Origin of the sequence: Pseudomonas cedrina subsp. cedrina, assembly GCF_001983175.1 — a bacterium.
Taxonomy (GTDB): Bacteria; Pseudomonadota; Gammaproteobacteria; order Pseudomonadales; family Pseudomonadaceae; genus Aquipseudomonas; species Aquipseudomonas cedrina.
Genome location: NZ_MNPW01000014.1, coordinates 1 through 115,343, shown reverse-complemented (window position 1 = coordinate 115,343; position 115,343 = coordinate 1). Strand labels below are relative to the sequence as shown.

The window sequence follows — 115,343 nt, the reverse complement described above, 5'->3', positions numbered from 1 at the left end:
CAGCGACATGCCGGCGCGAATCGTCGCCGACGGCGTACCGGTGGGCAAGGGCCGGCCTTGCAGGGTGGCCGTGCCCGCATCAGGCACGGTGAGGCCATACAGGCAGTTGAGGAATTCGCTGCGGCCCGAGCCCATCAGCCCGTAGATACCGAGGATCTCGCCCTGGCGCAGTTGCAGGCTGATGTCCTGGAACTCGCCGTCGCGGCTCAGGCCGCTGACCTCCAGGCAGGTGGCGGCCGTGCAGGCGCGACCGACCTTATGGTCGATGCGCTGCAGCTCCTGGCCAACGATGCCGCGCACCAGATGGGCGCGGTCGATATCGGCCATGCGCCCGCTTTCCACAAAGGCGCCATCGCGAAAGATGCTGTAGTCATCGGCGATCTGCGCCAGTTCGCTGAGGCGGTGCGACACGTAAATGATGCCGGCGCCGCGCGCGGTCAGGCGGCGGATGGCCTTGAACAGCGTTTCTGTTTCGCGCTCGCCGATGGCCGAGGTGGGTTCGTCCATGATCATCACCTGGCAGTCGTGGCTGAAGGCCTTGGCGATTTCAACCAATTGAATCTGCGCCACGCTGAGGCGGTGCATCGGGCTGGTGGCGTCCACCTCGAATTCCAGGCTTTGCAGCAGCTCGCGGGTGCGCCGGTTGAGTGCCTTGCTGTCGACAATGCAACCGGCGCGGCGCGGTTCGCGGCCCAGCCAGATGTTTTCGGCCACGGTCATGTAGGGGATGGGTTCAAGCTCCTGGGTGATCATCGCCACGCCGGCGGCGAGCGCCGCGCCGGGGCGGTCGAACTGCACCGGCTGGCCGTTGAGCAGGATGCTGCCGGCGTCACGCTGGGTGATGCCCATCAAGATACTGAGGAAGGTCGATTTACCGGCGCCATTGCCACCGCACAGGGCGTGCACGCTGCCGGCACGCAGGGAGAGCCGCCCGTCGCGCAGGGCCGGGACCCCTGCATAGGCTTTGCAAACTTGTTCAGCCTGGAGCAGTAATGGCGTGGCCATCGGTGTGTCCTCTTGCTGATTTTCTTATTAGTTATGCGTATCCAACAGCGTGATCATATGATCGGATAGTGATCATATGTTTAAACCGCTTGTGCGTATTTTGTCAATGGGTTGCGCCGTGTCTTCCTGGGTTTTTGATGTTTTTACCCGCGTCCCCTGCTAAATAAGCCTTGACAGCGAAGGGTTTGCCGTCCGCTAATGATTGTGCAATATTTCAGTAGGTGATCATTTGATCGTGGCGGAGAAGCAGTCATGGGTGCACACACTAGGTTTTCGGTAGCCGTCGGTTGCGATGAGGCCGGCTTCGAACTCAAGGAATTACTCAAGCGCTATATCGAAACCTTGGGTTACGCGGTTCAGGACTTTGGCTGTCACTCGCTCAGCCCCGTGCTCTATCCGGATATCGCGGTGGCGGTTGCGACGGCGGTGGAGGCCGGCGAGCAGCGCCTGGGCGTGCTGATTTGCGGCACAGGCATCGGCATGGCTATTTCAGCCAACAAGATCAACGGCGTACGCGCGGCCCAGGCCCATGACACCTATTCGGCCGAGCGCGCGCGCAAAAGCAACGACGCGCAGATCCTGTCCATCGGTGCACGGGTGATCGGAACCGAGCTGGCCAAGAGCATCGTCAAGGTGTTCCTGGCATCGGAATTCGAAGCGGAGCGCTCCGGGGCGAAAGTCGAGCGCATCACGGCGCTCGAGCAGGCTGACAGGGCGTTGCCAAGGGGCAAGGAGGGCGCGTGAAGCGCTCGTGAAGCGCTCGCCACAACAACTACTGGCGACTCAGCGTCGGCACAGAAACATTTATTAATACTTATCTCTTCTCTACGGTTGTACGACGTCGTATCAACTGTGTTCGACTAGCTGGGCTCTCACAAAAAAAATAACGGAGACTTCCCACTATGACCGGTTTTCCTTCCGTCGAAGGCAAGGCTGTGGCGCCTGCGCCCGGCCATGTTGTACGACTTCTAAAGCTGCTTGGCCCAGGCGTCATCGCCGTATTGTCCTGGCTGGGCGCAGGCGATCTGATTACCTCCTCCGTTGCCGGCGCCAACTACGGCTACGCCATGATGTGGGTGCTCGCCGTATCGCTGCTGCTCAGGTACCTGATCGTCAACATCATTGCGCGGTTCCAGCTGTGCAATAACCAAGGCATGACGATCCTTCAGGGCTATGCCCAGCTGAATCCGTTTTTCGCCTGGTTCCTGCTGGTGTACGCGCTGCTGATGGGGCATTTGATGAATGCCTACATGATCAAGGGCGCGGGTGAAGCGCTGGCCATGCTGTTCAAGACCGATTATGCGCTGCTGTGCTCGGTCGCCGTGGTGCTGGCGGTATGGCTGCTGGTAGGGCGCAATATCTATTCGATGATCGAAGGCGTGATGAAAGGCCTGCTTGCGATCATGACCCTGGCGTTCATTGCGTTGGCGGTGATGTCCGGGCCGGATATGGCGGGCATTGTCCGAGGCACGATCGGTTTCAGCATTCCGCCGGATGAAGGCGTACATGGCGCGTTGCTGGTGGCGGTGTCGGTGATCGGCGCGGTGGCGGGTTCGATCGCCAACTTCGTGCACCCCTACGTGATGCGCCAGAAAGGCTGGATCGGCCCGCAGCACAAGCGTATCCAGCGTAACGACCTGTTGTTCGCGGTGTTCATCGGCATCGTGATCAACCTGGCGATCTGGATTGTCGGCGCCGAGATCCTGCGGCCCAACGGCATCGAAGTGAAGACCTTGGGCGACCTGGGCAAGGCGCTGGAAATCTTCTTCGGCCCGATCGGCTGGTACATCTTCTTTATCGGTGTGTTCGCGACGCTGTTTGCCAGCATCTCGGGCAAGACCACGGCCTTCCCGATGCTGATCACCGATGCGTTCCAGCACGTGCGGCCCGGACGCCGGAAGCGCTACGGCAAAGAGTTCCACCATGACCCGATGCACAAGTGGTTCATGCTGTTCATCCTGGTAACACCCCTGATCTGGTCGCTGCCGGGCATGCCGGACTTCGTCACCCTGACCATCGGCGTCAGCGCGTTGAACATCATTGGCCTGCCGGTGATTTCCCTCGGCTTGCTGATCATGTCCAACCAGAAGTCGCTGCTCGGCAAGGAGTACCGCAATAACCTGTTCGAGAACATTGCGTTGCTCTTCGCCACGGGACTGGCGCTGTGGGTCGCGTTCCAGTTGGGTGTCGAACTGTTCAAATGATAGCCCCGGCTTGCAGGCGTCGCAGCGGTTTGATGCGACGCCTGCAAGCGGTCAACGAAACGCCGGCACTACCTGCTCGATAAACAGTGCCAGGGACTTCTTCTTCTCGGCATGGGGCAGGCTGTTGTCGCACCAGAAGCTGAACTCATCCACGCCCAGTTCCTGGTAGTAGCGGATGCGCGGGATGATCTCTTCTGCGGTGCCGATCATCGCGGTTTTATGCAGGCTTTCCAGTTCGAACTCTGGGCGTGCGGCGAACTTCTCTTCCGGGCTTGGCTCAAGGAAGCCGTTGACCGGCACGCTCTTGTTGCCGAACCAGGCATCGAAGGTGCGATAGAACTTCGAGATCGCCTTGGCCCCGACTTCCCAGCCTTGCGGGTCATCAGCGGCGTGCACATGGGTGTGACGCAGCACCATCAATTGCGGGCGCGGCACGCCAGGGTTGTTGTCCAGGGCGGCCTGGAACTTGTTCTTGAGGTCCAGGACTTCTTCGTCGCCCTTCATCAGCGGCGTGACCATTACGTTGCAGCCATTGGCCACTGCGAAATTGTGCGAGTCGGGGTCGCGGGCGGCGATCCACATCGGCGGGCTGGGCTGCTGGATCGGCTTGGGCACGCTGGTGGAGGTCGGGAATTTCCAGATGTCGCCGTCGTGGGCGTAGTCGCCTTTCCACAGGGCGCGTACCACCGGCACCATTTCACGCAAGGCCTGGCCGCCGCTCGAGGCGGGCATGCCGCCGGCCATGCGGTCGAATTCGACCTGGTAAGCGCCACGGGCCAGGCCCACTTCCATGCGCCCGTTGCTGATCACGTCGAGCAACGCGCATTCGCCCGCCACCCGCAGCGGGTGCCAGAACGGCGCGATGATGGTGCCGGCGCCCAAATGAATAGTGGTGGTTTTGGCTGCCAGGTAAGCCAGCAGCGGCATCGGGCTTGGCGATATGGTGTATTCCATCGCGTGGTGTTCGCCAATCCACACGGTGCTGAAGCCACCGGCTTCGGCCATCAGGGTCAGTTCGGTCAAGTCTTCGAACAACTGACGGTGGCTGATGCTTTCATCCCAGCGTTCCATGTGTACGAACAGCGAAAATTTCATGACGCTTACCTCGGATCTATTGTTATTTTCCGCAAAAAAACAGGTTCGGCGGGGTGTCAGGCAGGCACCGGCAGGGTACCCATTTTGCCGTGGCAATACACCAGGGGCCCATCCGACTGCGCCGGCACGATCAGGTTCTTGACCGAGCCAACCATGATGGCGTGGTCGCCGCCTTCGTATTCGCGCCACAGCTCGCATTCAATGACGGCCGTGGCATTGGCCAGGATCGGATTGCCCAATGTACTCAGGGTCCACTCGATGCCTTGGGCCTTGTCCTTGCCTTTGCGCGCAAAGGCGTAGGCTTCGCTTTGCTGCCCGCCGGACAACACATGGATGGCGAAGCGCTTGTTCTTGATCAGTACGGGGTAGGAGTCAGAGCTGTAGTTGGGGCAGAAGAGCACCAGGGCCGGGTCCATGGACAGCGAGCTGAACGCACTCGCCGTGAGGCCGACGATTTGCCCGTCGTCATCGAGCGTGGTGATCACGGTGACCCCGGACGGAAACGAACCCATCACTTGTTTGTAGATGGCGGCATCGATCATGGGATGGTCCTCTGCTATGAAGCGGTTTTTTAAATTTATAGGTCTGATGGTATACCGTAATACAGGAGTTGCAAGAGCTTTTTTGAATGGGCGATAAGCGTATTAAAACCCTCTAGTACGGGGTTTTTTACCCGGTTTAGACGCTTTTCAGGGCCTGGATCACCGTATCAGGAGCGGGCAAAAACAGCGGATCAGCCTTGTTAAAATGTTGGAATACCATAATATGGTGTTCATCTGAGGGGCAGCCGTAGAGCGCCCTCGGTTGGCGTCAAACAACTATAAGATCAGACAAACGCGAGTTATTCCTATGCCTCAGATGTCCCGGCAAGACCCCCTGATCGAGCATCACACGGTCGATTACGTCCCCCTCGCAGAGCGCCACGGGAAGGCCCGCGACCTGTTCACGTTGTGGTTCAGTACCAATATCGCGCCGCTGCCCATCGTCACCGGCGCGATGGTGGCCCAGGTGTTTCACCTCAACCTGATGTGGGGGCTGCTGGCGATTGCCCTCGGGCATCTGCTTGGCGGTGTGGTGATTGCCCTTGCCTCGGCCCAGGGCCCACGCATGGGCATCCCGCAGATGGTGCAGAGTCGCGGCCAGTTCGGGCGCTACGGCGCGCTGCTGATCGTGTTTTTCGCGGCGTTGATCTACGTCGGCTTTTTCATTTCCAATATCGTGCTGGCCGGCAAATCCATCGTCGGTATCGTGCCCTCGATGCCGGTGCCGGCGAGCATCCTGATCGGCGCCCTCAGCGCCACGGCCATCGGCGTGATCGGCTACCGCTTTATCCATACCTTGAACCGCATCGGCACCTGGGTGATGGGCAGCGCGTTGCTCGCCGGTTTTGTCTATATCTTTGCCCATGAGCTGCCGGCGGACTTTCTCACCCGCGGCGGCTTCAACGCCGCCGGCTGGCTGGCCACGGTGTCGCTGGGGGTGATCTGGCAGATCAGTTTCTCGCCCTACACCAGTGACTATTCGCGCTACCTGCCGGCGGACATCGGCATCACCCGGCCGTTTGTCGCCACCTACCTGGGCGCAACCCTGGGCACCATCCTGTCGTTCGCCTTCGGCTTGGTGGCGGCGCTGGCGACACCGGAAGGCACCGAAGCCATGATGGCGGTCAAACAAGCCACCGGCGCGCTGGGGCCGATCCTGATGGTGCTGTTTTTGCTCAATATCATCAGCCACAACGCCCTGAACCTGTACGGCGCGGTGCTCTCGATCATCACCTCGATCCAGACCTTCGCCAGCCGCTGGACCCCCAGTATCAAGGTGCGCGTGGTGCTGTCGGGCGTGATCCTCACGGGTTGCTGCTTGGTGGCGCTGGGCGCATCGGCGGACTTCATCGCGCAATTCATCGGGTTGATTCTTGCGCTGTTGCTGGTGCTGGTGCCGTGGGCCTCGATCAACCTGATCGATTTCTACGTCATCAAGCGCGGGGTGTATGACATTGCCTCGATTTTCCAGGCGGATGGCGGGGTGTACGGGCGGTTTAACCTGCATGCGATCGTGGCGTATTTCATCGGGATCATCGTGCAACTGCCGTTTGCCAATACATCGTTGTATGTGGGGCCGTGGGCCAACCTGGTGGAAGGCGCGGACCTGTCGTGGCTGGTGGGGTTGGTGGTGACGTGTCCGTTGTATTACTGCCTGGCGACACGTCAACACACCCAGAGGAGCAGGGCGGCGCGCTTGGGTTACACCGACTGATCCTGGCTTATGCGCTATCCAGTGTGGGAGCGGGCTTGCTCGCGAAAGCGGTGGCTCAGTCAATTTATCTATCACTGACAGACCGCTTTCGCGAGCAAGCCCGCTCCCACAGGTTTGACCTCGATCGACTTCAAGCCAGGCTATCTCCGCCAAACTCCTTCAATGCATCCAGCAATGCACCTTCAAAATATTCCTTCGAAGCGCGATCCCACAGGATATGAAACGCCGGCGCTTCAGCGCTTCCCGTGTGGATGACGATCGCGTTGGTGCGGGCCACCGAGGTCTGTGCCACTGCGCCCGGCTTAAAGGCCGGGTGGCTTAAGTCGACGCCACACAGCTTGGCCATCACCTGACTGATCACACCACCACTGAGCAGCACACACGCGTGGCTGTCCTGGCGCGGCAGCAAGTAGTTGGCAAGGGGGCCCAGTTCCCAGCGCGCTTCTTCATCGGCGATGCGTTGGCCTTGGTCCGTGGGGCTGCCCAGCAACAGGTATTCGCTCTGTGACAGGCGCGCTACCCAGCTGCCATCGGCCTGCGCGGTTGCCTGGTTGGGCGCGCCCGGCAGGCTGAACCCGCGCGCGCCGAGGTACTCGGCGCTTTGCGTGCCGCGAAAGCCGACCCGGGGCAGGGCGGTCTGGTCGATCAGGCGGCAGGGTGTGATCAAGTCGTGGTCTTTCAGACGGGTCATGGCTTAACCCTCCTGGCGTTGGTTGGTAGGGTCGAAGAATGGCAACTGCACCACCTGGGCCTGGACGACAATGCCGCCCTCGACGCGAATGGGAATGCGTTGCCCCGGCGTGCTCTGGTCGATCCCGGCGTAGGCCAGGCCGATGATCCGGCCCAATTGGCTGGAATATTCGCAGGAGGTGACGTTGCCGCTGATATCGGGGCCGTTGAGTACCAGATGGCCTTCCAACGGTTGCAGGCTGCCCTTGGGCAAGGTGAAGCCGACCAGTTTGCGCTTGAGTGGCTGGGCTTCGAGGATGTCCACCGAGCGGCGACCGACGAAGAATGGCTTGTTACGGCTGACCGCCCAGCCCATGTCGATTTCCGCCGGGTGGGTCATGCCGTCGGTGTCCTGGCTGATGATCACATGGCCTTTTTCCAGGCGCAGCAGGCGCTGGGTTTCGACGCCGAAGGGGCGGATGTCAAAGGCCTTGCCGGTTGCGATCAAGGCATCCCACAGCGCCAGGCCGTGGCGCGCGGGCACGTGGATTTCATAGCCCAGTTCGCCGACAAAACCGACCCGCAGCAAGCGCGCCTTGATCCCGGCCACCGTGCCCTGGCGCACGCCCAGATAGGGGAAGCCCTCGGCGCTGAGGTCGAGGTCGCTGCAGACCTGCTCCAGCACCTTGCGCGAATCCGGCCCGGCCACGTTCACCGCACAGATCGCGGCGGTAACGTTGGCCACATCCACGTCCAGGCGCCACTGTGCGTTCCACTTGAGCATCTGCTGGTAGATACGGTCGACGCCGCTGGTGGTGGCGGTGACGTAGAAGTGGTGGTCGGCCAGCCTGGCGCACACGCCGTCGTCGATCACCACCCCGTGCTCATTGGTCATCAGCGCATAACGCGAACGGCCCACCGGTTGCTTGAGGAAGGCAAAGGTGTACAGGCGGTTGAGCAACTCGGCGGCGTCCGGGCCGCGTATATCGAGGCCGCCAAGGGTCGACACGTCGATCAGCCCGACCTTGTTGCGCACGTGCAGCGCTTCGGCCTGCATGCAGGCCTCGCGGTCCTGGGCCTTGCCGTAGTACGCCGGGCGCTGCCAGATGCCGGCGGGCATCATCTTCGCCCCGGCTTGCACATGCCGCGTGTGCATCGGCGTTTGTCGGTAGGGGTCGAACGCACGGCCTGCGACATGCGCGAGTTTTTCCGCCACGAACGGCGGCCGTGCGGTGGTCACACCGGTTTCACTGATATTGCGCTGGGTCGCCCAGGCCACCAGCCGTGCGGTCGGCAGCGCCGAGTGGCGCCCCTGGGACGGGCCCATGCCGACGGTGGAGTAGCGCTTGACCAGTTGCACATCGCGGTAGCCGATGCGGGTGGCGTTGACGATGTCCGCCACTTGCAGGTCTTCATCGAAGTCGACGAAATCCTTGCCCTTGGGGTGGGGGAAGATCGGCCAGTTGAAGTTGACCGGGGCTTCGCTGCGCAGCGCTGCAGGCGAGCTGGCGCTGTTCAAACCGAGGGCGCGCAGGCTGTCGGCGGCGGCGTTGGTCGCATCCGCCAGCACATTGTCCAGTTGATGCCGACCGTGTACGGAACCGGCCACGCCCAGATTGCGCGGCAGGCCATTGAGGCTGAACTCCGCCCGCGAGTCGTCATAGGCCAGCTTGCCGCCGGCCTGGCACAGCAGTTGATAGACCGGCATGTAGCCGCCGGACATGCACAGCAGGTCGCAGTCGATCACTTGCCCACTGCCGCTGACCTGGCCCTGGCCGGTGATCTGACGTACATCCACGCCTTTGACATGGCGCAGGCCTTTTTCATGCAACGCCTCGAACACCGTGCTGTTGCCCAGGCAAGGGATCTTGCGCTGGGCCAGGGCGCCCGCCAGGGCTTGGTCGGCCGGCGCGTGGCGCAGGTCGATCACCGCGGCCACGTCCACACCCTGGTCGTGCAGGTCGAGGGCGGCGAGGTAGCCGTCGTCGTTGCCGGTGAGCACCACCGCGCGCTTGCCGGGCTTGACCGCGTAGAGTTTCATCAGGCGTTGCGCGGCGCTGGTCAGCATCACCCCCGGCAGGTCGTTGTTGCGGAAGATCACCGGTTGGTCGAACGACCCGCTGCACACCAGGCACTGCTGCGCGCGCACCTTGTACATGCGTTTCCCCTGGATCACCGGCAGGTAGTTGTCGGTGAACCAAGCGTTGCAGGTGGCCTCGGTCAGCACCCGGATATTGGCGTGTTGCTGTACCGCGTTCAGTAGCTCGCCGCGCAAGGTGTCGGCGCGGGTGCCGGCGATATCGAAGCGCGCATAGGTCAGCGAACCGCCCAGAATCGGCTGCTGCTCGATCAGCAGCACCTTGGCTCCGGCTTTCGCGGCGGTCAGGGCCGCCTGCAAGCCCGCAGGGCCGGCGCCGATCACCGCGAGGTCGGTAAACAGATAGGCCTTGTCGTAGTACTCAGGCTGGAAAGTCAGGTCGAGCACGCCCAGGCCGGCCTTCTTGCGGATGATCGGCTCCCACACTTTCCACATGCCCTTGGGCTTGTAGAACGAGCGGTAGTAGAAACCCACCGGCATGAACTTGGAGAACTTGCCCAGGTAGGCATCCTTGTCGTTGTCCAGCGAGCCGTTGACGTTCTGCGCGCTCACTGCCAGGCCTTGAGTCAGCGCATGAGCATCGGCCAATACGTTGGGTTCGCAAGGCAGCTGCACCAGGCTGTTGGCGTCCTGGCCGGCCATGGTCAGCGGGCCGCGCGGACGGTGGTATTTGAACGAACGGGAGATCAGGAAACGCCCGTTGGCGAGCAAGGCGCTGGCGATGCTGTCGCCTTGCAAGCCTTGGAAGGGTTGGCCGTCGAAGCTGAACTCAAGGGCTTGGTCACGCTGGATCAGCAAGCCCATCGGGGCGGGGAGGCGGTTCATCCGGCGATCTCCTTGGCAGTGTTGAAGTCGACGCGGCGGCTGAACAGTTCCTTGGGATCGAAGGTGCGCTGGATTTCGTCGGTGACGGTGTGGCGTTCGGCGAGGAACCAGTAACTGGACGGCGTGTGCATCCACCATTCGCGCACCACGCCGGCGAGGTTGTCGGTGTTGAACACGTAGTCGGCCCATTGCGCATCGCTGCAGTTGACCGGGTCGGGCATCGGCTTGAACTCACCGCCGTAGGTGAACTCGCTGATATTGCGCGGCCCGTTGAGCGGGCACGTCATGATTTTCATAGTCCGCTCTCCATCAGTGGCTGGCCGCCGTGGCGCCCATTTCGTTGACTTGCGCGAAGGCCTCGAACCGTTCGAGGCCGAACGGCTTGATCAGCTCCGGCACCTTGCCGCCGCTGGCGACCAGCTCGGCCATGGTCTTGCCGCAGATCGGCGTGGCTTTGAAGCCCCAGGTGCCCCAACCTGCGTCGAGGTAGTAATGCTTTACCGGCGACAGGCCCATGATCGGGCTGTAGTCGGGGGTCATGTCGGTGATCCCGGCCCACTGGCGCATCAACTTGGCGTTGGCCAGGAACGGGAACATTTCGATGGCATGGGCCAGCAGGCTTTCCTTGAGGTCCAGGGTCGAGCGCGTGTTGAACAGCGGGTAAGGGTCTGAACCGCCGCCGAACACCACTTCGCCGCGGCTGGTTTGCTGCACGTAACAGTGCAGGGCCGAGGAACTCACCAGCGGGTCGAGGAACGGCTTGAACGGCTGGGTGACCATCGCTTGCAACGGGAAGGTCTGGATCGGCGAGCGAATGCCGGCCTTGGCCATCAGCAATGAGCTGTGCCCGGCAATCGCCTGCACGGCGCAACCGCATTGAATGGTGCCGCGATTGGTCTTCACGGCAGTGATGGCGCCGTTTTCGATCACCAGGTCCTGCACTTCGGTGAGCTGATGGATTTCCACTCCGCGCTTGGCGGCCTGCTTGGCGTAGCCCCAGGCCACGGCATCATGACGTGCGGTGGCGCCGTCGATATGCCAGAGCCCGGCGATCACCGGCAAGTGGCCGGGGTCGAGGTTCAGGCTGGGCACCAGCTCGCGGATCTGCTGGCGGTCGATCATTTCGGTGCGGCCGCCGAAGTGCTTGTTGACCTCGGCGCGCTGGCGGAACGAACGCACCGTGGCATCGGTGTGGGCCAGGGTCAGTTGGCCGCGCTCGGAATACATGATGTTGAAATCGAATTCGTTAGACAGCGACTGGAACATCTTCACCGACTCGGCATAGAAACGCACACCCTCGCTGGTGAGGTAATTGGAGCGAATCACGGCCGTGTTGCGTGCGGTATTGCCGCCGCCCAGGTAGCCCTTTTCCAGCACCGCGATACTGGTAATGCCGTGATACTTGGCCAGGTAGTAGGCGGTTGCCAGCCCATGGCCACCGGCGCCGATGATCACCACGTCATAGCTGGCCTTGAGTTCTTTGGGCGGTGGCAGGTCCACCTCCACCGGGTATTCGGAACTCAGCCCGTATTTCAATAGATTGAATGGCATACGGCCTCCGATTGGCTGCGTAAGGCGTGATGTTGCGCAAGGGCTGCGGTCACAGTGTTTTTCATCAGAAAGGCAATGGTCATCGGGCCGACACCGCCGGGTACCGGGGTGATGGCGGCGACATGGGGCAGGGCGGCGTCGAAGTCGACATCGCCCACCAGGCGGCTGCGGCCGTTCTCGTCGATCCGGTTGATACCGACGTCGATCACCACCGCGCCGGGCTTGAGCCAGCTGACGTCGATCAAGCGCGCGCGGCCCACGGCGGCGATCACGATATCGGCCTGCCGGCACAGCGCCTGGGCGTTGTGGCTGCGCGAATGCACGACGGTGACCGAACAGTGCGCCTTGAGCAGCAGGGCGGCCATGGGTTTGCCGACGATGTTCGAGCGGCCGATGACCACGGCGTGTTTGCCGCGCAGGTCGCCGCAGGTGTGTTCCAGCAGATACAGGCAACCGCTGGGGGTGCACGGCGTCAGCACTGTGCGCCCCTGGCTGAGGCCCCCGACGTTCTGGCTGTGGAAACCGTCCACGTCCTTGTGCGGCGCGATGGCCTCCAGGGCACGGAATTCGTCCATCTGCGCCGGCAGCGGCAATTGCAGAAGGACGCCGTTAATCGCCGGATCGGCGTTCAGTTGGCCGATCAGGATCAACAGCTGCTCGGTGCTGGTGTCGCTGGGCAAGCGGTGCTCCACGGATCGGATGCCCACCTCTTCGGCGCGCAGGATCTTGTTGCGCACGTAGACTTGGCTGGCCGGATCGTGGCCCACCAGGATCACCGCCAGTGCCGGCTCAATCGCCTGCTCGCGCAGGCGCTTCACGTCCTCGCGCACTTGCAGCAGCACGCGGGCGGCGGCGGCTTTGCCGTCGATCAATTGTGCGCTCACCGGAACACCACCGTTCTGTCCTGGTTGAGAAACACCCGGTGTTCCAGGTGGTACTTGACCGCTTTGGACAGGGCCACGGTTTCGGTGTCACGCCCGATAGCGACCAGGTCGTCCGGCTTGTACACATGGTCCACGCGCTGCACTTGCTGTTCGATGATCGGGCCCTCATCCAGGTCGCTGGTGACGTAGTGCGCGGTGGCGCCGATCAGCTTCACGCCCCGTTGATACGCCTGGTGGTAGGGCTTGGCGCCTTTGAAACCGGGCAGGAACGAGTGGTGAATATTGATCGCGCGCCCCGACAGTTGCCGGCACAGGTCGTCGGAGAGGATCTGCATGTAGCGCGCCAGCACCACCAGCTCGGTGCGGGTGTCGTCGACGATCTTCATCAGCTCGGCTTCCTGCGCGGCTTTGTTGTCCTTGTTCACCGGCAGGTAGATAAAGCGGATGCCCTCGCGCTCGGCCATGGGCCGCAGGTCGAGGTGGTTGGAGACGATGGCGGTGATGGTCATGTCCATCTCGCCCTTGTGGTGGCGGTAGAGCAGGTCGGTGAGGCAGTGGTCGAACTTGCTGACCATGAGCATCACGCGCATGGGTTCGCGGGTGTCGTGCAGTTCCCAGCGCATGTCGAAGGCCTGGGCGACATCGGCGAAACCGTCTTTGATCTGTTGCAGGTCGCCTTCGTGGCCATCGTTGAAGCGGAACACGGCGCGCATGAAAAAGCGGCCGCTGAAGTCGTCGTCGAACTGCGCCATCTCCCCGATGTAGCACCCGTTGTCCGCGAGGTAAGTGGTAACGGCAGCGACGATGCCGGACACCGCGGGACAGGTGACCTTGATGATGAAATGGTTTTTTTCGTGTTGCATGACACGTCCTCGGGATGATGGCGGCAGCTCATCGCATAGCGAAAAAATGTCTGAGGACAGCGGGCTCGTTCCATGAGCGCATTTTCTTGTTAGGAATAAAATATTCCTGAGGTGGCTTTATAGGGGATTGAGGGCGGGCCGTCTAGAACTTTTAGGAAAGTTTTTTAACTGGTGGGAAATTTATGAGGTTCTATTTGGTTGAATGAGATCAAGTGCGGAAGCTGGCTTGCCTGCGATGGCCATAGGTATCTACGCAACTTTGTAGTGAGCGGGCTTGTCCCGCGCTGGGTGGCGAAGCCGCCCCAATAAAGGCATCGCCGAGCTTCAGGTAGAATCCGGTCGCCTGGTTTGGGGCTGCTTCGCAGCCCAGCGCGGGACAAGCCTGCTCACTACAGAGATTTGTCAGCCTTAGAAAATTGTGTAGATACCTATGCTGCGATGGCATCGACAGGGTGCCACTGGCAGACCGAGGTGCCTGCATCGCAGGCAAGCCAGCTCCCACAGAAAAGCAGCCATCAATCAGTCCGCTATTCCTTGTCGTTGCCGTAGTTCATGATCGACAACAACCGGATGGGCACCTGCACCAATTCCTCCGGCCCATGGGGAATCTCCCCCTCAAACGTCAGGCTGTCCCCAGCTTCCATCCGATACAGCTGGTTGCCATGCCGGTAAATCAACTCGCCTTCCAGTAAATGCAGGAACTCAGTCCCCGGGTGGGAAAACGTCGGGAACTCTTCGCTGGCGTCATCCATGCTGACCATATACGCCTCGAAACTCTTCTTCGGCCCGCGCGTATGGTTGAGCAGGTGATAGGTATGCCCCTTCTCGGTCCCCCGACGTACCACTTCCATGCCCTGGTCGGCCTTGACCAGCAAGGCGCTGCCATCCTGCTGGTCGTATTCGCTGAACAACTTCGACAAAGGCAACCCGAGCACATCGCATAAACGGCTCAGCGTATCGAGGCTGGTGGAGACCTGGGCGTTTTCGATCTTGCTCAACATGCCCTGGCTGATATCCGCAATCTTCGCCACGTCGGACAGCTTCAGGTCCTGGGCCTGGCGCTGGCGTTTGATCTGCAGCCCCAGGTATTGCTCGAGTTTGAGGCGCGGGGCGGTTTCGGTGGACATGATCATCGGCTCCTGCACGGTTTCCGTTCGGTAATATTTTTTTCGCACTGGGAAAGTGCAAGGTCTGGCGCTTGAAGGCCGCCCCGCTATACGTATTCCTGCGGGGAAAAGAATTTTCCCATATATACAGCACAAAAGCGCTTTCACCGGCACATCAAACGCTCGCTCGCGAATCTGGCAAGGGTATTGCATTCCTGTAGAGAAACTAACTTTCTTTTTAGGAATAAAAAGACAGGCTAGGCCCACCCACACGGTTTTGCCTTTCGCCAGGAGTGACACGCAATGTTGCCAGCAGAAACCCAGCGCATCATCGACAAGCACGGGATCAAGTACGTGCTTGCGCAGTTTGTGGATATACACGGTGCGGCCAAGACCAAGTCGGTGCCCATCTGCGGGCTCAAGACGGTAGCCGAGGAGGGCGCGGGGTTTGCAGGCTTTGCCATCAGCGGCATGGGCATGGAACCCCACGGGCCGGACTTCATGGCGCGGGGCGACCTGGCCACGCTGACCCCGGTGCCCTGGCAGCCGGGGTACGGGCGCGTGGTGTGCGTCGGCCATGTCGACGGCAAGCCCCATCCCTATGACAGTCGCTACGTGTTGCAGCAACAAGTGCAGCGCCTGCAGGACAAGGGCTGGACGCTCAATACCGGTCTTGAACCCGAATTCAACCTGATGCGCCGCGACGAGCAGGGCAAGTTGCAGTTGGTGGACCCCAGCGACAACCTCGACAAGCCTTGCTACGACTACAAGGGCCTGTCGCGCTCGCGGGTGTTCCTCGAGCGCCTGACCGAAGCCTTGCAGGCCGTGGATTTCGAGGTCTATCAGATTGACCACGAAGACGCCAACGGCCAATTCGAAATCAACTACACCTACAGCGACGCCCTGACCTCGGCCGACCGTTTCACCTTCTTCCGCATGGCCGCCGGCGAGATCGCCAATGACCTGGGCATGATCTGTTCGTTCATGCCCAAGCCCGACCCGAAACGCGCCGGCAACGGCATGCACTTTCACCTGTCGATCAGCAGCTTTGATAACAACAACCTGTTCCATGACGCCGGCGATCCGAGCGGCATGGGCCTGTCGAAACTGGCTTACCACTTCGCGGCCGGGTTGCTCGCCCACGGCCCGGCGCTGTGCGCGTTCGCCGCGCCGACCGTCAACTCCTACAAGCGCCTGGTGGTGGGCAATTCGTTGTCCGGCGCCACCTGGGCCCCGGCGTTCATCGCGTTTGGCGCCAACAACCGTTCGGCGATGGTGCGCGTGCCTTACGGGCGCCTGGAATTTCGCCTGCCGGATGCCGGCTGCAACCCCTATCTGGTCAGCGCCGCGATTATCGCCGCGGGCCTGGACGGCATCGACCGCCAGCTGGAAATCGACCACGTCTGCAACGAAAACCTCTACAGCCTGAGCCTTGAGCAGATCGCCGAGCGCGGGATCAAGACCCTGCCGCAATCGCTCAAGGAAGCCTGCGATGCGCTGGAAGCCGACCCGCTCTTTGCCGAAGTGCTCGGCCCGCAGATCGTGGGCGAGTTCATCAAGCTCAAGCGCATGGAGTGGGTGGAGTACAGCCGCCATGTCAGCGACTGGGAAATCCAGCGCTATACCGAATTTTTCTGACACCGTGTGACGGAGACTTGTTATGTGTGGAATCGTAGGCCTGTACCTGAAAAATCCCCGGCTGGAACCCCAGCTCGGCAAGCTCTTTGAACCCATGCTGCAGGCCATGACCGACCGTGGCCCGGACAGCGCGGGCTTCGCCATCTACGGCGATGAAGTCGCCGATGGCTGGGTCAAGCTGACCCTGCAAGCCACCACCGAAGCCTTCGACTGGAAAGGCTTGATGGGTGAACTGGAAGGGCGCCTCGGCTGCTCGCTGGACTGGTTCCAGAACGCCAGCGCCGCTGTACTTAAAATCCATGCGGCCGAAGCCCCGGTGCGCCTGGTCCTGGCCGAACTGGCGCCGAGCGTGCGCATCATGAGTGCCGGGCAGAGCATCGAGATCCTCAAGGGCATGGGCTTGCCGCAGGAGATTTCCCAGCGTTTCGGCCTGGCGAGCATGCAGGGCAGCCACATCATCGGCCACACCCGCATGGCCACTGAAAGTGCGGTGACCATGGAAGGCAGCCACCCGTTTTCCACCGGTGCCGACCTGTGCCTGGTGCACAACGGCTCGCTCTCGAACCACTTCCGCCTGCGCCAGGAACTCAAGCGCGAAGGCATCCATTTCGAAACCGACAACGACACCGAAGTCGCCGCCGGCTACCTGACCTGGCGCCTGCAGCAGGGCGACTCGCTCAAAGAAGCGCTGGACCATTCGTTGGAAGACCTCGACGGTTTCTTCACCTTCGCTATCGGCACGCGCAATGGCTTTGCGGTGATCCGTGATCCGATTGCCTGCAAGCCGGCGATCCTCGCCGAGACCGACGACTACGTGGCCATGGCTTCCGAGTACCAGGCGCTGTCGAGCCTGCCGGGCATCGAGAACGCACGGATCTGGGAGCCGGCACCGGCCACGTTGTACATCTGGGAACGCCAGTCAGCTTAAGGAGCGCACACATGAAAACCATCGATCTTTCCACTGCCACTGTGCGTGACCTCAACCAGGCGCTGCATGCGCAGGTCATCGACAACGAATGGCGCGTCACCCATTCCAACGGCAAGCACAACCTTGCCGTGGGCGTGAACCAGCCGGTGTCCATCGATATCGAGGGCCACGCCGGCTACTACTGCGCGGGCATGAACCAGCAGGCGTCGATCACCGTGCACGGCAATGTCGGCGTGGGCTGCGCCGAGAACATGATGTCTGGCTCGGTGCGCGTCAAAGGCAGCGCTTCCCAGGCCGCCGGGGCCACGGCCCATGGCGGTTTGCTGGTGATTGAAGGCGACGCGGGCGCCCGCTGCGGGATTTCCATGAAGGGCATCGACATCGTCGTCGGCGGCAGCATCGGCCATATGAGCTGCTTCATGGGCCAGGCCGGGCGCCTGGTGGTGTGCGGCGATGCCGGCGATGCGCTGGGTGATTCGCTGTATGAAACCCATATCTACGTCAAAGGCACGGTGGAGTCCCTGGGCTCGGACTGCGTCGAGAAGGAGATGCGCAGTGAACACTTGCACGAGCTGCAGGAACTGCTCGACCGCGCCGGTTTCGCCCACCAGGCGGCGGACTTCAAGCGCTACGGCTCGGCCCGTCAGCTCTACAACTTCAAAGTCGATAACGCCTCCGCGTACTGATCTAGGAGCTATGCCATGACTGAACAAACCCCTCCGGTCCTGCGCGAGTCGGCCACTTTCGACCGCCTGACCATCCAGGAAATCCAGCGCGCCGCCGAAACCGGCATCTACGACATTCGCGGCGGCGGCACCAAGCGCAAGCTGCCGCACTTCGATGACTTGCTGCTGCTGGGCGCCAGCGTGTCGCGCTATCCGCTGGAAGGCTATCGCGAGAAGTGCGGCACCGATGTGATCCTCGGCAACCGCTTCGCCAAGAAACCGATTCACCTGAAGATCCCGGTGACCATCGCCGGCATGAGCTTCGGTGCGCTGTCGGCCAATGCCAAGGAGGCCCTGGGCCGTGGCGCGACCATCGCCGGTACCAGCACCACCACCGGCGACGGCGGCATGACCCCGGAAGAGCGCGGCCAGTCCCAGCACCTGGTGTATCAGTACCTGCCGTCGCGCTACGGCATGAACCCGGATGACCTGCGCAAGGCCGACGCCATCGAGATCGTCCTCGGCCAGGGCGCCAAGCCCGGCGGTGGCGGCATGTTGCTCGGCATGAAAGTCACCGAACGCGTGGCCGGCATGCGCACGTTGCCGATCGGCGTGGACCAGCGCAGCGCCTGCCGGCATCCGGACTGGACCGGCCCGGATGACCTGGCGATCAAGATTGCCGAGCTGCGTGAGATCACCGATTGGGAAAAACCGATCTACGTGAAAATCGGCGCCAGCCGGCCATATTACGACGTCAAGCTGGCGGTCAAGGCCGGTGCCGATGTGATCGTGCTCGACGGCATGCAAGGCGGTACCGCCGCCACTCAGGAAGTGTTTATCGAACACGTCGGCATACCGATTCTGTCGGCCATCCCGCAAGCGGTACAGGCTTTGCAGGAGATGGGCATGCACCGCAAGGTGCAGTTGATCGTCTCGGGCGGGATTCGTAACGGTGCCGATGTGGCCAAGGCCATGGCGATGGGCGCGGATGCGGTCGCCATCGGCACGGCGGCGCTGATTGCCCTGGGCGATAACCACCCACGGCTGGACGCGGAACTGAAAAAGATCGGCTCGGCCGCCGGCTTCTACGACGACTGGCAGAACGGCCGCGACCCGGCCGGCATCACCACCCAGGACCCGGAGCTGTCCAAGCGCCTCGAACCGGTGGAAGGCGGGCGGCGGTTGGCCAACTACCTGCGGGTGATGGTGCTGGAAGCGCAGACCATGGCCCGTGCGTGCGGCAAGTCGCACCTGCACAACCTCGACCCCGAGGACCTGGTGGCGCTGACGGTGGAATCGGCCGCCATGGCCCGCGTGCCGTTGGCGGGGACCCGTTGGATCCCGGGTTCCGGTTACTAGCGTGCCTCTGTAGTGAGCGGGCTTGCCCCGCGTTGGGGGGCGAAGCCGCCCTTAAACCAACCGTCGCATTTCTACCTCAATGAATGCGGCGGCTTTATTGGGGCGGCTTCGCCACCCAGCGCGGGGCAAGCCCGCTCACTACACCAGGCACTTCCCATTTCTTTTGCAGGAGCTTTGAACATGGTCAATCGTCTTCTTGGCAAATCCCTTTGCGCGTTACTGGCGGCCGGTGCCTTCGCACCCTTGGCCCAGGCCGCCGACGCTCCCACCCTGAACACCGGCAGCACCGCCTGGATGATCACCGCCGCCGTGCTGGTGTTGTTCATGTGTTTGCCGGGGCTCGCGCTGTTCTACGGCGGCCTGGTCCGCGCAAAGAACATGCTGTCGTTGTTCACCCAATGCTTCGGCATCGCCGGGTTGGTGGGCGTGCTGTGGGTGGTCTACGGCTACAGCATGGTGGTCGACACCACCGGCATGGTCGAAGGGCAGGTGACATTCAACAGTTTTGTCGGCGGCTTGAGTCGCGCGTTCCTTGCGGGCATGACCCCGGACAGCCTGGTGGGAGAGATTCCGGAAGGGGTGTTCGTGACCTTCCAGATGACCTTCGCCATCATCACTCCGGCGCTGATCGCCGGCGCCTTTGCCGAGCGCATGAAATTCTCGGCGGCGCTGCTGTTCATGGCCCTGTGGTTCACCCTGGTGTATGCCCCGGTGGCGCATATGGTCTGGGGTGGTTCGGGGGCCTTGATGCATAACTGGGGCGTGCTCGATTTTGCCGGCGGCACCGCCGTGCACATCAATGCCGGTGTGGCCGCGCTCGCCGCCTGCCTGATCCTCGGCAAACGCCGTGGCTACCAGAACACGCCGATGCCTGCGCACAACCTCAGCCTGACCATGGCCGGCGCGGCGATGCTCTGGGTCGGCTGGTTCGGCTTTAATATCGGCTCCGGCGGCGGCCTGAGCGGCACCTCGGGCATCGTCATGCTCAACACTCAGTTGGGCGCCTGCGCCGGGATTCTCGGCTGGATGTTCACCGAATGGTTCAAGGTCGGCAAGCCCAGCGCCCTCGGCCTGGCCAGCGGCGCGTTGGCCGGTCTGGTGGGGATCACCCCGGCATGCGCCTATGTGGGTGTCGGCGGTGCGTTGGCCATCGGTTTGTTGTGCGGGGTGTTCTGCTACCTGAGCGTGACGGTATTGAAGCGCCGCTTCGGCTATGACGACAGCCTCGACGTGTTCGGCCTGCACGGCATCGGCGGCATGATCGGCGCGGTGCTCACCGGCGTGTTCTGCGTACCGTCCATGGGCGGCCTGGTGGAAGGCGTGACCATGGGCGCCCAGGTGGTCGCGCAGATCAAAGGCGTCTTGCTGACCACCGTGTACTGCTTCGTGATCAGCTGGATCATCCTCAAGGTAGTCAATGCACTGGTCGGCTTGCGTGCCCATGAATCGGTGGAAGACATGGGACTCGACCTCGCCGAGCACAACGAGCGGGCCTACAACCACTGATCCTTTCCCCTGAGTAAACGCAGCTCAAAATGTGGGAGGGGGCTTGCCCTCGATGGCGGCCTGTCAGTTAGCTTGTCTGTAGCTGACCCACCGCTATCGGGGGCAAGCCCCCTCCCACATTCGATTTGCGTTGTTTTTGAGCAGATAAGCAATCGTCATTGGCCGCCACAATCCGGCGCTGTGGCGGCCCAAGGGTGACTCAATGCGCCCCGGCGGCCTTGTTCAGATCACTCTCCGCCCACTGCGTATACACACACGCATCCGCCGTCGCCCAGCGTACGCGCACCGGGTCACCGGTTTTCAGCGGCATGCCGGCCGCCGAGAGCGCCTTGACCGTCATCGACGTACCGCTCAGGGTCTTCACCGCGCACGTCTGGCTCTCGCCCAGAAACAACACCTCCCCGACAATCGCCGAGACCTCATTCCAGCCCGCCGCCAACGGTTGCTCGGCGGCCTGTTCGACGCTCAGCGCCAGGGCCTTTTCCGGGCGCACCATCAGCAATACATCCTGCTCGGTGCGCAGCCCGCTGGTCAGGCGGATCGACAGCGACTTGCCTTCGAACGCCGCCGCCGCATTGCCCTGGGCCTTGAGCTTGAGGAAGTTGGAGTTGCCGAGGAACGAGGCGACAAACGCGTTCGGCGGGTTCTGGTACAGGTCGAAACCGCTGCCCAGGCCGACAATCTTGCCGTGGCTGAAAATCGCGATGCGCTGGGACAGGCGCATGGCTTCTTCCTGGTCGTGGGTCACGTAGACGATGGTGATGCCCAGGCGCCGGTGCAATTGGCGCAGTTCGTCCTGCAGGTCTTCACGCAGCTTCTTGTCGAGAGCGCCCAGGGGTTCGTCCATCAGCAGGATTCGCGGCTCGTACACCAGCGCGCGGGCGATGGCGACGCGTTGTTGCTGGCCGCCGGAAAGCTGCGAAGGGCGGCGATGCGCAAATTGCTCAAGCTGTACCAGCTTGAGCATGGCGTCGACGCGTTTCTCGCGTTCGGCGCTGGCCAGTTTGCGGATGGCCAGGGGAAAGGCGATGTTGTCGCGCACCGACAAGTGCGGGAACAGCGAGTAGCGTTGGAACACCATGCCGATGTCGCGCTTGTGCGGCGGCACGTTGACCAGGGATTGCCCGCTCACCAGGATCTCGCCGCTGCTCGGCGTTTCAAAGCCGGCGAGCATCGACAGGGTGGTGCTCTTGCCCGAGCCGCTGGAGCCGAGGAAGGTGAGGAACTCGCCGTCCTGGATGTCCAGGGAGATATTGTCCACGGCGGCAAAGTCGCCGTAGTACTTGTTCAGGTTGCGCAGGCTGACCAGGGGTTGGCCCGGGTTGCGCACATCTTGGATCACTGCACTCATGTTCTGCTCCTGGGCGCTTAGGCGCTGGTTTCAGTGCGCCGACGAATGGCGGCGGCAATCACCATGACCAGCACCGAGAGGCCGATCAGCAACGTCGAGGCGACGGCGATCACAGGCGTCAGGTCCTGGCGCAGGGTGGTCCACATTTTGACGGGAAGGGTTTGCAGGGTCGGGCTGGCCATCATCACGCTGAGCACCACTTCGTCCCACGAGACAAGAAACGCGAACAGCGCACCGGCCACCATGCCTGGGCGAATCGCCGGGAAGGTCACCTTGAACACCGCCTGCAAGCGCGAGGCGCCGCAGATCACCGCGGCGTCTTCAATCGACTGGTCGAACAGCTTCAGCGAGTTGATGATCGAGATGATGGTGAACGGCAGCGCGACAATCACATGGCTGACCACAAAGGCGAACATCGTGCCGGTGTAGCCGAGCTTGAGGAACAGCGCGTACACCGCCACGGCGATGATCACCAGCGGCACGATCATCGGCAGGGTGAACAGGCCGTAGAGCAGCTCGCGGCCGGGGAAGCGCCCGCGCACCAGGGCAAAGGCCGTCGGCAGCCCCAGCGCGACGGCGAAGAACGTGGTCAGCACCGCCACCTTGAGGCTGGCCATCGCCGCGTTCATCCAGTCGGGGTTGGAGAAGAACTGGCCGTACCATTTCAGCGTCCAGCCGGGTGGCGGGAACACCAGCCATTGCGACGAGCCGAACGACAGCAGCACGATAAACACGATCGGCAAGAGCAGGAACAGGCCAATCAAACCGGTGGTGGTGTAGAGGCCCAGGCGCATCCTGCGGCTCATGGCGTTGGGGGTCAGGAGCATGACGGCTTACCTCGCGTTGCTGGCGCCAACCGGGGGTTCCGGCTGGAGCTTCAGGTAGAAGTAGAACAGCACCAGCGTGATGAAAATCAGCAACGCCGCACCGGCACTGGCCAGGCCCCAATTGAGGAATGATTGCACCTGCTGAATGATGAACTCGGGCAGCATCATGTTCTGCGCACCGCCCAGCAGGGCCGGGGTGACGTAGTAACCGAGGGACATCACGAACACCATCAACCCACCGGAAAACAACCCCGGCCGGCACAGCGGCAGGAACACCCGGAAGAAGTTGGTCCAAGGGCTGGCGCCACAGATGGAACCGGCCTGCAGGATCATCGGGTCGATGGCCTGCATGGTCGCCTGCAGCGGCAACACGATGAACGGAATCATGATGTAGCTCATGCCGATCACCACGCCGGTGAGGTTATGCACCATTTCCAGCGGTTGATCGATGATGCCCATGGCCATCAGCGCCTTGTTGATCACTCCCGAGGCTTGCAGCAATACCAGCCAGGAATAGGTGCGGGCGAGCAGGCTGGTCCACATCGACAACAGCACGATATTCAGGATCCAGCGGCCCCAGCCGCGGGGCACCAGGGTAATCGCCCAGGCCAGCGGAAAGCCCAGCAGCAGGCTGAACAGCGTCACCAGGCCGGCCACCGAAAAGGTATTGAGCAGCACCCGCGCATACGCCGAGTTGGCGAACAGCTGTTCGTAGTTGCCCAGGCCCGGCACCGGCTCCAGCACGCCGCGCAGCAGCAGGCCGATCAGCGGCGCCAGGAAGAACAAGCCGAGGAACAGCAACGCCGGGATCAGGTTGCTCGACCCGCGCCAACGCTGCGCCAGGGACGGCGTCCCGGCCTTGGCGCCAACTGTACCGCAGGCGCCGAGGGCGCCTCCGGTCGGCGTGGTTGCCGTCATTTTCATTTGACTAGCCATTCATTCCACCGTGTCGCAATGGCCGGACCGTTCTTGGCCCAGTAGGCGAAATCGAGGGTGATCTGATCCTTTGCGTAGGCCGTCGGCAGGTTGGGCGCCAGGACCGAATCCAGGCGCTGCACGCTGTCGATGTTCACCGGCGCGTAGGCGGTCAGGTTGGAGAAATCCGCCTGGCCCTTGGCGCTGCTGGCATTGGCCAGGAACTTCATCGCGGCGGCTTTGTTTTTCGAGCCTTTAGGCACCACGAGAATGTCGGCCATCACCAGGTTCTGCTTCCAGCTCACGCCCACCGGTGCGCCGTCTTCCTGCAAGGCGTGGATGCGGCCGTTCCAGAACTGGCCCATGCTGACTTCACCGGAGGCCAGCAACTGTTGCGACTGCGCGCCGCCGCCCCACCAGACGATGTCTTTCTTGATGGTGTCGAGTTTTTTGAAGGCGCGGTCCAGGTCCAGGGGGTAGAGCTTGTCGGCTGCAACACCGTCGGCCAGCAGCGCCAGTTCCAGCACGCCTGGGCTTGGCCATTTATAGAGGGCGCGTTTGCCGGGGTAGGTCTTGGTATCGAACAAGGCGCTCCAGTCCTGCGGTTTGCCGGCGCCGAGCTTGCCTTCGTTATAGCCGAGCACGAAGGAGAAGAAGAACGAACCGACGCCATGGTCGGAGACGAAACGCGGGTCGATCTTGTCGCGCTGGATCACCGAGAAATCGAGGGGCTCGAGCAGGCCTTCGGCGGCGGCGCGCAGGGCGAAGTCGGCTTCGACATCCACCACGTCCCACTGCACGTTGCCGCTTTCGACCATGGCCTTGAGTTTGCCGTAGTCGGTTGGGCCATCCTGGACCACGGTGATGCCGCTGGCCTTGCTGAAAGGATCGGCCCACGCCTGCTTCTGCGCATCCTGGGTGCTGCCGCCCCAGCTGACGAAATTGACGCTTTCGGCTGCCATGGCCGCGTGGCTGGCCGTCGCCAGCAAGCCCGCGAACAGCACCGCAGTTGCACGTTTGTTCAACACCATTTTCACGCCCTCATTTGTTTTGTTATTGAGCGGGCTTGGTAATGCCCGCCTATCGGGAGCAGTAGGTCTATCGGCGCCTCTAATCGAGGCCCCTAAAGGCGACCGTGCCAAGGGCTGTTGTTGGTGCTTTCCCTGACGGGCGCACTTGGCGAAAGCGTTCGGTCTATGGAATATCATATTATGGTATTCCAAGCTTTGTGCAAGCATTTTGCCTTACCGGTTATCCGTCATTCGGTAAACGCAATGCTCTCGACCACCTCCAGGTCGTAGCCGGTCAGCCCGGCGTATTTAAGGGGCGGCCCGAGGTGACGCAGCTTGCCGACGCCCAGGTCTTGCAATATCTGCGCCCCGGTGCCGACTTCCGAATAAATCCGCGACTGCGACCGGTTGAACTGACGCGGCGCCTGGGTCAACTGCGGTACGCGTTCCAGCAATGCCTGGGACGATTCATGGTTGGCCAGCACCACCACCACGCCGCTGCCTTCTGCCGCCACGCGTTGCAGGGCGGCCCACAAGGTCCAGTTGGAAGGCCCGCTGTAGTCGGCACCGACCAGGTCGCGCAGTGGGTCGATCACATGCACACGCACCAGCGCCGGTTCATCGCGGCGCAGCTGGCCCATGACCATGGCCATGTGCACGCCGCCGTCGATGCGGTCTTCAAAGGTGATCAGGCGGAAGGTGCCGTGCACCGTGGGCAGGTCGCGCTCGCCGATGCGCACCACGGTGCGTTCGGTGCTGAGGCGGTAGTGGATCAGGTCGGCGATGGTGCCGATCTTGATCCCGTGCTTGTGGGCAAAGGCTTCCAGCTCGGGGCGGCGGGCCATGGTGCCGTCGTCGTTCATCACTTCGACGATCACCGAGGCCGGTGTGTGCCCGGCCAGGCGCGCCAGGTCGCAACCGGCTTCGGTGTGGCCGGCGCGGGTCAGTACGCCGCCATCCTTGGCGCGCAGCGGGAAGATATGCCCCGGCTGCACGATGTCGGCGGGGCCGGCGTTGATGTCGACGGCCGCCGCCACGGTGCGTGCGCGGTCGGCCGCGGAGATGCCGGTGGTCACGCCGGTGGCCGCTTCGATAGACACGGTAAACGCTGTGCTGAACACGCTGCCGTTGCTGGGCACCATCTGTTCCAGGCCCAGGCGTTGGCAGTGTTCGTCGGTGAGCGTCAGGCAGATCAGGCCGCGGGCTTCGCGGGCCATGAAACTGATAGTCTCGGCGGTGCAGCACGCCGCGGGCAGCAACAGGTCGCCTTCGTTTTCCCGGTCTTCGTCGTCCACCAGCAACACCATCTTGCCCTGGCGGTAGTCTTCGATGATGTCTGCGATGCTGTTGAAGGGCATAGGAAATGCTCATATTGTTGGTCGTATGTATTATGGTATACCACAAAACTCAAACAAGAGGATGTCAGGATGAAGGCTTACTGGATTGCCCATGTCGATGTGGCGGATGCCGAGCAATACACGCAGTACACGAGCCGTGCGCCAGCGGCGTTCGCCAAGTTTGGCGGGCGCTTTCTGGCCAGGGGCGGGCGCAGTGAGGCGCTGGAAGGTGGGCCGGCGCGGCAGCGCAACGTGGTGATTGAGTTTGATAGTTATGAGCAGGCGGTGGCGTGCTATGAGTCTGTGGAGTATCAAGCGGCAAAGGCGCAACGGGAAGGCGTGGCGCAGGCGCAGATAATTATCGTGGAAGGGCTGGCGCCTTAGATCAAGATCAAAGGCAGGTTGGATGAATTGCGCCGATCTGCTTTTCTGTGGGAGCTGGCTTGCCTGCGATGACATCAACTCGGTGTGCCTGATCTACCGAGGTGCCTGAATCGCAGGCAAGCCAGCTCCCACAAAAGCCAGTCAGCACAGGTTGAACCACATTCGGGCCGGGCTCAGCGCATGAAGTGAATCTTGCCGCTGTCATCATTCCCCATGTACATGCCATACACCCCCGCCTGGCGTTCCTCGATGTAACGTTCGAGGATCTGCCGGATCGCCGGGTAGTAGATGCTGTCCCAGGGGATGTCCTCGGGGGCGAAGAAGGTGTAGGCCAGGGTTTCCGGCCCGAACTGGCCGGTGATCTCCAGCGCGATGGCGCGGAAGATGATGTACACCTCGCTGATTCTGGGCACGCTGAAGATCGAGTAGGGCGACACGATCTCGGCGCGCACGCCGCTTTCTTCCCAGACTTCGCGCAACGCCGCTTCTTCGGTGGTTTCGCCACCTTCCATGAAGCCGGCCGGCAGCGTCCAGGTACCGGGGCGCGGGGGGATTGCGCGCTGGCACAGCAGGTATTTGCCGTCCTGCTCGATGATGCAGCCGGCGATGATCTTGGGGTTGATGTAGTGGATGTAGCCGCAGCCCCGGCACATCAGGCGCTCGTGGGTGTCGCCCGGTGGCAGCTGGTGACCGAGGTCACGGCCGCCGCAGGTCGGGCAGAAGCTGGGGCTGGGCATGGTCAGTGACCTATGCGTGGTTCTTTGAGCGCGATGGGCAGGGTTATCTCGGGGAGCTTGCCGGTTTCTTCCTGTTTGCGCTTGAGGTAATCCAGGGCCACGGCGGCCGCTGCACGCACGTGGTCGACGCAGGCCTGGTGGGCGGCGAGGGGGTCACCGCTCTTGATCGCCTGGACCATGCGTTCCATTTCCTGGTTGCTGGCGCCACGCCGGTTCTGCTGGGACACCGAGGTCGCGCGCAGGTAGCTGATACGCGCCTGCAACTGGCGCAACTGGGTGGCGGCCACGTGGTTGCCGCAGCCTTCGAGCAACACATCGTAGAAGCCCTGCACGGAGTCGATCACTTGCTGCAGTTCGCCTTCCTTGAGGGCCTTGCGGTTTTCCTCGAGGGCTTTTTCCAGGGCTTTGATGTCCTTGGCCTTGGCGCGCAGGGTGAACAGTTGCACGATCAAGCCTTCGAGCACGCAGCGCAGTTCATAGATATCGACGGCATCGGCCAGGGTGATGATTGCCACCTGCGGGCCTTTGGCATCGGCGAATTCCACCAGGCCTTCGGACTCCAGGTGGCGCAACGCTTCGCGCACCGACGTGCGGCTGACGCCGAGGCGGTCGCACAGGTCGCGCTCCACCAGGCGGTCACCGGGCAGCAGCTGGAAATTCATGATGGCGCTGCGCAGTTTCTCCAGCACGATTTCGCGCAGGGTGACCGGGTTGTGATTGACCTTGAAGCTGTCGTCGAGGGGCGCGCGTTTCATGGGGTCTGCTCTGAATGTAGCGGTTAACTGGAGGCCTCGGCATCGGCTTCGGCGAAGGCTTCACGGGCCAGCCGGAAGCTGTCCACGGCAGCGGGAACCCCGCAATAAATGCCGACCTGAAGCAGAATTTCGCGTATTTGTTCACGACTCAGCCCGTTGCGCAAGGCGCCGCGCACGTGCAGCTTGAGTTCGTGAGGCCGATTGAGGGCCGAAATCATTGCCAAGTTTATCATGCTGCGTTCTTTAAGCGACAAACCCTCCCGGCCCCACACATGGCCCCAGCAGTACTCGGTGACCATGTCCTGCAGCGGCCGAGTGAAGTCGTCGGCGTTGTCGATTGAACGCTGTACGTAGGCTTCACCCAGGACTTGCGTACGAATTTTCAGGCCCTGTTCATATTTTTCGTTGCTCATGCTTCAGCGCTCCTCAGGCCAGGGTCGGCAGCGGGCCCAGCTTGCCCTTGTGGTAAATCATCGGCGTGACCGGCTGCGCGGGCAGGATCAGGTTCTTCACCGCGCCGACTATGATCGCGTGGTCGCCACCGTCGTACTCGCGCCACAACTCGCACTCGATGATGGCCGTGGCGTTGGCCAGCAGCGGGTTGCCCAAGTCGCTGAGGTGCCACTCGATGCCCTTGGCCTTTTCCTTGCCTTTACTGGCGAAGGCATAGGCTTCGGCGGTCTGGCCGGCGGACAGCAAGTGAATCGCGAAGCGCTTGCTGTCGCGCAGGATCGGGTAGGTGTCCGACGCGTAGTTGGGGCAGAACAGCACCAGGGCCGGGTCGATCGACAGCGCACTGAATGCGCTGGCGGTGATGCCGACGATGCCGCCGTCCGGGTCGAGGGTGGTGACCACCGTCACGCCCGAAGGGAACGAGCTCATGACGTCTTTGTAAATGCCGGGTTCGATCATGGTTGTGGACTCTTAACGCATCACAAAGGGATCAGGCATGGGCGCCTGGGACAGGTTGATCCACACCGTCTTCAGTTCGGTGTAGGCCAGCACCGAATCGATGCCGCTTTCGCGCCCGTAGCCGCTGTTCTTGAAGCCGCCGATGGGCGCCATGGCCGAGACGGCGCGGTAGGTGTTGACCCAGATGATCCCCGAACGCACGTCCCGGGCCAGTCGATGGGCGCGGCCCAGGTCGCGGGTCCAGATGCCGGCGGCGAGGCCGAACTGCGAGTCGTTGGCGATCGCCAATGCCTGGGCTTCGTCCTTGAAACGGATCACCGAAGCCACCGGGCCGAACACTTCTTCCTGCATGATTTTCATCGAGTTGGTGTCGCACTCGAACAACGTCGGCTCATAGAACCAGCCTGCACCGAGGTTCTGCGGGCGCTTGCCGCCGGTGCGCAGGCGCGCGCCTTCGGCGATGGCGTCCGCGACCAGGCCTTCGACCACCGCCAGTTGCTGGGCGGTGGCCATGGGGCCCATTTCGCTGGCATCGTCCAGAGGGTTGCCGATGCGGATGCGCTGGGCACGTGCCACCAGGCGCTCGACGAACTCGTCGTAGATTTCCTCCTGCACCAGCAGGCGCGAACCGGACACGCAGCTCTGGCCGGAAGCCGCATAGATACCGGCGATAGCACCGTTGATGGCGCTGTCGAGGTCGGCGTCGGCAAAAATGATATTCGGTGACTTACCGCCCAGCTCCAGCGACAGCTTGGCGAAGTTCTCCGCGCTGCTGCGCACCACATGCCGTGCGGTAGCCGCGCCGCCGGTGAAGGCGATCTTGCGCACCAGCGGGTGGCGGGTGAGGGCGGCGCCGGTACCCGGACCGTAGCCGGTCACCACATTGACCACGCCCGGCGGAATCCCGGCTTCGAGGGCCAGGCGCGCCAGTTCCAGGATGGTTGCCGAGGCGTGTTCCGAGGGTTTGATCACGATGGTATTGCCCGCCGCGAGCGCCGGCGCGAGCTTGATCGCGGTCAGGTACAGCGGGCTGTTCCATGGAATGATCGCGGCCACCACGCCCATGGCTTCGTGCACGGTGTAGGCGAACAGGTCCGGTTTGTCCAGCGGCAGGGTGCCGCCTTCGAGCTTGTCGGCCAGGCCTGCGGTGTAGTGGAAGAACTCCGGCAGGTAGCTGACCTGGCCGCGGGTCTCGCGGATCAGCTTGCCGTTGTCGCGGCTTTCCAGCTGCGCCAGTTGCTCGGTGTTCTGGGCGATCAAATCGCCCAGGCGGCGCAGTAACTTGCCCCGTGCGGTGGCGCTGAGGCCACGCCAGGCCGGGCTTTCGAAAGCCGTTTGCGCGGCCTGCACGGCGCGGTCCACGTCGGCTTCATCGGCATCGGGCAGTTGCGCCCAGGGTTCGGCCAGGGCCGGGTTGAGGCTGTCGAAGGTCTTGCCGGACAGGGCATCGACCCATTCACCGCCGATGCACATCTGGAAGCGTGCGAGTGTCATGCAACGATCCCCTTTATTGGAGTGTTTTGGGCGTACACATTGGCCAGGAACCCCAGCAGCAGGCTATTGACCAGGCGCGGTGACTCCACCGGCATCATATGCCGCTGCTCGGCCAGCACCGCAACCGTGGCGCCGGGAATGCGGTCGGCCAGTTGCCGGGCCATTTCCGGCGTCGAGCCGGGGTCCAGTTCGCCGGTGGCGACCAGGGTGGGCGCGCGCAGCCCCTTGAGGTCATCGGCGCGGTACATGTCCTGGGTCGCAAACAGCTCGTAGGTGGTGAGGTAGCCCTGGGGATCATTGCCCGCCAGGGTCTGGCGCAGCGCGGCGATCTGCGCCGGGTTGGCCGCCTGGTATTCACGGCTGAACCAGCGCGACAGCGCCGCTTCCGCATTCGCATCCGGCCCGTGCTCGGCGGCCTGGGCGGTGCGCGCGATCACGCCGGCACGCTGCTCGGGGCTGCGGTTGAACACACTGTTAAGCACCACGAGGCTTTTGAGACGGTCGGGGTAATGCAGGGCGAACGCCCGTGCCACCAGGCCGCCCATGGAAAACCCGATCACCGTGGCCTGGGGCAGTTGCAGGTGGTCGAGCAGTTCCAGCAACTGGTCCGCATAGCCGAGCAACGGCGTGCCGGCGGCCGGACGCGGGCTGGCGCCATGGCCAAGCATGTCATAGGTGATCACGTGGTAGTGGGAGGCCAGGCCAACGACTTGCCCGCCCCACATTTCTTTGTTCAGGCCCACGCCGTGGATCAAAACCACAGGCTGGCCTTGGCCGGTCGCCAGATAACTGGTGCCGGCCGGGGTGCGTTCAGCGGTGAGCCGAATCATGGAGCGCTCCTGCATGCTTTTTGTTATGGCCGGTGTTGCTTACTGGGCTTTTTCAGCCGCCAGCTCTTCCAGGTCGATGTAACGGTTGCCGATCCGTGGGTGCAGGCGACCGCCATCGGCGCAGCCCAGCACGACGACGATTTCGTCAGCGCGCGGCGCGTCTTCGATCTGCATTTCCAGGGTGATGTAGTGCGAGCGCAGGCCTTCGTCGTCCTTGTGCATCATCGGGATCTGGATCGAGGTGCCCGGGCCGCCGCGCTTGTTGGTGAAGCTCAGGTAGCTCTTGGCCTTGACCGCTTCACGGTAGTGGTTGCCGAAGCGCAGGGTATGGATGATCGCGCTCGCGTGTTCGATCTCGCCATCGGCACCCACCACGGCCGCTTTGCCGTAGGCCTCGATGTTCTCGGCGCCACCGATGATGCCCACCAGGCGCTCGACCATGAGTGCGCCGAGGTCGGAGCAGTTGGCGCGGATCTCCGGCTTCAGGTCGTCGACGAAACCACGACCCAGCCAGGGGTTTTTCAGCACCACGGCCAGGCCGACCATTTTCACGGGCGTGTCGGAGGCTTTGCCGCCCTCGATAAAGGTCTCTTCTACATAACTGACGATCTTGCGGATTTCGAAACTCATGGGCTGCTCCGTCTAAGTGAGGGTCTGCGTATGATGGTATACCATAATACGAGAAGCGCAATAGCTGTAGGAGCGAGCTTGCTCGCGAAGATCTCACAAGCGCCGCGTTTATCCTGAATACACGCGTTATCGTTGAAGTTTTTCGCGAGCAAGCTCGCTCCTACAGAGACTCCATCTGATCGCTCGCAACAGATATAGGGGCAAATGCCTAAGAGGGTGAAGGGGCGCGGCGATCAGGCGGTGAAAGGCTCACCGCCTGCTTTGGGAGGGAGAGTCAGTACTTGAAGCGGCCCACCAGGCCCTTGAGTTGGCCGGAAATATCCGTCAACCGACCTGAGCCGGTCTGCGCCGTGTGGGCAAACTCTTCGACCAGTTGCGCATCGGCATGGATCTGCGCGATGTGCCGGTTGATCTCTTCGGCCACCTGATGCTGTTCTTCGGCGGCCGTGGCGATCTGGGTGTTCTGGTCGCGGATCGAGTCCACCGAGCCGCGGATCTTGTCGAAGCTGTCGCGGGCCTGCTGGATGCGTTCCACGCTGGTGTGCGACACCAGCAGGCTGCCTTGCATTTGCTGCGTGACTTCCTGGGTGCGACGGGCGAGGTTGCCGAGCAGGCTGTCGATTTCGCCCGTGGAGTCGGCGGTACGCCGGGCCAGGGCGCGGACTTCGTCGGCGACCACCGCGAAGCCACGGCCTTGGTCACCGGCGCGTGCGGCTTCGATGGCAGCGTTGAGCGCCAGCAGGTTGGTCTGTTCGGCAATCGAACGGATGGTGTCGAGGATGGTGTTGATGTTTTTGCTGTCTTGCTCCAACTGCTGCATGGTCTGGGTTGAACGCTGCAGGTCTTCGCTGAGCTTGAGCACGCTGCCGGTGGCTTCGCCGATATGCTGTTGGCCGTCGTGTACGTCGCGGTAGCCTTCGTCGGCACTGACGGCGGCGGCGCTGCAGGAACGCGCGACTTCGTTGGCGGTGGCCACCATTTCATTGAACGCGGTGCTCACCAGCTCCACGGCTTCGCGTTGACGGCCGGCGGCCTGGTTCATGTTGTGAGCCACCTCGCTGGTGTCGGCAGCGGCGGTCTGCAGGTCGGAGGAGGCGTTACCGATGCGCTGCACCAGTTGGGCGATCATGCCCAGGAACTGGTTGAACCAGCCGGCCAGGCTGGCGGTTTCGTCCTTGCCTTGCACCTTGAGCTGGCGGGTCAGGTCGCCTTCACCTTCGGCAATTTCTTGCAGGCCGTCGGCCACGCCGCGAATCGGGCGCACGATCATGCTGGCGAAACTGGCGCCGACAATGGCGAACACCACAGCCAATGCGGCGGCGATGGCAGCGATCAACCAGGTCAGGCTGGTGGCGCCGGCCATCACTTCATCGCGCTTGATCAGCCCGATAAAGCGCCAGCCCAGGTCTTTGGAACTGACCACGTTGGCCATGTAGGCGACGCCGTCGATGTCGATCTGGGTGACGCCGTCACCGCCCTTGGCCAGTTCAGCGTAGTTCGGGCCCAGGTCGGCCAGGGGCTTGAAGTTGTGCTTGGCATCGCTGGGGTCCACCAGCACGTTGCCGTTGCCTTCCACCAGCATCAAGTAGCCGCTGTCGCCGAGCTTGATGTTGCGCACCAGTTCGGTGAGCTGCTTGAGCGACACGTCCAGGCCGACCACGCCGAGAATGTTGCCGGTGGCGTCGGCGACGGTGTGCACGGTGCCGATCAGCACCACATCGTCGGGCGCCCAGTAATAGGCGCCGGTACGCACGGTGCTGCCCGGCGCGGCGATGGCGGCCTTGTACCAAGGGCGCACGCGGGGGTCGTAATTGTTCAGTTTGGTGTCGTCAGGCCAACTGGCGTAGCCGCCATCGGCGAGGCCCAGGGACAGGTAAGCGGTGCTCGGATGGCTTTTGGCGAACTGGTCAAAAATCGCCAGCAGCTCTTTGTTGGTCGGGGTCAGCGGGATTTGCGCCGCGTCGGCGCCGGCGTAGCTCTTGAGGTCCTTGGCCGCGACAACGCGCGGGTCCTTGGCCACGAAGTCGACGTTCTGGCTGATGCCGTCGAAGAATTGCTTCATGCCATTGTCGATCTGGCGGATCTCGCGGCCGCTGCTGTCGAGGAAATTGGCCAGGGCCCCCTCGCGTAGATTCAACACGACCAGCACGGCCACCAGAATGACCGGCACGCACGCGATGGCGGCAAACGCCCAGGTCAGCTTTTGCTTGATATTCATGACTTCACCCGCGGGTATTTATAATTTTGGCAAGGGGGAAACAGTAGCGTCGAGCGTCGCATGTGTTGTTTTGAGGGGGGTTGGCCCATGCGTACCCTTTGTATATCGACTGCGGGAGTACGCACTTGAGGACCGGAGGGGTATTTAGCCGATGCGTTCGCCACCCAGCGCGTCGCGCTGCATCGACTGCAGGTTTTTCTCGATGGTTTCGCAGATGGTTTCCATCTGGATCTGGTGCTCACTGGAGCTGAACGGGCTTTGCAGGTCGGTGCCGATGCGTTCGATGGCCAGCAGCATGAAGCCCACCACCGTCGAGGCCAACGGGGTGAACCAGCCCAGCGATTCCACCAGGCCCACCGGCACGATCAGGCAGAACAGCGAGATAAACAGGCGCGGGAAATACACGTAGGGGTAGGGCAGGGGCGTGTTGGCGATGCGCTCCATGCCGCCCTGAGCGTTGGACAAGTCCACCAGGGTCGACTCCAGCCGCGCCAGGCGGATGCTGTCCAGGTGACCGGTTTTGTATTCCTTGGCCAGCAAGGCGGCGGAGCCGGTGAGAATATCGTTGGCAAAGTTATTGGTCGCGCCATTGCGGGCAAATTCTTCGGCGGGGATAAACGCACGCACTTCCTCAGGACACGGCTCGCCCTTGAGGTGCGCGGCCAGGCAATTCACATAGGCGACATGGCGGCGCAACAGGGTGGCCTTGACCGGGTTCACCTCGCCGTCGGGGTCGTCCAGCAGGGTCAGGACCTGGCGCGCAAAGCTGCGCGAATTATTCACCATCGCGCCCCACAGGGTGCGGGCTTCCCACCAGCGATTGTAGGCGCTGCTGTTACGAAAACTGATCAGCACCACCAGCGCCGAACCCAGCAGCGTCAGGGGCATCAGCGGCAAATTGATCTTGGCGGTGAGAAACAGCATGAAGTCCACGGTGACGGCGACGTCCCACAGCAACAGCCAGAACAGCGCCCAGCCCACGTAGCCCATGGTCTTGATGATCAAACGGTATTTTTTGATGATGGCGGCTTTCAAACGAGGACCTCGCGCGAGCGGTAAGCAACAGTGCCTTAGCTCGGACGCCAGTGAATGGGGAAGGTTCGCCGTGGGCCTGAATCGTTTAAGTGGCGTGCGCGTAGGTTGAGAGGGGTGGGGAGCGCCATGCTATGCTCTGGATGCCAATTGAGGGATTTGCGATGACTAAAACCGCCAATGTCAGTATTGCCAGCCAAGTGCGCAGCATGGCTGAGGCTCATCATGTTACCGCCGAGCGTGACGGCATAAGTCGAATGGCCGCTGCGATTACGAGTCTGGCTGGCGATGTAGTCGAGTTGGACGGTGTGGAGCAGTTGCTGGTTAATCTGAAGAGGAAGGGCATTCTGAGCAAATCGGAAACCCTGGCGCTTCAGGGCAGTTATCTCCAGGAGAAGCGCCGCGCGAAGAAGAAACTCAGCGCATGAGTTTTGATCCGTTCGGCGACTTTGAGACCGCCGGATATCTTCAAAATGCACTGCAGCTCAAAGATCCAGTGGAGGTCAAAGAGTCCGAGCATCTTTCGTTTGAACTGAGCATGGAAGATGCCCTCGTCTATCTCGCCAAGAAGAAACCTATCGATTACGCCTGCGTACTCAAGGTGCACGAGATATTGTTTTCTGATTTTTATCCCTGGGCGGGCAAAGCTCGAACTGAGCTTGTGCCGCATCTTGCCGTTTTCAAAGGCTCTCAAGACGATGAGTGGCCGGCAATGATAGGTGGGATCAAGGGTTTGGATGGGCTCGATAAGGAAGGTATTACCTACGAGAGTCTGGACAATCCTGAGATTCAGCAGATTTACAACAGTTACAGGACACGGGTGTTCGGTGCCACCCGGCCCGCAAAGTAGGCGCGCAAATGGCAAGAATTGGCGTGATTTCCGACACGCACGGCCTGTTGCGGCCTGAAGCCGTGGCGGCGCTGGAGGGCTGCGAGCAGATCATCCATGCCGGCGATATCGGCGGCCCCGAGATTCTCGAGCAATTGGCGCGCATCGCGCCGTTGCACGTTGTACGCGGCAATAACGATCAGGGCGCGGCGTGGGCGCAGCAGGTGCCTGACCATCTGATGATCGGCGTGAACGGTTGGCAGGCCTTGGTCGTGCATGACATCGCCGACGTACCGGCATTGCTCGAGCGTGATACGCGCCTGGTGATCACCGGCCACTCGCATAAACCGCTGATCGAGTGGCGGGCCGAGACGCTGTATGTGAACCCCGGCAGCGCAGGGCGGCGGCGCTTCAAGCTGCCGGTGACGCTGGCGGTGCTGGAGGTGCAGGCAAAGCGCATCGAGCCGCGGCTGATCGCGCTGCTGGACTGATACGACGGTCAGCGCTGGGCGAGAACGCTGGCCAGCAGTCCGGGAAACCGGCTCTCCAGCTCATCGCCGCGCAGCGAGTTCATGTGGGTGGTGCCCACGCTGCGGGTGTGCACCAGGCCGGCATCGCGTAAAACCCGGAAGTGATGGGACATGCTGGATTTTGGCCGCCCACCGTCCAGTTCGCCGCAGGTCGCCTCCGGCACGCCGGCCAGGCAACGCACGATGTTCAGGCGCACTGGATCACTCAAGGCGTAGAGCACGCGTTCGAGGGTCAGGTCTTGAGGGGTGGGGTGTTTGAAGGCTCGCATGGCGCGGATGATAACAGGGGGGTATCGCTGAATACCATAGTTCGATTACCATCGAACTATCGAATCACTCATCAACTGCTGGAGTACCCCATGTCGGCATTGTTCGAACCCTTCACCCTCAAAGACGTCACCCTGCGTAACCGTATCGCCATTCCACCGATGTGCCAGTACATGGCCGATGATGGCATGGTCAACGATTGGCACCATGTGCACCTGGCCGGCATGGCCCGTGGCGGCGCCGGGCTGCTGGTGGTAGAAGCCACCGCCGTGTCCCCTGAAGGCCGCATCACGCCGGGCTGCGCCGGTATCTGGAGCGATGCCCACGCCGAAGCGTTCGTGCCGATGGTCCAGGCGATCAAGGCCGCAGGCTCGGTGCCGGGCATCCAGATCGCCCACGCCGGGCGCAAAGCCAGCGCCAACCGTCCATGGGAAGGCGACGACCACATGCCGGCCTCTGACGCGCGCAGCTGGGAAACCATCGCGCCGTCGGCCATTGCCTTTGGTGCCAACCTGCCGAACGTGCCGCGCGCCATGACCCTGGACGACATAGCCCGGGTCAAACAGGATTTCGTCGACGCCGCCCGCCGTGCCCGTGACGCCGGCTTTGAATGGATCGAGCTGCACTTCGCCCACGGCTACCTGGGCCAGAGTTTCTTCAGCGAACACTCCAACCAGCGCACCGACGCCTATGGTGGCAGCTTCGACAACCGCAGCCGTTTCCTCCTGGAAACCCTGGCCGCCGTGCGCGAAGTGTGGCCGGAAAACCTGCCGCTGACCGCGCGTTTCGGCGTGATCGAATACGACGGCCGCGACGAGCAGACCCTCACCGAATCCATCGAACTGGCCCGTCACTTCAAGGCCGGCGGCCTGGACCTGTTGAGCGTCAGCGTGGGCTTCACCATCCCTGACACCAACATTCCGTGGGGCCCGGCGTTCATGGGCCCGATCGCCGAACGCGTGCGCCGCGAAGCCGGTATCCCGGTGACTTCGGCCTGGGGCTTTGGTACGCCGCAACTGGCGGAAGGCGCGTTGCAGGCCGGGCACCTTGACCTGGTTTCGGTAGGCCGTGCACACCTGGCTGACCCGCATTGGGCGTATTTCGCGGCCAAGGAACTGGGTGTCGAGAAGTCCTCGTGGACCTTGCCGGCGCCGTATGCGCATTGGCTGGAACGCTATCGCTGAGGCGAGCCGCGCGGTAAATGAGCCACTCGTTTGAGTGGCTTTTTTTCGGCCAGATTTTGATACAAGCCAGATACCAAAAAAATAACGAATGAGAATAGATGTCAAACGAGAATGGTTGGTATACCATGCCCGCCGAATTCTTGGCAGGTCTGCCGCCCCATCTGGCTCATTCACTAGGTCCAACTTCCATGCGTCGTACCCTGATTTCCATCTGTGTGCTGCAGGCGTTTTCCCCCTTCAGCTGGGCAGACGTTGCCCCCTCCGAGAAAGCCAGCCTGGAGTTGCAAACGACCAGCGTGACCGGCACAGCGGATTTCGAAACGGCGCAAGGGCCGGTCAAGGGTTACCACGCCACACGTTCGGCCAGTGCGACGCGCACCGACACCTCGATTCATGAGACACCGCAGTCCATCACCGTGGTGTCCAAAGACGTGGTCGAGGACATCGGCGCGACCCGACTGCAGGATGCCCTCGATTACGCCGGCGGCGTGGGCCGGGCGAACAACTTCGGTGGGCAGGGTCTTACCAGTTTCACCGTGCGTGGCTTTACCACCGCAGAGTTCTATCGCAACGGTTTTCCCGTCAACCGCGGCTACCCGGCCATGCCCGACGCCAACACCATCGAACGCCTCGAAGTGCTGCGTGGTCCAGCGACCATGCTGTACGGCCGCGGCGATCCCGGTGGCACCTTCAACGTGGTGTCCAAGCAGCCGCTGGCCGAGCGTACGGTCACGTTGGGCAGCCAGTTGGATGATCAGGGCATGAAGCGCGGCACCCTGGATGCCTCCGGCCCGTTGGACGACGAAGGGCGCCTGGCCTACCGCCTGAACGTGGTGGGCGAGGGCGGCGATACCTTCCGCGACCATGTCTCCACCGAACGTTACGGCGTGGCCCCGGTGTTGAGCTGGCAGGTCAATGACGCCACGAAGTTGATCTTCGAAGGCGACTTCATCCGCAACAACCACCCGCTGGATCGCGGCCTGACGCGCTTTGCCAACCAACGTGGGACGCCGTCGCGCGACACCTTCTGGGGTGAAAAGTACGCCGGCGACCTGCACAACGATAACAACACCGCGCAGTTGCGCTTCGAGCATATGCTCAACGACAACTGGACCCTGGGCGGTGGTTTCCAGTGGCTCGACGGCACGATGAAGGGCAATGGCGTGGAGGCCAACGGCGCGACCAGCCTGGGCGCCGACGGCCGCACCCTGCAGCGCAACTTCAACTACCGCAAGCTGGAATGGACCGACAAGGACTATCAGCTCAACTTGACCGGGCACTTCTCTACTGGCGGTTTTGATCACACCCTGCTGACCGGCGTCGAGTACGAAGACTACGATTATAAATCGATCATCCAGCGTTCCAGCGCTGCGACGGGCACCTTTCCGATCGATATCTTCAACCCGGTCTACGGCCAGCCGCGTCCGGCGCTGACCCGCACGCCCACCCATGACAAGGAAAACCTCAAGACCTACGCGGCCTTCGTCCAGGACCAGGTGGCGCTGACCGAGCGTTTGAAAGTTCTCGCCGGTGCACGCTTTGAGCGTTTCGAGCATAAGTATGAATCCTACGCAGGCGCCCCGAACTGGAACGCGGCCGATAATGCCGTCACCCCGCGCGTCGGCGTGATGTACGACCTCACCGACACCGTCGCGATTTATGCCGATGCCGCCCGCTCCTTCAAGCCGAACACCGGTGCCAGCCGCCAGGGTGGCGGGTTCGAGCCGGAGAAAGGCAAGTCCTATGAGATGGGCGTGAAATGGGAAGCGCTGGATAAACAGCTGAGCGTCGACGCGGCGATCTACCAGATCGAAAAGAAAAACGTCCAGGGTGTCGACCCGCTTGACTCCGCTTTTAACGTTGCGACCGGTCAGGTGCGCAGCCGCGGTTTCGACCTGAATGTGGCCGGTAACCTGACGCCTGAATGGCGGGTGATCGGCGGCTATGCATACGTGGATGCGGCGGTCACCAAGGACACGGCGGTTCGTACAGGGACGCGCCTGGCCAACATCCCGCGCAACAGCTTCAGCCTGCTTAACGTGTATGAGTTCCAGGACGGCACGCTCAAGGGACTGGGCCTTGGCGCAGGTACAAAATACGTGGCGGATCGTGCCGGGCAGACCACCAACACCACATTCACCATGGATGCTTACACGGTGGTCGACCTGCTGGGTTACTACAAGGTCAACGAGAACGTACGGCTCAACCTGGATGTGAAAAACCTATTCAACCGCGAGTACGAAGAGGGTTCGTTCCAGAACTTCTATGCCTACCCTGGTGAGCCGCGTACCGTGCAGGTAGGCATCTCGTACACCTTGTAACGGCTGCCCGTCGGCGTGCAATCCTCCAACCGGTGATTGCACGCCACCTCACAACCCCGGCAGAAAACCCCGCCTGCGCTCAAATAAGCGTTTACGCCTCCCCCGATAGATGAGAAAAGCATGCCCATTTTCCCGGAGATGGACATCCCATGCCTCGCTCAGTCTTCATCACCCGCCTGGTCGTTGCTCTGCTGATCGGCGCCGCGCTGTGGTACATCTGGATCATCGCCAGCCCCAAGCTGGAAATCGGCGGTGCCAGCCCGGATCAACAGCAATTGGGCACCTTGCAGGACCTGAGTCCGTATGACTTCGACGACTCGGGTACTGGCGTAGTAGTGACGGCCCAAGGGACGTGGTTGGTAGGGCGGGTCGATGACGAATATCACAGGTTAGAACCGACCACCCAAGGGGTCAACCTGACCGAGCAGCTCTACGGCAAGAACCCAAAGGCATCGGAAGAGGAAGGCACTTACTCCGGCTTCTTCTCAGGCAGCAAACCCCAGACCACCTTTGTGTCGCGCCTGGGGGATGACGGCGAGTTCAAGCCAGTGGCCCGGCTCAGTGGCGGTGCGTCCTTGGTGGCCAGTGCGGATGGCGCACGGGTGTTTCTGCTCACCGACCTGCAGCGTCCCAACGGTGCCGATGGCCAGGTGGTGTTCAGCAGTGATGACCAGGGCAAGACCTGGACCTTATTGGCCGATGATTTCTTTCCCGGGATAGGTGGGGCGCTGGTGCTCCTTGATCCGTACTTTTACAGTAAGAACGAGGTCTGGGCCTGGGGCCTCCCCGAAGAGACCGAGGACGAGTCCGACAGCGTATCGACCGGGGTGTACTACTCCAGCGTCGGTGGCCTGCACAGTACGCCGATCATGACCCCACGCTCCCTGTTGGTAGGGTCTGAGTACGCAAGCGGCAAGCGCCCGGATATCAAGCAATGGCATGACTCAAGCGACCAAGTGACCCACGTGCTGCAATTGGATGCCCGACGCGCCTATATCTGGGTGTCCCAGCGCTTCTGGGGCAGTTCCCCGGATGGCAAGGGCGGCAACGTGGCGGCCAGCGTTACCACCCGGGTGGAACTCACGCGCACGGCCGGGACCTGGCAGGTGGGCAGGATCGAACGTGAAGACGGCTTGTACATCACCGACCTGGGCAGTAACGGCGAGGGGCGTGTGCTCGGCCTGATCGACCAGGGCTCGCGTGGGCAGGCCGTGGTCGCTGAAATGAACACCACTACCCTGGCCTGGCAGCCCCTGGGCGATGTGCCCAATGTGTTTTCGCCACTGGCCGCCAGCACCCAGGCGCAGAGGTTGTGGGTGGGGCGCGATAGCCTGATGATCAGCACCTACAGCGAACATCACCCACCGCGTTGGCTGTACTGGTGGGGCGATGCGAACATCTCGGCCGGGGCAGTGTTTTATTCCAGGGACTGGGGCCAGGGCTGGAAGCGCCTGGCCCTGGACGACCATGGCGTGCTCGGCTTCGACGCTGCCGGCGACCGGGTAATCTGGGCCAAGCAAAGTCAGCGTGATGACGTCGGCATTCATGCCTATGGCTTGCGTTAAAACGTACCTGGCGTCTTGGCGGTGAACGGCTTCAGAGCGGAGTGAGCACGTTCATCACCGTATCCAACGCCACCCGCGTGTCATCCAGCTGCACCAGCGACGCATGCCGCGCGCCCAGTGCGTCGCGGTTTTTGATCGCGGTGAGGATCGCCTTGTGCCGGGGCAGGCTCAAGCCCTGGATATCCGGACGGCGGTTAGTGATGTTGATCGACTCGCGCAGCGGCAACGACAGCATGTTGCACATATAGGCGAGCAGGTCGTTGCGGGTGGCGTCGGCAATGGCGCGGTGGAAGTCCAGGTCGGCCTGCAACAGGTCTTCGTGGGTCTTCGCGGTTTCCATGCCGCCGTAAGCCTTCTCGATGATGGCGATGTCTTCGTCGGTGGCCGTGGTCGCGGCCATGGCCGCGATTTCCGGTTCGAGAATGCGCCGCACACCGGCCAGCGTGTTGAAAAACTCGCTATGGGGCGTGGACTGCATCAACCAGGACAGCACGTCCGGGTCGAGCAGGTGCCATTTCAAGCGGGGCCGCACCACCGCGCCCACCCGAGGCTTGGAATACACCAGGCCCTTGGCGCTGAGCACCCGCGTCGCCTCACGCAACACCGAGCGGCTGACCTTGTACTCCTCGCAGAGCGTGGCCTCCATGGGCAGCCGTTCTTCGGGCTTGAAGCGGCCGGAAACGATGTGCATGCCCAAGTCCTGGACGATCTGGGCATGCTGGCTCTTGCGCGGCTTGGGCGGCTGGTGATCCATAACGACGGGGAGGCTCTGGCTTAGATTCGCGGCATCATAGCATCCCAATTAGTGGGAATGCCGTGGGACTTCCGCCCCACGGCAACCCACCAGGAAATCGAAGTCGCAACCCTGGTCGGCCTGCAGTACATGGTCGATGTACAGCTGGCGATAGCCACCGACGATGAGCTTTTCGGTGGGCGCCAGGTTCGCCATGCGTTCTGCCAGCTCTGCGTCGGGGATGTCCAGGTGCAGGCGGCCATTGGCGCAGTCCAGTTCGATCCAATCGCCTTCCTTCACTGCTGCCAACGGCCCGCCGGCTGCGGCTTCCGGCGCCACGTGCAACACCACTGTGCCGTACGCCGTGCCGCTCATGCGCGCATCGGAAATACGCACCATATCCGTCACGCCCTGGGCCAGCAGCTTGGCCGGCAGGCCCATGTTGCCGACTTCGGCCATGCCTGGGTAACCCTTGGGCCCGCAGTTTTTCATGACCAGGATCGAGTTGGCGTCCACGTCCAGCTCCGGGTCGTTGATGCGTGCCTTGTACATGTCGAAGTTCTCGAACACCACCGCGCGGCCGCGGTGCTGCATCAGCTCCGCGCTGGCGGCGGAGGGCTTGAGCACCGCACCCAGCGGCGCCAGGTTGCCGCGCAGCACGCAGATGCCGCCGTCGGCGCGGATCGGGTTGTCGAGGGTGCGGATCACTTCATCCTGGCCGTAGATCGGCGAATCCTTGGTGTTCTCGCCCAGGGACTTGCCATTCACGGTCAAGGCATTCGGGTGCGGGATCAGGTTGGCTTCACCGAGGCGGCGCAGCACGGCGGGCAGGCCACCGGCGTAGTAGAACTCTTCCATCAGGAAACGCCCCGACGGCTGCAGGTCGACAATGGTCGGCATGCCACGGCCGATGCGGGTCCAGTCATCCAGGTCCAGCTCCACGCCGATGCGCCCGGCGATGGCCTTGAGGTGGATCACGGCGTTGGTCGAACCGCCGATGGCCGCGTTCACGCGAATCGCGTTTTCGAACGCCTCTTTGGTGAGAATCTTCGACAGCTTCAAATCTTCGCGCACCATTTCTACTGCGCGCATGCCCGACATGTGCGCCAGCACATAGCGCCGCGCATCCACCGCCGGGATCGCCGCGTTGTGGGGCAGGGAGGTGCCCAGTGCTTCGGCCATGCAGGCCATGGTGGAGGCCGTGCCCATGGTGTTGCAGGTGCCCGCCGAACGCGACATGCCGCCCTCGGCCGCGAGGAAATCATCCAGGGTAATGGTGCCGGCTTTCACCTGTTCGCTGAGCTGCCATACCACGGTGCCCGAGCCGATGTCCTGGCCCTTGTGCTTGCCGTTGAGCATCGGCCCGCCGGTCACCACGATGGCGGGCACGTCGCAACTGGCGGCGCCCATCAGCAGCGCCGGGGTGGTCTTGTCGCAGCCGGTCAGCAGCACCACGCCGTCAATCGGGTTGCCGCGAATCGCTTCTTCCACGTCCATGCTCGCCAGGTTGCGGGTGAGCATGGCGGTAGGGCGCAGGTTCGATTCGCCGTTGGAAAACACCGGGAACTCCACCGGGAAGCCACCGGCCTCGATCACGCCGCGTTTGACGTGCTCGGCGATCTGGCGGAAATGCGCGTTGCACGGGGTCAGCTCCGACCAGGTGTTGCAGATGCCGATGATCGGCTTGCCATGGAACTGATGGTCGGCAATGCCCTGGTTTTTCATCCAGCTGCGGTACATGAAGCCGTTCTTGTCGGCGGTACCGAACCACTGGGCGGAGCGTAGGCCGGGCTTTTTATCAGACATGATCGATTCTCTTATTGTATGACTATATGTTCTATGCGTGCCTAAACATAAGCGCAAAATCGATGCTTTGGAAGAGTTGTTTTGCAAATAGTCCTACTATATAGTCAGCCTCAACTGAGGTATGACCCTGGCGGATTTTCGCGAGAGGCGTCCCCCGAGCTTCTATAAGAACAACAATCGGAGATCGACCCCATGAGCCAGGAGCTGCGGCTTATTCGGCGCATCACGCTGAAACTGATTCCCTTCCTGATCCTGCTGTACCTGATCGCCTACGTGGACCGTTCCGCCGTGGGCTTCGCCAAGTTGCACATGGGCGCCGACGTCGGCATTGGCGATGCCGCCTATGGCCTGGGCGCGGGATTGTTCTTCATTGGCTACTTCCTGTTCGAGATCCCCAGCAACCTGATGCTCGACCGCTTCGGCGCACGGCGCTGGTTTGCGCGGATCATGCTCACCTGGGGCGCCATCACCATCGGCATGGCCTTTGTGCAAGGGCCGCACAGCTTCTACGTGATGCGCTTTCTGCTCGGCGCGGCCGAAGCGGGCTTCTTTCCGGGCGTCCTGTACTACATCACCCAATGGTTCCCGGTGCGCCATCGCGGCAAGATCCTCGGGCTGTTCATTCTCTCGCAACCCATCGCCATGATGATCACCGGGCCTGTGTCCGGTGGCCTGCTGGGCATGGACGGTATCCTCGGCCTGCACGGCTGGCAGTGGCTGTTTATTGTGATCGGCACCCCGGCAATCCTGCTGACCTGGCCGGTGCTGCGCTACCTGCCGGATGGCCCCAAGCAGGTCAAGTGGATGAACGACGAGGAAAAAGCCTGGCTCACCGGCGAACTGGCCAAGGACCTGCAAGCCTACGGCCAGACCCGCCACGGCAACCCGCTGCATGCGTTGAAAGACAAACGTGTGTTGTTGCTGGCGCTGTTCTACCTGCCGGTGACCCTGAGCATCTACGGCCTGGGCCTGTGGCTGCCGACCCTGATCAAGCAGTTCGGCGGCAGCGACCTCACCACCGGTTTCATCTCCGCCGTGCCGTATATTTTCGGCATCATCGGCCTGCTGATCATTCCGCGCAGTTCCGACCGTTTGAATGATCGCTACGGCCACTTGGCGGTGCTCTATGTGCTGGGTGCCATCGGCCTGTTCTTCAGTGCCTGGCTCAGTGCGCCGGTGCTGCAAATGGCCGCGCTGTGCCTGGCGGCCTTCGCGCTGTTTTCCTGTACGGCGGTGTTCTGGACCTTGCCGGGGCGCTTCTTTGCCGGCGCCAGCGCGGCGGCGGGCATTGCCCTGATCAATTCGGTGGGCAACCTCGGCGGCTATATCGGCCCGTTCGTGATCGGCGCGCTCAAGGAACACACCGGCAACCTGGCGTCGGGCTTGTATTTCCTGTCGGCGGTGATGGTGTTCGGGCTGGTCCTGACCTTCGTGGTCTACCGCCTGCTGGAGCGCAAGCACGTGCTGCCTGCCGACCAATTCGCCGCCAGCGCCCGTGGCGCCACACGACCTTAATCTGGGAGAAAATTCATGCGTCTAGTTCAGTTCGAGTCAAGCAACGGCGAGCGTCGCGTCGGCGTCGTCGAGGGCAGCCAACTGCGTGAGGTGCGCACCGCACGCAGCGTGCGCGAGTTGGCCCTGGCCGCCATCGAAGCGGGCGTGGGCCTGGAACAGCAGGTGAACAGCCTCGGCCTGGGCGACAGCCACGATTACGCCAGCCTGCTGGCCGACCTGAAGATCCTGCCGCCGTTGGATCACCCGGACCCTGCGCACATGCTGATCAGCGGCACCGGCCTGACCCACCTGGGCAGCGCCTCGGCGCGCGACAAGATGCACCAGGCCGGCGACGAGACCGCCTTGACCGACACCATGCGCATCTTCAAATGGGGCGTGGAGGGCGGCAAACCGGCGGCCGGCCAGGCGGGCGTGCAACCGGAGTGGTTCTACAAGGGCGACGGCAGCACCGTCGTGCGCCCGGGCGCCGCCTTCCCGGTGCCGCCGTTTGCCGAAGATGCCGGCGAAGAGCCGGAAATCGGTGGCCTTTACGTGATCGGCCCGGACAGCAAGCCTTACCGCGTGGGCTTTGCGGTAGGCAACGAGTTCTCCGACCACATCATGGAGCGCAAGAACTACCTGTACCTGGCCCATTCCAAACTGCGCAGTTGCAGCTATGGCCCGGAAGTGCGCGTGGGCGAGTTGCCCCAGCATTTGTCGGGCACCAGCCGTATCCTGCGCAACGGCGAGGAAATCTGGCGGAACGAATTCCTCAGCGGCGAGGCCAATATGTGCCACAGCCTGGAAAACCTCGAATACCATCACTTCAAATACCGCCAGTTCCTCAAGCCCGGCGATGTGCATATTCACTTCTTCGGCACCGCCACGCTGTCATTTGCCGACGGTATACGTACCCAGGCCGGCGATGTGTTCGAGATCAGCCAGGCTGAGTTCGGCGCGCCGCTGGTCAACCGTGTCGGCAGCAGCGATGCGGCATTCGAACCCGGCAACGTCATCACCCTTTAAAGGAGAGCCTCATGAGCCAGTATCTCGGCCACAACTACATCGGCGGCCAGCGCAGCGCCAAGGGCAGCGTCAAGCTGCAAAGCGTCGACGCAACCACCGGTGAAGCCTTGCCCCAGGATTTCTACCAGGCCACCCCGGAGGAGGTCGACGCCGCCGCCAAGGCCGCCGCGCAGGCTTACCCGGCGTACCGCGCCTTGAGTGCCGCGCGCCGCGCGCAGTTCCTGGATGCGATCGCTGACGAACTGGATGCCCTGAGCGATAACTTCATTGAGTTGGTGTGCCGCGAAACCGCACTGCCGGCCGCGCGCATCAAAGGCGAGCGCGGGCGCACCAGCGGCCAGATGCGCTTGTTCGCGACCGTGCTGCGTCGCGGTGACTTCTACGGCGCGCGCATCGACAAGGCCCTGCCGGATCGCCAGCCACTGCCACGCCCGGACCTGCGTCAGTACCGCATCGGCCTGGGCCCGGTGGCGGTGTTCGGCGCGAGCAACTTCCCCCTGGCGTTCTCTACGGCGGGCGGTGATACCGCAGCGGCATTGGCGGCCGGTTGCCCGGTGGTGTTCAAGGCTCATAGCGGGCATATGGCCACAGCTGAGCAGGTTGCCAGTGCAATTATTCGCGCGGCCGAAGCCACCGAAATGCCGGCCGGCGTGTTCAACATGATCTTCGGCGGTGGCGTCGGCGAAGCGCTGGTCAAGCACCCGGCGATCCAGGCCGTGGGCTTTACCGGTTCGCTCAAGGGCGGTCGTGCCCTGTGCGACATGGCCGCGGCACGCCCGCAGCCGATCCCGGTGTTCGCCGAAATGTCGAGCATCAACCCGGTGATCGTATTGCCCCAGGCCCTCAAGGCGCGGGCTGAAAGCGTGGCCCGCGACCTGACCGCTTCGGTGGTGCAGGGGTGCGGCCAGTTCTGCACCAACCCTGGGCTGGTGATCGGTATCGCGTCGCCCGAATTCACGGCCTTCACCCAACAAGTGGCGCAACTGATCGGCGAGCAACCGGCGCAAACCATGCTCAACGCCGGCACCCTGGGCAGCTACGGCAAGGGCCTGGAAAAACTCCTGGCCCACGCCGGCATCCAGCACCTGGCGGGCAATGCCCAGGCGGGCAACCAGGCGCAGCCGCAACTGTTCAAGGCCGATGTACGCCTGTTGATCGACGGCGACGAAGTGCTGCAGGAAGAAGTCTTCGGCCCCACCACGGTGTTTGTCGAAGTCGCCGACCAGGCCCAGCTCAGCGCGGCCTTGCACGGCCTGCACGGTCAACTGACCGCCACGATCATCGGCGAGCCGGACGACCTGCAACAGTTCGCCGAACTCACGCCGCTGCTGGAACAGAAAGTCGGGCGCATCCTGCTCAACGGCTACCCGACCGGTGTGGAAGTCTGCGATTCGATGGTGCACGGCGGGCCGTACCCCGCGACATCGGATGCCCGTGGCACCTCGGTCGGCACCTTGGCCATCGACCGTTTCCTGCGTCCGGTGTGCTTCCAGAACTACCCCGACAGCCTGCTGCCCGACGCGTTGAAAAACGCCAACCCGTTGCGTATCCAGCGGCTGGTGGACGGCACGCCATCGCGCGAATCGCTGTAAAGCACGCCTGAGAACAACAACACTCCAGGAGGCACCATGTCGTTTCACGCTGTCACCACGCATCGCGCGCAACTGGGGGAGGGCCCGTTCTGGGACGCGCCCACCCAGGCGCTGTACTGGGTCAATATCGCCGGCAAACAGGCGCTGCGCCTGATGGGCGGGCACTTGCAGGCGTGGCAGTTGCCCGAGCATGTCTCGGCGTTCATCCCCTGTGAGAGCGGCGATGCGCTGGTGACCTTGAGCAGCGGCGTGTATCGCTTCGACCTGGCCACCGAAGCCCTGACGCTGCTGTGCGTGGCCGACCCGCAAGCGGGCAACCGCGGCAATGAAGCCCGTTGCGATGCCCAGGGCCGGCTGTGGCTGGGCACCATGCAGAACAACATCGGCGAGCAGGGTGAAGACCTGCCCATTACGCGACGCTCCGGCGGCCTGTTTCGCATCGATGCCGATGCGCGGGTCACGCCGCTGCTCAGTGGCCTGGGCATTCCCAACACCCTGCTGTGGAGCGATGACGGCACCCAGGTGCATTTCGGCGACAGCCTGGACGGCACGCTGTACCGGCACGGGATTGCGCCGGACGGCCAGCTGCATCCGGCGCACGTTTGGTTTGGCCCGCACGAACGCGGTGGGCCGGACGGCTCCGCCATGGACTCGCAGGGGTATATCTGGAATGCGCGCTGGGACGGCAGTTGCCTGCTGCGCCTGACGCCTGAGGGTCAGGTGGACCGCATCATCGAACTGCCGGTCAGCCGTCCCACCAGCTGCGTGTTCGGTGGCCCCAACCTCACCACTCTGTATATCACCAGCGCCGCCAGCCCGTTGGATCACCCCTTGGATGGTGCGGTGCTGGCCATCGAGGTCGACGTGCCAGGCAAGCCCTGTCACCGCTTTGCCGGTTAAACCCAAGACTTTGAAAAACAACAACAAGGAGTCACCCGTATGAATCGTCGTCGTGGTTTGCGTTCCCTGTGCTGCGCCGCTGTGGCGGTCTCGGCCATGAGCTTGAGCGGGCTGTTGCTGGCCGCTGAAGAAGTGAAGATCGGTTTTCTGGTCAAGCAGGCCGAAGAACCCTGGTTCCAGACCGAATGGGCCTTTGCCGAAAAAGCCGGCAAGGAACATGGCTTCACCGTGATCAAGATCGCTGTGCCGGATGGCGAAAAAACCCTTTCGGCCATCGACAGCCTGGCCGCCAACGGCGCCAAGGGCTTTGTGATCTGCCCGCCGGACGTGTCCCTCGGCCCGGCCATCGTCGCCAAGGCCAAGGCCAATGGCCTCAAGGTGATCGCCGTTGACGACCGTTTTGTCGACGCCAAAGGCGCCTTTATGGAAGACGTGCCGTACCTGGGCATGGCCGCGTTTGAAGTGGGCCAGAAGCAGGGCGCCGCGATGGCCGCCGAAGCGAAGAAACGCGGTTGGGACTGGAAAGACACCTACGCGGTGATCAACACCTTCAACGAACTCGACACCGGCAAGAAGCGCACCGACGGCTCGATCAAATCCCTGGAAGAAGCCGGCATTCCCAAAGACCACATTCTCACCGCCGCGCTTAAAACCCTCGATGTGCCCGGCAGCATGGACGCCACCAACTCGGCCCTGGTCAAGCTGCCCAGCGGCGCGAAAAACCTGATCATCGGCGGCATGAACGACAACACCGTGCTCGGCGGCGTACGCGCCACCGAAAGTGCCGGCTTCAAGGCCGCCAACGTGATCGGCATCGGCATCAATGGCACCGACGCCATCGGCGAACTCAAGAAGAAAGACAGCGGCTTCTTCGGCTCGATGCTGCCCAGCCCGCACATCGAAGGCTACAACACCGCGCTGATGATGTACGAGTGGGTCACCAAAGGCACTGAGCCACCGAAGTACACGGCCATGGATGAAGTGACCCTGATCACCCGCGCCAACTTCCAGGAAGAACTGACCAAAATCGGGCTGTGGAAATGACCGCTGCCGCCTTGCGATTCGACGGCATCGGCAAAACCTTTCCCGGGGTCAAGGCGCTGGATGGCATCAGCTTCATCGCCCACCCGGGACAGGTTCACGCCTTGATGGGCGAGAACGGCGCGGGCAAGTCGACGCTGCTGAAAATCCTCGGCGGCGCGTACATCCCTAACAGCGGCACGCTGCAGATCGGCGAACAGACCATGGCCTTCAAAAACGCCGCTGACAGCATTGCCAGCGGCGTGGCGGTGATCCACCAGGAGCTGCACCTGGTGCCGGAAATGACCGTGGCCGAAAACCTGTTTCTCGGGCACTTGCCGTCGCGCTTCGGCGTGGTCAACCGCAGCCAGTTGCGCAAGCAGGCACTGGCCTGCCTCAAGGGTCTGGCGGATGAAATCGATCCCGAGGAAAAGCTCGGTCGGCTGTCCCTGGGCCAGCGCCAGTTGGTGGAAATCGCCAAGGCGCTGTCCCGTGGCGCCCATGTGATCGCCTTCGACGAACCCACCAGCAGCCTGTCGGCGCGCGAGATCGACCGCTTGATGGCGATCATCACGCGCCTGCGCGACGAGGGCAAAGTGGTGCTGTATGTGTCGCACCGCATGGAAGAAGTGTTCCGCATCTGCAACGCCGTCACGGTGTTCAAGGACGGGCGCTATGTGCGCACGTTCGAAGACATGAGCGCGCTGACCCATGACCAGTTGGTGACGTGCATGGTCGGCCGCGATATCCAGGACATCTACGACTATCGTCCGCGCGCGCACGGCGACGTCGCGCTCAAGGTCGATGGCCTGCTGGGTCCCGGCTTGCGCGAGCCGATCAGTTTCAATGTGCGAAAGGGCGAGATTCTCGGCCTGTTCGGCCTGGTCGGGGCAGGGCGTACCGAGCTGTTCCGTCTGCTCAGCGGCCTGGAGCGCTCCAGCGCCGGGCAACTGGAGCTGTGTGGCGCGCCACTGCGCTTGCAGTCACCCCGCGACGCCATCGCCGCCGGCGTGTTGTTGTGCCCGGAAGATCGCAAGAAGGAGGGCATCATTCCGCTGTCCAGCGTCGCCGAGAACATCAACATCAGTGCGCGTGGCGCTCATTCCTCGTTCGGTTGGTTGCTGCGCGACGGCTGGGAGAAGGGCAACGCCGATCAGCAGATCAAGGCGATGAAGGTCAAGACGCCCAATGCAGGGCAGAAGATCATGTACCTCTCGGGCGGCAATCAGCAAAAGGCCATTCTCGGCCGCTGGCTGTCGATGCCGATGAAAGTGCTGCTGCTGGACGAGCCGACCCGTGGCATCGATATCGGCGCCAAGGCCGAGATCTACCAGATCATCCATAACCTCGCGGCCCAGGGCATCGCGGTGATCGTGGTGTCCAGCGACCTGATGGAGGTGATGGGCATTTCCGACCGCATCCTGGTGCTCTGCGAAGGCGCATTGCGGGGTGAGCAAACCCGCGAACAGGCGACTGAATCCAACTTGCTGCAACTGGCCTTGCCACGCAGCGTGGCGAACTGAGAGACGACTATGACAACCCAAGACAACGCGTTGCCCTCGGCACGCAAACCCCTGGATATGCGCGCACTGCTCGACAACTGGGCGATGCTGCTGGCTGCCGTGGGCATCTTTGTACTCTGTGCCTTGCTGATCGATAACTTCCTCTCGCCGCTGAACATGCGCGGGCTGGGCCTGGCGATTTCCACCGTAGGCATCGCCGCCTGCACCATGCTGTTTTGCCTGGCATCGGGGCACTTCGACCTGTCGGTAGGCTCGGTGATCGCCTGCGCCGGGGTGGTGGCGGCGATTGTGATGCGCGACACCGACAGCGTCATGCTCGGCATCGGCGCCGCGCTGGGGATGGGTTTGATCGTCGGGCTGATCAACGGCATCGTGATCGCCAAACTGCGGGTCAACGCGCTGATCACCACGCTGGCGACCATGCAGATCGTGCGCGGGCTGGCGTATATCTTCGCCGACGGCAAGGCGGTGGGCGTGTCCCAGGACCAGTTCTTCGTGTTCGGCAACGGCCAATTGCTGGGCGTGCCGGTGCCGATCCTGATCACCATCGTCTGCTTCATGTTTTTCGGCTGGCTGCTCAACTACACCACGTACGGGCGCAACACCATGGCCATCGGCGGCAACCCGGAAGCGGCGTTGCTGGCGGGCGTCAACGTGGACCGCACCAAGATCCTGATCTTTGCCGTGCACGGCGTGATCGGCGCACTGGCCGGGGTGATCCTGGCCTCGCGCATGACCTCCGGCCAGCCGATGATCGGCCAGGGCTTCGAGCTGACGGTGATCTCGGCCTGCGTATTGGGCGGGGTGTCCTTGAGCGGCGGGATCGGCATGATCCGCCATGTGATCGCGGGGGTGTTGATCCTGGCGATCATCGAGAATGCGATGAACCTGAAGAACATCGACACGTTCTACCAGTACGTGATCCGCGGCTCGATCCTGCTGCTGGCCGTGGTCATCGACCGTATGAAACAACGCTGAACCTGATCGTTCCCACGCTCTGCGTGGGAATGCATCTTGTGACGCTCTGCGTCACTTCTGAAGCGGGACGCGGAGCGTCCCAGGCGGCATTCCCACGCGGAGCGTGGGAACGATCATTACAGGTCCACAGGTTTAGTCGGCGGAGAATTTGAAAACGGTGTTCTGGGTATAAGTCTGCCCAGGGTTCAGGCGGGTCGAGGCAAACTTGGGCTGGTTAGGTGCATCTGGATAGTGCTGGGTCTCCAGGGTGAAACCACTCCAGTGCAGGTAAGTCTTGCCGCCTTTGCCCTTTACCGAACCATCAAGGAAGTTACTGGTATAGAACTGCACGCCCGGCTCCGTGGTGTAGAGCTGCAATCTGCGCCCCGACTCAGGATCATGCACCTCGGCCGCCAGTTTCTTCACGTCACCCTGGGTGTCCAGTGCCCAGTTGAAGTCGAACCCGCCTTGTTTAGGCTCGGCAAACTTGAGCTGCGGATGATCGGCCTTGATGTGCTGGCCGATCGGTGTTGGTTTGAGGAAGTCCATCGGCGTGCCTTTCACCGGCGCCACTTCGCCGGTCGGAATCAGGGTGGCGTTCACCGGCGTGTAATGGCTGGCGTGCAAGGTAGCCACTTGCTTGAGAATGTCGCCATTGCCCGCGCCGGCCAGGTTGAAGTAGCTGTGGTTGGTGAGGTTGAGCACCGTCGGTTTGTCGGTGGTGGCTTTGTAGGCGATGTGCAGTTCGTTTTTCTCGTTGAGGCTGTAAGTGACTTCGGTTTTCAGGTTACCGGGGAAGCCCATTTCACCGTCCTTGGACAGGTAGGTGAGGGTAACGCCCACCGAGTCTTTGCCCTTGACCTCGGCGGCCTTCCACACCTGCTTGTCGAAGCCTTGTGCGCCGCCATGCAAGGAGTTGGGGCCATCGTTGAGCGGCACCTGGTAGCGTTTGCCGTCCAGCTCAAAGGCACCGCCGGCCAGGCGATTGCCGAAGCGGCCGATGGTCGCTCCGAAAAACGCCGTGCCGGCCTGGTAGCCTTGCACGTCGTCGAAGCCCAGCACCACGTCGTCGACCTTGCCGTTTTTGTCCGGCACTTTCAGCGACTGCAGCACGCCGCCGTAGGTGATCACCGTGGCTTGCATGCCGTGGCTGTTGCGCAGGATGTACTGCTCGACGGCGGTGCCGTCGTTGGTTTTACCGAAGGGTTTGTGTTCGCTGGTGAGTCCTGCGGCCTGGGCGCCGCCGCTGGCGATCAACATGGACATGGCGAGACCGGACAACAGATAACGAGGGTGCTTCATGGTCGAACTTCCTTTTGTTGTTTTGAGTGGAATAGTTCTACTAATAGCGATATTTTGTCGGTTGGACAGCGAATTTATAGCCTTAAACGCCGTATTTGCAAAATAAAATAAGACTAATTGAGCGAGGCAACCTTTCATGACGACTCAACACGCGGTTTATCCCGACCTCGAAGGCAAGACCGTGCTGATCTCCGGCGGTGCTTCGGGTATCGGCGAATTCATGGTCCGGGCCTTCGCCGCCCAGGGCGCCAAGGTGGGGTTTGTGGACCGTGCGCAAAGCCAGGGCGAACGCCTGGCGGCGCTGTTGAGTTCGCGCGGGCACACCGTGGAGTTCGTCAATTGCGACATCACTGACGAGATCGGCTACAAAGCCGCTATCGGCCGCTTCGAACACTCATTGGGGCCGATCACCGTGCTGGTGAACAACGCGGCCAATGACGTGCGCCACACGCTCGAAGAAGTCGACTCGGAAATGTTCGACAGGCTGATCTCGGTCAACCTCAAGCACGCCTTCTTCGCCGCCAAGGCCGTGGTGCCGATGATGAAAAACGCAGGTGGCGGGGCGATCATCAACCTGGGGTCGGTGGGCTGGATGATGGCCTCCGCCGGCTACCCGGTGTACGCCGCCAGCAAGGCCGCCGCCCACGGCATGACCCGCGCCCTGGCCCGGGAACTGGGGCCGAGCCGCATCCGCGTCAACACGCTGGTGCCCGGTTGGGTGATGACTGAAAAACAACTGGCGATGTGGGTCGACGATGCCGCCAAGGAACTGATCAGCCGCAGCCAATGCTTGCCGGGCAGCGTACTGCCGGAACATATTGCCAATATGGCGCTGTTTCTCGCCTCCGATGCCTCGGCGATGTGCTCGGCGCAGAACTTCATTGTGGATGGTGGTTGGGTCTGAACCCAGCGCAATCGTCCAGACGATGCTGGTTTAAAAATGTGGGAGCGGGCTTGCCCGCGATATCCAGGTATCTACACATCTTTGTAGTGAGCGGGCTTGTCGAATCGTCGCACCGCCCGCGCTGGGTGGCGAAGCCGCCCCAAACCAGACGACCTGGTCTCATCTGGAACACTGCGGTGTACTTATTGGGGCGGCTTCGCCACCCAGCGCGGGACAAGCCCGCTCACTACAGGTAGATTTTCCAGCTTTTAGAAAGCTGTACCTATACCGCGATATCGGTGGGTCAGGAGCAGATGGGTTGATGACACGCCGCCATCGCGGGCAAGCCCGCTCCCACATTAAACAGTGGTGCTTATTCGATGGGTTCCCGCAACGCCAACCTTTGGTTTAGTCTGGAACGCTTCGTTGATCGCTTCTGGAGCAGTGAGCATGACCGAGTACGTACCCCCCAAGGTCTGGACCTGGGACGCCGAAAGTGGCGGCACGTTCGCCAGCATCAACCGCCCGATTGCCGGCCCGACCCATGACAAGGAACTGCCGGTGGGCCAGCACCCCCTGCAACTGTATTCCCTGGCCACGCCCAATGGGCAGAAGGTCACCATTCTGCTTGAAGAGCTGCTGGCCCTGGGGCACAGCGGCGCCGAATACGATGCGTGGCTGATCAAGATCGGCGACGGCGACCAGTTCGGCAGCGGCTTTGTCGGGATCAACCCGAACTCCAAGATCCCGGCACTGCTGGATCGCAGCGGCGCCGCGCCGATTCGGGTGTTCGAGTCCGGCGCAATCTTGCAGTACCTGGCGGAAAAATTCGGCGCGTTCTTCCCCTCTGAGCCTGCAGCCCGTGCGGAGTGCCTGTCGTGGTTGTTCTGGCAGATGGGCAGCGCGCCTTACCTGGGCGGCGGTTTCGGGCATTTCTATGCGTATGCGCCGAGCAAGATGGAATACCCGATCAACCGGTTCGCCATGGAGACCAAGCGTCAGTTGGACGTGCTGAACCAGCGCCTGGCCGTGAGCGAGTACATTGCCGGTGATGAGTACACCATTGCTGATATTGCGATCTGGCCATGGTATGGCGGGCTGGTCAAAGGCCGCTTGTACGGCGCGGCGCAGTTTCTGGCGGTGCATGAGTACACCCATGTGGTGCGTTGGGCGGAGGCCATCGAGGCACGGCCGGCGGTGCAGCGTGGGCGTAGGGTGAATCGGGTTTCCGGCGAGCCCGATGAGCAATTGGCCGAACGCCATTGTGCAAGCGACCTGGACTGAATCTGTGGGAGCTGGTTTGTCGGGTCGCCGCATCGCTGCGGATCGTTCCCACGCTCCGCGTGGGAATGCATCACGTGACGCTCTGCGTCACCTGTACACATTAAGCTGTCCTGCGGGACGCGGAGCGTCCAAGGCGGCATTCCCACGCGGAGCGTGGGAACGATCAACTGTGGGAGCTCCACATTCTCGAGCTATTTGTAGCGTTGCTCGAATACGCTTACCTGCTCCGGCTTGATCAATTCGAACGGCACCCACACCTCGGCTTCAATCGGCTCGCCCTTGATCATCCGCACCGCCGCCTGTACCGCCTGAGTCGCCTGGGCCTTCGGGTCCTGGAACACTGACGCCGTGAGCAAACCACGCTTGATCGCCGCCAAGCCATCGGGCAAGCCATCGATACCCACGATCGCCACGTCGCCCTTGGCTTTACCCGCCTGCTGCAGCGCCATGGCCGCGCCAATCGCCATCTCGTCGTTGTTGGCCACGATGGCATCGAATTGCGTGCCCGCCAGCAGCCAGTTGCTGGTCAGGTCCATGCCTTTGCTGCGTTGCCATTCGGCGCTTTGCTGCTCGACCACCTTGATCCCGGGAAAGTCCTTGAGCACCTGTTTGGCGCCTTCGGTGCGGTCATGGGTGGCGTTCTGCGCGAGGTCGCCCATGATGATCGCCACGTTGCCTTTGCCCCCGAGTTTTTCCGCGAGGTAGCGCATCTGCAATTGCCCGGCCTCGATGTCGTTGGACGCCACGGTGACCACGCCCTTGGGCAGGGTGCGCTCATCCGGGTGGCGGTTGACGTACACCAGCGGCGTCTTGGCCGCCACGGCGGCGCGGGTGATGTTGGCGGTGGCGCCGGTGTCGACCGGCAGCACGATCACCGCGTCGACTTTCTGGTTGAGAAACCCTTCGACCTGGTTGAGCTGGCGCACCACGTCGCCCTGGGCATCTTCGAACTGAATCTGCACGTCCTGCTGCTTGGCGGCGGCTTCCAGCCCGGTGCGTACGTAGGTCATGAAGTTGTCATCAACCCGGGCGATGCTCACGCCGATTCGATACGCGGCAAAGGTCCATTGGCTGAACAGCAGCAGCAGCGTGGCAACAAACAATGAATAGCGGTTCATAAGGGTGTTCCTTTTATTGTTATAGGGTGAATGCTTGGCGGAAACGCTCCAGCGCCAGGGTGCTGTCGCCGCTGGCCCAGCCTTCCAGGCCGACCACGCCGCGGTAGCCCATGGCATACAACGCCCTGGCGATGGCCGGGTAGTGGATCTCACCGGTGCCGGGCTCCTTGCGCCCCGGCACGTCGGCCACCTGGATTTCGCCGATGGAGGCACCCGCGCGCTGGATCAGCTCGATCAGGTTCCCTTCGCCGATCTGCGCGTGGTACAGGTCCAGGTTCAGCTTCAGGTGCGGGCTGCCCACGGCTTCAATCAGCGCCAGGGTGTCATCGGCGCGGGCGAAGGGCGTGCCGGGGTGATCGACCTCGGTGTTGAGGTTCTCCAGCAGAAACACCCGGCCAGCGTCTTCGCCCAGGCGCGCGATTTTTTCCAGGGTCTTGCAGGCGCTCAGCCACATGCGCCCGGTGGCCTGGCTGACGGGGTGAACCGGCAAGCCGCCGTCACCCAGGCCGGTGCCGTGCAGGTTGAGGCTGGGGCAGTTGAGTTGCTCGGCAATGCCCAGGGATTCGCGGGCGCTGTCGAGCAAATGGCGGATGCCATCAGGGTCGGTAAGGGTGCCGCTGATGTAGCCGGTCATCGAGGTAAAGTCGGCGCCGGTGGCGGCCAGGGCGCCGATGTCTTTGTCGGTCCAGTTCCAGATTTCGACGCTGAAGCCCAACGCGTGAATACGCTTCACGCGTTCGATAAAGGGCAGGTCGAGAAACACCATTTCGGCGCTCACCGCCAGTTTGAACGCACTCATCGCTGGGCTCCCGCGACGGCAACCGCCTTGCCGGTTTCGAACGACTCGATGCACGCGCGGGCAATCGCCAGGGCGGCGCGGGCGTCTTCGCCGCTGGCCAGGGGCTTGGCGCCGCTGCGCAGGCAGTCGACAAAGTGGTTGAGCTCGGCGACATAGGCGTCGCGCAGCAGGTCGGTGTCCATGCGCTGGGTGTCGGCCTGGATGCCTTGGGCCAGGTAGCGCACCAGGTCGCAATCGTTGAGGCTGCCCATGCTCAACATGCCCGCGCTGCCGAACACTTCGCCGCGTACGTCGTAGCCATACACTGCCTGGAAATTGGCCTCGGCGGTGGCAATCGCACCGTTGTCGAAGCGGATCGTGACCACGGCGGTGTCGAGCAAACCCTGGCGCTTGTAGGCCGGGGCGATCAGTGCGTCGGCCATCACAAACACCTGCACCGCTTCGGCACCGGGGTTGAGGTAACGCAGGGTGTCGAAGTCGTGGATCAGGGTTTCCAGGAAGATCACCCATTGCGGCGACGCGGCGGGGTTGTTCAGCGCCGGGTCGCGGGTCAGGGAGCGCAGCAGTTGCGGGGTGCCGATACGGCCGGCGGCGACGTCAAGGTGCGCGGTACGGAAACTCTTGGCGAAGCGCCGGTTGAAACCGACCTGCAAGGGCACGCGCGCATCGGCAGCGGCGGCGATGGCGCGGTCGGCTTCCTCCAAGGTGATGGCCATGGGTTTTTCGCAGAAGATGCCTTTGCCGGCGCGGGCAGCGCTGATCACCAGTTCGGCGTGGCTGCGGGCGGGGGCGGCGATGAGTACGCCGTCGATATCCGGGTCGTCGAGCAATTGCTGAGGGTCGGTGTAGACCTTGGCCACGCCCAGTTCAGCGGCGAGGCGAGCGGCCTGGCCGGGTGTGGGGTCGGCAATCGCCGCCAGGCTGGCGCCGGGAATGTGGCGTGCGGCTGTCAGGCCGTGAAAGCTGCCCATGCGACCCGCACCGATCAAGCCCAGGCGAATGTTCTGTGTACTCATGAGGGGACCCCTTGTTGTTATTGGCCTCAGGAACGTCCTGACAGGCAAGGGAGCAGGAGCAAGGGCTGTGCCAGTTTCCAAGCCATTGATATTCAACAATTAATAAATATCTATAAACAAAAAGTGTTCATTTTGATGACATGTCTATACTGACATGTCAAAAACATGAACATGGAATCTCCGGATGACCCTGGCGCTCAGCGTGCAAGACCTTGATTACCTGACGAACCTGGGCCCGGCGGCGTTGAATGACGGCCCGATTGCCGCCCTGGAGCAGGCGTGGCGTGCGTGCCTGGCCGGTCAGGCCGAGCGCCCGTTCGAAGTCCGCCAGGTGATCTGGGACTCGTGGCGGCGCAGCGTCGAAGCCGCTATCGACCCGGCGGACGACGCCTACCGCTTCGTCGCCCCCGCAGCGCTGGCGCTTACCCTGGCCACCCACCGCGTGCTGATCGCGGCCGCGGCGCAAGTCATGCACGGCTTGCTGGCCTACAACCCGCGCGGCCATATCAACCTCACCGGTACCGACGGCACCACGCTGTATTTCTGCGGGCTGGACATCACCCCGGTGGGCAGCCGCCTGCTGGAGTCCGTGCAAGGCACCAACTGCACCGGCCTGGCCCTGGCCGAGGACCGCCTGGTGTATGTGCTGGCCGAGGAAAATTTCGCCGTCGGCCTGCGCCAGCGCCGCATGCATTGCGCCGCCGCGCCGATCAAGAATGCCCAGGGCCAGACGCTGGCCATGCTGACCCTCACCGCCGAACCCGGCTGGTTTCACTTCCATACCCTCGGCACGGTGCAAGCCGCCGCCGACGCCGTCTCGCGGCAGATGGCCCTGCAAGGGTTGCTGGAGGAGCAGCAAACCGTGCTCGAAGTGCTCAACGAAGGCCTGGTGGTGCTGGACGAACGCGGCTGTATCAAGGCGCTCAACCGCTATGCCCGGCAACTGTTCGGCGTGGGCCTGGAGCTGATCGGTCGCCCGTTCCAGCAACTGGGCCGCAGCGAACTGGGCGAAGTGATCGGCGAGCCGGTCCGTGACCGTGATTGCACCTTCCACCTGCAGGACCGCAGTCAGCTGGCCTGCCTGGTCTCGGTGTGCCCGCTTGAGCAGGGCGGAGTGATCGTGTCACTGCGCGAAAACCGGCGCATTCGCGAAATTACGCGGCGCATTGTCGGCACCCAGGCGCGTTATACCTTCGACACCATCCAGGGCACGTCGCGGGCGATTCAGGATGCGTTGCACTTGGCGCGCATCGCCAGTCGCAGTGATTCAACCACGCTGATCCTGGGGGAAAGCGGCACCGGCAAGGAGCTCTTCGCCCAGGCCATCCACAACGCCAGCGAGCGTAGTAACGGCCCGTTTGTGGCGGTCAACTGCGGCGCGATTCCACGGGACCTGGTGCAGAGCGAGTTGTTCGGCCATGTGGAGGGCGCGTTTACCGGCTCGGCCCGGGGTGGAGCAGCGGGCAAGTTCGAACTGGCCGATGGTGGGACGATTTTCCTGGATGAGATTGGCGACATGTCCTTCGACGCCCAGGTCAGCCTGTTGCGAGTGCTGCAGGAAGGCGAGATCGCGCGGGTCGGGGCGAAAAGCGCACGGCAGGTGGACGTGCGCATCATCGCCGCTACTCACCGCAATCTCAGCCAGGCAGTGGCCGAGGGGGCGTTTCGCGAAGACCTCTACTACCGCCTCAATGTGCTGAACCTGACCGTACCGCCCCTGCGCATGCGCCGCGACGACATTCCGCTGCTGGCGCGGCACTTCCTCACGCGTTGCGCGCGCTCCTTGCGTAAATCGGTGCAGGGGTTCTCGCCGCAGGCGTTGGCCTTGCTCTCGGCCCATGGTTGGCCGGGCAATGTGCGCGAGCTGGAAAACGCCATCGAACGGGCAACCAACCTGGCCATGAGTGAGTTGATCGAGCCCGGCGATTTGCCGTTGGACACCAAGCCTCGCTCTCCGGCCCGCGCTTATGAATCGCAACCCACGCAAGACCTGAGCAGCCACGAAATGCACGCCATCGTCGCCGCGCTCAAAAACACCGGCGGCAATATCCGCCTGGCCGCTCAACAGTTGAACGTGTCGCGGGGTGGGCTGTACAACAAAATGAGCCGGTTTGGCTTGAGTGCCGGGGATTTTCGTCGCGGCTGAGATTCGAATGCGGTGGGCTTGCCTTTGGCGAGGGACTAGCGCGCGGGACGCAGCTGTAGAACTGGCAAAACGCGGACCCAATGTGGGAGCGGGCTTGCTCGCGAAGGCGGCGTATCAGACAGTGCATAGGTGACTGACAGGGCGCTTTCGCGAGCAAGCCCGCTCCCACATTTTTGACCGTGCCCAGGCAGTGGAGGAGGTGGGCTTCAGGCGCGCGGCATTATGCCGCAGCCCTGCCTGTCGAACCCTTGATACGCTGCATACACCAGCATGGAGGGTCGTTGCGTTTTGCACACCAGCACTTTTCATGGCGTTCGCTTTAAAGGAAATCGTTCCAACGCCAGCGAATCGGCTCCATTTGCGCTGCAGCTTAATTCTGGGATGGCGTGGGCAGGTTGTCTAATTGATAGTCAGCACTCAGGAGAGACCCCCAATGCCCCGAGAATATGAGCGCGTTCTGTCCGTCCCCGTGCCCCCAAGGTCCGGCATTACCCACCTTTACACGCCAATGAACCTGGCGGACGCTTTTGCGATTCGGCTTCCTGCGGGCACATCCGGCAATCCGGACTTGCTGGCTCGATTCATCCTGTCCCACCAACCCGCCTGGATCGGGTGGCTCCTGACGGTGCGGGACACCGTCGTTGTCTGTTTTGGTCTCAAGACAGCCAGGCATTTGGCATCCCTTGCTGGCCGGGTTGGCGCCTTCCAGGTCTACAGCACGGACCGCACTGAAATCGTGTTGGGCGAGGACGACGCGCACCTCGACTTCCGCATCTCGGTCCTCTGTTCTGAAGAGGTCGAGCCAGAAGGCGGCCGCCAACTGGTTTTTTCAACCGTGGTCCAGTGCCACAACCGCCTGGGTCGGGCCTACCTGTTCGTCATAGCGCCCTTTCACCGCTTGGTCGTCAAGGCCAGCCTGCGCCGTGCAGCGCGTATCGGTTGGCCTCTGGCTACCTGAGTCGGTTTGGCTTGGCTGTCGCGGATTTTCGCAGCGGGTGAGAGTTAGATGTGGGAGCTGGCTTGCCTGCGATAGCCATAGGTATCTACCCACCTTTGTAGTGAGCGGGCTCGTCCCGCGCTGGGTGGCGAAGCCGCCCCAATAAAGGCATCGCCGAACTAGAGGTAGAACCCGGCAGCCTGGTTTGGGGCCGCTTCGCAGCCCCGCGCGGGACGAGCCCGCTCACTACAGGGTGATTTTTCAGCCTTTGAAAGTTGTGTAGATACCTATGCTGCGATTGCGGTGTCTCTGTGCCCGATCAGTTGGCTGACCCTGCGCCATCGCAGCATAGGTATCTACACAACTTTCAACGGTGTGTGGCGAGGAGCTTGCTTGGCGGCCTTCGGGCCGACCGTTTTTTTTGGGTTTGACCGAGTACATATCCGTTGCTGCGGTAACGGCGGCTTAGGGTTCGATCGTTCCCACGCTCTGCGTGGTAATGCCGCCTGGGACGCTCCGCGTCCCGCCAGCCGCTGCAACTTTCGGCACTGGGGCAACCGGTGACGCGGAGCGTCACGGGCTGCATTCCCACGCGGGAGCGTGGGAACGAGCGTTGACCGCTTTTAAGCCGGTAGTGGTGAAGGCTTCAGGCACTCGATGGAGCGATCCACCGTGGTCCTGGCAATCTCCAGCAAATGCCACACCGCCAGAATCTTCGCCCGCTGGGGACTGTCCAGCGCCTCGCCGCAATCCAGCGCAGTCGCCGAAGCACTGTCGAGCAAGCTGGCGGTGTAGAGCAGGGCATCTTCGAAGCTCAGGTCTTCGTTGACTGAATGAAAGCCTTGGGTGGGCAGGTAGTGATCGATGGCGCGGTTGAAGGCGGCGCGGTCTTTGGCGGGATCGCGGGGTGGGTCGGGTAGGACTTTGTTCATGGTGCAGTTCCTGTCTGAATATCAAGGAGACGACACTTTTCGCGACTAAACGAAGGTGGCGGCTGTACGCAGGTTAGTCGACCGGTCAGAACAGGAACCCGGCGCGCCCGAGGGCGCCCTGCGCACAGCCACCATAGAGCTTCATGGGAGCATGCGCCTGTTCAGAATCCGGGCGACTAAACCCGATCACTGATGAGCAGTGACGGACCGCAGACTAGCCACCGATTCCAGCAGGCACAAGGCGGCAGGGATTGTCTAGGAAACGTCCTTCAATTAAAAGCGACAGGCCTTGCTGGCCTTTTACAAACCATGTCCAGATGCCACTAGCTGTAGACACCTATCGCTATCTCAGCGGTGCGACGATCGATCGTTCCCACGCTCTGCGTGGTAATGCCGCCTGGGACGCTCCGCGTCCCGCCAACTGCTGCAACTTTCGGCACTGGGGCAACCGGTGACGCGGAGCGTCACGGGCTGCATTCCCACGCGGGAGCGTGGGAACGAGCGTTGACCGCGTTTAAGCCGGTAGTGGTGAAGGCTTCAGGCACTCGATGGAGCGGTCTACCGTGGTCCTGGCAATCTCCAGCAAATGCCACACCGCCAGAATCTTCGCCCGCTCGGGGCTCGCCAGTTGCTCACCGCAATCGAGCGCCGTGGCCGAAGCACTGTCGAGCAAGCTAGCGGTGTAGAGCAGGGCATCTTCGAAGCTCAGGTCTTCGTTGACTGAATGAAAGCTTTGGGTGGGCAGGTAGTGATCGATGGCGCGGTTGAAGGCGGCGCGGTCTTTGGCGGGATCGCGGGGTGGGTCGGGTAGGACTTTGTTCATGGTGTAACTCCGAATTTTGAGTAAGGAGCCGAACCTGTCGCGACTAAACGAAGGTGGCGGCTGTACGCAGGTTAGTCGACCGGTCGGAGCCACCCGGCGCGCCCGAGGGCGCCCTGCGCACAGCCACCATTAAACTTCATGGGACCATGCGCCAGCTTCGAATCCGGGCGACTAAACCCGATCACTGATGAGCAGTGACGGACCGCAGACTAGCCACCGATTCCAGCAGGCACAAGGCGGCGAGGATTGTCTAGGAAACGTCCTGCAATTAAAAGCGACACGCCTTGCTGGCCTTTTAAAAACCATGACCAAATGCCACTAATCGGCGTTCTCCCGCGCATCTATGGCTTCAACTGCTTCCACTCAATCGAAAACCGCCCCAGGTACTTGCGCAACCGATCCGCATCATTGGGCTGCGCCTTGGCCTGGCGCGACACACCGAACAGCCGGCGGCCGGCGTCGGAGAGGCTGTCCGATTGGCGGCACACGTCGAGCACCGCCTTGAGTTGCAAGCGGTCGAACAGGTCCAGGTCGGCAGGCAGCAGCGCATCGGGTTCCGACAGCCCCCAGGCATATCGCAGGCGCTGGATCTCGGCGTCGACCTGGGCTTCGTCGATACGCCCGCTGTCGGCCAGGGTCGCCATGCGTGTGATGGAGGCGGACAATTCACGAAAGTTGCCCAGCCACGCCGCTTCGCTGGAGCAGGCAAACGCCAGGTAACGGCGCCGCGCCTGCAGGTTGAAGCGCACGCGGCGGCCGTTTTCGCGGGCGTGGCGCTCCAGCTCGAAATCGATATTGGGTTCGATGTCTTCGCGCCTGCCCGCCAGGCCCGGCAGTTCAAAGGTCCACAGGTTGACGCGGGCATACAGGTCTTCGCGAAACAGCCCCTGGGCCACTCGCTCGCGCAGGTCGCGGTGGGTGCCGGCGATGATCAGGAAGTCGCTGGCCACTTCGCGGTCGGCGCCCATGGGGTAGAAGCGTTTTTCTTCGATGGCCTTGAGCAGCATCGCCTGTTCATCCGCGCCCAGCTCGCCGATTTCATCAAGGAACAGCATGCCGCCATCCGCCGCGCGCAGCAGCCCGTCCCGGGCGTTTTGCGCGCCGGTGAACGCGCCCTTGATGTGCCCGAACAACGCCGACATCGCGCCATCGCCGCGCAGGGTGGCGCAGTTGACTTCCACGAAGCGGCCTTGCAATTGATGGCGGCTGCGCTTGAGTTCGTAGATGCGCCGGGCGAGGAAAGATTTACCCGCGCCGGTGGGGCCGATCAGCAGCATCGGCGCCGTGGAGCGCACGGCCACGCGTTCGATCTGCTCGATGGAGGCATTGAAGGCGCTGTTGCGCGTGGCGATCCCCGACTTCAGAAACGCCAGGCCTTCCAGGCGCTGGTGGGCGAAGCGCGAAGCGATGCGGTCGTAGCGCGACAGGTCGAGATCGATCAGGGTGTGGGTGCCGGTTGCCGGCGCGGTGTCGTCGGGGCGGCGGCTGGGCGCGGTCTGGATCAGGCGGGCGGGCAGGGTGCGTGCCTCGGTCAGCAGGAACCAGCAGATCTGCGCCACGTGGGTGCCGGTGGTGATATGGACCAGGTAGTCCTCGCGTTCGGTGTCGAAAGCGTAGGCACTGGTGAAGTCATGCAGCGCGCCGTAGACCTCTTCGAAATCCCAGGGGTTGCTCAGGGGCATCGGGTGCAGGCGCACCTCGGTGGTCGGCGAGATTTGCTGGATGTCGGCGCGCACCCGCTCGGCCAGGATGATGTCACGGGTGTCGATATCGTGGATCAGTTCCAGGCGATCGATCTGCAGGTTGTCTTGCTGGCACAGGCCGACGCTGGGGCGCCAATGGTTCCAGCGGTTGGCGGCCTTGCCGACGCGATCCAGCTTGGACCCGATAAATCCGATGGCGACTGTACGCTTGTGTTTCATGGCTGGACCAAAATATAAGAGGCGATATGAAAGGATAGGAATTTCCGGTTGGGGTTGTCATGAGGTTTCAAGTCATTTCGCCTTATCTCCTTGGAAATTACTTGTAAAACAGCCGGTTAAATTATTTCAGCACAGCAGCAACAAACCTGGCACGCCCGCTGCTATACCCTCACCAACGCCGCAGCGCCGGCTTTTCAAAAAAGAATCGAGATCATGCAAGACACCACCTACCAACTGCTGGAAGTCGCCAACGGCAAGCCGATCAAGCTCTGGACCGAGGGCGTGCCCGTGGAGCCCGAGGCCCGCCAGCAACTGATGAACACCGCTAAGATGCCGTTCATCTTCAAGCACCTGGCGGTGATGCCGGATGTGCATTTGGGCAAGGGCTCGACCATCGGCAGCGTCATCCCCACCGTGGGCGCGATCATCCCGGCGGCGGTGGGGGTGGACATCGGCTGCGGCATGATCGCCGCGCGCACCACGCTGACTGCCGGCGACTTGCCCGACAACCTCCACGCCCTGCGTTGCGCCATTGAAGCCGCCGTGCCCCATGGCCGCACGCGCAGCCGCAAAGGCCGTGACAAAGGCGCCTGGGAAGACGTGCCGGCCCAGGCCGATCAGGTATGGGCGGCGTTGCACCCGCGCTTCAAGGCGATCACCGACAAGTACCCGCAACTGGAACGCAGCAACCATCGCCAGCACCTGGGCACCCTGGGGACCGGCAACCATTTTGTCGAGGTGTGCCTGGATGAAGCCAACCGCGTCTGGTTCATGTTGCACAGCGGCTCGCGTGGCGTGGGAAACGCCATCGGCAACCTGTTTATCCAGTTGGCCCAGGCGGATATGCGCCAGCACCTGGCGAACCTGCCGGACCGCGACCTGGCGTATTTCGAAGAAGGCAGCCAGCACTTCGACGACTATGTGCAAGCGGTGGGCTGGGCCCAGGATTTTGCCCGGCAGAACCGCGAGTTGATGATGCGCGCAGTGGTCCAGGCCACGCGCCAGGTACTGGGCAAGCCGTTCGAAGTGGCGCTGGAAGCGGTGAACTGCCATCACAACTATGTGCAGAAAGAGCGGCACTTCGGCGAAGACATCCTGGTCACGCGTAAAGGCGCGGTGTCGGCCAGGAAGGGTGAGTTGGGGATTATTCCGGGTTCCATGGGCGCCAAAAGCTTCATCGTGCGCGGCCTGGGCAACGAAGAGTCGTTCTGCTCCTGCAGCCACGGCGCAGGCCGCACCATGAGCCGCACCAAGGCGAAGAACACCTTCACCGTGGCCGACCAGATCCGCGCCACCGCCCATGTGGAATGCCGCAAGGACGCCGATGTGATCGATGAAATCCCGATGGCCTACAAGGACATCGACCAGGTCATGCACGCCCAGCGCGAGCTGGTGCAAGTGCTGCACACCTTGCGTCAAGTGGTGTGTGTCAAAGGATAAAAGGGGCCAGAAGATGAACAAAGCACAACGCCACTCGCTTAAGGATGACTATGCAACAGGACGTGATTGAACTCGACGGGGCCATCGGCGGTGGCCAGGTATTGCGCAGTGGCCTGAGCCTGTCGATGGTGACTGGCCGGACCTTGAGTATCAAAAACATTCGCGCCAGGCGCAGTCGGCCGGGCTTGATGCGCCAGCACCTGACCGCCGTGCTGGCGGCGGCGCAAGTCTGCGGTGCCAAGGTGCAGGGGGCGCAATTGGGCTCGCAAACCCTGCTGTTCGAACCTGGGGCGATTCAAGGCGGTGACTACCGCTTCAGCATTGGCACGGCCGGCAGCTGCACCCTGGTGCTGCAGACCGTACTGCCCGCGTTACTGCGCGCACCCACCGCCAGTCGCGTGACGATTTGCGGTGGCACCCATAACCCGCTGGCGCCGCCCGTGGACTTCCTGCAGCGCGCCTGGCTGCCGCTGTTGCGAGGCATGGGCGCGCGGATCGAATTGAATCTGAACCGTTATGGCTTTGTGCCCGCCGGTGGCGGTGAGTTGGAGGCGTTTATCCAGCCCAGCGTGCTGTCGCCGTTGCAGCTGGTGCAGCGCGGCAACCTGCTCGAAGCCCGTGCGATAACGCTTAACGCCGGGTTGCCGGCCCAGGTCAGCGAACGCGAGTTCAAGCGCGTGCGCCAGCGTTTGCCATTCGACGCCGCACAGTGCCTGCCGGTCGAGATTGACCCCCTTCAAGGTCCTGGCAATGTGCTGATGCTGGAATACGTCCACGCCCATGTCACTGAAGTGTTCAGCGCCTTCGGCCTGGCCAACCTGCGCGCCGAAACCGTGGCCGACCAGGCGATCGACCAGGCCGTGGCGTGGCAAGCAACCGACACGGCGGTGGGCGAACACCTGGCCGACCAATTGCTGTTGCCGATGGCATTGGCCGGTGGCGGTCGTTTCACCACGTCGCACATGAGTGACCATCTGCACAGCAATATGCGCGTGATCCAATGCTTCCTGCCCATGATGATCGACAGCCACGTGCGCGAAGAGGGCGGCTTGCTGATCGAGTGCCGCGCCCGCTAGAGGTTCTCCGAAGTCACGATGTGCGGCGGTATGTACACCCGATGCCGCGCCGGGTCGAACGCTTCGGCGCTCTGCAACTCCACCATCAACGCCACCAGCGCCGTGGCGGTGAGCCCTGGTTGGGAATCGATCACCACATCCACCAGGCCCCGGCTCAGCGCCTGGCGCGACAGCTCGGTCGACTCCTGCAGGATGCAACACAGTGCCGGGCGCTTGGGCAACTGCGCCAGGGCGCTGATGATGCCGTCGCCGCCGCCGCCCACCACGCACAGGCCGCGCAGGTCGCGGTGGCGGCTGATCAGGTCGAGGGTGGCCTCTTCGGTGATGTCGCAGTTATCCAGGTTGATCAATGGTTCCAGCGGCTTGAGCCCGGGCGCGTGTTCCGCCAGGTAGCCGTGCAAGCCTTCGACCCGCGCATGGTGGCCGAGAAAACGATGGCCGCCGAGCAGGATCCCCACGCTGCCTTTGCGTGCGCCGCAGGTGCGCGCGAGCAGCCAGCCCATGGTGCGGCCGACCACATGGTTGTCCTGGCCTACGTAGGGTTCATCGGCGCGTTCGTGAATGTCCGAGAGCAAGGCCACCACCGGCACGCCGGCCGTGCGGATCTGTGCCAGGCAGGCGTTGATCAGTGGATGGGCGAAGCTGACCACCGCGAGCCCGTCGCACTTCACGGCCAGGTGCTCAATTTGCGCGACGATGGCGGCGGGGGTGCGATCGGTGATGTATTCGAACTCGCAGCTCAGGTTGGCGCCGGCGTGCTGCTCGGCGGCCTCGCTGATCGCCTGCGCCAGGCCGGCGTAGAACGCCTGGGCGGTGGCCAGCAACAGGATGCCGAAGCGGTAGGTCGGCCGGCGCTCGCGAATACGCTGGCCGATCAACCGCGCCGCAAAATAGCCCACGGCCTCGGCGGCCTGGACCACCTGTTCGGCGGTCTGCGGATTGACCGGCGCACGCGCATTCAATACGCGGTCGACGGTGGCCACGCTGAGCCCGGCATGGGCGGCGACGGTGGCGATGGTTGGGCGCTTTTTGTTGTTCATGGCAAGCCCTTTGAGCGTCTTGATAGAAAACTATCAAGCCCCGCTGGGCCTGGATGATAGCTTGATAGGGAATGGATTCAAGGCCTTGAAGGCGAATAAGCCGTTCTCTATCGTCTGTTTCGTACAGCACAAGAAATCACCCGCTTGCGGAGAACAATAACAATGTCTAAATACACCGCTCACACCGCCCGGCGCGACTACAGCCTCACGGGCCCCGAAGCCGCCCGCGCCTTCGATAAAGGCCTGGTCTCGGCCCAGTGGTACCAGTCGCCCATCCCGCGCAAACGCATGAAAGAACTGATGCAACGCCGCGACGCCCCGGCCTTGCTTGACACCGCCCTGTGGGTCGTCGCGCTGTTCGCCAGCGGTTTTGGCGGCTACTGGTTCTGGGGCACCTGGGCCTGCGTGCCGTTCTTCGTGGCCTATGGCGTGTTGTACGGCACCGCGTCCAACCCGCGCTGGCACGAAACCGGCCATGGCACGGCGTTCAAGACCCGCTGGATGAACGACGTGCTGTATCAGGTCGCCAGCTTCATGTGCATCTTCGAACCCCATGTCTGGCGCTGGAGCCATGCCCGCCATCACACCGACACCATCGTCGTCGGGCGAGACCCGGAGATCGTCGAGCCGCGCCCGCCGAGTTTGCTGATGATGTTCCTCAGCCTGTTCAACCTGCCCCTGGCCTGGAAGACATTCAGCGGCGTCGCGCGCCATGCTGTCGGCCGGATGAGCGCCCAGGAGGCGGACTTCATCCCGGCATCCGAGTGGCCCAAAGTGTTCCGCGCGGCCCGCGTCTGGGTCGGCCTCTATGCCCTGGTCATCGGCGCCGCCCTGTACCTGCACAGTTGGCTGCCGCTGATGCTGATCGGCTTGCCGAGCGTCTACGGTGCCTGGCTGGGTTACCTGTTCGGCCTGACCCAGCATGTCGGCCTGGCCGAAGACGTGCTCGACCACCGCAGCAACTGCCGCACCATCTACATGAACCGCGTGCTGCGCTTTCTCTACATGAACATGAACTATCACCTCGAACACCACATGTACCCGATGGTGCCGTACCACGCCCTGGCGCAACTGCACGAAGAAATCCGCGACGATTGCCCGCCGCCGTACGCCAACCTGTTCGAGGCGTACAAGGAAATCCTGCCGACCATCTGGAAACAGCGCCGCGACCCCAGCCATTTCATCCAGCGCCCGATTCGCGCGCGCGCCGAACCGGCCGCCAACGCCGCGGTGCGGGCAGAAGCCACTGCCAGCTGACTCCCAGCCAATAACAAGAGAAAACGCCATGAACGATCAATGGATCGATGTCTGCGCCGTGGGCGAAATAGACGAAGAAGACGTGCTGCGCTTCGACCATGGGGCGCACACTTATGCGGTGTATCGCTCGGCGGACAACCAGTTCTTCGCCACCGCTGGCCTGTGCACCCACGAAAACGTCCACCTAGCCGACGGCCTGGTGATGGACCACATCATCGAGTGCCCCAAGCACAACGGGCGCTTCGATTACCGCAACGGCCAGGCCATGGGCGCGCCGGTGTGCGTCAACCTCAAGACCTACCCGGTGCGGGTCGAAGCGGGGCGGGTGTTGCTCGCTGTCACGGCCGGATCATGAGCGAAGCACTTGCAAGCCACGCCCTGATCATCGTCGGCGCCGGGCATGCCGGAGGCCGTGCGGCGCTGACGCTGCGCGAAGAAGGCTACGCCGGGCGGCTGATCCTGATTGGCGATGAACCGCACTTGCCCTACGAGCGGCCACCGCTGTCCAAAGGCGTGTTGCAGGGCACGGCGGACCTGGCTGGATGCAGCTTGTGCGACAGCGTGCGGCTGGCCGAGCTGGGCATCGAGCACATTGCCGGCAACCCGGTGACTCATCTGGACCCGCAACACCATCGCCTGCAACTCAATGACGGGCAGTGGCTGCCCTATGCCGGCCTGTTGTTGGCCACCGGGGGCAGGGCGCGACGGTTGCCCCAGGAGCAGGCCCATGTGCTTTACCTGCGCACCCATGATGAAGCGCTGGCGTTGCGCAGTGCATTGCAACCCGGCACGCGGCTGGTGGTGGTGGGCGGTGGCTTTATCGGCCTGGAAGTGGCCGCCACCGCACGCGGCCTGGGCTGTGAAGTGACAGTGCTTGAAGCCGGGCCGCGCTTGGCGGGCAGGGTATTGCCGCCGGTTATCTCCCAGGCGCTGTTGGAGTTGCATCGTCAGCATGGGGTCGACGTACGTTTGAACGTGACGTTGGAATCCATCCAGGCCGACGCTGTGCTGCTGGCGGACGGGCAGCGGCTGCCCTGCGATCGGGTGGTGGTGGGCATCGGCATGCAGCCCAATGTCGAGCTGGCCACGGCGGCCGGGCTGGACGTGGGGCAGGGCATTCGCGTGGATGCGCAGTTGCGCACCAGCGCACCCGACATTTATGCCGCCGGCGACGTGTGCGAGTTTCGCCTCGGCGGCCTCTACCAGCGCCAGGAAACCTGGCGCAACGCCGAAGCCCAGGGCCGGCATGCGGCGCTGAGCCTGCTGGGGCGTGAGGCACCGTTCGAGGCGCTCCCCGGTTTCTGGTCCGACCAGTACGACTGGGGGTTGCAGACCGTGGGCGTGATCACGCCCTTGACGGTCAGCCGCACCTTGCCCGACGGCGGCCTGTTGCTGTTCTACCTGGATGCCGATCGCCATTTGCAAGGCGCCTGCGGTTGGGCGCGCGGCAACAGCGTGGCCAAGGACATCAAGCTCTGCGAACGCCTGATCAGCGCGCGTCTGCCACTCGATATCGCCAGCCTGGCCAACCCCGAGCTGTCCCTCAAACAATTGCTGCGAGGCTGATATGCGTCAATTTCTGGTGTTCCAATCCTTGTGGGCCATGCAGACCGAACCCGGCCCCCTGGACGCTCAACTCGACCGCATCAAGGCCGCCGGTTTCGATGGCATTACCGATCACTACTGGCAACCCGCCGAGGTGGCGCGCCTGCATGCCGCCGCCTCGGCCAGGGGCTTGCAGATCGAAGGCCAGTTGTTTCCACAATCAGTGGATGACCTGGCGGCCGCGCTGGAAGTGATCAGCCGCTATGGCTGCCACCACCTCACGCTGCAAGCCGACGTGCGCCCGCGCACCCAGGCCGAAGCCGCGCGGCTGGTGGAGGGCTGGCAACGCCTGGCTGAACAGGTGGATTTTCCGGTCCTGCTTGAAACCCATCGCTACCGGCTCACCAACGACCTGCTGTTCACCCTCGACCTGCTGGCCCAGATGCCCGACTTGAAACTGTTGGCCGACCTGTCCCATTACGTGGTCGGCCGCGAACTGCCGGAGCCTGGCGCGGCTGAAGACGATGAACAGATCCGCACCATCCTGCGCCACAGCTGGGGTTTCCATGGCCGCGTGGCCAGCAGCGAACAGGTGCAGGTGTCGCTGGACTTTGCGCAGCATCAAGCCTGGGTGCAGCGCTTCACCGAGTGGTGGCGCTACGGGATCGAAGACTGGCTGGCCCGGGCCGAGACGCCGCAGAGCCTGTCGTTCACCTGCGAACTGGGCCCGCCGCCCTATGCGATCACCGGCGCGGACGGCCGTGAAATCAGCGACCGCTGGGCCGAAGCGCTGAAGCTGCAGACGTTGATTCGGCATGTGTGGCAAAGCTGCCAGACATTGCCCTGAACTGTAGTGAGCGGGCTTGTCCCGCGCTGGGTGGCGAAGCCGCCCCAAACCAGGCGACCCGATTTTTATCTGGAGCTCGGCGGTGTCTTTACTGGGGCGGCTTCGCCACCCAGCGCGGGCGGTGCGACGATTCGACAAGCCCGCTCACTACAGCCAGCAAAAGGTTGACCGCTGTACTGGACTGTCCCCACGATTTGTGAACAATGGCGCCCTGCGTTTTTCCACTGAGGGTCCCATGCCTGAAACCACTGTCGAATTGATCCAGACCGGCCCTGAAGCCGCCGAGCTGATCCGCAATCTCTACCAGTATTACGCCTATGAGTCCTCGGACTGGGAGCAGGAAGATGTCGAGGCGGACGGCCGTTTCTACATCCATGATGAGCACCTGGACCGTTATTGGCAGGACCCGCAATGGAGTGCCAACCTGCTGTTGGTCGACGGCTATATCGCCGGTTTCCTGCTGATCGAGGGCAGCGAACTGCCGGGCATCGATGCGCTGGAACTGGCAGACCTGTTCATCCTCAAGCGTTATCGGCGCAAAGGCATCGGCCGTGCCATCGCCAGCCAGGTGCTGTGCAGCGGCGAGGCCGATTGGCTGGTGCGCTTTTATGACCAGGATGAAGTGTCCCAGGCATTCTGGCGCACGGTGCTGGATAACCTGCCGCGCCCGGTGCAGACGCTTGAGTTGGGGGACGAGCCGCAACTGGTGAGTTACCTGATTACGCGGGTGTCGCTGCATTAAACGCCTGCTGCATCGCCTGTGGCGGTTGCCCGAATGCGCGCAGAAACGCCTGGCGCATGCGCTCGCGGTCGCCAAACCCGGTTTCGCGGGCGACCACCTCGACCGGGTGGCGACTGGTTTCCATCATCGACCGGGCGGCCTCCACCCGCAGGGATTCGATGGCCTTGGCCGGCGTTTGTCCGGTTTCTTCGCGGAATACCCGGCTGAACTGGCGCGGGCTGAGCCGGGCGACATCGGCCAGGGCCTCCACCGAGAGGTCGTGGGTCAGGTTCTCGCGGGCGTAGGCCAGGGCCAGTTGCACGCGGTCTGACTTGGGGTCCAGCTCCAGCAGCGCCGACAACTGCGACTGTTCACTGCCGCGGCGTTGGGCGATCACCAGCTTGCGCGCAATGCGCCGGGCGAGGTCGCCGCCCAGGTCGTTTTCCACCATGGCCAACGCCAGGTCCACGCCGGCGCTCATGCCCGCGCCGGTCCACACCTGGCCGTCGACGACGAACAGCTTGTCTTCTTCCAGGCGTATGTGCGGGTAGCGCTTGCGAAACGCCGGTGCGTGAATCCAGTGCGTGGTGGTGCGCTTGCCTTCCAGCAGGCCGGCCTCGGCCAGCACGAAAATACCCATGCACAGCGAGGCAACCCGTCGCGATTGCGCGGACGCGGCCTTGACCAGCTCCAGCAGGTTGGCTTCCGGCAGGCGGAATTCCAGGTAACCACTGACAATCAGTGTGTCGTAACCCTCGGGCCGGATCGGTGTGGTATTCACCGAAAATCCCTGGGAGGTCATCACTGCGCCGCCGCTCTCCGAGACCAGGTGAAACTCATAGGCCGGCTCGCCGCGCAGCAGGTTCGCGCACTCGAACACCGAACCCAGGCTGAGGCTCAGGGATTGGAAGTTCGGGTAAACCATCAGCGCAACGCTGTGCATCGTCATTCTCCAAGGGGCGCGGGAGAGGCGATTGTCGGCGCGTACCGGGTAAACGGCAACTGCCTTCGCGTCATGTCCGGAATCCTTGCGCATCTGACATTGTGCGAATTTTGCCCGGCTCCTAACATCCCCTCAACGAACTAGACGACTGGTCTAATCGGACGGGGTGAAGCATGAACAGCGAAACTAAAAGTGCACGGCAGGCCATTCTGGACACGGCGCAGTTGATTGTCGGGCGCAAGGGATTCTCCGCGGTGGGCCTGAACGAAATACTGCAAGCCGCCGACGTGCCCAAGGGTTCGTTTTATCACTACTTCAGCTCCAAGGATGCGTTCGGCGTTGTGCTGCTCGACCACTACTTCGACCACTATGTGCACGGCATGCAGCAACTGTTCGACCAGCCTGGTTTAACCCAGCACGCCAAGTTGATGCGCTATTGGGACTGCTGGATCGACAACCAGACCGGCTGCACCGACGCGGGCAAATGCCTTGCCGTCAAACTGGGTGCCGAAGTGTCAGACCTGTCAGAGCCGATGCGCCTGGCCCTGCAGCGCGGCACCGCACGCACCATCGGGTTGCTCGCCAAGGCCTTGCAGGCGGGCATCGAAGACGGCTCGATAACGCTTGCGCAACACCCCGAGAACCTGGCCCAGCGCCTGTATGCGTTGTGGTTGGGGACCAGCGTCATGAGCAAGATCACCCGTACATCGGCGCCTTTCGACGAGGCGCTGCGGTTGACCCGACAGTTGTTGGGCCAGCCTGACCACACCGACACTCCCACCTATCGAGGCACTGGAAAATGAAAGTATTAATGGTACTGACCTCTCACGACCAGCTCGGCGACACCGGGCGCAAGACCGGCTTTTGGCTCGAAGAGTTTGCCGCACCCTATTACGCGTTCAAGGACGCCGGCGCCGACGTGGTGCTGGCTTCCCCGGCCGGCGGCCAGCCGCCGCTGGACCCGGTGAGCGACCAGCCGGACTTCCAGACCGAACAGACCCACCGTTTCGCCGCCGACCCGGCCGCGCAGCAGGCCCTGGCCACCACGCTGAAGCTGGAGCGCGTCAACGCCGATGACTTCGACACCGTGTTCTACCCAGGCGGCCATGGCCCGCTGTGGGACCTGGCGGAATCGCCCGTCTCGATCGCGCTGATCGAGTCCTTCGAGCGTGCCGGCAAACCGATCGGCTTTGTCTGCCACGCACCGGGCGCCCTGCGTCACGTCAAGGCGGTCAATGGCGAGCCGCTGGTCAAGGGCCGTCGGGTCACCGGTTTCTCCAATTCGGAAGAGGCCGCGGTGGAGCTGACCGACGTGGTGCCATTCCTGATTGAAGATGAGTTCAAGCAACTCGGCGGCCACTATGAGAAGGGCGCTGACTGGCAATCCTTTGTGATTACCGATGGTTTGCTGGTCACCGGGCAAAACCCTGGCAGCTCCAGCGATGTGGCTAAAGCCCTGCTGAAACTCACCGCGTAAGTTAATCAAATCGCTTGATTCATTGGCGACTTGCATAAGTCGCCAATGCTTCAGCGCGTCCGCCATTTGGAAAACCTTAGATGACAAACTCTATTTTAAGTACCCCGGTAAAACTGGGTCACCACACACTCGACAACCGTATCGTACTGCCGCCGTTGACGCGCCAGCGCAGCGCCCAGCCCGGCGATATCGCCACCGACTTGATGGCCGAGTATTACCGCCAGCGTGCCAGTGCCGGTTTCATGGTCAGTGAGGGCACGCAGATTGAACCGCGTGGCCAGGGGTATGCGTGGACGCCGGGCATCTACAGCCCGGCGCAGATCGACGGTTGGCGCAAAGTCACCGACGCGGTGCATGCCGAAGGCGGGGTGATCTTTGCCCAACTGTGGCACGTCGGCCGGGTGTCGCATAACGCTTTGCAGCCTGATGGCGCTGCGCCGGTTGCACCTTCTGCGATCCAGGCGCTGCAGGCGAAGGCCTTTATCGAAACCGCGCCAGGTGCGGGTGAGCTGAAGCAGCCGCCAGTGCCGCGTGCACTGAGCGTCCTCGAGATCGAGGAATTGATCGAGCACTACGCACAGGCGGCACGCAATGCGCTGGATGCGGGGTTTGATGGGGTGGAAATCCACTCGGCGAACGGTTACCTGGTCAATCAGTTCATCTCGGCCCACGCCAACCAGCGCGATGATGAATATGGCGGCTCCCTGGAGAACCGCCTGCGTTTCCTGCGCGAGATCGTTGAAGCCGTGACGGCCGTGGTCGGGCCGGAGCGTCTGGGCGTGCGGTTTTCACCATTGTTCAGCGGCACCGACCAGGACCGGGTGTACATCGGCCTGGTGGAAGAAGACCCGCACCATACCTACATCGAAGCGATCAAGGTGCTGCAAGCGTCCGGTATCGCCTATGTGTCCATTGCCGAAGCCGACTGGGATAACGCCCCGGTGCTGCCCGAATCGTTCCGCCGCGCGGTGCGCGAGACCTTCAGCGGACGGATCATCTACGCTGGCCGCTACACCGCCGAGCGCGGCGCTCAGTTGGTAGAAGCAGGGCTGGCGGACTTGATCGCGTTCGGGCGGCCGTTCATTGCCAACCCGGATCTGCCACAGCGGATTTTCAACGGCTGGCCGTTGAACCCGCTGCGCACGGAAGGGATGTATGGGGGCTCGGAGAAGGGCTACACCGACTACCCTGCATACACCGAACGATAGAAAGCGGTGCTCTCGTTGATCGTTCCCACGCTCCGCGTGGTAATGCATCCCGCGACGCTCTGCGTCACCTGCACGCATTGAGCTGTGCGGCGGGACGCGGAGCGTCCCAGGCGGCATTTCCACGCAGAGCGTGGGAACGATCAATGTGTGTTGATCCCGGATCAACTGACCCGCAACACAATCTTGCCGATATGATCGCCACCCTCCATCCGTGCATGGGCCTGGGCGGCGTCGGTGTATTCGTACACTTTGTCGATGATCGGCAGGCAGCGCCCGGCTGTCAGTACCGGCCACACGTACTCGCGCAGTTGGTCGGCAATCGCGGCTTTTTCTTCCCTGGTGCGCGCGCGCAGCAGCGAGCCGGTGATCACGGCACGTTTGCCCAGGATACTCAGCAGGTCCACATCATTGGCTTTGCCGCCACCGAGGAAACCGATCATCACCAAATGCCCGTCCATACCCAGGGCCTTGAGGTTGTTGTTCAGGTAGGAGGCCCCCATGATATCGAGGATCACATCCACGCCTTTGTCATCGGTTTTCTGGGCGATGACCTCGGCAAAGTCCTGCTCACGGTAATTGATCGGCTCGGCACCCAACCCGGCAATCGCCGCGCACTTGTCGGCACTGCCGGCGGTGGCGAAGGCCTGGATGCCGAACTCGCGGCACAGCATCAAGGCGGTCGTACCGATGCCGCTGGTGCCGCCGTGGATCAATACGCGTTGGCCGGTGTGCGCACCGCCGAGGCCGAACAGGTTGGCCCATACGGTGAAGAAGGTTTCCGGCACGGCGGCGGCCTGGATCCAGTCCATGCCCTCGGGGATCGGCAGGGCCTGGCCGGCCGGCACGCTGCAGAATTGCGCGTAGCCGCCGCCATTGGTCAGGGCGCAGACTTTGTCGCCAATAGCGTATTCGCTCACGCCATCGCCCAGCGCCACCACTTCACCGGCCACTTCCAGGCCTGGAAGCGGGCTCATGCCGGGTTTCATCGGGTACTTGCCGGCGCGTTGCAAGGCGTCAGGGCGGTTGACCCCGGCGGCGTGCACGCGGATCAGGATTTCGCCGGGGCCCGCCACCGGCACGTCGGCCCGGCGTGGTTGCAGCACTTCGGGGCCGCCGGGGGTGGTGATTTCGATCTGGGTCATTTCTTGTGGAAGCGTCATTTCAGATTACCTGCAGCGATGAGCGTATGGGTTGGGACCGTGTCGAGCGGCCGGCGGTTCAGCGCAATCATGCCCCATTCCAGGGCCAGGGCGACCACGATGGCGCCGGCCGCGATCATGAACAGCAACGCGTGCTGGCCGCCGCTGCTGTTGAACAGCACCGAGTAGGCGAACCCGGACAGTGCCTGGAACGTGGCAAAGGAAACGGTGGCGCGGCTCCACGCCACCTGTTGCTGGTGATGGTCGGGCAGCAGTTCATGCACCCGCGCCAGCGCCAGGGGCACGATGCCCGGCGGGAAGGAACCGAGAATCACCGCCAGCACCGCCAACGCGATAAACGAGCCGGCGAACGGCAACAGGCCGAGCGATATCGCCTGCACCACCAGCACCCAACGGATACTCTGGCGGGCGCCGAGTCTATCCGCAAGAAAGCCGTAGGTCACCGGCCCCGCAATCGCGCCCAGGCCGTACATCACCCAGATCATTGCGCCGATGTGCGCGCCGTCGCCCAGGCCACGGGCCACGTAGTCCACCAGGAACACCATCGCCGGCACCAGGCCCGCCGCCATGAACGCGTACTGGGCAAACAACAGGTACACGCCAGATGGCGTGCGCGCTGAAACGTGCGCAGGTGCCGGTGCCTGATGAGGTGCGCCGTCGGGCCAGGCAAACCAACTGGCAGCGGTCAATACCAGCGCCAACAGGCCCAGGCCAAACCAGGTCTGCTGCAAGCCCAGGCTCAACAGTGGCGGCACCAGCGTGCCGGAGCCGGCGATGCCCAGGCCGATGCCGAGAAAGATCGCGCCGCTGGCCAGGCCCCGGCGTGCCGCCGGAACATGGGGCAGCACGGTGGCGGCCACCAGCACCATGATCGCGCCACCGGCAATCCCCGACAGCAGGCGCCAGGCGAAAAACCACACCACCGACAGTGGGAAGCCACAGGCGAAGAACGCCAGGGGCACCGCCACCATCATGATGCGCAGCGCGGTTCTGTTAGAGGTGCGCTGGGCAATGGGTCGTCCGATCAGCGCGCCGATCAGGTAACCCACCAGGTTGGCGGCACCGAGGTAGACCACGTCACTGGCCGAAAACCACTGGGCCTGGATCAAGGACGGAATCAACGGCGTGTAGGCGAACCGTGCCAGACCAATGCTGACCAGGCTGGCGCACAGGCCGGCGAAGATGGGCAGCCAGACGGCGCTGCGCGATGGAGCGGGGGTGTCGAACATGGTGGCTGTCCTGAAATTTTTCTCTGGTGCCCAGCATAGCCATGTTGGTTGATGCAATAATGCTGCGATTTAGCGTCACGATGATGCATATATGCAGCACTGGGGAAACTTATGAATTGGGACGATGCGCGGATGTTCCTGGCGGTGTGCCGTGAATCCACGCTGCGTGGCGCCGCGCGGGTGCTGGGGGTGGATCAGGCCACGGTGGGCCGACGGATCAACGCCTTGGAAAAATCCCTGGGTGCCACTTTGTTCCTGCGCACCTCCGAGGGCTACGCGCTCACCGCCTTAGGCGAAGCCGCCTTGCTCTCGGTGGAAAAGATGGAGCGCTCAGCCCTCGACCTGGAGCGCCAGATCCAGGGCCTGGACGATCGCCTGACCGGCACCGTGCGGGTCAGCACCACCGACTCCCTGGCGATCGATTTCCTGATCCCGGCCATTGCCCACCTGCACGACAAGCACCCTGACGTGCGCGTGCAACTGGACGCCTCCACCCAGATCCTCAGCCTGGCCAAGCGCGAGGCCGACATCGCGGTGCGCAACCAACGTCCGGACAACCCCGACCTGATAGCCCGACGCATCGCCCGCTGGCCGGTGGGGCTGTTTGCCGCGCAGCGCTACATTGACCGTCATGGCGCGCCCGAACCGGGCAGCCTGTTCGAGGGCCACGACCTGGTGGTCTACCAGCCCTACCTGCAAAGCCACAAAGACCTGGCCCTGGCCTGCGAGCCCGTGGGCCGCGGGCGCATTGTCGCGGCCTTGAGTTCCAGCCTGCTGATACGCCGAGCCATCGCCGCCGGCATTGGCGTCGGGGAAATCCCGGTGTACACCGGCGAGCGCGACGGGCTGGTGCGCCTGTGGCCGGAGCGCACCCGGCCGCTGCCGTATGACGTGTGGCTGGTGACCCACGCCGACCTGCGCCACACCGCGCGGGTGCGGGTGGTGATCGATGAAATCGTCGCGGCGTTTGCCGGCACCCAGGAGTGAGGTCAGCACAGGCTTGCAAGCGTGCGTGGAGCGCTGTCGACACAATCGAGGTGTGTGTCAACCAACCGAGAGCACCTATGAACGAATCAAGAAGTCAGGACCTGGGGCTGTTGTTTTTGCGGGGCAGCGGGGCGCTGTTCCTGCTGTGGGTACACGGGTTGCCCAAACTAATCGACTACAGCGAACAACTGACGCTGATCGAGGACCCTTTTCATTTGGGTGCCCACATCACGCTGTGGCTGGCGATCTTTGCCGAAGTGCTGTGCCCGCTGCTGATCATTGCCGGGGTGCTGGTGCGACTGGCGTGCTTGCCGATCCTGGCGGTGTTGTTGATCGCCATGCTGGTGGTGCATCCGCAGTGGTCATTGTTCGAAGGGCAATTCGGCTGGCTCCTGTTGATCATTTTCACCAGCGTCTTAATTGCCGGGCCCGGGCGCCTTGTCCTCAGTCGGCGTTTCTCCTGAACAAAAAAAGGCCGGGCAAGCCCGGCCGAAATAAGGAGAGGGTGGTGCAGGGTTTTCAGCGGTTGAGGAATGCCAGCAGGTCTTCATTCAGGGCCTGGGCATGGGTCACGGCGAAACCGTGCGGGGCATCCTTGTAGACTTTCAGTTCGGCACCCTTGATTGAAGCGGCCGCCGCTTTGCCGGTGGTCTCGAACGGCACGATCTGGTCGCCGTCACCGTGGATGACCAGGGTTGGTACGTCGATTGTGGCCATGTCCGGGCGGAAGTCGGTCTCGGAGAAGGCGGTGACGCAATCCACTGTCGACTTGAGCGACGCCAGCATCGCGATCTGCAGGGTTTGCGTCAGCACGCCTTCGGAGACTTTCTGGCCCTTGTTGATGCCGAAGAACGGCGTGTTGAAGTCAGCAATGAACTGCGCACGGTCCTTCAACAGCCCGGCCTTGATGCCGTCGAACACTTCTGTCGGCACGCCTTGCGGGTAGTCCGGTTTCTGCCCGAACAGCGGCGTCACCGCGCCCAGCAGCACCAGGCCGGCCACGCGCGCGCTGCCATGGCGGGCGATGTAGCGGGCCACGTCGCCGCCGCCCATGGAGAAGCCCACCAGGGTCACTTCCTTGAGGTCCAGGTGTTCGATCAACTGCGCGATGTCGTCGGCGAAGGTGTCGTAATCGTTACCGGTCCACGGCTGGTCCGAGCGGCCGAAACCACGACGGTCGAACGCAATGGTGCGAAAGCCGCGGCTGCTCAGGTATTCCATCTGGTATTCCCACATGTCGGCATCCAGCGGCCAGCCGTGGCTGAACAGTACGGGCTTACCGCTGCCCCAGTCCTTGAAGTAGATCTGGGTACCGTCTTTGGCAACAAATGTGCTCATGGAAAACTCCTTGGGTAGCGGGGAAAAACTCAGCGTCACTATTGGTGTAAAGCGTACGCCGGGCTTGTATGGGTGTGCTTGGTTGGGGTCACCAACTGAATTTAAGCTCGACCCCCAGGTAATTGCTGTCATCACCACCGGCGTCGCGCAGGGTCTGGCCGACGTCGTAGTGCACGGCTTCGACAGCGCCGGTGAGGTTGGGGCTGAACACATAGTCGGTGCGCAGTTGTGCGTAGGCACCGGTCCAGCGATCACCCTGGCCCGCCGTTGCGGCCACTGGCAGGTTGGGCTGGGTGTACACGGCATCGTCGGTGGTCTGGCGCCAGAGCAAGCCGATGGCGGTTTGCACGCTGAGCCTATCGATCGGCTTGACGGTGATCGACGGCTTGACGTGAATCAAGTTGCTGTAGCCGGTGTAGCCCGCCAGGGAAAAGTAGTAGCCGTTGGGGAACAGCGGGTTGAACGTGCCGACGCTACCATCGCCGGCCTTACGGTCACCCGAGGCGATGTCCAGTTGCAGGCCCACGCGCGGTTTCCAGGCCAGGCTGTCGAAGGTGTAGCCGGTACGACTGCCGCCGGCCCAGGCGCGAATGTCCTTGCTGCCCACCGAACCCCTTTGCAGCATCGCTTCGATGTCCCAGTCAAAACCCCTGGCCGCGCCGCCCAGGCGTGCGTCGAACAGGTGGCGGGTCTCGTCGCCGTCCGCGTCCAGGTAGTGCGCGGCGCTGCGTTCATACACGCCGTAGTAGGCCGACAGTTCGTTCTTGCCGCCCACCAGGCGCTCGACCCGCACCAGGTGAAAACGCGCGTCGCTGTTGGACTTGTCGTCGAAGTGCCGTTCGTCCTGATACTGCACCGGCTGGCTGGTAATGCCGATGAAGCGCCAGTTGGAGGTCTCCCAGTCGGCCCACAGCGCATCGAAGGATTGCCGCACATTCGGGCCGTCCCGCGATGAGATGAAGCGCTGCAGGTCGAAGGCGAAATCCTGGCGCCCGAGCCGTACCTTCAGCGTGCCGCTGCTGAAGGCATTGACGTACTCGGCAAAGGCCAGGCGAAGGTCAACGCGGTTCTGGTCGGCGCCGCCAATCGTGGTTTTGTCGTAGGCGCGCACGTCTTCGAGTTGGGTGAACACCCGCCAGTTCTGGTTCAGGTGCAGGTCGGCATGCACCTGGAAACGCTGGATCAGGTAGCGATCACGCTTCACGTCGCGTACGCCGAAACCACTGGCATCGTTCATCTCGAAGCGCTCGCGCAACGTCGCGCCCAGGGACAGATAGGTGAACGGGTCGGCACTCGACAGCGGGATGTACTTCAAGTTGTCCAACGGTTGCGTGCGCAGCGCCGGGTTTTGCAGCACCGACCAGTCTTCCTGCCAACGGTTGGCCTTGATCGCCGGGCGTGTCGCTTGCTCGTCGGCGTGGACGCTGCCGGCGAGCAGCGGCCACAGCACGGCCAGGCTCAAGCCTGCGCGACGCTTCATTTTGCCGCGTTGAGCTGATGAATTTCCGCGACGTAGCCGCCCGGGAACTCGACCAATGCGCTGCGCCGGCCTTTGCTGTCGAAGGCGGGCACCAGCACTTTGGCGCCGGAGCCGGTGGCCTTGCCCAGGGTGGCCGTCAGGTCAGCCACTTGGTAACCGGTGGTCTCGTGGCCGAACGGGTAGGGCAGTTGACCGTTGGTGACCAGCACCGCCATGCGCCCGAACGGCGACTCGATGTCGACACGGCGATAGCTGCCGCCGGCTTGGCCGATATCGACGCCAGGGGCGTGCTTGTCATCGGCCAGGACTTTGCCGTGGGAGAAGCCCGTAAAGGCTTTGACAAAGGCGTCGGCGCGGTCTGCGCTGAGGTACACGCGATTTTCCGGCACGGTCTGGAACGCGGCGTAATCCGGGGTCTTGGTGTGCCAGTAAAGCTGCATGTTCACACCGCCCGGCCACTGCACCACCGCATCACGCCCGATCGGGTCGGGGAAGTCGCTGACGATCACCGCCGCACCGTTTTCACGGGCGGCCTTGAGCGCGACGTCCATGTCCTTGACCAGATAGCCATTGCGCTCCTGGCCGAACGGGTGTGGGATCGGCGTGCTGAAACCAAACAGCGACACCGTGCCGGCCGGGGTCTGCAGCAATTGCGAGGTGGTGCTGCTCGGCACCGGCAGCACATTCACCACCACTTGGGCGGTGCTTTTGCCACCAAAGGTCGCCAGGAAACTCTGGGCAAAGCGGTCGACATCGGCCGGCGCGACGTAGACGTGGCTGGTGTCGTATTGCGGCGCCACGGTCACCGCGGGTGTTGCGGCGAATGCGCTGCCCATGATCTGCCCGGCCAGCAAGGTCAGGGCCAGGGAAACCTTAATCACGCGTTTACACATGCTTACTCTCCAGCGCTATGCCTAGGATCGAAAGCCGTGAGCTTAGGGATGCGCCAGCGGGGCGAATTGTACAGGCGTGCTTGATTGAACGATTCAGCGTCCAGGCCGGTCATCTGACTTCCAGTATCCGATTTTCACAGGTGAACGAAATGGCCAAGACTTACAGCTACGCCGCCCAGAACGCCAAGGATTCCCTCAAGCCTTTCACCTTCGAGCGCCGCGCGCCGGGGGCGGACGACGTACAGATCGATATTCTCTATTGCGGCGTCTGTCACTCCGACCTGCACACCGCGCGTAACGAGTGGAACAACACCCTGTATCCCAGCGTGCCCGGCCACGAGATCGTCGGTCGCGTCACGGCGGTAGGCAGCAATGTCAGCAAGTTCAAGGTCGGTGATTTGGCCGGCGTGGGCTGTATGGTCGACAGCTGCCAACAGTGTGCGTCCTGCGCCGAAGGCGAAGAGCAATACTGCGAGAACGGCTTTACCGGCACCTACAACGGTCCGGTGTTCGGCGGTGAAAACACCTTCGGCGGCTACTCCGACAGCATCGTGGTCAAGGAGAAGTTCGTACTGCGCATCTCCCACGACGACGCGAACCTGGCCGCCGTGGCGCCGCTGTTGTGCGCGGGCATCACCACCTATTCGCCGCTGCATCACTGGAAGGTGGGCCCCGGCAAGAAAGTCGGTGTGGTCGGCCTCGGTGGTCTCGGCCATATGGCGGTGAAAATTGCCCATGCCATGGGCGCCCATGTCACGTTGTTCACCACCTCACTCAACAAGCGCGAAGACGGCCTGCGCCTGGGCGCCGACCAAGTGGTGGTGTCGAAGAACCCGGACGAAATGGCCAAGGTCGCCAACAGCCTGGACTTTATCCTCAACACCGTCGCCGCGCCGCACGACCTCGACGCCTTCCTCAACCTGCTCAAGCGCGACGGCACCATGACCCTGGTCGGCGCACCCGACAGCCCGCACCCGTCGCCGACGGTGTTCAACCTGATCTTCAAGCGCCGCAGCCTGGCGGGTTCGTTGATCGGCGGTATCCAGGAGACCCAGGACATGCTCGATTTCTGTGCCAGACACGGGATTGTTTCGGATATTGAGATGATCGATATCCAGGCGATCAATGAGGCGTATGAGCGGATGCTCAAGGGTGATGTGAAGTACCGGTTTGTGATTGATATGGATAGCCTGAAGAAGGAAAGCCAGGCCGCGTGATCGCACGAGCGGCACTGCCCTATGGGGAGCTGTCGAGCCCCAGCGAGGCTGTGAAGGCGGCGGCACTGCTGGCATTTTTTTCGCCTGACCCACCGCTTTCGCAGCCTCGCTAAAGCTCGACAGCTCCCACAGGGGATCGGCTGTGTGGGTGGGATTTGCGGTTTAGCGGCTGACGCCATTTTCGGCAGCACCGCAACTCAACTGTGGGAGCTGTCGAGCCCCGGCGAGGCTGCGAAGGCGGCGGCATTGCTGGCATGTTCGTCGCCTGACACACCGCTATCGCTGCCTCGCTAAAGCTCGAGAGCTCCCACAGGGGATCGGCTGTGTGGGTGGGATTTGCGGTTTAGCGGCGGGCGCAATATCAGCAGGAGCTGGCGTATGTGGTACAGAGCGGCCCGGCCAAGCTTCTCAATGTGCGCTGGCGCAACTCGACCTTGCGTCGGGACTTCAGCACCAACGAGTTTGACGAGAACCGGTTGATCATCAGTTATCCGCTGTCGTTGTTGTAGTCAGGGCCGCTGCGGCTTCACCGACGTACCGAACGTGTTGCCCATGCGCACGCTGGTCGCCGCCGGGGTGGATAAACCCACCGCGTTCGGCGGCCGTTTTTCGATGGGGATGTTTTGCGCTTCGCGGTTTTTGCTGGCGGCCTTGGTCGCATTTGTGTCATTGCCCATCTGCTGGCTCAGGCAACCATAGTTGGGTGCCTTATACCCGTCCACCGTGACTTCGGCGCAGCTGTCGGCGTGGGCAAACAGGGGCAGGGCGGCGCACAGCATCACGCTGGCAAAGGTCGTTAATAGCTTCATCGGGCCTCCTGGCGGGCCCGTAGGAGTGGCCCGGTAAGGCTTGAAAGTCTAGCGCAGCGGGCCTCTCGTCACCGTGATGTTTTTTTTGCTATCACCGTAACATCAGGTTCATAAACTGGCCTCAGGATGACGGTTTTCTAGGGCGCGTCGGCCGTGCAGCGATGCAGAGCAGGGGGTGAATGGGGAGTGTGGAGGCGCGCCGCATGCGCCCTGGTCTTGCTGTTGCTGCTGGCTGGCGGCCGTGCGGCGCAGGCAGAGTCGCCGTTGTTGACCTTGGATTTGCCGGCGCAAGACCTGGAACACGCCCTGCAAGCCTACAGCCGCGCCACCGGGATGGCGGTGCTGGTGGACCGCGAATTGACGCGGGGCCGGCGTTCTATTGGGGTGCGCGGGCGTTTTACGGCGCAAGAAGCACTGGCGATGTTGCTGACAGGGAGTGGCCTGATGGCACGTTATGCACGCAGCGATGCGTTCACCTTGCAGGCGCCGCAGCTCAGCCAGCCGCCGCCCACCAAGGGCGCGGCGGCTCGCAGCGCCGCGCGGATCAACAACAGCTACGCGACGGCGTTGCAGCAAGCGATCGAGACCAGCCTGTGCCGTTCGCCCTTGACCCGCCCCGGCAGTTTCCGGGCGCTGGTGCAGGTTTGGGTGAACCCGGACGGGGTGATTGAACACAGTCGGCTGGTCAGTTCCACCGGCGATGAACAACGCGATGAAGCACTGGTACGCAGCCTGGCAACGGCACGGGTGGAACGCCCGGCGCCGAGCTCACTGCGTCAACCGGTGACTTTACTTCTGATGCCTGACACAACGGGAACACGCATGGAATGCACAGCAGCAAAAGGAGCCTGGGGCGGATGAAAAATACCGGGCACAGTCCGATGGTCAGCTTGTTCCTGGCCTCCTACGAAGACTTCAAGGTGCGTTTGCGCAAGCGCCTGGGCTCGGAAGACCTGGCCAACGACGTGCTGCACGAAACCTACCTGCGGGTCGATCGCATGGACGTGCCGGCGAACCTGCAACAGCCCAACGCCTATCTGTATCGCATGGCCTTGAACATCGCCGCCGACCGCCGTCAGGCCGACGCGCGCCTGCTCACCGGCAGCGAAGTGCAAGAGCTGCTGCAAAGCGCCGACGAAGCCCAGGACCCATCGCGGGTAGTGGGTGGCCAGAAAGAAATCCAATCCCTGGTCAAGGCGCTCTACGAACTGCCGGCGCGCCGCCGCAAGATCCTCATCGCCGCCCGCCTGGAAGAAGCGCCACACCTGGAAATCTCCCAGCGCTTCGGCATTTCAACGCGCATGGTCGAGAAGGAAATCAAGGCCGCCCTAGGCCATTGTGCCAAGCGACTGGAAAGAAAAGTGATTCAGCGGTTCGGTCCCGGGGCCGGAAAACCGTCTTAGTGTCGAGTCCCTGATAAATCCGTGAGTACGTGCGCGCTTGAATATTTTTAACCTCTCCACCGCCCGGCCATCTAACGCCAGCCCCCTGCACGATGAAGCCCGTGACTGGCTGGTCCTGCTGACGTCGGGCCGGGCCACCGTGGCCGATGCCAAGGCCCTGAAAGCCTGGTGCGCCCGAAGCCCGGAGCATGCCCAGGCGTTCGAGCAGGCCAAGACTTTGTGGCAGCAGTTGGCGCCGGCCCTCGATCAAGTGTCGCAACCGCGCAGCTTCGGCCGGCGTGCCTTCCTGGGCGGTGCGATTGCCGCTTCGGCGGCCGTGGTGATGGTGCGCGTCGGCGTGCCGGGCGGCTTTGCCGGGCTCACGGCCGACTACCGCACCGAGGTCGGCGAGCAGCGCCAAGTGTTGTTGAGCGAGGGCGTAAGCCTGGAACTCAACACCCAGACCCGCATCAGTCGGGTAGGGCAGGGCATCGAATTGTTCGAAGGTGAAGTCGAGGTCGTCGCCCACGTTGCACAACCGCTCAAGGTCCAGGCTGGCGAAGGCTGGGTGAGCGCGGCCCAGGCGCGCTTCAATGTGCGCAATACCGACCAAAATGTCTGCGTGACCTGCATCGAGGGTTCGCTGTCGGTGGACATTGCCGGTCGCAGCGTGCGTCTGGACGGTGGACGGCAACTGACCTATGGCGCTGCCGGGGTCAGTGAAGTGACCACGGTAGACACACAGCCCGTGGTGGCCTGGCGTGAACAGGTGCTGGTGTTCAACAACGCCACGCTGGCGACGGTGGTGGATGAGATCAACCGCTATCGGCCGGGGATGCTGGTGTTGCTCAATAAAGAACTTGGCCAGCGCCGGGTGCAGGCGCGGTTCAGCTTGCAGCAACTGGCGGGCGTGGCGTTGTTGATTCGCGATGCGTATGGCGCCAAGTGTACGGAGTTGCCGGGTGGGGTGGTGTTGTTGAGCTGACTCACTTCAACGGCCCCATCACCTGTCGATACCGCTCAACTCCCTGTGGCGTCTGTCGTACCAGCTTGATCTCCAGCCCCGTTGGATCTTCACGCCGATTGCCGCTCAACTGCCGCCAGCCCTTGTCCGTCTCCCATACGCGCACCTGCAAGTCAATGACCCCCGTCAGCACCACCACCCCATCCTTCGCCGCCGGCAGCGGATACCGGTCGCGTGTCGGCGCGGCTGCCCGATACAGCGAATCGCCCTTGAGCCACCAGCGCACCCGTTGCAGCCCGTCCCCGGCAACCGGGGCGCTGCGGATCACGTCCAGGCGAAAGCCCTTGCTGTCGGAACTGCGCACCGTGACCGCCGCCAATCCCTCGTCGCTCGGTGCATCCGGGGCCGTCAGTTCGACGCTGGCCCGCAAGCTGATATCGCGTTGCATTTGGTTGAGCGCGCGCAGCAACACCTCGGTCTGCTCGGTACTGGCCTGCAGGTGCTGGTCGGCGCGGGTCACGCTGTCGAGGCCGCGCCAGGCGATCAGGCTGACCAGCGCCATCAGCATGATCGCCACCATCACTTCGATCAGGGTGAAGCCTTGTTGGGATCGGTTCATGGCAGGGCTTCCACGCGCATCAGGCCGGCGGCGTCGCGTTGCAGGCTGAGGCTGTGTTGCCCGTCGGACAACACCACCCGCAGCGGTGGGTTGATCCATTCGGCGTTGAGCACCAGGGTTTGCCGGGGTTCGAGAGTGATCTGCATCGGTGTGCTGTCCCATAGGCGCGGGCGCAGTTGGCTGTCACCCTGGAAGGCTTCCACGTTCGTTCCATCATCACTGCGGCGGTTGAAGCGGAAGCCCTTGGCGTCGGCGCGCCAGGTGATGGGGCGGCCGTCGGCGTGGGCTTCGGCCTGGGCGACTTGCAGCAGTTGGCTCAGGCGCTCGGCATCCTTGCGCAGCAGGTGCAGCGGGTCGGGCTTGATGGTGAGGCTGATGGCGGCGCTGGCGATGCCGATGATCACCAGCACCACCATCAGTTCGATCAGGGTGAAGCCTTGCTGTTTCATCGTGCGTTTCCTGGAAACTGGGGAGTGTGTGAAATAAAAGCGTGCGAATTGACCCTGTAGGCTGGTGCGACGGACAAACAGGAGGTCCTGCCCATGACATTCGCCCCTCGTTTCACCCTGGCCCACGGCGTGCAGGCGCTGGGTGTGCTGGCGGCCTTGGCGGGCGCGGCGGTGTGGATGCCGCTGCTGCTCACCAGCGCCGAGTCCCACACGCCCAGCGCCACGCCCCAGGCATTGGCGGCGCGCAGCGATAACCCGGCGCTGCAATGGTTTTCCAATGCGCCGACGGCGCTGCAGGTCAAAGTGACCGGCGTGCTGGCGGGCGCGCGTGGCGCGGTGGCGATCCTCAGCCTTAACGATGGGCCGCCGCGCAGTTTCCTGTTGGGCGAGCGTCTCAGCCCCGGCGTGCGGCTGACCGCCATCGAAGGCGATGGGGTAGAGATAGAACGCGGCGGCGAGAAGCTGCGCGTCAACCTCGAAAAGTTGCCGCAGGGGCCGGCGCTGCCGCTGCTCACTCGGCCATGACCTGGGTGTCCAGGCGCGCCAGGGGCGGTGCTTCGCGGCTGGCGTCGAGCACTTGCAGATTGATCTGAAACAGGCGGCCATCGGCGTTGATGGTCTGTTCGCAGCGCAGTTTCAGGCGGCCTTGATCGCACTCGAAGGTTTTCTTGCCGCTGCGCAGGTGGCCCTCCAGGCGTAGCTCCGCCAGGCGACTCTGCGCCGCCAGCAGGGCGATGGATTTGTCGCGCAGCAGGCCGTTGCTCTGGGCCATCAGCCCGGCCACGCGCACGGCGGCGGCCATGGCCACGGCAATGATCGCCAGCGCCACCAGCACCTCGATCAGGGTAAAACCTTGCTCCTTGCGACGGCCGTACATGGCGCTCTCAAAGCCGGGAAACAGGCCCGCAGACTAGCGCCGGCAGTTGACCGATTGGCGACCGAAACTCCCGAGCATTTTCAATACGACTGACATGTGTTCTTGCAACACTGCGCCCCCATTGCACTCAAGCCAAGGAATGTCGAGATGGATATCGCACGCCTAACGTCACCGCTGCCAGGCCCTCGCGGGCAACGTGGCTTCACTTTGATCGAGATCATGGTGGTGGTGGTCATCCTCGGGATCCTGGCCGCGATGGTGGTGCCCAAGGTCCTCGACCGTCCGGACCAGGCGCGCGCCACCGCGGCCAAGCAGGACATCGGCGGGTTGATGCAGGCGTTGAAACTCTACCGCCTGGACCACGGCAGTTACCCGAACATGAACCAGGGGTTGAAGGTGTTGGTGGAGCGCCCGGCGGATGCGAAGAACACCAACTGGCGCGCCTACCTCGACCGCCTGCCCAACGATCCGTGGGGCCACCCTTATCACTACCTCAACCCGGGCGCCAACGGTGAAGTGGACGTGTTCTCCCTCGGCGCCGACGGCCAGCCGGACGGCGATGGCGTGAATGCCGATATCGGCTCCTGGCAGCTTTAAGGCCCGCCATGAAAGGGTATTCGCCCCCAGTGGCGAAGCAGCGCGGCATGGCGATTATCAGTGCCTTGCTGATCGCGGCGGTGGTGGCGGTGTTGGCCGGCGCCATGCTCACGCGCCAGAGCGTGTTCACCCGCAGCCTGGAGGCCGAGCAGTTGCGCATCCAGGGACAATGGCTGTTGCAAGGTGGCCTCGAACACAGCCGGCAGATGCTCTGGGACGCACGCCGCAAGGACGTGCTGACCCGCCTCGATCAACCCTGGGCGCGCGCTCAGGTCGGTGCGTTTGCGGGGCGGATCGAGGACGAGCAGGGCAAGTTCAACCTGCGCAACCTGGTCAATCGCCAGCAGGTCGACGCCGAGCAATTGCAGAGCTTTGAGCGCCTGTGCCGGCTGATCGGCGTCGACCCGGCGGTGAGCCGGCGGATCAGCCAGCGCGTGATCGCTTCTTATGTACCGCCTGCCCGATACCCGATGCTGCGCAGCCTGGATGACTTGAGCGGGATCGAAGGCCTGGACCCCGTTGTGCTGCAGCGCATGCAGGCGTACATCAGCGTGTTGCCCGGCCCTACCTGGGTCAACGGCAATACCGCCAGCGCCGAAGTGCTCAGCGCGGTGGTGCCGCAGCTCAGCCTGGCCCAGGCCCACGGGCTGGTGGCCGAGCGTGACAGCGGGCAGTGGTTTATCAACCGGGGTGATTTCGTCAACCGCCTGCGCTTGCCCCAGGTAGTGGTGGATGCAGTGCAAGTGGGCATCACCAGCGAGTGGTTCCGCCTGCAGGGCCAGGCGCGGCGTGAGCAAAGGCGGGTGACGATCGATGCATTGTTGCATCGTCCCGAAGACCGCGAACCGCGCGTGATCTGGTCGCGGGTGGGCGTATGAAACGCCTGCGCATTGGCTTACCGCCGCTGGATCAACTGAGCGCCGAGAGCCAGGTCAAATTTGCCTGGTTGGACCGTGGCGTGGTTATTGAAGAGGGTTATGCAAGCCTGGCGCAGTTGGGTAAGCCCCGCCAGGCCGTGGAATGTTTCCTGCACCCGCGTGACAGCCTGCTCACCAGCCTGGAGCTGCCGCCGTTACCGGCCGCGAAAACCGCTGCCGCTGTGGCCTGTGCCGCCCAGGCGTTGATCCTTGGCCCGGTGGAACACATGCACGTGGCCCACGGCCCGCGTGAAAGCGATGGACGCGTGCAGGTGGCCTGGGTGCCCAAGGCCGGGTTGGAGCGGCTGGCCCGGATGCCGCTCAAACTGCGCGGCCTGTACCCGGCGCCCTTTGCCTTGCCGCTGGGCGCTGCTGCGTTGGACGACGGCTATCTGCTGACACGCGAGAGCCCGCAACAAGGCGCGGTGCACCCCTTGGGCGCGCAGACGCTGGACGCGCAGCTGGTAGACGCGGCACAGCGCTGGAGTGGGCCGTTGCCCGCGTGGGGATTGCACGGCCACCTCAGCCAACCCTCGACCGGCGGATGGGGCCGGGCACTGGCCTGTGTGGCGCTGGCCACGGCCATCTGGGTTGTGGGCCTCAACCTCTATGCCGCGCGCCAAGTGGAGGAGGGCCAACGGCTCAAGACGCTGATGAGCCAGCAGGTGCGCCAGGCGTTTCCCGAGCTGCCGGTGGTGCTCAACCCTTTGCAGCAGGCCCGCCAGCAGTTGGCCGCACGCCAGAGCGGCGCCGCCGGCGACCCCGGTCAGCGCTTTGCCAGCCTGTTGCAACTGGCGGGCAGCAACCTGCCGTTCATGGTCGGCAGCGTCGCCAACCTGAGCTTTGAACAGGGGCGCTTGCGGGTTGAATTGGTCGCCGACAGTCGCAGCCCGAAAGCCGAGGGTGAATGGCAGGCGGCGTTGGCCCAGGCCGGCTTCACGGCCAGCCGCGACGAGCAGGCCTGGGTGATTGGGTCGGCGCAGGCCGCGGAAAAACCGGGTGTCGACGATGAATAAAGTCCAGCGACTGCGCAGCCAGGCCCAGGTGTTCTGGAACGGCCTGGCCCTGCGCGAAAAACGCCTGCTGGGCGGCGCCGGCCTGATCCTGGCGAGCCTGCTGACCTGGCTGGTGCTGGTGCAACCGGCGCTGAAGAAGATCGATTACTGGCAGGCTGAAACCCCCAAGTTGCGCGCCCAGGCCGCAGCCCTGCAGGTGCTGTTGCAGGACGTATCCGCGCCAAGGCCGGGCGACGAAACCGCGCTGCGCCAGGCCCTGGATAACGCCGGCCTCAAAGGGCATTACCAATTGCAGGCGCTGGAACCCGGCGGCTGGCGGCTGACGTTCGACAACGCTCCGGCCGATGCGGTAGTGGGCTGGCTGCTGGGCAATCCCCGTTCGTTTTCCCTGGAGGTATCCGAAGCGCGTTTGCAGCGTGCGATGGATGCCGTCGATAACTCGGCCGGCACTGTGTCCGGGACCGTTCGCATGGATCAGGCGCTTGGCGCTAAGGAAGCTTCATGAAGTGGTCAGTCCCCCCGTTTCGCATGCTCGCGCCGCTGCTGGTGCTGGCCCTGAGTGCGTGCAGCAACCCGTCAACCACGCCATTGCTGGTGGACAGTGAGCTTGGCCAACCCCTGGCGGAGACTCGTCGCAGCGCTGAGACGGTGCTGGACCGCCAAGGTGAACGTCCGCCCAGACCTCCCGTACAGCACCGCATCACCGACACCGCGCGCGGCCATGCCCCGGCGGCCGTCAAGGCGCGCAACCCGCTGGGTGACCAGCCGGTACAGCTCAATTTTGTCGATGCGGATATCCAGGCGGTGGTGCGCGCGCTTTCCCGCGCCACCGGGCAGCAATTTTTGGTGGACCCGCGCGTGAAAGGCAACCTCACCCTGGTCAGCGAAGGGCAGGTGCCGGCGCACCAGGCCTACGACATGCTGTTGGCGGCGCTGCGCATGCAGGGCTTCAGCGTGGTGGATGTGGGCGGTGTGGCGCAGGTGGTGCCCGAGGCCGATGCCAAGTTGCTCGGCGGGCCGATCTACAGCGCCGGCAGCAGCGGCATGCAGACCCGCACCTTTCGACTGCAATACGAAAACGCGGTGAACCTGATCCCGGTACTGCGCCCCATCGTATCGCCGAACAACCCGATCAATGCCTACCCCGGCAACAACAGCATTGTCATCACCGACTATGCGGAAAACCTCGCGCGGGTGGCGCAGATCATCAATGGCATCGACACTCCCAGCGCCATCGACACCGACGTGGTGACGGTGCAGAACGGCATCGCCGTGGACATCGCCGCCATGGTCTCCGAACTGCTGGAAACCCAGGGCGCCGACCAGACCCAGAAGATCAACGTGATCGGCGACCCGCGTTCCAACTCCGTCATCATCCGTTCCGGCAGCCCGGAGCGCACGGAGCTGGCGCGCAACCTGATCTACAAACTCGACAACGCCCAGAGCAACCCCAGCAATATGCACGTGGTGTACCTGCGCAACGCCCAGGCCGGCAAACTGGCCCAGTCGCTGCGCGGGCTGCTCACGGGCGAGAGTGATTCGGGGGGGAGTGACGATGCCCGTGGCAAGCTCAGCGCCATGGGTGGCAATGACAAAAACAGCCAGGGCACGAGCAACACCCAGAACAGCACGGGGACACCGACCGGCAGCGGCGTGCAGCCAGGCTATGGGCAAACCGCCGGTTCGACCGGCGCCACCGCCAATGGCAAAACCGCCAATGACCAGGACACCGCCTTCAGTGCCGGCGGCGTGACCATCCAGGCCGACGCCACCACCAACACCTTGCTGATCTCCGCGCCGGACCCGCTGTACCGCAACCTGCGCGAAGTCATCGACATGCTCGACCAGCGCCGCGCCCAAGTGGTGATCGAAAGCCTGATCGTGGAAGTCAGCGAAGACGATGCCACCGAGTTCGGCGTGCAATGGCAGGCCGGCAACCTGGCGGGCAAGGGCGCGTTCGGCGGCGTGAATCTCGGCGGCAGCGGCGTGGTCGGCACGCCCGCCAGCCCGACCAGTATTGATGTACTGCCCAAGGGCCTGAACATCGGGTTGGTCAACGGCACCGTGGATATTCCCGGTATCGGCAAGGTGCTCGACCTCAAGGTATTGGCCCGTGCGTTGAAGAGCAAGGGCGGCACCAACGTGTTGTCCACGCCGAACCTGCTGACCCTGGACAACGAGGCGGCGAGCATTTTCGTGGGGCAGACCATTCCGTTTGTCACCGGCAGTTATGTGACCGGAGGCGGGGGTACCAGCAACAACCCGTTCCAGACCGTGCAGCGTGAAGAGGTGGGGCTCAAGCTGAACGTACGGCCGCAGATTTCCGAAGGCGGCACGGTGAAGCTGGATATCTACCAGGAAGTCAGCACCGTGGACGAGCGTGCTTCGGTGACGGCGGGCACGGTGACCAACAAACGTGCCATCGATACCAGCATTCTGTTGGATGACGGGCAGATCATGGTGCTCGGCGGGCTGCTGCAGGACGGGTACAGCCAGAGCAATGACGCGGTGCCTTGGTTGGCGGATATCCCGGGGTTGGGCGCGCTGTTTCGCAATGAGAAGCGCAGTGTTAGCAAGACCAACCTGATGGTGTTCTTGCGGCCTTACATTATTCGCGACAGCGGGGCGGGGCGCAGTATTACGTTGAACCGCTATGAGTTCATGCGCCGGGCCCAGGGTGGGTTGCAGCCGGAGCGCAGTTGGGCGATGCCGGATGTGCAGGCGCCGCAGTTGCCGCCGGTGGAGAAGGCGATTCCTGGGGTGCAGCAGCAGGGGCCTAGGGCGGTGATCAGGGCGGTGCCGGTTTCACAGGGGACGCCGCGGTGATTGGGTACATATCCGTTTCTTCGGTGACGGCCACTTATGGTTCCGCTCTTACAGCGGGTCACTTTTGGAAGGACCCAAAAGTAACCAAAAGGTCCTCGCCCCACCACTCGGCACCTCGCCTAGGCTCGGTGTGCCCGAACGAAGGCTTGAATCCGTGGGCCGCCGCAATGGGCCATCCATGGCCCAGTGCGGCTAACCCGGCGTCCTGCCGGGTTACCCACGGATTCAAGCCTGCGTTCGGCCAGCGTGGTTTTACGGGGCGCCTAAGATCAAAAGCAAAAGCAGAGCGCGGCGGCCTTAGAGCCGACCGGTATCTTACTGTCGAACTCGGTCAAATGTGGGAGCTGGCTTGCCTGCGAAGGCATCAACTGGGTATGCCTGATTCACCTGGGCGTCCGCATCGCAGGCAAGCCAGCTCCCACAGAAAAGCAATTTGCGGTACACAAAAAAATGCTTTTGATCTCCACCACTCAAGCCGGCTGTCAGGCCGCTTTGCTTTCGCTTTTGATCTTGATTTTGATCTTAGGCGCCCCGTCAAACACGCTGGCCGGAATTCGACAGGGATTTGGGGGGTAAACCGGCAGGGATGCCGGTTTAGCCGCCCCGCGCCATGGATGGCGCGTGGCGGCGGCCCCCCAAATCCCTGTCGGATTACGGGCACACCGAGCCTAGGCGAGGTGCCGAGTGTTGGGGCAAGAGCCCTTTGCTTACTTTGGGGCTTTTCCAAAGTGAGCCGCCGTAAGGGCGGAACCAAAATCAGCCGTTACCGCAGCAACGGATATGTACACCTTCAAAAAGGGCCAACCCCATGAGCCTTCTGCCCTACGCCTGGGCCAAATCCCAACGCATCCTCCTGCGCCCCGGCGAGCAAGGCATGCTACTGACGGTGTGCCCCTCGACCCCCGGCTGGTCCATCAGTGAAGTCCACCGTCAGTTCGGCCAGGCCCACCTCGAACAGGTACGCGACGATGAACTCGACGGCCTGCTCGCCAGCGCCTACGCCGACACCGGCAGCGCCGCCGCGGTGGTGGGCGCCGCCGAAAACGAGGTGGACCTTGACCGCCTGATGCAGGACATGCCCGAAATCACCGACCTGCTCGACACCCAGGACGGCGCGCCGGTGATTCGCATGATCAACGCCTTGCTCACCCAGGCCGCGCGCGATGAGGCCAGTGACATTCATATCGAGCCGTATGAAACCCATTCCGTGGTGCGCTATCGCGTCGACGGCACCCTGCGTGACGTGGTGTCGCCACGCAAGGCGTTGCACGGTGCGCTGGTGTCGCGGATCAAGATCATGGCCCAGCTCGATATCGCCGAGAAACGCTTGCCCCAGGACGGCCGTATCGCGTTGCGGGTGGCCGGGCGGCCGATTGATATCCGCGTGTCGACGGTGCCCACCGGGCATGGCGAGCGGGTGGTGATGCGGCTGTTGGACAAACAGGCGGGGCGCTTGCAACTGGAAACCCTGGGCATGGAGCCGCAGGTGCTGGCGCGCCTGGATACGCTGATCCGCCAGCCCCACGGCATCGTCCTGGTCACCGGCCCCACCGGCAGCGGCAAGACCACCAGCCTCTACGCCGCCCTGGCGCGGCTGGATGCGAGCACCAGCAATATCCTCACCGTGGAAGACCCGGTGGAGTACGACCTGCCGGGCATCAGCCAGATCCAGGTCAACGCCAAGATCGACATGACCTTCGGCCTGGCCTTGCGCGCGATCCTGCGTCAGGACCCTGACATCATCATGATCGGTGAAATCCGCGACCTGGAAACCGCGCAAATCGCCGTGCAGGCCTCGCTTACCGGGCACCTGGTGCTTGCCACCTTGCACACCAACGATGCGGTGTCGGCGGTCAATCGCTTGATCGACATGGGCGTGGAACCGTTCCTGCTGGCCTCGTCATTGCTCGGCGTGTTGGCCCAGCGCCTGGTGCGCCGGCTGTGCCCGCACTGCAAGCAGCAAGACCCGGCCGCGCCCGGCACCTGGCGCCCGGTGGGCTGCGCACAGTGCAACCAGACCGGCTACAGCGGCCGTACTGGCATCCATGAATTGTTTTGCGTCGACGACGACGTGCGCAGCCTGATCCACCAGGGCGCCGCCGAGCAGGACCTGCGCCTGGCCGCACGCCGCGCCGGGATGCTGAGCATGCGTGAAGACGGCGAACGCTGGGTGCGCAGCGGCGCCACTGCGCCCGAAGAAATCCTGCGCGTGACACGGGACGCCTGATGAATCGCTATCGCTATGAAGCCGCCGATGCCAGCGGCAAAGTCGAGGCCGGGCACCTGGAGGCGGACAGCCAGAGCGGCGCGTTTGCGGTGTTGCGCAGCCGTGGCCTGACCGCGTTGCTGGTACAGGTGGAAGGCGGGCAGTCCGCGAAAGCCGGCAACAGCCTGTTCAGCGCCAAGCTGTCGGACAACGACCTGGCCTGGGCCACGCGGCAACTGGCGAGCCTGCTCGGTGCCAGTTTGCCGTTGGAGGCAGCGCTGAGCGCCACGGTGGAACAGGCCGAGAAAAAGCACATCGCCCAGACCCTCGCCGCCGTGCGCGCCGATGTGCGCGGCGGCATGCGCCTGGCGGATGCGTTGGCCGCGCGGCCACGGGATTTCCCCTCGATCTACCGCGCGTTGATCGCGGCGGGGGAGGAGTCCGGCGACCTGGCCCAGGTGATGGAGCGTCTGGCGGACTACATCGAGGAGCGCAACAACCTGCGTGGCAAGATCCTCACTGCATTTATCTACCCCGGCGTGGTGGGGCTGGTGTCCATCGGCATTGTGATTTTCCTGCTCAGCTACGTGGTACCCCAGGTGGTCAGCGCGTTTTCCCAGGCGCGCCAGGACCTGCCGGGGCTGACCCTGGCGATGCTCAACGCCAGCGACTTTATCCGCGCCTGGGGCTGGTTGTGTTTTGCCGGCATTGTCGGCGGTTTCTGGGGCTGGCGCCTGTATTTACGCAACCCGGTGGCGCGCCTCAATTGGCATAGCCGCGTCTTGAGCCTGCCGCTGATCGGGCGTTTTGTACTCGGCCTGAACACCGCGCGGTTCGCCTCGACCCTGGCGATTCTCGGCGGTGCCGGCGTGCCCTTGTTGCGCGCCCTGGAAGCGGCGCGGCAGACCCTGTCCAATGACCGCCTGAGCCAGTGCGTCAACGACGCCACCGCCAAGGTGCGCGAAGGCGTCAACCTGGCCCCGGCGCTGGCGGTAGAAAAGGTATTCCCGCCGGTGCTGATCCACCTGATCGCCAGCGGCGAGAAAACCGGCTCGCTGCCGCCGATGCTGGAGCGTGCGGCGCAGACCCTGTCGCGCGATATCGAACGCCGCGCCATGGGCATGACCGCGTTGCTGGAGCCGCTGATGATCGTGGTGATGGGCGCCGTGGTGCTGGTGATCGTCATGGCGGTGTTGTTGCCGATCATCGAGATCAACCAGTTGGTCACCTGACGTTCACTGACGAAACCCATTCAAAATGTGGGAGCTGGCTTGCCTGCGATAGCGGTGTGTCAGCTAAAAGCCAGTCAACTGACAGTCCGCTATCGCAGGCAAGCCAGCTCCCACATGTGGATCGGATTTCTTCAGGTGATTGTGGGATTCCCGGTTCCATTCCAACAACCTCGGGTTCCTCATTCCGTCATATTCCGCCACCCCTTGAGGCCTTGCGTCACGCTCACTGAAACCTCGCTGTCATCTCCCGCCAAACCGCTCGAAATCATGACCGAAACACCCGAGAATCTTTTTAAAAATCAATGCGTTCCTCCCGAGGTTTTTTCCCATAACCGTCATCGGAAACTGCGACTTTCTCTCCATGGTTTTCACCCCCGGCCACCCCCGCAACATGGCTTGGGACCGAAGCCATGGCGTCATGCAAGAGCCATCTACCCCAAACGTACAAACACGACGAAAGGAGCTTCTTCATGTTTAAGCGCAACGTTCTCGCGGTATCCATGACCCTCGCTGCACTGTGCTCGGCACAGGCTGCAATGGCTGACGTAAATGGCGGCGGTGCAACACTGCCACAACCGCTTTATCAAACTGCCGGCGTACTCCCTACCGGCTTCGCCCAGTACATTGGCGTGGGCAGCGGCAATGGCAAGGCAGCCTTCCTGACCAACGATTACACCAAGTTCGTGGCCGGTGTGACTAACAAGAACGTGCACTGGGCGGGTAGCGATTCGAAGTTGACCGCGACTGAACTGTCGACTTACGCCTCTGCCAAACAACCTACCTGGGGCAAGCTGATCCAGGTGCCTTCGGTTGCCACTTCGGTTGCTATTCCGTTCAACAAGTCTGGCACTGGCACTGCCGGCGTCAACCTCTCGGTCGACCAACTGTGCGGCGTATTCTCGGGTCGTTTGACCTCTTGGTCGCAGATCGATCCATCGTTGTCGGGCGACATCAAGGTTGTGTATCGCAAAGCTAACAGCGGTACCACCGAACTGTTTACACGCTTCCTCAAGGCCAAGTGCAACCCGACTTTGGAAGGCGGCACTTTCGCTGTGACCCAAGCCTTTGATGCTAGCTTCTCCCGTGGCCTGCCAGTGGGCGCGATTAGTCCCCTGGAGCAAATTGATCCAAACAGCACCGCCACGCCAAAAGCAACCTTCAAAGACACCAGCGAAGGTGTGATGAGCACACTCAACGTCGCTGAAGGCCGCATCACCTACATGAGCCCTGACTACGCTGCTACTTCCCTGGCCGGCCTGGAAGACGCCACCAAGGTGGCCAAGGTTGCAGGAGTGTCGCCAGCTCCAGCAAACGTTTTGACGGCTATCAGCAACGTGACTCCGCCTACCACCAATCTGGATAACCAGAACCTATGGGTCCCAGTGTTCGGCAATGCCGACCCGTCTGATGCCAGCGTTGTGCCTTACCCAAGCGCCGGCTATCCGATCCTTGGCTTCACCAACGTGATATTCAGCCAGTGCTATGTCAACGCTGATCAAACTTCTCAAGTACGCGCTTTCTTCACCCGTCACTACGGTTCGAATGCGTTGACCAACAACGACGCTGCGATCCGCAACAACCGCTTCGTACCGCTGCCGGCCAACTGGAAAACCGCTATACGTGACAACTTCCTGACCGCTACCAGCAACCTCAGCATCGGCAAAACCGACGTCTGCAACGCCATCGGTCGTCCGCTGTAACCCAAGCTTTCACCGACCAGCAACACCTGAATCAGCAACGGCCTGTGCCGTTGCTGATTTTTGCGTTGTACACCGACCCAATGTGGGAGCTGGCTTGCCTGCGATGGCGGTGGGGCAGGCAACCTTGAGGTGACTGATACACCGCTATCGCAGGCAAGCCAGCTCCCACTTTTGATCGTATGCATCCGCGAAATTATCGGCAGCTCACAGCACCATGTGAACTTTACATGACAGAAGTTCAGTCCCGCCCCTCGCCAACCGCCTAACCCTCATACGTGAGCCTGTCTTGCTCCCTGCGTGATAACAAAGAAGGAAGATTCCCGATGGTCCGCTGCAAATCACCGGTTAACCTGAAAGCCCAAGAGACCGTCCTGCGTCTCAAGCCCCTGGCCCAGGCCATCGCCCTGTTGATGGTGGCGGGCAATGCCCACGCGGCCACGGCGTTCAGTTCCAGTTGGTTTGCCGACAAGGGCGCGACCCAGGCGGCGACGGCGGCGCGGATCAGTGCGGGGCAGGTGCCGGGGATTCCGACGCTGAACGAGCAGGCGCGGGTCAATCAGCAGTTGGCGCGCTCCATCAGCACCTTGAACACCAGTGTCGCCGCGATTGCGGCGCAGCAGGCGGCACAAGCGGCGGGGCGGCAAGCGGCGTTCGGCCAGGTTTCGAATATCCCCGACGGCATGGGCAAGGGCGGCCTGCAAGTGGATAACAGCCTGACCCAAGGCTGGATCAACGCCAATGCTCCGAAGCAAAGTGCGTCCGGCGGGCAGACCACGGTGACCATCGAACAGACCGCCGACAAGGCGATCCTCAACTGGGAGACGTTCAACGTCGGGCGCAACACCACCGTGGATTTCCAGCAGCAGTCCAGTTGGGCGGTGCTCAACCGCGTCAACGACCCCAATGCGCGGCCCAGCGAGATCCAGGGCCAGATCAAGGGCGCCGGCACGGTGATGATCGTTAACCGTAACGGTGTGGTGTTCAGCGGCACCAGCCAGGTCAATGTGCGTAACCTGGTCGCCGCCGCCGCAAACATCACCAATGAACAGTTCACTCAGCGCGGCATTTATGTGGACGCCAATGGCACCCAGCCAACCTTCACCGATGCGGCAGGCAAGGTCCAGGTGCAGCGCGGTGCCGTGATCCAGACCCATAACCCGGCCACGTCCACCGACTCCGGCGGCTATGCCTTGTTGCTCGGCAGCGAAGTGGAAAACGCTGGTACCCTCATCACCGCCAAGGGCCAGACTACCCTGGCGGCCGGTGACAGCTTTTACATCCGCAAGGGCGTCGGCACTACCGGCAACGACCGCTCCACCACCCGTGGCAATGAAGTCGCCACCAGCCTCAAGGCCGGCAGCACCGCCGGCAAGGTCACCAACAGCGGCCTGATCATGGCTTCGACAGGTGATATCACTCTCACCGGGCATCAGGTGCAGCAAAACGGCGTGGCCCTGGCCAGCACCTCGGTGGACACGCGCGGCACCCTTCATCTGTTGAACTCGGCAACCGATACAACCGGCAGCGTGACCCTGGGCGAGGGCAGCACCACTGCGATTCTGCTGGACGCCAGCGGCAGCACCGCCCTTAACAGCCAGAAAGGTGCTGGCCTTGAGAAACTCGACGGCCTGCCTGCCAACCTGATCACCGGCCAGTTCAACAACCTCAGCGCCGTGGCCGACCGTACCGACCAGTCGCGCATAGAGATCGTCAGCGGCGGCACCGTGGACTTCCAGAAAGGCTCGATCACCCTGGCCACCGGCGGCCAGGTCGCGGTCAGTGCCGCCGGGCGCAGCCTGGTGCGCGATGGCGCGATGATCGACGTGTCGGGCGCGGTCGGCGTCAAGGTGTCGATGGCATCCAACAACATCAAGATCAACGTGCAGGGTAACGAACAGCGCGACGCACCGGTCAACCGTGACGGCGGCCAGTTGATCAACAACGATGTGTGGGTCGACCTGCGCGAGCTGGTGTTCGTGCCCGCCGGTACCAACGGCTATGCCACCGACCGCTGGTACACCGCCGGCGGTTTGCTCGAAGTGGGCGGTTACCTCGGCACCCAGGGCCACTCGGTGGGCGAATGGATGGCCCAGGGCGGCACCGTGACCTTTACCGGCAAGGATGTGGTCACCCAAAAGGGCGCGCAGATCAACCTGTCGGGCGGCACCGTGGATGTGCAGGCCGGGAATATCCAGCAGACCTGGCTCAAGGGGCCGGACGGACGGTTATATGAGCTGTCCAACGCACCCGGTGACATCCTCTATTCCGGGTTCTACAAAGGTTATGAAGACACCAGCAAACGCTGGGGCCAGACCGAGTACTACTACAACCCGATGATCGCCAAGCAGAGCCGTTTCGAGAGCGGTTACACGGTGGGCCGCGATGCCGGCAAGCTGGTGATCGGCACCACTAGCGCTGTGCTGGAGGGTCAGGTGGTCAGCGATGTATTCCAGGGCGATCGCCAGACCCAGGCGCCGAACATCAACCTCGATGGTTACCAGCAATCGCAGAAGGCCATGGCCCAGCGCGCGCAGTTGATCATTGGCGGGTACACGCCGGTTTACAACAAGACCACCGGCACCCTGCGCTACGCCCTGACCGGCACTGCCGACCAGGTGCTGATCGACAGCAACACGCAGAAAATCGCCGATGGCCTGGACCTCACCACGGCATTGCCAGCGGATCGCCAGGGCAAAATGGTGCTCGACAGTGACCAGCTCAATGGTTTCCAGTTGGGCGCGATCAAGGTCGGCGCCAAGCAACAGATCACCGTCAACGGTGCGCTCAATGTGGCGAACGGCGGCGATATCACCCTGTTCGGGCCAGGTGTTGCCATCAACGCCAACCTCACGGCCCATGGCGGCAGTATCAACGCGGGCAACATGCTCACCCAGGTCGACCTCAATAAAAGCAACGCGGTGGGGGATGTGATCCTGGCGGGCGGCGGGCAACTGGCTCTGGCCAGCGGCGTCAAACTGGACGCCAGCGGACGCTGGAATAACCTTGCGCTGGACCCAATCAACCGCGACGGTGTGGCGTATATCAACGGCGGTAAGGTCTCGTTGCGCAACACCACGGCGGTGAACCTCGCAGCCGGCAGCGTTGTTGATGTGTCCTCCGGCGCCAGCGTCGGCGAAGACGGCAAGGCCAGTGGCGGCAAGGGCGGCGACGTGAAATTGGGCGGCCTCGGCTCCCTCGGCCTGGGCGGCGAGGTCCGTGGCTATGGGGTCAACGGCGGCGGCACGTTGGCGTTGCAGGCCCGCAAGGTGCTCATCGGCAAGGGCGCGGCGGACGCCGACACCCTGCAACTGGCCGGCGACTTTTTCAACAAGGGCTTCTCGGCCTATGACATCACCGGCAATGAAGGGCTGATCGTCGCGGACGGCACCCAGGTCGATGTGAACATGCCGGTCTACCGGTTGGGCGAGCAGGCCACTGGTGCGCTAACCGGCAGTGATGCGGCGAGCGTTCTCGAACGCTGGACGCCGCAGTTGTACCAGGAGGATGCGACCAAGGGCATCCTGACTCAGCGTCGTGGAGCCAGCCTGACCCTGAACGCTGGACACATACAATCCACCGCCGCGCAAATGGCGACGACCAGCCTGAATGTGGGGCGGGGCGCTGTGATCAATGTCGACCCAGGCCAGGCCATCAACCTGCTCAGCATTGGTCAGCTCACCATGAACGGCACGCTCAACGCATGGGGCGGCAGCGTCAGCCTGGGAGGGTTGAGCACGGACGCCTCGGAAGCGGTCGAGGCCGTTGGCCATGGTCGTTCGATCTGGATCGGCGAACAGGCGCTGATCGATGTGGCCGCGCGTGCCGCCACCGCTGTGGACAATCGCGGTAGCGTCTATGGCCAGGTGCGCAACGGCGGGCAGATTACAGTGGGGGGCGACATCGACCCCATTACCGGGATAGCCAAGGCCAGCAGTCTGTTCGTGGTGGTACGCGACGGTGCGCGCCTGGACGCCTCCGGCACCCAAGCGCAGCTGGATATCCCGGGCCAGGGCCGCACGGCGGTGGCGAGCAACGGCGGCACGATTGCCTTTGCGTCCAACAACGGCCTGTACCTGGACGGCAGTTTCGTCGCCAATGCCGGTGGTGCGGGTGCTGCGGGCGGGCGTTTGGCACTGGCGCTGGAGGCGCCTTATTACCTGCGCAGCCTGGCCACCAACCGGGTATTGCCCGTGCGTGAGCTGATTCTGAGCCAGCAGCATCAAGCCTCGGTGTTGCCAGACAGCGCCGACGCGGCGGCTAATGTGTTGACCTACGGCCAGGCACGGCTTGGCGTGGACCAGGTCACGGCAGGCGGCTTCGACAGTCTGGCGCTGTTGGTCAATGGCACGCTGAGCATGGCCGGCGACGTGTCGTTGAATATGGGCCAGAGTCTGGCGCTGTATTCAAAAGGCATCAGTTTGGCGAAGGGCGCAGCCACAGCGTCTCAGGTCCATCTCGCGGCGCCTCACGTCGTGCTCAGTGGCCTGCTCGCGCCGGACCGCACAGGTCTGGAGAACTACGTCGCACCTAACTTGGCTGCCCCTGCGACGACGTTGCCGGGGCAGGGGCGGTTTACGATTGACAGCGATTTGTTGGATATCCGCGACCAAGTGTCTTTTGCCCTCAACGGAGGATTTGACCGGGTCAATCTCAACAGCCGAGGCGACCTGCGTTTTCTCGCCGGACGCGATGGCGGCGTGACCCCTAACGGGTTTAGTACGGTATTGCGGTCGGAGGGCGACCTGACCTTGCGCGCCTCGCGCATCTACCCCGGCAGTGAAATCGCCGCGCAAATACTGGTAGGCGTGACCGGCGACACAGCCAGCGGCCTGATTTTCGACCCCGCCCGTACCCTCACCCTGGAAAAAAACGGCAACGCCAGCGTGCTTGCCCCTTATTCGATTTTCGGTCGCCTGCAACTGGGCGCCGCCACCATCAAGCAGGGCGGCGTGCTGCAGGCCCCGCTGGGCTTGATCGAAATCGGTAACCTGGGCAGCACCCGCGTCGAACTGCTGCCCGGCAGCTTGACGTCCGTGAGCGGCAAGGGCTTGGTGCTGCCGTACGGCGGTACGGTGGACGGCCAGGTCTATCGCTACAACGGCAAGACTGTGAGCTTCGTCGGCCAGGGCGGCGTGCGCCTTGGCAACGGTGACCTGACGGTCGGTGTGATTCTGGGCGGCAAGTCGGTGGCGGTATTGCCCGACGCCACCCTGGACCTGTCCGGCGGCGGAGACCTGCTGGGCGCCGGTTTTATTTCCGGTCGCGGCGGCTCAACGGATGCACGCTATAACCCGCTGGTGCAGTTTGGCGCCACGGGCGGCTTCGTCCTACCGGGGCTGGCGACCAACCCGGTGTACGCCATTGTGCCTGGAGCACAACAGGGATATGCCCCTGTGGCGGCGGAAGGCGGCGCGAGCACGCCGTTGGCCGGGCAGCAGATCACCATCGGTGCCGGCGTACCGGGCTTGCCGGCCGGTACCTATACCTTAATGCCGTCCACCTATGCGTTGATGCCGGGAGCGTTCCGGGTCGAGATCAACGGCTTGGCCGGGCTGGGTACTGATAACGCAGTGACCGCGTTACGCAACGGTTCGTGGTCGACCGCCGGTCGCCTGTCAATCGTCAACACAGGCATTCAGAACAGCCTGACCAGCCAGGTAATCCTGACTTCGGCCGACACCTTGCGTCGCTACTCTCAGTACAACGAAACCAGCTACGCGCAGTTCGCCATGGCCGACGCCGCCAAGCTTGGCGTACCACGCCCGCTGCTGCCGATGGATGCCAAGACGCTCAAGTTGGCATTGAGTGCCGGGAATGGGCTGGACACCTTTTCGTTCAAGGGTATTGGTCGCTTCGAGGCGGCGCCCGGCGGTTTCGGCGGGACGGTGGCAGTCATCAATCGCAGTTTGTCCGGCCCAGGCTCGGCGACGCAGATCGTCAATGCCGGTCAGCCGCTTGACCCTGGGTTCGATGGCCTGACCCTGAACGTCGAAAGTCTCAATGCGCTGCAGGCAAAGCGCTTGTTGATCGGTGGCTTGTCAATGGTGCTTTATGGGCAAGGTGGCAACACCATCGAGTTTGCCGGCGGCCTCAACAGACCCGCCGGATCGATCTTCGTACGATCCGGCGCGACATTGGCGGCACCCGAGGTGATGCTGGTAGCCGGCTCCGGCGATATCGTTGTCGAGCAAGGTGCATCGATCAATACGCTCGGCCAGGGCACTGCTGCCTATGACGCCCGCGACGGGTTTGTCTACAAGGGGGCGGCGAATCTGCTGGCTGTGTCCAACGGGCTGCTCAACGTACTGCCCTACGATATTAGTTCGGGTGCGGGCGGTAAAATCCAGATCGGTGCTTGCGTCAGCGTCACCTGTTCCGGCCAGACATCACTGTATTCCGAAGGCAGCATCGTCGCCTCGACCACCCAGGCTCTGGCGTTGGACGTCCAGGTTCGCTACGGCACCCGCCACCTGGCGTTAGCGCTGAGCAACATCAACGTCGGTAGCGCCGAGGCCCTGGCCGACGCCGCTGCACGCCATGTGCTGCCCGGCGGGTTGACGCTCAATCAACAGGTGCTCGACCGCCTGTTGCGCGGCGATACCGAGTCTGGCGCGCCGGCGCTGGAAACCCTGCAACTCTCCGCAGCCCAGGCGTTCAACTTCTATGGCACCAGCGCCCTCGACACCTACGACGCGCAGACCGGCAAGTCGCTGCTGAACAACCTGGTTCTGTCCACGCCGGCGATCTATGGCGCTGGCAATACCAATGACGTCGCCACCATTCACACCGCCAACCTGATCTGGCAGGGCGCCGAGGCGGCTCCCGGCGCGGTGATCAACGGCGGCGCCGGCACCGGCAATGGGCGCCTGGATATCAATGCCGAGCGCATCGCGTTCGGCTATGGCGCCTTCGCCCAGCCAAGCACCACCAAGACTTTCGACCGCCTGGCCCTGGGTTTTGCCAATGTCAACCTCAATGCCAGTGACCGCATCACGGCCAACCACAAGGGCAGCCTGTCGGTGTACCAGCGCCTGACGGGGTACGATCCGGTCAAGGGCTTCCAGTACAGCGGCGGCAACCTCAATATCCTCACGCCGCTGATGACGGGCGAAGCCGGTTCGGTGAACCGGATTACCGCCGGTGGCGCGATTGATGTGGCGGCTTCCGCAGGGCCACGTGGTGCCGCCAATGGCCAGGGCGCCGAACTGTCGCTGCAAGGTGACAGCATCCGCCTGGCCTCTGCGGTAGTGCTGCCCAGCGGCAAAGTCAGCCTCGGCGCCCATGGCGACGTGGTGCTCACCGATGCGGCGTTGATCGACGTTGCCGGGCGTGCCGTGGCGTTCAACGATGTGACGCAATACGGCTGGGGTGGCGACGTGCTGCTCGACAGTCGCAGCGGCAATATTCTCCAGGCCGCCGGTTCGACCATTGATCTGTCGGCCACCTACAACCGCGCCGGCAAATTGCGCGCGGTGGCGGTGGACGCGGCGGGCGGGAGCGTCGACCTGCAAGGCAAGATCCTCGGCGGCAGCAGCGGTTACTACGACGCAGGCGGCACCCTGGTGCCCAATGAAGCCGGCACCGTGGAAATCCAGGCCCAACGCCTGGGTGGCCAGGGCACGCTGGACCAGCAATTCGCTGCCCTCAACCAGCGCCTCAACGCGGGCCAGGTATTTGGCGCACGCAGCTTCCAGCTCAAGCAGGGTGACCTGAGCATTGGCGACGGCCTGAAAGCGGGCATCATCAATGTGTCGGTGGACAACGGCAGCCTGCGGGTCACCGGTCGCGTGGACGCGAGCGGTGAGCGCGTCGGCAGCATCAACCTGGCCGGCAAGCATGGCCTGACCCTGGACGGCGGCGCCGTGCTCGATGCCCATGGCAGCCTGTTGCGGGTAGACAGCTACGGCAAGATCATTGATTCGCCCAACCGTGCCATGGTGGTGCTCGGCTCCGGCGATGGCCTGTTGACCCTGACCGACGGTGTCGGTATCGATTTGCGCCACGGCACCGCAGCGGCCAAGGGCAACGACGGCCGCAGTCGCGGCACCCTGGAATTGAACGCGCCGCGCATCGTCAACCCGGACGGCAGCAGCAACGACGTCGCCATCGACGCCCGTGGCCGCCTGGATATCCAGGGCGCCCGTTCGATCGCGCTCAACGGCATGATCAGTTATGACGACGCTGAATTGATCAACGAACCGACCGTAAGCGGCCGGCCGTACCAGGTGATCACCCAGGATTACTTGGACAAAAAACATCAGTTGAGCGTGGCGTTCATTAAGGCCGCGCTGGATAACAGCAACCTGCTGCAAAACAAGCTCGCGGGCCTGAACAATGCCAGCTATGCCGACGTCTTCCACCTGCGGCCAGGGGTGGAGATCGTCAGCAAAACCCCGGATGGTGACCTGGTGGTGCAGGGGGATGTGGACCTGTCGAGCTTTCGTTATGCCAGCAATAATCCGAATTTCAAGCCGCGCGACGGTGTGTACGGTTCGGGAGAATCGGGCAGCCTGACCCTGCGCGCGGGCGGCGACCTGTCGATCTACGGCAGCATCACCGACGGCTTCGCCCTGCCGCCGGAAACCGCCGACGACAAAGGCTGGGTGTTGTTGCCAGGTGTCGATTTTACCGGCGGCGATATCGTGGTGCCTGGGCACGGCGTCACGCTGGCCGGCGGTACTGCGTTCCCGGCCGGTGCGGTGCTCAATTATGACCTGCCGATCAAGGACATCGGCGTGGTGGCCGGTACGCGCCTGCCGGTACGGGCCAGGCTCCAGCAAGACCTGGTATTGCCAGCCGGCACGGTGCTGGCGGCGGCCGTCCTCGACAGCGCCGGCAATGTATTGCTGGCGGCCGGTACCCTGCTCAGTCAGGCGCAGACCCTGGTGGCCGGTTCACAACTGGAGGCCGGCACGCTGTTGACCCAAGACACGTTGCTGAAGGCAATGACCTGGCCAAAAGGCGTGCCGTTGCCGGGGAATTTCCAAGCGCCCAATTCCGCGCTCAACGTGGTTACCCTCAGCGCCGATACGGTGCTGGCGCGCGGCGCACTGATTCCGTCCGGGACCAACGTCAAGCTGCTGGAGGGCGTGCAGTCGATTCAGTTGCGCACCGATGTCACCGGCAGCAAGGACCGTCAATGGGCGATTGCTCCAATGCTGGCCGAGGGCTCGCAATCCTGGTCGATCCGCCTGGTGGCGGGCGCGGATACCAAGGCGGCGGACAGTCGCCTGCTGCAAGCGCATCCACGCAGCGGCGACTTGCGTCTTGCGGACAGTCACTATGGGATGTTCTCCAAGGAGCTGCCGTCCAAGGCGGTGATTATCTGGACGGCCAAAGGAGCGGAGGATTTACTGGCGTTTCTCGGTATCACCGTGAAAGAGGGTGACCCGATTGACCCGAAGTTGCTCACCGATAACAGTTTGGGCCCGGTGGACGAGTTCTGTGCAGGCTCTCCTGACTATTGTGGGGTCAAGGCTAATTTTGTCTGGACCGAAACGGCCGAGCGAGAACTGGCCCTGAACAACATCATCGTCAAGGCTGGCGCGCCGATCGACAAGAAGTTCATGGACGATATGGGGGTGCCCTCAATCGACGATTTTTGCAAGGACACGCCGAGTTACTGCCTAGCGCAGAACACGCCTGAATATGGCGCGACACCTTCAAGTTCGCGTTTTAGCGTGATTCGTACCGGCACTGGCGACTTGCAGTTGCTCAGCGCCGGCAACCTGAGCATGGATTCGTTGTACGGCGTGTACACCGCCGGCACGTCCTCCACCGCCACCTTCCAGGGCGATCCGTACAACCAGCCTAAAGCACTGGGGCGCGGCGCAAACGTGCTCAATGATCCCCGCAGTTATTTCGAACAGTTCGTCAATGGCGGCACCGGCAGCCTGTATCGTGCCTGGTACCCGGAGGCGGGGGGGAATGTGACCTTGAAGGTGGGCGGCAACCTGGCCGGCAATATAGTCAGTGCCTTGGTTAGTGCTGGGAACGGTCGCCCGAACCCCCTGGACATTGGGAATGATTCGGCAAGCGTGGGCAACTGGCTATGGCGCCAGGGCAGCGGTTCGGTAGATGCCGGGCAAGCCCAGCCCACCGCCTGGTGGATCAATTTCGGCAGTTATACCGGCACCACGGCGGCGGACCAGTTGGTCGGCTTTACCGGCTTCGGCACCCTCGGTGGCGGTGACCTCGACGTGCAGGTGGGCGGTAACGCCGGCCTGTTGCGTACCCTGGCAGGCAATACCATGCAATCCGTCGCCAATCCGCGTAGTCAGGGGTTGGTGCTGGCGGTGGGCAGTACCGGTCGAATTGCCAGCGACGGCACCCTGCAGTTGACCGGCGGTGGCGATGTGCGGGTGCGTATCGGCGGTGAACTCAACAGCGCCAGCCCGACAGGGGCTGGACAACAAAACGGCATGCTGGTGAACCTGCGCGGCAACGCTACCTTGCAGAGTGGGTCGGTAGGTCAGGTTGACCTGCATTACGGCAGTCTCAATACCGACCACACTCCCGGCGAAGCCCGTGCATTCGACGCCTTGACCGCCACCCGTGGCCTGGCGGCGGGGGGCATGACCCTGGTGCCGGGCGACGCGACGTTCAGCCTGGCAACCCTGGGCGACCTGGTGTTGCAGGATGTGCTCGATCCCGGTCGGATCGAGCTGGCGAACAAATCCAGCATCATCCGTGGCGTCAAGGACCAGCCGGGTTATGCGCAGAGCAGTGGCTCCAGCTGGTTCTCGCTCTGGACCGACCATACCGCGATCGATCTGTACTCGGCGGGTGGCAATGTCACGCCCAATACGGCAGCGGTTGCTTCTGACCTGTCGATTGTTTATCCGTCGATCCTGCGGGCGACGGCAGCGAGTGGCAGTTTTTACTATGGCAAAGCGGCGGCGAGCCAGAACAACGATGTCAGTAATACAGCACCGCTCTTGCTGGCGCCTGGTAGGAATGGTCAGTTGCAGTTCCTGGCGTATGGCTCGATTTATGCCGGTGGCGCCTCTGTCAGCCAGTCATCCGCCGACACGAGCACCTTGGCGACGCCGTGGCGCCCGGCGTTTGTCGGGCAGAGCAAGCTCAGTAACCTGTCGGCGAACGGCAGCGCGGTGACACCCGGCGCACTGCTGCCGTTGTTTACCTTCGGTAGCCCCACTGCCGCATCCGGTTCAGGCAGGGCTGATCAACCTGCGCGGTTTTATGCCGTGACCGGTGACCTGGTGGGGGTCAGCAGCGGGCGGATCATCACGTTCGGCACTGGCTTGGGCAACGAGCATCAAGGGCAGATCTGGTATGAAGGGGGTGGCCCGGTATGGATGATGGCGGGACGCGATATTGTCAGCAGCGGGAGTCTGTTCGGTGCGGATATCAACGTTCTTGGGGCGACTACCGGGGGTAACCTGTTTATTCACGATAGCCCCAGTGCCATCTCCATCGTGTCCGCCGGGCGCGACATCCTCTACAGCAACTTCCAGGTCGCCGGCCCTGGCACCCTGGAGTTGACGGCCGGGCGCAATATCCTGATGGATGATAAAGTCAGTGTCACCAGCCTCGGCCCGGTGGCCACAGGCGACACCCGCCCCGGCGCCAGCATCGTCATGCAAGCCGGCGTAGGCCCCAACGGCCCGGATTACCTGCGCTTCGCCGAGGCCTACCTGAACCCCGTCAACCTGGCGCAACCGGGCGAGTCGATTCAGGGCGGCAAGGTCGCCAAGACCTACGAAAACGAACTGGTCGGCTGGCTCGCCGCGCGCTTCGGTTTCATCGGCAGCACCGAGCAGGCCCGCGGCTACTACGCGGCCCTGCCGGCCGAGCAACAACGGATCTTTGCCCGCCAGGTGTACTTCTCTGAACTGCGGGTCTCCGGCCGTGAGTACAACCAGGCTGGCAGTGTGCGCCAGGGCAGTTACCTGCGTGGCCGCGCCGCCATCGCCGCGCTGTTCCCGGACAAGGACGTGGCCGGCAACCCGATCACCTACAAAGGCGATATCACGATGTTCGGCGGCTCGGGCGTGCACACCAACTTCGGCGGCTCAATCCAGATGCTCACCCCCGGCGGCCGCCAGACCTTCGGCATCGAAGGCGCGGCACCACCGTCCACGGCAGGCGTGATCACCCAGGGTTCCGGCGATATCCAGCTGTATTCCATGGGCAGCATCCTGCTCGGCCAAAGCCGCATCATGACTACCTTCGGCGGCTCGATCATGGGCTGGACCAGCGAGGGCGACATCAACGCCGGGCGTGGTTCCAAGACCACCGTGGTGTACACGCCGCCCAAGCGGGTCTATGACAACTGGGGCAACGTGAGCCTGTCGCCGTCGGTGCCGAGCACGGGCGCGGGGATCGCCACGTTGAACCCGATCCCGGAAGTGCCGGCCGGGGATATCGACCTGATTGCGCCATTGGGCACCATCGATGCGGGGGAGGCGGGCATTCGGGTGTCCGGCAACGTCAACATCGCCGCCTTGCACGTGGTGAACGCGGCGAACATCCAGACCCAGGGCAAGTCGTCCGGGGTGCCGGTGACGGCCACTGTCAACACCGGGGCCATGAGTTCGGCCAGCGCGGCGGGGGCGGCGGCGTCCCAGGCGGCGGAAGACGCGGCGCGCAGCCAGCAGGCCGCGGCCAAGCAGGGCCGGCCGTCGATCATGACCGTGGAAGTGTTGAGCCTGGGCAGCGAACCGTTGCCGCGTGAGACGCAACCGCAACAAAAAAACTCCAGCTACAACCCCGACAGCCCGGTGCAGGTGCTGGGCGCGGGGCCCCTGAGTGAGCAGGCGCGGGCGCGGTTGACGGATGAGGAGCGCAAGCAGATCAGTTTGTAAAACCTTGGAAAGGACCTCTCGATGTACCGTTCGGGGCGATCAATGATCGCCCCTTTTTTTGGGCGTTTCTCGGTCTGCGTTGGGCGCTGGGTTGCCTGCGATGGCCATCGGTATCTACACATCCCTGGGCGTGTGGCGAGGGAGCTTGCTGCCGTGGCGGCCTGATCGTCGACCGAGTCCTGTCAGGTGTAAATCGATCACAATGTGGGAGCGGGCTTGCTCGCGAAGGCTATGTGTTAGGCGCTAAAGGGTTTTGGTTGGGGTACATATCCATTGCTGCGGTAACGGCTGCTTAGGGTTCCGCCCTTACGGCGGGTCACTTTTGGAAAAGAGCCCCAAAAGTAACCAAAAGGGCTCTTGCCCCAACACTCGGCACCTCGCCTAGGCTCGGTGTGCCCTCACTCCGGCTTTGGAGCGTGGGCCGCCGCGATGGGCCATCCCTGGCCCAGCGCGGCTAACCCGGCGTCCTGCCGGGTTACCCACGCTCCAAAGCCTGCGTTCGGCCAGCGTGTTTGACGGGGCGCCTCAGATCAAAAGCCAAATCAAAAGCGCGGCGGCCTTAGAGCCGACCGGTTTTTAACTGTCGACCTCGGTTCAAATGTGGGAGCTGGCTTGCCTGCGATGCAGACACCTCGGTGTATCAGGCATATCCAGTTGATGCCATCGCAGCGGTGCGGCGATCCGACAAGCCAGCTCCCACAGAAAAGCAGAGCACACAAAATCGCTTTTGATCCACACCACTCAGGCCGCAGTGCTTTTGCTTTTGATCTTGATCTTGATCTGAGGCGCCCCATTAAACACGCTGGCCGAACGCAGGCTTGAATCCGTGGGTAACCCGGCAGGACGCCGGGTTAGCCGCACTGGGCCAGGGATGGCCCATTGCGGCGGCCCACGGATTCAAGCCGGAGTGAGGGCACACCGAGCCTAAGCGAGGTGCCGAGTGTTGGGGCAAGAGCGCTAATGAGATGGTCAGCCCGGCGAGAACCTCAGGTCTAAACTACTGGGGTTCTCACTTTTCTTGAGGAGGCTTTCTCATGAACAGCGTAACGCTTCTAGGCATCGACATTGGCA

The 115,343-nt window shown here is 62.9% G+C and carries 96 protein-coding genes and 3 pseudogenes (1 of these 99 running past the window's edge); 53 read left to right on the top strand and 46 right to left on the bottom strand.

Features of this window, described 5'->3' with window-relative positions:
• Window positions 1-1,005 carry the 5' portion of a sugar ABC transporter ATP-binding protein gene (locus tag BLL36_RS25520; RefSeq protein WP_076954376.1) on the bottom strand. It extends 483 nt beyond the left edge of the window, so 1,005 of the gene's 1,488 nt are visible here — the first part of the coding sequence; it begins with the start codon at window positions 1,003-1,005; its stop codon lies off the left edge, out of view.
• 252 nt (window positions 1,006-1,257) lie between these two features.
• On the opposite strand from BLL36_RS25520, the gene rpiB reads away from it, so the two are divergent.
• A complete protein-coding gene (gene rpiB / locus BLL36_RS25515) occupies window positions 1,258-1,749 on the top strand; it encodes a ribose 5-phosphate isomerase B (protein WP_076954375.1) in 492 nt (163 codons plus the stop codon).
• Window positions 1,750-1,907: 158 nt separating this feature from the next.
• On the top strand, window positions 1,908-3,209 hold the full coding sequence (locus BLL36_RS25510; protein ID WP_076954374.1) for an Nramp family divalent metal transporter: 1,302 nt from the start codon (window positions 1,908-1,910) through the stop codon (window positions 3,207-3,209).
• A 51-nt stretch (window positions 3,210-3,260) separates the two neighbouring features.
• Here the strand turns inward: BLL36_RS25510 and BLL36_RS25505 are convergent, their stop codons facing one another.
• Entirely contained in the window at window positions 3,261-4,304 is a 1,044-nt protein-coding gene (locus BLL36_RS25505) for an LLM class flavin-dependent oxidoreductase (protein ID WP_076954373.1), read from the bottom strand.
• Between the two features lie 56 nt (window positions 4,305-4,360).
• Window positions 4,361-4,846 (bottom strand): flavin reductase family protein, encoded by a 486-nt coding sequence (locus tag BLL36_RS25500; RefSeq protein ID WP_076954372.1) that lies wholly within the window; start codon window positions 4,844-4,846, stop codon window positions 4,361-4,363.
• Window positions 4,847-5,153: 307 nt separating this feature from the next.
• Between BLL36_RS25500 and BLL36_RS25495 the strand changes: the two genes are divergently transcribed.
• Window positions 5,154-6,560 (top strand): purine-cytosine permease family protein, encoded by a 1,407-nt coding sequence (locus tag BLL36_RS25495; protein WP_076954371.1) that lies wholly within the window; start codon window positions 5,154-5,156, stop codon window positions 6,558-6,560.
• A 130-nt stretch (window positions 6,561-6,690) separates the two neighbouring features.
• Here BLL36_RS25495 and BLL36_RS25490 read toward each other — a convergent pair whose 3' ends face one another.
• From BLL36_RS25490 to BLL36_RS25460, 7 genes are all read right to left on the bottom strand, one after another.
• Window positions 6,691-7,251, bottom strand: coding sequence for an aminomethyltransferase family protein (locus tag BLL36_RS25490; protein WP_076954370.1), 561 nt, complete (start codon window positions 7,249-7,251; stop codon window positions 6,691-6,693).
• A 3-nt stretch (window positions 7,252-7,254) separates the two neighbouring features.
• Window positions 7,255-10,152 (bottom strand): 2Fe-2S iron-sulfur cluster-binding protein, encoded by a 2,898-nt coding sequence (locus BLL36_RS25485; RefSeq protein WP_076954369.1) that lies wholly within the window; start codon window positions 10,150-10,152, stop codon window positions 7,255-7,257.
• On the bottom strand, window positions 10,149-10,448 hold the full coding sequence (locus tag BLL36_RS25480; protein WP_076954368.1) for a sarcosine oxidase subunit delta: 300 nt from the start codon (window positions 10,446-10,448) through the stop codon (window positions 10,149-10,151). The genes BLL36_RS25485 and BLL36_RS25480 overlap by 4 nt, the downstream gene beginning before the upstream one ends.
• Before the next feature lie 13 nt (window positions 10,449-10,461).
• Window positions 10,462-11,703, bottom strand: a complete 1,242-nt coding sequence (locus BLL36_RS25475) for an FAD-dependent oxidoreductase (RefSeq protein WP_076954367.1) — start codon at window positions 11,701-11,703, stop codon at window positions 10,462-10,464.
• Complete coding sequence (folD, locus tag BLL36_RS25470) at window positions 11,685-12,587, bottom strand: bifunctional methylenetetrahydrofolate dehydrogenase/methenyltetrahydrofolate cyclohydrolase FolD (protein WP_076954366.1); 903 nt, start codon at window positions 12,585-12,587, stop codon at window positions 11,685-11,687. Before folD ends, BLL36_RS25475 begins: the two co-directional genes overlap by 19 nt.
• On the bottom strand, window positions 12,584-13,450 hold the full coding sequence (purU, locus tag BLL36_RS25465) for a formyltetrahydrofolate deformylase (protein ID WP_076954365.1): 867 nt from the start codon (window positions 13,448-13,450) through the stop codon (window positions 12,584-12,586). Before purU ends, folD begins: the two co-directional genes overlap by 4 nt.
• Window positions 13,451-13,977: 527 nt before the next feature.
• The gene (locus BLL36_RS25460) at window positions 13,978-14,577 is read right to left on the bottom strand and encodes a helix-turn-helix domain-containing protein (RefSeq protein WP_076954444.1); all 600 of its coding nucleotides are present in this window, start codon (window positions 14,575-14,577) and stop codon (window positions 13,978-13,980) included.
• Window positions 14,578-14,859: 282 nt separating this feature from the next.
• Between BLL36_RS25460 and glnT the strand changes: the two genes are divergently transcribed.
• The 5 genes from glnT to BLL36_RS25435 all read left to right on the top strand — a co-directional run bounded on the left by glnT (window position 14,860) and on the right by BLL36_RS25435 (window position 20,652).
• On the top strand, window positions 14,860-16,194 hold the full coding sequence (glnT, locus tag BLL36_RS25455) for a type III glutamate--ammonia ligase (RefSeq protein WP_076954364.1): 1,335 nt from the start codon (window positions 14,860-14,862) through the stop codon (window positions 16,192-16,194).
• A 22-nt stretch (window positions 16,195-16,216) separates the two neighbouring features.
• The gene (locus BLL36_RS25450; protein ID WP_076954363.1) at window positions 16,217-17,122 is read left to right on the top strand and encodes a class II glutamine amidotransferase; all 906 of its coding nucleotides are present in this window, start codon (window positions 16,217-16,219) and stop codon (window positions 17,120-17,122) included.
• Window positions 17,123-17,133: 11 nt separating this feature from the next.
• Complete coding sequence (locus BLL36_RS25445) at window positions 17,134-17,808, top strand: GltB/FmdC/FwdC-like GXGXG domain-containing protein (RefSeq protein WP_076954362.1); 675 nt, start codon at window positions 17,134-17,136, stop codon at window positions 17,806-17,808.
• Window positions 17,809-17,823: 15 nt separating this feature from the next.
• A complete protein-coding gene (locus BLL36_RS25440) occupies window positions 17,824-19,146 on the top strand; it encodes an FMN-binding glutamate synthase family protein (RefSeq protein WP_076954361.1) in 1,323 nt (440 codons plus the stop codon).
• 180 nt (window positions 19,147-19,326) lie between these two features.
• The gene (locus tag BLL36_RS25435) at window positions 19,327-20,652 is read left to right on the top strand and encodes an ammonium transporter (RefSeq protein WP_076954360.1); all 1,326 of its coding nucleotides are present in this window, start codon (window positions 19,327-19,329) and stop codon (window positions 20,650-20,652) included.
• A gap of 199 nt (window positions 20,653-20,851) precedes the next feature.
• Here BLL36_RS25435 and BLL36_RS25430 read toward each other — a convergent pair whose 3' ends face one another.
• The 5 genes from BLL36_RS25430 to ribBA form a co-directional block, all read right to left on the bottom strand.
• Window positions 20,852-22,003 (bottom strand): ABC transporter ATP-binding protein, encoded by a 1,152-nt coding sequence (locus BLL36_RS25430; RefSeq protein ID WP_076954359.1) that lies wholly within the window; start codon window positions 22,001-22,003, stop codon window positions 20,852-20,854.
• 17 nt (window positions 22,004-22,020) lie between these two features.
• On the bottom strand, window positions 22,021-22,830 hold the full coding sequence (locus BLL36_RS25425; RefSeq protein WP_076954358.1) for an ABC transporter permease: 810 nt from the start codon (window positions 22,828-22,830) through the stop codon (window positions 22,021-22,023).
• Between the two features lie 6 nt (window positions 22,831-22,836).
• Window positions 22,837-23,766: an ABC transporter permease gene (locus BLL36_RS25420; RefSeq protein WP_394329501.1), complete on the bottom strand. Its 930-nt coding sequence runs from the start codon at window positions 23,764-23,766 to the stop codon at window positions 22,837-22,839.
• On the bottom strand, window positions 23,751-24,776 hold the full coding sequence (locus tag BLL36_RS25415) for an ABC transporter substrate-binding protein (protein WP_076954356.1): 1,026 nt from the start codon (window positions 24,774-24,776) through the stop codon (window positions 23,751-23,753). The genes BLL36_RS25420 and BLL36_RS25415 overlap by 16 nt, the downstream gene beginning before the upstream one ends.
• A gap of 227 nt (window positions 24,777-25,003) precedes the next feature.
• Complete coding sequence (gene ribBA / locus BLL36_RS25410) at window positions 25,004-26,113, bottom strand: bifunctional 3,4-dihydroxy-2-butanone-4-phosphate synthase/GTP cyclohydrolase II (protein ID WP_076954355.1); 1,110 nt, start codon at window positions 26,111-26,113, stop codon at window positions 25,004-25,006.
• A gap of 69 nt (window positions 26,114-26,182) precedes the next feature.
• Between ribBA and BLL36_RS25405 the strand changes: the two genes are divergently transcribed.
• Window positions 26,183-26,476 (top strand): DUF1330 domain-containing protein, encoded by a 294-nt coding sequence (locus BLL36_RS25405; RefSeq protein WP_076954354.1) that lies wholly within the window; start codon window positions 26,183-26,185, stop codon window positions 26,474-26,476.
• 173 nt (window positions 26,477-26,649) lie between these two features.
• Here the strand turns inward: BLL36_RS25405 and BLL36_RS25400 are convergent, their stop codons facing one another.
• The 10 genes and pseudogenes from BLL36_RS25400 to BLL36_RS25360 form a co-directional block, all read right to left on the bottom strand.
• On the bottom strand, window positions 26,650-27,213 hold the full coding sequence (locus BLL36_RS25400) for an NUDIX hydrolase (protein ID WP_076954353.1): 564 nt from the start codon (window positions 27,211-27,213) through the stop codon (window positions 26,650-26,652).
• Between the two features lie 2 nt (window positions 27,214-27,215).
• The gene (locus tag BLL36_RS25395) at window positions 27,216-27,968 is read right to left on the bottom strand and encodes a GntR family transcriptional regulator (protein ID WP_057721964.1); all 753 of its coding nucleotides are present in this window, start codon (window positions 27,966-27,968) and stop codon (window positions 27,216-27,218) included.
• Window positions 27,969-27,991: 23 nt separating this feature from the next.
• Window positions 27,992-28,381 (bottom strand): carboxymuconolactone decarboxylase family protein, encoded by a 390-nt coding sequence (locus BLL36_RS25390; protein ID WP_057721965.1) that lies wholly within the window; start codon window positions 28,379-28,381, stop codon window positions 27,992-27,994.
• Between the two features lie 13 nt (window positions 28,382-28,394).
• Window positions 28,395-28,880 carry a flavin reductase family protein gene (locus BLL36_RS25385; RefSeq protein ID WP_076954352.1) on the bottom strand — a complete coding sequence of 162 codons (486 nt, stop codon included), beginning with the start codon at window positions 28,878-28,880 and terminating at the stop codon, window positions 28,395-28,397.
• 12 nt (window positions 28,881-28,892) lie between these two features.
• Window positions 28,893-30,374, bottom strand: coding sequence for an aldehyde dehydrogenase (locus tag BLL36_RS25380; protein ID WP_076954351.1), 1,482 nt, complete (start codon window positions 30,372-30,374; stop codon window positions 28,893-28,895).
• A complete protein-coding gene (locus tag BLL36_RS25375) occupies window positions 30,371-31,204 on the bottom strand; it encodes an alpha/beta fold hydrolase (RefSeq protein ID WP_076954350.1) in 834 nt (277 codons plus the stop codon). Before BLL36_RS25375 ends, BLL36_RS25380 begins: the two co-directional genes overlap by 4 nt.
• 39 nt (window positions 31,205-31,243) lie before the next feature.
• Window positions 31,244-31,834: an amino acid synthesis family protein gene (locus BLL36_RS25370; RefSeq protein WP_076954349.1), complete on the bottom strand. Its 591-nt coding sequence runs from the start codon at window positions 31,832-31,834 to the stop codon at window positions 31,244-31,246.
• Window positions 31,835-32,108: 274 nt separating this feature from the next.
• Window positions 32,109-32,651: pseudogene (locus tag BLL36_RS31795) on the bottom strand (methyl-accepting chemotaxis protein); the annotation flags it as partial.
• A 318-nt stretch (window positions 32,652-32,969) separates the two neighbouring features.
• A pseudogene (locus BLL36_RS31790) lies at window positions 32,970-34,052 on the bottom strand (HAMP domain-containing protein); the annotation flags it as partial.
• 144 nt (window positions 34,053-34,196) lie between these two features.
• Window positions 34,197-35,087 (bottom strand): bestrophin family protein, encoded by an 891-nt coding sequence (locus BLL36_RS25360; protein ID WP_076954347.1) that lies wholly within the window; start codon window positions 35,085-35,087, stop codon window positions 34,197-34,199.
• 161 nt (window positions 35,088-35,248) lie between these two features.
• On the opposite strand from BLL36_RS25360, the gene BLL36_RS25355 reads away from it, so the two are divergent.
• Genes BLL36_RS25355 through BLL36_RS25345 form a run of 3 tightly spaced genes read left to right on the top strand, consistent with a single transcriptional unit; the run spans window position 35,249 to window position 36,404 of the window.
• Window positions 35,249-35,512, top strand: coding sequence for a hypothetical protein (locus BLL36_RS25355; RefSeq protein WP_076954443.1), 264 nt, complete (start codon window positions 35,249-35,251; stop codon window positions 35,510-35,512).
• Window positions 35,509-35,934, top strand: a complete 426-nt coding sequence (locus BLL36_RS25350; protein ID WP_076954346.1) for a hypothetical protein — start codon at window positions 35,509-35,511, stop codon at window positions 35,932-35,934. The genes BLL36_RS25355 and BLL36_RS25350 overlap by 4 nt, the downstream gene beginning before the upstream one ends.
• An 8-nt stretch (window positions 35,935-35,942) precedes the next feature.
• Window positions 35,943-36,404: a metallophosphoesterase family protein gene (locus BLL36_RS25345; protein ID WP_076954345.1), complete on the top strand. Its 462-nt coding sequence runs from the start codon at window positions 35,943-35,945 to the stop codon at window positions 36,402-36,404.
• A gap of 8 nt (window positions 36,405-36,412) precedes the next feature.
• Here the strand turns inward: BLL36_RS25345 and BLL36_RS25340 are convergent, their stop codons facing one another.
• A complete protein-coding gene (locus BLL36_RS25340) occupies window positions 36,413-36,712 on the bottom strand; it encodes an ArsR/SmtB family transcription factor (protein WP_076954344.1) in 300 nt (99 codons plus the stop codon).
• A 90-nt stretch (window positions 36,713-36,802) separates the two neighbouring features.
• Here BLL36_RS25340 and BLL36_RS25335 point away from each other — a divergent pair, with 90 nt between their 5' ends.
• From BLL36_RS25335 to BLL36_RS25325, 3 genes are all read left to right on the top strand, one after another.
• Window positions 36,803-37,894 carry an NADH:flavin oxidoreductase/NADH oxidase gene (locus BLL36_RS25335; RefSeq protein WP_076954343.1) on the top strand — a complete coding sequence of 364 codons (1,092 nt, stop codon included), beginning with the start codon at window positions 36,803-36,805 and terminating at the stop codon, window positions 37,892-37,894.
• Window positions 37,895-38,082: 188 nt separating this feature from the next.
• A complete protein-coding gene (locus tag BLL36_RS25330; protein ID WP_076954342.1) occupies window positions 38,083-40,215 on the top strand; it encodes a TonB-dependent siderophore receptor in 2,133 nt (710 codons plus the stop codon).
• 149 nt (window positions 40,216-40,364) lie between these two features.
• A complete protein-coding gene (locus tag BLL36_RS25325; protein ID WP_076954341.1) occupies window positions 40,365-41,780 on the top strand; it encodes a hypothetical protein in 1,416 nt (471 codons plus the stop codon).
• A 31-nt stretch (window positions 41,781-41,811) separates the two neighbouring features.
• On the opposite strand, the gene BLL36_RS25320 is transcribed toward BLL36_RS25325, so the two are convergent.
• Together BLL36_RS25320 and BLL36_RS25315 are read right to left on the bottom strand one after the other, a co-directional pair.
• On the bottom strand, window positions 41,812-42,534 hold the full coding sequence (locus BLL36_RS25320) for a FadR/GntR family transcriptional regulator (protein WP_076954340.1): 723 nt from the start codon (window positions 42,532-42,534) through the stop codon (window positions 41,812-41,814).
• Window positions 42,535-42,582: 48 nt separating this feature from the next.
• Window positions 42,583-44,319 carry an IlvD/Edd family dehydratase gene (locus tag BLL36_RS25315; RefSeq protein ID WP_076954339.1) on the bottom strand — a complete coding sequence of 579 codons (1,737 nt, stop codon included), beginning with the start codon at window positions 44,317-44,319 and terminating at the stop codon, window positions 42,583-42,585.
• Window positions 44,320-44,511: 192 nt separating this feature from the next.
• Here BLL36_RS25315 and BLL36_RS25310 point away from each other — a divergent pair, with 192 nt between their 5' ends.
• From BLL36_RS25310 to araH, 7 genes are read left to right on the top strand one after another with little or no spacing between them, the layout of a single operon-like run.
• Complete coding sequence (locus BLL36_RS25310; protein WP_076954338.1) at window positions 44,512-45,834, top strand: MFS transporter; 1,323 nt, start codon at window positions 44,512-44,514, stop codon at window positions 45,832-45,834.
• A gap of 15 nt (window positions 45,835-45,849) precedes the next feature.
• Complete coding sequence (gene araD1 / locus BLL36_RS25305) at window positions 45,850-46,839, top strand: AraD1 family protein (protein ID WP_076954337.1); 990 nt, start codon at window positions 45,850-45,852, stop codon at window positions 46,837-46,839.
• 11 nt (window positions 46,840-46,850) lie between these two features.
• Window positions 46,851-48,431, top strand: a complete 1,581-nt coding sequence (locus tag BLL36_RS25300; RefSeq protein ID WP_076954336.1) for an aldehyde dehydrogenase (NADP(+)) — start codon at window positions 46,851-46,853, stop codon at window positions 48,429-48,431.
• Window positions 48,432-48,467: 36 nt separating this feature from the next.
• Entirely contained in the window at window positions 48,468-49,331 is an 864-nt protein-coding gene (locus tag BLL36_RS25295; RefSeq protein WP_076954335.1) for an SMP-30/gluconolactonase/LRE family protein, read from the top strand.
• A gap of 39 nt (window positions 49,332-49,370) precedes the next feature.
• The gene (locus tag BLL36_RS25290) at window positions 49,371-50,375 is read left to right on the top strand and encodes a substrate-binding domain-containing protein (RefSeq protein WP_057721983.1); all 1,005 of its coding nucleotides are present in this window, start codon (window positions 49,371-49,373) and stop codon (window positions 50,373-50,375) included.
• A complete protein-coding gene (gene araG, locus BLL36_RS25285) occupies window positions 50,372-51,874 on the top strand; it encodes an L-arabinose ABC transporter ATP-binding protein AraG (protein WP_076954334.1) in 1,503 nt (500 codons plus the stop codon). Before BLL36_RS25290 ends, araG begins: the two co-directional genes overlap by 4 nt.
• 9 nt (window positions 51,875-51,883) lie before the next feature.
• Entirely contained in the window at window positions 51,884-52,852 is a 969-nt protein-coding gene (gene araH / locus BLL36_RS25280) for an L-arabinose ABC transporter permease AraH (RefSeq protein ID WP_076954333.1), read from the top strand.
• Between the two features lie 132 nt (window positions 52,853-52,984).
• On the opposite strand, the gene BLL36_RS25275 is transcribed toward araH, so the two are convergent.
• Window positions 52,985-54,133 carry an aldose epimerase family protein gene (locus tag BLL36_RS25275; RefSeq protein ID WP_076954332.1) on the bottom strand — a complete coding sequence of 383 codons (1,149 nt, stop codon included), beginning with the start codon at window positions 54,131-54,133 and terminating at the stop codon, window positions 52,985-52,987.
• 136 nt (window positions 54,134-54,269) lie between these two features.
• On the opposite strand from BLL36_RS25275, the gene BLL36_RS25270 reads away from it, so the two are divergent.
• Both BLL36_RS25270 and yghU read left to right on the top strand, forming a co-directional pair.
• Window positions 54,270-55,037 carry an SDR family NAD(P)-dependent oxidoreductase gene (locus BLL36_RS25270; protein WP_076954331.1) on the top strand — a complete coding sequence of 256 codons (768 nt, stop codon included), beginning with the start codon at window positions 54,270-54,272 and terminating at the stop codon, window positions 55,035-55,037.
• Between the two features lie 429 nt (window positions 55,038-55,466).
• Complete coding sequence (gene yghU, locus BLL36_RS25265; RefSeq protein ID WP_076954330.1) at window positions 55,467-56,300, top strand: glutathione-dependent disulfide-bond oxidoreductase; 834 nt, start codon at window positions 55,467-55,469, stop codon at window positions 56,298-56,300.
• 191 nt (window positions 56,301-56,491) lie between these two features.
• On the opposite strand, the gene BLL36_RS25260 is transcribed toward yghU, so the two are convergent.
• The 3 genes from BLL36_RS25260 to BLL36_RS25250 are packed head-to-tail and all read right to left on the bottom strand — an operon-like array spanning window position 56,492 to window position 59,233.
• Window positions 56,492-57,418, bottom strand: a complete 927-nt coding sequence (locus tag BLL36_RS25260; protein WP_076954329.1) for a sugar ABC transporter substrate-binding protein — start codon at window positions 57,416-57,418, stop codon at window positions 56,492-56,494.
• A gap of 19 nt (window positions 57,419-57,437) precedes the next feature.
• Entirely contained in the window at window positions 57,438-58,217 is a 780-nt protein-coding gene (locus tag BLL36_RS25255) for a TIM barrel protein (RefSeq protein ID WP_076954328.1), read from the bottom strand.
• On the bottom strand, window positions 58,214-59,233 hold the full coding sequence (locus BLL36_RS25250) for a Gfo/Idh/MocA family oxidoreductase (RefSeq protein WP_076954327.1): 1,020 nt from the start codon (window positions 59,231-59,233) through the stop codon (window positions 58,214-58,216). The genes BLL36_RS25255 and BLL36_RS25250 overlap by 4 nt, the downstream gene beginning before the upstream one ends.
• A 184-nt stretch (window positions 59,234-59,417) precedes the next feature.
• On the opposite strand from BLL36_RS25250, the gene BLL36_RS25245 reads away from it, so the two are divergent.
• Together BLL36_RS25245 and BLL36_RS25240 are read left to right on the top strand one after the other, a co-directional pair.
• Window positions 59,418-61,379, top strand: a complete 1,962-nt coding sequence (locus tag BLL36_RS25245; RefSeq protein ID WP_076954326.1) for a sigma-54 interaction domain-containing protein — start codon at window positions 59,418-59,420, stop codon at window positions 61,377-61,379.
• Window positions 61,380-61,812: 433 nt separating this feature from the next.
• A complete protein-coding gene (locus tag BLL36_RS25240; protein WP_076954325.1) occupies window positions 61,813-62,337 on the top strand; it encodes a DUF2867 domain-containing protein in 525 nt (174 codons plus the stop codon).
• A 602-nt stretch (window positions 62,338-62,939) separates the two neighbouring features.
• On the opposite strand, the gene BLL36_RS25235 is transcribed toward BLL36_RS25240, so the two are convergent.
• The 3 genes from BLL36_RS25235 to rtcR all read right to left on the bottom strand — a co-directional run bounded on the left by BLL36_RS25235 (window position 62,940) and on the right by rtcR (window position 65,993).
• A complete protein-coding gene (locus BLL36_RS25235; RefSeq protein WP_076954324.1) occupies window positions 62,940-63,248 on the bottom strand; it encodes a DUF6124 family protein in 309 nt (102 codons plus the stop codon).
• 514 nt (window positions 63,249-63,762) lie between these two features.
• The gene (locus BLL36_RS25225) at window positions 63,763-64,071 is read right to left on the bottom strand and encodes a DUF6124 family protein (RefSeq protein WP_076954323.1); all 309 of its coding nucleotides are present in this window, start codon (window positions 64,069-64,071) and stop codon (window positions 63,763-63,765) included.
• A 341-nt stretch (window positions 64,072-64,412) separates the two neighbouring features.
• A complete protein-coding gene (gene rtcR, locus BLL36_RS25220) occupies window positions 64,413-65,993 on the bottom strand; it encodes an RNA repair transcriptional activator RtcR (RefSeq protein ID WP_076954322.1) in 1,581 nt (526 codons plus the stop codon).
• Between the two features lie 213 nt (window positions 65,994-66,206).
• On the opposite strand from rtcR, the gene BLL36_RS25215 reads away from it, so the two are divergent.
• Both BLL36_RS25215 and rtcA read left to right on the top strand, forming a co-directional pair.
• A complete protein-coding gene (locus BLL36_RS25215) occupies window positions 66,207-67,433 on the top strand; it encodes an RtcB family protein (RefSeq protein WP_076954321.1) in 1,227 nt (408 codons plus the stop codon).
• A 50-nt stretch (window positions 67,434-67,483) separates the two neighbouring features.
• A complete protein-coding gene (gene rtcA, locus BLL36_RS25210) occupies window positions 67,484-68,509 on the top strand; it encodes an RNA 3'-terminal phosphate cyclase (RefSeq protein ID WP_076954320.1) in 1,026 nt (341 codons plus the stop codon).
• Here the strand turns inward: rtcA and BLL36_RS25205 are convergent.
• On the bottom strand, window positions 68,506-69,549 hold the full coding sequence (locus BLL36_RS25205) for a LacI family DNA-binding transcriptional regulator (protein ID WP_076954319.1): 1,044 nt from the start codon (window positions 69,547-69,549) through the stop codon (window positions 68,506-68,508). The genes rtcA and BLL36_RS25205 overlap by 4 nt on opposite strands.
• Before the next feature lie 162 nt (window positions 69,550-69,711).
• Here BLL36_RS25205 and BLL36_RS25200 point away from each other — a divergent pair, with 162 nt between their 5' ends.
• From BLL36_RS25200 to BLL36_RS25180, 5 genes are all read left to right on the top strand, one after another.
• Window positions 69,712-70,806: a fatty acid desaturase family protein gene (locus tag BLL36_RS25200; RefSeq protein WP_076954318.1), complete on the top strand. Its 1,095-nt coding sequence runs from the start codon at window positions 69,712-69,714 to the stop codon at window positions 70,804-70,806.
• Between the two features lie 28 nt (window positions 70,807-70,834).
• Window positions 70,835-71,161 carry a MocE family 2Fe-2S type ferredoxin gene (locus BLL36_RS25195; RefSeq protein ID WP_076954317.1) on the top strand — a complete coding sequence of 109 codons (327 nt, stop codon included), beginning with the start codon at window positions 70,835-70,837 and terminating at the stop codon, window positions 71,159-71,161.
• Window positions 71,158-72,372 (top strand): NAD(P)/FAD-dependent oxidoreductase, encoded by a 1,215-nt coding sequence (locus BLL36_RS25190; protein ID WP_076954316.1) that lies wholly within the window; start codon window positions 71,158-71,160, stop codon window positions 72,370-72,372. The genes BLL36_RS25195 and BLL36_RS25190 overlap by 4 nt, the downstream gene beginning before the upstream one ends.
• Window position 72,373: 1 nt before the next feature.
• On the top strand, window positions 72,374-73,198 hold the full coding sequence (locus tag BLL36_RS25185) for a sugar phosphate isomerase/epimerase family protein (protein ID WP_076954315.1): 825 nt from the start codon (window positions 72,374-72,376) through the stop codon (window positions 73,196-73,198).
• A gap of 235 nt (window positions 73,199-73,433) precedes the next feature.
• Entirely contained in the window at window positions 73,434-73,940 is a 507-nt protein-coding gene (locus BLL36_RS25180) for a GNAT family N-acetyltransferase (RefSeq protein WP_076954314.1), read from the top strand.
• Here BLL36_RS25180 and BLL36_RS25175 read toward each other — a convergent pair.
• On the bottom strand, window positions 73,918-74,862 hold the full coding sequence (locus BLL36_RS25175) for a GlxA family transcriptional regulator (protein WP_076954313.1): 945 nt from the start codon (window positions 74,860-74,862) through the stop codon (window positions 73,918-73,920). The two genes, BLL36_RS25180 and BLL36_RS25175, sit on opposite strands and share 23 nt — an antisense overlap.
• Before the next feature lie 173 nt (window positions 74,863-75,035).
• On the opposite strand from BLL36_RS25175, the gene BLL36_RS25170 reads away from it, so the two are divergent.
• From BLL36_RS25170 to BLL36_RS25160, 3 genes are all read left to right on the top strand, one after another.
• Window positions 75,036-75,665 (top strand): TetR/AcrR family transcriptional regulator, encoded by a 630-nt coding sequence (locus BLL36_RS25170; RefSeq protein WP_076954312.1) that lies wholly within the window; start codon window positions 75,036-75,038, stop codon window positions 75,663-75,665.
• On the top strand, window positions 75,662-76,339 hold the full coding sequence (locus tag BLL36_RS25165; protein WP_076954311.1) for a type 1 glutamine amidotransferase domain-containing protein: 678 nt from the start codon (window positions 75,662-75,664) through the stop codon (window positions 76,337-76,339). The genes BLL36_RS25170 and BLL36_RS25165 overlap by 4 nt, the downstream gene beginning before the upstream one ends.
• Window positions 76,340-76,419: 80 nt before the next feature.
• Window positions 76,420-77,547, top strand: coding sequence for an alkene reductase (locus BLL36_RS25160; protein ID WP_076954310.1), 1,128 nt, complete (start codon window positions 76,420-76,422; stop codon window positions 77,545-77,547).
• A gap of 161 nt (window positions 77,548-77,708) precedes the next feature.
• Here the strand turns inward: BLL36_RS25160 and BLL36_RS25155 are convergent, their stop codons facing one another.
• Together BLL36_RS25155 and BLL36_RS25150 are read right to left on the bottom strand one after the other, a co-directional pair.
• Window positions 77,709-78,707 carry an NAD(P)H-quinone oxidoreductase gene (locus tag BLL36_RS25155; protein ID WP_076954309.1) on the bottom strand — a complete coding sequence of 333 codons (999 nt, stop codon included), beginning with the start codon at window positions 78,705-78,707 and terminating at the stop codon, window positions 77,709-77,711.
• Window positions 78,704-79,936, bottom strand: coding sequence for a YbfB/YjiJ family MFS transporter (locus BLL36_RS25150; protein WP_076954308.1), 1,233 nt, complete (start codon window positions 79,934-79,936; stop codon window positions 78,704-78,706). The genes BLL36_RS25155 and BLL36_RS25150 overlap by 4 nt, the downstream gene beginning before the upstream one ends.
• A gap of 111 nt (window positions 79,937-80,047) precedes the next feature.
• Here BLL36_RS25150 and BLL36_RS25145 point away from each other — a divergent pair, with 111 nt between their 5' ends.
• Both BLL36_RS25145 and BLL36_RS25140 read left to right on the top strand, forming a co-directional pair.
• Window positions 80,048-80,923: a LysR family transcriptional regulator gene (locus tag BLL36_RS25145; RefSeq protein WP_076954307.1), complete on the top strand. Its 876-nt coding sequence runs from the start codon at window positions 80,048-80,050 to the stop codon at window positions 80,921-80,923.
• A 77-nt stretch (window positions 80,924-81,000) separates the two neighbouring features.
• On the top strand, window positions 81,001-81,387 hold the full coding sequence (locus BLL36_RS25140) for a DoxX family protein (RefSeq protein WP_076954306.1): 387 nt from the start codon (window positions 81,001-81,003) through the stop codon (window positions 81,385-81,387).
• Window positions 81,388-81,442: 55 nt separating this feature from the next.
• On the opposite strand, the gene BLL36_RS25135 is transcribed toward BLL36_RS25140, so the two are convergent.
• The 3 genes from BLL36_RS25135 to BLL36_RS25125 form a co-directional block, all read right to left on the bottom strand.
• The gene (locus tag BLL36_RS25135; RefSeq protein ID WP_076954305.1) at window positions 81,443-82,261 is read right to left on the bottom strand and encodes an alpha/beta fold hydrolase; all 819 of its coding nucleotides are present in this window, start codon (window positions 82,259-82,261) and stop codon (window positions 81,443-81,445) included.
• Between the two features lie 88 nt (window positions 82,262-82,349).
• Window positions 82,350-83,741 carry an alginate export family protein gene (locus tag BLL36_RS25130; RefSeq protein WP_076954304.1) on the bottom strand — a complete coding sequence of 464 codons (1,392 nt, stop codon included), beginning with the start codon at window positions 83,739-83,741 and terminating at the stop codon, window positions 82,350-82,352.
• Window positions 83,738-84,634, bottom strand: coding sequence for a VOC family protein (locus tag BLL36_RS25125; protein ID WP_076954303.1), 897 nt, complete (start codon window positions 84,632-84,634; stop codon window positions 83,738-83,740). Before BLL36_RS25125 ends, BLL36_RS25130 begins: the two co-directional genes overlap by 4 nt.
• A gap of 149 nt (window positions 84,635-84,783) precedes the next feature.
• Between BLL36_RS25125 and BLL36_RS25120 the strand changes: the two genes are divergently transcribed.
• Together BLL36_RS25120 and BLL36_RS25115 are read left to right on the top strand one after the other, a co-directional pair.
• Complete coding sequence (locus tag BLL36_RS25120; protein WP_076954302.1) at window positions 84,784-85,851, top strand: NAD(P)-dependent alcohol dehydrogenase; 1,068 nt, start codon at window positions 84,784-84,786, stop codon at window positions 85,849-85,851.
• 362 nt (window positions 85,852-86,213) lie between these two features.
• Window positions 86,214-86,360 (top strand): annotated as a pseudogene (locus tag BLL36_RS25115) (OprD family outer membrane porin); the annotation flags it as partial.
• On the opposite strand, the gene BLL36_RS25110 reads toward BLL36_RS25115, so the two are convergent.
• A complete protein-coding gene (locus tag BLL36_RS25110) occupies window positions 86,361-86,660 on the bottom strand; it encodes a hypothetical protein (protein ID WP_076954301.1) in 300 nt (99 codons plus the stop codon).
• Window positions 86,661-86,876: 216 nt separating this feature from the next.
• On the opposite strand from BLL36_RS25110, the gene BLL36_RS25105 reads away from it, so the two are divergent.
• The 3 genes from BLL36_RS25105 to BLL36_RS25095 are packed head-to-tail and all read left to right on the top strand — an operon-like array spanning window position 86,877 to window position 89,027.
• Window positions 86,877-87,521, top strand: coding sequence for a TonB family protein (locus BLL36_RS25105; protein ID WP_076954300.1), 645 nt, complete (start codon window positions 86,877-86,879; stop codon window positions 87,519-87,521).
• Window positions 87,518-88,063: a sigma-70 family RNA polymerase sigma factor gene (locus tag BLL36_RS25100; protein ID WP_076954299.1), complete on the top strand. Its 546-nt coding sequence runs from the start codon at window positions 87,518-87,520 to the stop codon at window positions 88,061-88,063. The genes BLL36_RS25105 and BLL36_RS25100 overlap by 4 nt, the downstream gene beginning before the upstream one ends.
• Before the next feature lie 37 nt (window positions 88,064-88,100).
• Window positions 88,101-89,027 carry a FecR family protein gene (locus BLL36_RS25095; protein WP_076954298.1) on the top strand — a complete coding sequence of 309 codons (927 nt, stop codon included), beginning with the start codon at window positions 88,101-88,103 and terminating at the stop codon, window positions 89,025-89,027.
• Between the two features lies 1 nt (window position 89,028).
• On the opposite strand, the gene BLL36_RS25090 is transcribed toward BLL36_RS25095, so the two are convergent.
• Entirely contained in the window at window positions 89,029-89,625 is a 597-nt protein-coding gene (locus BLL36_RS25090) for a prepilin-type N-terminal cleavage/methylation domain-containing protein (protein ID WP_076954297.1), read from the bottom strand.
• Window positions 89,622-90,074, bottom strand: a complete 453-nt coding sequence (gene gspH, locus BLL36_RS25085) for a type II secretion system minor pseudopilin GspH (protein ID WP_076954296.1) — start codon at window positions 90,072-90,074, stop codon at window positions 89,622-89,624. Before gspH ends, BLL36_RS25090 begins: the two co-directional genes overlap by 4 nt.
• Before the next feature lie 93 nt (window positions 90,075-90,167).
• Here gspH and BLL36_RS25080 point away from each other — a divergent pair, with 93 nt between their 5' ends.
• On the top strand, window positions 90,168-90,599 hold the full coding sequence (locus BLL36_RS25080) for a type II secretion system protein N (RefSeq protein ID WP_076954295.1): 432 nt from the start codon (window positions 90,168-90,170) through the stop codon (window positions 90,597-90,599).
• Here the strand turns inward: BLL36_RS25080 and gspI are convergent.
• Window positions 90,586-90,951 (bottom strand): type II secretion system minor pseudopilin GspI, encoded by a 366-nt coding sequence (gene gspI, locus BLL36_RS25075; RefSeq protein ID WP_076954294.1) that lies wholly within the window; start codon window positions 90,949-90,951, stop codon window positions 90,586-90,588. The two genes, BLL36_RS25080 and gspI, sit on opposite strands and share 14 nt — an antisense overlap.
• A 147-nt stretch (window positions 90,952-91,098) precedes the next feature.
• Here gspI and gspG point away from each other — a divergent pair, with 147 nt between their 5' ends.
• The 9 genes from gspG (at window position 91,099) to BLL36_RS25025 (ending at window position 114,272) form a co-directional block, all read left to right on the top strand.
• Window positions 91,099-91,548 (top strand): type II secretion system major pseudopilin GspG, encoded by a 450-nt coding sequence (gene gspG / locus BLL36_RS25070; RefSeq protein ID WP_076954293.1) that lies wholly within the window; start codon window positions 91,099-91,101, stop codon window positions 91,546-91,548.
• 8 nt (window positions 91,549-91,556) lie between these two features.
• Window positions 91,557-92,426 (top strand): type II secretion system minor pseudopilin GspK, encoded by an 870-nt coding sequence (gene gspK / locus BLL36_RS25065; RefSeq protein ID WP_157697305.1) that lies wholly within the window; start codon window positions 91,557-91,559, stop codon window positions 92,424-92,426.
• On the top strand, window positions 92,423-93,481 hold the full coding sequence (gene gspL, locus BLL36_RS25060) for a type II secretion system protein GspL (protein WP_076954291.1): 1,059 nt from the start codon (window positions 92,423-92,425) through the stop codon (window positions 93,479-93,481). The genes gspK and gspL overlap by 4 nt, the downstream gene beginning before the upstream one ends.
• The gene (gspM, locus tag BLL36_RS25055) at window positions 93,474-93,986 is read left to right on the top strand and encodes a type II secretion system protein GspM (protein ID WP_076954290.1); all 513 of its coding nucleotides are present in this window, start codon (window positions 93,474-93,476) and stop codon (window positions 93,984-93,986) included. Before gspL ends, gspM begins: the two co-directional genes overlap by 8 nt.
• A complete protein-coding gene (gene gspD / locus BLL36_RS25050) occupies window positions 93,983-96,307 on the top strand; it encodes a type II secretion system secretin GspD (RefSeq protein WP_076954289.1) in 2,325 nt (774 codons plus the stop codon). Before gspM ends, gspD begins: the two co-directional genes overlap by 4 nt.
• 808 nt (window positions 96,308-97,115) lie before the next feature.
• The gene (gspE, locus tag BLL36_RS25045) at window positions 97,116-98,534 is read left to right on the top strand and encodes a type II secretion system ATPase GspE (RefSeq protein ID WP_076954288.1); all 1,419 of its coding nucleotides are present in this window, start codon (window positions 97,116-97,118) and stop codon (window positions 98,532-98,534) included.
• Window positions 98,534-99,745: a type II secretion system inner membrane protein GspF gene (gene gspF, locus BLL36_RS25040; protein ID WP_076954287.1), complete on the top strand. Its 1,212-nt coding sequence runs from the start codon at window positions 98,534-98,536 to the stop codon at window positions 99,743-99,745. Before gspE ends, gspF begins: the two co-directional genes overlap by 1 nt.
• Before the next feature lie 470 nt (window positions 99,746-100,215).
• A complete protein-coding gene (locus BLL36_RS25030; RefSeq protein ID WP_076954285.1) occupies window positions 100,216-101,445 on the top strand; it encodes a substrate-binding domain-containing protein in 1,230 nt (409 codons plus the stop codon).
• Window positions 101,446-101,768: 323 nt separating this feature from the next.
• Window positions 101,769-114,272: a filamentous haemagglutinin family protein gene (locus tag BLL36_RS25025; protein ID WP_076954284.1), complete on the top strand. Its 12,504-nt coding sequence runs from the start codon at window positions 101,769-101,771 to the stop codon at window positions 114,270-114,272.
• Window positions 114,273-115,343: the final 1,071 nt, after the last annotated feature.

Coding starts and splice junctions, on each gene's coding strand:
- BLL36_RS25325 (WP_076954341.1), top strand. CDS start 40,365: ATGCCTCGCTCAGTCTTCATCACCCGCCTGGTCGTTGCTCTGCTGATC.
- BLL36_RS25120 (WP_076954302.1), top strand. CDS start 84,784: ATGGCCAAGACTTACAGCTACGCCGCCCAGAACGCCAAGGATTCCCTC.
- BLL36_RS25495 (WP_076954371.1), top strand. CDS start 5,154: ATGCCTCAGATGTCCCGGCAAGACCCCCTGATCGAGCATCACACGGTC.
- BLL36_RS25330 (WP_076954342.1), top strand. CDS start 38,083: ATGCGTCGTACCCTGATTTCCATCTGTGTGCTGCAGGCGTTTTCCCCC.
- BLL36_RS25250 (WP_076954327.1), bottom strand. CDS start 59,233: ATGAGTACACAGAACATTCGCCTGGGCTTGATCGGTGCGGGTCGCATG.
- BLL36_RS25355 (WP_076954443.1), top strand. CDS start 35,249: ATGACTAAAACCGCCAATGTCAGTATTGCCAGCCAAGTGCGCAGCATG.
- gspG (WP_076954293.1), top strand. CDS start 91,099: ATGGATATCGCACGCCTAACGTCACCGCTGCCAGGCCCTCGCGGGCAA.
- BLL36_RS25415 (WP_076954356.1), bottom strand. CDS start 24,776: ATGGTGTTGAACAAACGTGCAACTGCGGTGCTGTTCGCGGGCTTGCTG.
- gspF (WP_076954287.1), top strand. CDS start 98,534: ATGAATCGCTATCGCTATGAAGCCGCCGATGCCAGCGGCAAAGTCGAG.
- BLL36_RS25275 (WP_076954332.1), bottom strand. CDS start 54,133: ATGAAGCACCCTCGTTATCTGTTGTCCGGTCTCGCCATGTCCATGTTG.
- purU (WP_076954365.1), bottom strand. CDS start 13,450: ATGCAACACGAAAAAAACCATTTCATCATCAAGGTCACCTGTCCCGCG.
- gspM (WP_076954290.1), top strand. CDS start 93,474: ATGAATAAAGTCCAGCGACTGCGCAGCCAGGCCCAGGTGTTCTGGAAC.
- araG (WP_076954334.1), top strand. CDS start 50,372: ATGACCGCTGCCGCCTTGCGATTCGACGGCATCGGCAAAACCTTTCCC.
- rtcA (WP_076954320.1), top strand. CDS start 67,484: ATGCAACAGGACGTGATTGAACTCGACGGGGCCATCGGCGGTGGCCAG.
- BLL36_RS25180 (WP_076954314.1), top strand. CDS start 73,434: ATGCCTGAAACCACTGTCGAATTGATCCAGACCGGCCCTGAAGCCGCC.
- BLL36_RS25345 (WP_076954345.1), top strand. CDS start 35,943: ATGGCAAGAATTGGCGTGATTTCCGACACGCACGGCCTGTTGCGGCCT.
- gspI (WP_076954294.1), bottom strand. CDS start 90,951: ATGTACGGCCGTCGCAAGGAGCAAGGTTTTACCCTGATCGAGGTGCTG.
- BLL36_RS25480 (WP_076954368.1), bottom strand. CDS start 10,448: ATGAAAATCATGACGTGCCCGCTCAACGGGCCGCGCAATATCAGCGAG.
- BLL36_RS25335 (WP_076954343.1), top strand. CDS start 36,803: ATGTCGGCATTGTTCGAACCCTTCACCCTCAAAGACGTCACCCTGCGT.
- BLL36_RS25390 (WP_057721965.1), bottom strand. CDS start 28,381: ATGAGCAACGAAAAATATGAACAGGGCCTGAAAATTCGTACGCAAGTC.
- BLL36_RS25290 (WP_057721983.1), top strand. CDS start 49,371: ATGAATCGTCGTCGTGGTTTGCGTTCCCTGTGCTGCGCCGCTGTGGCG.
- araD1 (WP_076954337.1), top strand. CDS start 45,850: ATGCGTCTAGTTCAGTTCGAGTCAAGCAACGGCGAGCGTCGCGTCGGC.
- BLL36_RS25170 (WP_076954312.1), top strand. CDS start 75,036: ATGAACAGCGAAACTAAAAGTGCACGGCAGGCCATTCTGGACACGGCG.
- BLL36_RS25445 (WP_076954362.1), top strand. CDS start 17,134: ATGAAAACCATCGATCTTTCCACTGCCACTGTGCGTGACCTCAACCAG.
- BLL36_RS25450 (WP_076954363.1), top strand. CDS start 16,217: ATGTGTGGAATCGTAGGCCTGTACCTGAAAAATCCCCGGCTGGAACCC.
- BLL36_RS25100 (WP_076954299.1), top strand. CDS start 87,518: ATGAAAAATACCGGGCACAGTCCGATGGTCAGCTTGTTCCTGGCCTCC.
- rtcR (WP_076954322.1), bottom strand. CDS start 65,993: ATGAAACACAAGCGTACAGTCGCCATCGGATTTATCGGGTCCAAGCTG.
- gspD (WP_076954289.1), top strand. CDS start 93,983: ATGAAGTGGTCAGTCCCCCCGTTTCGCATGCTCGCGCCGCTGCTGGTG.
- BLL36_RS25240 (WP_076954325.1), top strand. CDS start 61,813: ATGCCCCGAGAATATGAGCGCGTTCTGTCCGTCCCCGTGCCCCCAAGG.
- BLL36_RS25090 (WP_076954297.1), bottom strand. CDS start 89,625: ATGAACCGATCCCAACAAGGCTTCACCCTGATCGAAGTGATGGTGGCG.
- BLL36_RS25485 (WP_076954369.1), bottom strand. CDS start 10,152: ATGAACCGCCTCCCCGCCCCGATGGGCTTGCTGATCCAGCGTGACCAA.
- BLL36_RS25350 (WP_076954346.1), top strand. CDS start 35,509: ATGAGTTTTGATCCGTTCGGCGACTTTGAGACCGCCGGATATCTTCAA.
- BLL36_RS25140 (WP_076954306.1), top strand. CDS start 81,001: ATGAACGAATCAAGAAGTCAGGACCTGGGGCTGTTGTTTTTGCGGGGC.
- gspH (WP_076954296.1), bottom strand. CDS start 90,074: ATGAAACAGCAAGGCTTCACCCTGATCGAACTGATGGTGGTGCTGGTG.
- BLL36_RS25185 (WP_076954315.1), top strand. CDS start 72,374: ATGCGTCAATTTCTGGTGTTCCAATCCTTGTGGGCCATGCAGACCGAA.
- BLL36_RS25225 (WP_076954323.1), bottom strand. CDS start 64,071: ATGAACAAAGTCCTACCCGACCCACCCCGCGATCCCGCCAAAGACCGC.
- BLL36_RS25030 (WP_076954285.1), top strand. CDS start 100,216: ATGTTTAAGCGCAACGTTCTCGCGGTATCCATGACCCTCGCTGCACTG.
- BLL36_RS25425 (WP_076954358.1), bottom strand. CDS start 22,830: ATGCTCCTGACCCCCAACGCCATGAGCCGCAGGATGCGCCTGGGCCTC.
- gspK (WP_157697305.1), top strand. CDS start 91,557: ATGAAAGGGTATTCGCCCCCAGTGGCGAAGCAGCGCGGCATGGCGATT.
- gspL (WP_076954291.1), top strand. CDS start 92,423: ATGAAACGCCTGCGCATTGGCTTACCGCCGCTGGATCAACTGAGCGCC.
- BLL36_RS25110 (WP_076954301.1), bottom strand. CDS start 86,660: ATGAAGCTATTAACGACCTTTGCCAGCGTGATGCTGTGCGCCGCCCTG.
- BLL36_RS25080 (WP_076954295.1), top strand. CDS start 90,168: ATGACATTCGCCCCTCGTTTCACCCTGGCCCACGGCGTGCAGGCGCTG.
- BLL36_RS25510 (WP_076954374.1), top strand. CDS start 1,908: ATGACCGGTTTTCCTTCCGTCGAAGGCAAGGCTGTGGCGCCTGCGCCC.
- BLL36_RS25175 (WP_076954313.1), bottom strand. CDS start 74,862: ATGCACAGCGTTGCGCTGATGGTTTACCCGAACTTCCAATCCCTGAGC.
- rpiB (WP_076954375.1), top strand. CDS start 1,258: ATGGGTGCACACACTAGGTTTTCGGTAGCCGTCGGTTGCGATGAGGCC.
- BLL36_RS25460 (WP_076954444.1), bottom strand. CDS start 14,577: ATGTCCACCGAAACCGCCCCGCGCCTCAAACTCGAGCAATACCTGGGG.
- BLL36_RS25195 (WP_076954317.1), top strand. CDS start 70,835: ATGAACGATCAATGGATCGATGTCTGCGCCGTGGGCGAAATAGACGAA.
- BLL36_RS25505 (WP_076954373.1), bottom strand. CDS start 4,304: ATGAAATTTTCGCTGTTCGTACACATGGAACGCTGGGATGAAAGCATC.
- BLL36_RS25130 (WP_076954304.1), bottom strand. CDS start 83,741: ATGAAGCGTCGCGCAGGCTTGAGCCTGGCCGTGCTGTGGCCGCTGCTC.
- BLL36_RS25025 (WP_076954284.1), top strand. CDS start 101,769: ATGGTCCGCTGCAAATCACCGGTTAACCTGAAAGCCCAAGAGACCGTC.
- BLL36_RS25235 (WP_076954324.1), bottom strand. CDS start 63,248: ATGAACAAAGTCCTACCCGACCCACCCCGCGATCCCGCCAAAGACCGC.
- BLL36_RS25150 (WP_076954308.1), bottom strand. CDS start 79,936: ATGTTCGACACCCCCGCTCCATCGCGCAGCGCCGTCTGGCTGCCCATC.
- BLL36_RS25295 (WP_076954335.1), top strand. CDS start 48,468: ATGTCGTTTCACGCTGTCACCACGCATCGCGCGCAACTGGGGGAGGGC.
- BLL36_RS25340 (WP_076954344.1), bottom strand. CDS start 36,712: ATGCGAGCCTTCAAACACCCCACCCCTCAAGACCTGACCCTCGAACGC.
- BLL36_RS25125 (WP_076954303.1), bottom strand. CDS start 84,634: ATGTGTAAACGCGTGATTAAGGTTTCCCTGGCCCTGACCTTGCTGGCC.
- glnT (WP_076954364.1), top strand. CDS start 14,860: ATGTTGCCAGCAGAAACCCAGCGCATCATCGACAAGCACGGGATCAAG.
- BLL36_RS25385 (WP_076954352.1), bottom strand. CDS start 28,880: ATGATCGAACCCGGCATTTACAAAGACGTCATGAGCTCGTTCCCTTCG.
- BLL36_RS25315 (WP_076954339.1), bottom strand. CDS start 44,319: ATGTCTGATAAAAAGCCCGGCCTACGCTCCGCCCAGTGGTTCGGTACC.
- BLL36_RS25405 (WP_076954354.1), top strand. CDS start 26,183: ATGAAGGCTTACTGGATTGCCCATGTCGATGTGGCGGATGCCGAGCAA.
- BLL36_RS25155 (WP_076954309.1), bottom strand. CDS start 78,707: ATGACGCTTCCACAAGAAATGACCCAGATCGAAATCACCACCCCCGGC.
- BLL36_RS25475 (WP_076954367.1), bottom strand. CDS start 11,703: ATGCCATTCAATCTATTGAAATACGGGCTGAGTTCCGAATACCCGGTG.
- yghU (WP_076954330.1), top strand. CDS start 55,467: ATGACCGAGTACGTACCCCCCAAGGTCTGGACCTGGGACGCCGAAAGT.
- BLL36_RS25370 (WP_076954349.1), bottom strand. CDS start 31,834: ATGAGTTTCGAAATCCGCAAGATCGTCAGTTATGTAGAAGAGACCTTT.
- BLL36_RS25205 (WP_076954319.1), bottom strand. CDS start 69,549: ATGAACAACAAAAAGCGCCCAACCATCGCCACCGTCGCCGCCCATGCC.
- BLL36_RS25320 (WP_076954340.1), bottom strand. CDS start 42,534: ATGGATCACCAGCCGCCCAAGCCGCGCAAGAGCCAGCATGCCCAGATC.
- BLL36_RS25190 (WP_076954316.1), top strand. CDS start 71,158: ATGAGCGAAGCACTTGCAAGCCACGCCCTGATCATCGTCGGCGCCGGG.
- gspE (WP_076954288.1), top strand. CDS start 97,116: ATGAGCCTTCTGCCCTACGCCTGGGCCAAATCCCAACGCATCCTCCTG.
- BLL36_RS25310 (WP_076954338.1), top strand. CDS start 44,512: ATGAGCCAGGAGCTGCGGCTTATTCGGCGCATCACGCTGAAACTGATT.
- BLL36_RS25400 (WP_076954353.1), bottom strand. CDS start 27,213: ATGCCCAGCCCCAGCTTCTGCCCGACCTGCGGCGGCCGTGACCTCGGT.
- BLL36_RS25395 (WP_057721964.1), bottom strand. CDS start 27,968: ATGAAACGCGCGCCCCTCGACGACAGCTTCAAGGTCAATCACAACCCG.
- BLL36_RS25255 (WP_076954328.1), bottom strand. CDS start 58,217: ATGAGTGCGTTCAAACTGGCGGTGAGCGCCGAAATGGTGTTTCTCGAC.
- BLL36_RS25490 (WP_076954370.1), bottom strand. CDS start 7,251: ATGACCCGTCTGAAAGACCACGACTTGATCACACCCTGCCGCCTGATC.
- BLL36_RS25420 (WP_394329501.1), bottom strand. CDS start 23,766: ATGGCTAGTCAAATGAAAATGACGGCAACCACGCCGACCGGAGGCGCC.
- BLL36_RS25500 (WP_076954372.1), bottom strand. CDS start 4,846: ATGATCGATGCCGCCATCTACAAACAAGTGATGGGTTCGTTTCCGTCC.
- BLL36_RS25440 (WP_076954361.1), top strand. CDS start 17,824: ATGACTGAACAAACCCCTCCGGTCCTGCGCGAGTCGGCCACTTTCGAC.
- BLL36_RS25430 (WP_076954359.1), bottom strand. CDS start 22,003: ATGAGTGCAGTGATCCAAGATGTGCGCAACCCGGGCCAACCCCTGGTC.
- BLL36_RS25245 (WP_076954326.1), top strand. CDS start 59,418: ATGACCCTGGCGCTCAGCGTGCAAGACCTTGATTACCTGACGAACCTG.
- BLL36_RS25380 (WP_076954351.1), bottom strand. CDS start 30,374: ATGACACTCGCACGCTTCCAGATGTGCATCGGCGGTGAATGGGTCGAT.
- BLL36_RS25300 (WP_076954336.1), top strand. CDS start 46,851: ATGAGCCAGTATCTCGGCCACAACTACATCGGCGGCCAGCGCAGCGCC.
- BLL36_RS25160 (WP_076954310.1), top strand. CDS start 76,420: ATGACAAACTCTATTTTAAGTACCCCGGTAAAACTGGGTCACCACACA.
- BLL36_RS25375 (WP_076954350.1), bottom strand. CDS start 31,204: ATGATTCGGCTCACCGCTGAACGCACCCCGGCCGGCACCAGTTATCTG.
- BLL36_RS25435 (WP_076954360.1), top strand. CDS start 19,327: ATGGTCAATCGTCTTCTTGGCAAATCCCTTTGCGCGTTACTGGCGGCC.
- BLL36_RS25165 (WP_076954311.1), top strand. CDS start 75,662: ATGAAAGTATTAATGGTACTGACCTCTCACGACCAGCTCGGCGACACC.
- BLL36_RS25260 (WP_076954329.1), bottom strand. CDS start 57,418: ATGAACCGCTATTCATTGTTTGTTGCCACGCTGCTGCTGCTGTTCAGC.
- ribBA (WP_076954355.1), bottom strand. CDS start 26,113: ATGCCCTTCAACAGCATCGCAGACATCATCGAAGACTACCGCCAGGGC.
- araH (WP_076954333.1), top strand. CDS start 51,884: ATGACAACCCAAGACAACGCGTTGCCCTCGGCACGCAAACCCCTGGAT.
- BLL36_RS25135 (WP_076954305.1), bottom strand. CDS start 82,261: ATGAGCACATTTGTTGCCAAAGACGGTACCCAGATCTACTTCAAGGAC.
- BLL36_RS25215 (WP_076954321.1), top strand. CDS start 66,207: ATGCAAGACACCACCTACCAACTGCTGGAAGTCGCCAACGGCAAGCCG.
- BLL36_RS25145 (WP_076954307.1), top strand. CDS start 80,048: ATGAATTGGGACGATGCGCGGATGTTCCTGGCGGTGTGCCGTGAATCC.
- BLL36_RS25270 (WP_076954331.1), top strand. CDS start 54,270: ATGACGACTCAACACGCGGTTTATCCCGACCTCGAAGGCAAGACCGTG.
- BLL36_RS25200 (WP_076954318.1), top strand. CDS start 69,712: ATGTCTAAATACACCGCTCACACCGCCCGGCGCGACTACAGCCTCACG.